This window comes from Gilvimarinus algae (assembly GCF_030518215.1).
Lineage (GTDB): Bacteria > Pseudomonadota > Gammaproteobacteria > Pseudomonadales > Cellvibrionaceae > Gilvimarinus > Gilvimarinus algae.
Genome location: NZ_JAULRT010000059.1, coordinates 173015 through 288357 on the forward strand (window position 1 = coordinate 173015; position 115343 = coordinate 288357).

Consider the following 115343-nt stretch of genomic DNA (forward strand, 5'->3'; position numbering starts at 1 on the left):
GAATGCTGACGCTCAACCGCCCCAAGACACAGGACTTTTCCGAGTATGTGCACTCGCTCAACATCGTCCCTGTGTCCATTTCCTACGAACAGGACCCCTGCGACCGGGCAAAAGCCCATGAGCTGCACGCTCAGCGCACCACCGGCCGCTACGAGAAGGGCGACCAGGAGGATGTACAGAGCATTGCCAAAGGCATTGCCGGGCAAAAAGGCCATGTCCACGTGGCCTTTGGTGAGCCTCTGCGCGGTGATTACTCCGATTCTGACGCCGTCGCCGACGAGATCGACCGCCAAGTGTGGGCAAATTATGTGTTGCACGCCAGCAACTGTTTTGCCTATGAGCAGACCGGAGGTGAGGCGCGCTCACTGCCCTACTCGGACAAAAAGCGGCCCTTCGAGCCGGGTAACCTGCGCGATGAAAGGGCCAGCTTCGATTTGCACATTGGTGCTACACCGTCTGAGTATCGCGACATTGTTCTTGGAATGTACGCCAATCCGGTGCGCAATAAACTCAAGGCCCAGGGTGTGGCCACCGCTAAGTAGATGCTGACGGACGAGATCAAGCGCCAGATTCAGGACACCTACTCGGCGTTTCTAAATTCCCGTGAGCTGGGCCCGCGCCACGGACAGAAACTGATGATCGCCGAGATTGCTCGCACTCTAGGGGCGATCACTTCAGACGCCGAGGGCGTGCGCAACAGCAACGGTCACGTCTGCGTTGTAGAAGCGGGCACCGGTACCGGCAAGACCATCGCCTACTTGTTGCCCGCCATTGTCATCGCCAAAGCCCTGGGCAAAAAGCTGGTGGTGTCCACCGCGACCGTCGCTCTGCAGGAGCAGATCATTCACAAGGATTTGCCCGAGTTAAAAAACCACACTGACCTGTCTTTTAGCTTCGCCCTGGCCAAGGGGCGCGGGCGCTACTTGTGCCTGTCCAAACTTGATAACCTGCTCAGCGAATTTTCCTCAACGGGCGACCCTACCAAAGCGCTCTACGAAGACGAGTTGCCAAGCGTGGACGAGCAGGGTATCAAACTCTACGAGTCGATGATGGATGCGCTGGCGGCGAATAAGTGGAATGGCGAGCGCGACTCCTGGCCCGCCGCACTGGAGGCGGCCGACTGGCAGCGTGTGACCACTGACCACCGCCAGTGTACTGGCAGGCGCTGCTCCAACGTGTCGGCCTGCAGCTTTTTTAAAGCGCGCGACGCTTTGCATACCGCCGACTGCATCGTGACCAATCACGATTTGGTGCTGGCCGACCTCGCCCTGGGCGGCGGCGCCATATTACCTGAGCCGGAAGAGACGATTTACGTTTTCGACGAGGGGCACCACCTGCCAGATAAGGCTCTCAACCACTTTGCCCACCACGCCCGGATGCTCTCCACCAGCCGCTGGCTTGAGCAGTGCAATAAGGCCCTGTCCGGCGTGCTGGGGCAGATCAGCGGCGCCGGGCGGGTTGACCATTTTGGCGAGCAGCTGCCTGGGCAGTTTATCGAAAGCAAGCGCGAGCTGGACTTACTCTATCCCGCGCTGGATGAATTGATTCAGACATTGGCTGATGACCAGCGGGACAGGCGAAGTAACCACTACCGCTTTGTCGGCGGTATAGTACCCGAGAGAATTCGCGCTCAGGCCGAGCAGTTGCACGCCGGCTTTGATCGGCTCAGCGATCTATTGAGTAAGATGGTCGGTGAGATCAGCGAGGCCATGGAAGACGCTCATTGTCGTGTGCCCAAAGTGGACCTGGAAAACAACTACCCCATCATCGGCGCCTGGCAGGCCCGCGCCGAGGCCAGTGCTGAGTTGTGGCTGAGCTATGCGCGCAGCGATGCCGACACCAGCATCCCCAAGGCCCGCTGGCTGACGCTGGTGGACTTTAACGGCAACTACGACATCGAAGTTTGCTCCAGCCCCATTTTGGCAGCGCGCACCCTTGAGTTCAGTCTTTGGAATCAGGCTTATGGCGCGGTGGTCACTTCGGCAACGCTCACCGCCCTGGGAAAATTTGATCGCTTTCAAATGCGTGCGGGGACACCTGAGAGCAGCCGCTACGCTGTAGTGCCCAGCCCTTTTGATTTTAGCCGCGGCATCTTGCGGGTGCCGGCCGACGCCGTGGACGCCGGCGATAGCGCAGCGCATACCCGTGCGGTGATTGAACAACTACCGAAGCTCTTGCAGCCAAGTGAGGGCTCACTGGTGTTGTTTTCATCGCGCCGGCAAATGCTGGATGTTTACGACGAGCTGCCGAGCCAGTGGCAAGACAAGATTCAAGTGCAGGGCGAATCGTCCAAGCAGGAGATGCTGGTGGCTCACAAAAAGCGCATCGACAAAGGCGAGGGCAGCGTGCTCTTTGGGCTCGCCAGCTTTGCCGAAGGGGTGGACTTGCCCGGCGATTACTGCGCCCATGTGATCATTGCCAAGTTGCCCTTTGCGGTTCCCGATGACCCTATTGAAGCATCTGTGTCCGAGTGGATTGAAGCGCGCGGCGGCAACGCTTTTATGCAAATCACCATCCCCGATGCCTCGTTAAAACTGATTCAGGCTTGCGGGCGATTATTGCGGACCGAGGGCGATACCGGCCGAATCACCCTGCTCGACAGACGCGTGGTGACCAAGCGCTACGGCAAGGCCATACTGGACTCCTTACCGCCTTTTACCCGGCAGATAGAGACATGAGTGAAAAGCATATCGCGGTGGCGAATATTTTGATGGACCTCGAGGCGGCCATGCGCGATCTCAATTTGTGGCATCAGGAAGTGCCACCGCCGCAAGCGCTCGCCAGTGACCAGCCTTTCGCCATCGACACACTGACCTTTACCCAATGGTTGCAATTTTTGTTCATTCCGAAAATGTACCAGCTGGTGGAGCAGCGTGCGGCGCTTCCCGAGGCGTGTGCGATTGCGCCTATGGCGCATGAGTACTTCCGACCCCAAGTGATTGTCGCCGATACGGTGGTTGCCGAGCTGGCGCGCCTGGACCGGTTGCTCAGCACCCCTTGAACCCCTACGTTCTTTTACACCTATTTGCTTGAAGCGCGCCGACTCAAGCCCTATGGTAAGCGCAGGAAAAACTTGTGCTGGTCGCAATACTGGCTTAATTTTAGTGAGCGCTACCATACTGTCTATGGTCGTTGAGCACAGGAGGTCTCAGATGAAATCATCGCTGTCTATCGGCGCGTCGCTGCTGGCGTTGTTAGCCGTCGGCTGCGCCACACCACCGCCGCCAGTGAGTCATGACGGTTTACACCTGGTTGAAAATCGGGATCTGGATGAGGTCTACCTCAAACCCGGCATCGAGCTGGCGGATTATACCGCCGTCAGTCTCAAACCCTGTACGGTTGCCTTTCGCGCCAACTATATGCGCGATCAGAATTCCAACCGGGGTCTTATGCGCGACAGGGTGACCGAAGAGGATATGCAGGTGATCCAGGCGCGTTTTGCCAAGTCCTGCGATGAGCACTTTCGCGAGGCGCTGCAGGATTCGCCCGCCTACAAAATTGTCGAGCAGGGCAGCGGCGAGGAACGGGTACTGGATATCCGCCCCGCGGTAATTGATCTCGACCTAACCGCGCCGGACATCAACTCGCCGGGCATCTCCCGCACCTATACCACCTCATCCGGTGAAATGACCCTGTTTCTCGAGGCTTATGATGGCACAACCGGAGAAATCATCGCCCGCGTCGTCGATGAAAAAGAAGACCGGGATGATATGTACCTGGAGTGGACCAACCGGGCTTCCAATATGCACGACGCCAACCGCGCTTTCGCCAGCTGGACCCGCTCTCTGCGCCGCGCTCTGGACCAGGCACGCCAGCTCTAAAGTTTGACCAACAACCCCTCGAAGCCGCGCCAACGCGCGGCTTTTTATGTCGCGGCGCTGTCTGGTTGGGCGTCTTTGAGCGCGCGTAGAGGCACCAGCAAGGCCGTACTGATCGCGACCGATACCAGCATGACGTTCACCACCGGACGCAGGCTCCCATCGTGCAGCGCGCTGCCCAGAGCGCCCATGGCGGAGCCGAACACAAACATGGACACCAGTTGAATGGCCGCCGCACTGCCACCTTGGCCCGCCGGAAACATCGCCATAAATCGGGCACCTCCGGCAGGGTTGGAGACGCCGACGCAGCTGACGACAAATACAATCAACGCCACCGCCAAGGGTAGCGTCAAGGCGTCGCTATAGACCAGTGCGGCGAGCAGCGCCACCGCCAGCGCCTGACATATCACCACGCAGCGAAATACCGCCATGGGGTCAAAGACTCTAAGCACGCGCGTGCTCAAGGCGTTGGCCGCAATCAGGCCAATGGCATTGAGGGCGAACAACACCGAGAAAAGCGTTTCGCTGGCGGAAAAAATAGTCATGTAAGTAAAAGACGCGTGGGTGACAAAAATCAACAACACGCCGGCGGCGGCGCCCATGCACAGTGCAAAAGTCGCCGCGAGCAGGCGACCTTGGTGGCGGTGGCCGATGATGGCAGCGTACTGGCGAAAAATCCGGGTCAGAGACAGCCGTGGCTTTTCCTGCGGCAGAGTATCCGGGATAACAGTGAGCATCGGCACGAGCAGCGCTGCCGCGTAAACCACCTGAAAAATGAAAATAGCCTGCCAGCCAAAGTGTAAAAGACCCGTGCCAATCAAAGGCGCAACCACTGGCGCAATCATCATGACCATCATTACCGTCGCAAACCGTGCGCCTATTTGCTCGGCCGGATAGGCATCGCGCACCTGGGCCATGGCCGTTATGGAGGCAAAGCCCCCGCCAAAGGCCTGCAGCAGGCGCAGCAAATTGATGGTGGCGGCCGATTCAGACAGCGAAATGGCCAGACTTGCCAAAACAAAAAGGGCGGTGCCAAAGACGCAGACTCGCCGGCGCCCGATCTGGTCCGATATGGGCCCACCGAGCAGCTGGCCCGCCGCAAAACCCACCAAAAAAGTACTGACCGACGCGCTCAAGGTGGCAATTGAAACACCGAGCTTGTTGGCCATGGTGGGCAGAGCGGGCAAGTAGGCGTCCATTGCCACCGGGCCCAGGGCCACCAGGGCGCCGAGATACAGAAGAAAAAAGCGGGGTAGTTGTGAGTGGATCATCTGCCCTGGGTATCTTCCATCGCAAAATAAGTGCTCGCCCATCGATAGGCGCTAACGAGCGCCGTATTTTGCCATATTCGGCGCTTTCTCCGGGTACTGAGCGCGCGCAAGCAGCGGTAATTTACAAAAGTATGCACAGAGTAAACCTGAGGATACTGGTCTGGGGCAAAGGGCGGCCATGCTGCCTGATGCTCTTAAAAGACCAGCTGTTAATTTCCTTGAGGAATTAACAGAGGAACTGTGTCACAGTTTTCGCTTACCTCTTTATCCACCCCTTTGTTCGGTTCGCTCTGTCGTGGTATTCATGGTGCTGCTGACAACGTTGTCTTTGGGCTTGCTTCAGGCAGTTTGTCGGTGATCACTGCTGTACCCGCGTGGGATGCGTAACTGACAGGTAGGAACCTAGGTGATGTCGTTTTTACAACAATAACAGCCCGACATCGGCAAGCGTATTAGGGTGTCGGGAGACATGAGGACACCGCTATGCAACACAAGTTTTTGATCAGTGCGGCGCTGATCGGCTCATCACTGAGCGCTGTTTCGGCGCACGCTTACGATTGTTCTTCACTCAACGCCTGGAACGCCGGGGTGGCTTATTCTGGTGGCGCCCAAGTGCAGGAGGCCGGGGTGGCTTACCAGGCCAATTGGTGGACCCAGGGAGATAACCCGGCTCAGTTTTCGGGGCAGTGGCAGCAATGGAGTGCCTTGGGCGCTTGCGGCGGCTCATCCTCCAGTAGCTCAAGTTCATCGTCGTCTTCCAGCTCCTCAAGCTCATCATCGTCCAGTAGCAGCTCTTCAAGCAGCTCGTCTACTCCGGTGGGTGATTGCACCTCGCCGGTTTATGGCGCCGGAACGGCCTACAATGCCGGCCAACTGGTACAGAACGCCGGCGATGAATACCGCTGCGATATTGCCGGTTGGTGCTCCTCCAATGCCGGCTGGGCCTATGCGCCCGGTACCGGTGCGCACTGGGCAGATGCCTGGACAGAGGTGCGTTCTTGTTCCGCGAGCTCTTCAAGCTCCAGCACGTCTAGCTCCTCAAGCAGCTCCAGCTCGAACCCCGGCGGCGGCTATACCGGTAACTTCCCGGAGCACGCACTGGTGGGCTATTGGCACAACTTCGTCAATGGTGCCGGGTGCCCGATTCCGCTGTCTGAGATCCCCCCGGTTTGGGATGTGATTGACATCGCTTTTGCCGACAATGATCCGGCCAGCGATGGAACGGTGCTTTTCAACCTGTTTGACGGTTCGGGCACCAGCTGCCCGGGGCTGGATCCTGCGCAGTTCAAGCAGGAGATGGCCGATCTGCAAGCGCAGGGAAAAATCTTCGTGCTGTCGTTAGGTGGCGCTGAAGGCACCATCACGCTCAATGACGATTCCGACGAGGCTAACTTCGTTGCCAGCCTGACCGGTCTCATTAACGAGTGGGGCTTTGATGGTCTGGATATCGATTTGGAAAGCGGTTCGCAGCTGGTGCACGGCTCGCAAATCCAGGCGCGCCTGCCGGGTGCCCTGCGTCAAATCGACACCAATGTTGGCGGTATGGCGCTGACCATGGCACCGGAGCATCCCTACGTGCAAGGCGGGCATACAGCCTACAGTGGCATTTGGGGCGCTTACTTGCCAATTATCGACCAGACCCGCGATCTGCTGGATCTGCTGCACGTGCAGTTGTACAACAACGGCGGTCTGCAAACGCCCTATGCGGCCCAGTCTTATCCAGCCGGTTCAGTGGATATGATGGTCGCCTCGGCGCGCATGTTGATTGAGGGTTTCGAGACAGCCGGTAATGTCTACTTTGAAGGGCTCGATCCACAACAGGTGTCTCTCGGCCTGCCGTCAGGACCTTCATCTGCCGGCTCAGGTTTAGCGAGCAATCAGGCGATTATGGATGCTCTGGACTGCATTACGCGCGGCACCCAGTGTGGTTCGGTGGATGCCGGGGGTATCTACCCGGATTTCAGCGGCGTGATGACCTGGTCGATCAATTGGGATATTCACGACGGATACATTTTCTCCGGCCCCATCGGCGAGAAGGTGCATAACCTGCCCTGATTGCCATAGAGTGCAAGACTAAAAAAGGCGCCCCGCGAGCGGGGCGCCTTTTTTATGGCCTTTCCGGTAGGGCTTACATTTGCTCGGACACTTCGATACCGAGCATATCCAGGCCGGTGGCCAGGGTACGCGCTACCAGGTGACACAAGCGCAGCCGGCTGTCGCGCAGCTCAGGCGATACATCCGATTTCAGGATCGGGCAGGCCTCGTAGAAGCGCATATACAAGCTGGCCACGTCGTAGAGGTAGGTGCACAGCACGTGGGGCAGGGCGTCTTCTGCCACTTGGCTCAGAACCTCGCCAAACTGCAGCAACTTGATGGCCAGCGCTTTTTCCTGCTCTTCGCCGATGACGACCGGCGCCGAGATGCTCTCTGGATCAACCCCAGCTTTGCGGAACAGGCTCTGCACTCGGGTATAGGCGTATTGCAGGTAGGGTGCGGTATTGCCTTCAAAGCTGAGCATGGTGTCCCAGTTAAAGACATAGTCGTTGGTCCGGGTCTTACTCAAATCGGCGTATTTCACCGAGCCAATCCCGACTTTGCGAGCAACCTCTTCGGCGCCTTCGAGCTCAGGGTTCTTTTCGGTAATCACCGCGCGCGCGCGCTCCACCGCCTCATCCAGCAGGGCGGACAACTTTACCGTGCCGCCGCTTCTGGTTTTAAATGGTTTGCCATCGGCGCCCATCATGGTACCAAAGGCGTGATGCTCGAGGCTGACCGAATCGCCGACAAAGCCGGCCAGGCGCGCCAGGGTAAAGACCTGCTGCATATGCAGCGACTGGCGGGCATCGATAAAATACAAAATGCGATCGGCGTTTAAGGTGTTGGCGCGGTAGCGCAGAGCGGCCAAATCGGTTGTGGCATAGAGAAAACCGCCGCCTTTTTTCTGCACAATCACCGGAGAGGGTTTGCCCTCTTTGTCAGCCAGCTCCTGCAAAAATGCCACTTGAGCGCCTTGATCTTCACTACAGCGCCCCTGTTCCTTCAGCTCTTTTACTATAGGTGCGAGATCATCGTTGTAAAAACTCTCGCCCCGTACGTCGGCCTCTGAGAGGGTGACGTTGAGCTTCTGGTAAATTTCTGCACTGTGCTCGAGGGAGACTTGCTTGAACTGTTCCCAGAGTTTGAGCACCTCGGTATCTCCCGACTGCAGCTTGACCACGTACTCGCGCGCCTTGTCGGCAAAGGCCTCGTCAGCATCAAAGTGCGCCTTCGCCTGTTGATAGAAAACCTCCAGGTCAGCCAACGCCATTCCAGCGCTCTCATGCTCGGCCAGCTTTTCTTCCAGTTCGGCGATGAGCATACCGAACTGAGTCCCCCAGTCTCCCACATGATTTTGGCGGATGACCGTGTGACCGAGCCGCTCGAGAATCCGCACCAGCGCATCGCCGATGATGGTAGAGCGCAGATGCCCCACGTGCATCTCTTTGGCAAGATTGGGAGAGGAGTAGTCCACCACAATGGTTTGGGCCTTGGCGGCGGGGCGAATGGCCAGTGCCGGGTCGCGCTCGGCGTTGCCTGTCTGCTCCCCGAGCCAGGTCGGAGCGAGGTGTATGTTAATAAAGCCGGGCCCGGCGATGTCGATCTTTTCGGCGATACCGTCGAGTTGCAGTTGCTCGACGATTTTGCTCGCCAGCTCGCGCGGATTCATGCCCATTTTCTTGGCCGCACCCATGGCGCCATTGGCCTGATAGTCGCCAAAGCCGGCTTTTTTGGCTGGCGCCACCATGGCGCCACAGTCGGGCGGCACGCCAGCGGCGCTCATGGCGGCCTGTACTTTTTCGCTGAGAAATTCGCGGATGTTCATAGTGACGGGGTCATCGTTGCAAAAAGCGCAGATTGTAGCACGCCTTAGAACTCGTAACTGACCCCCACGGTGTAGCGAAAGTCGTCCCGCTCCGGGGTGACGCCCTCGGCGTCGGGTTGCGGATACTTGATGCGATCCCAGTAGGCGCTGGTGGTTAAGTCGAGTTTATCCGTCAGGTCGATGGACAGGCTGATGACGCCGTGGTGTTTGTATTGACCTGACTCGCGGTTGGTAGCCGTCAGCTGATAGCTGGCACTGAGATCCATATAGCGAGTGAGGGTTTGGTCGTACTGACTCGAGAGAAAAAAGGCCCCCGAGTCGACAGTGCGCTCCTCGCCGCTCGGGGTCTCTTCGTAGCGCGTGTACATGTAGCCCGGGCCGGCAGAGAGAGTCCAGCTCAAATCGCTGGTGTCAAACAGATAAATGCCGCCACCCAGGCCCGCGGTCCATTGGGAAGAGATATTTTGCAGCGGCGCGCTGTAATACTCGAACTGTACCGGTTGCCAGAACCACCTCTCGGAGCGGCGCACATAGTAACTGCCAGTAGCACGGTGCTCGTTGCTGGTTTCTTCGCCCCCGTCGTAAAACACGTCGGCGAGATAGGTAAGCCTCACGCTGGAACGGGCAGTGCGGCGCAGCAAGTTGAGGTTTGCGTTGAAATCTTTCTGATCCACATTGCCGGTGCGATAGTTGATGCCAGCGCCGATCTTACCACTCCAGCGTTCGCGCTCGCGCCTGCTGGTGCGGGCGATGTGTAGCACATCGCTCAGCGCCATGGGGCCGGCCTCGCCGATAAAAAGTTTGCCGTCAACCGTTTCCAGCTTGCCCAGGTAGAGTTGTTGATTGTTCGTCAGCACATTGACTGGGGCCGTGGTGTGAATGGCCGCCACCGAACTCCAGTCGATGGCTTGCTCGCCCAGCTCATCGCTGTCGAAGCTCAGCGAGTCCTTCTCCAGTGCGGTCAGCTCGCCCTTAAGCCACTCCCCGGAGGTCAGTTTCACCCAGTCCCAGGGGGCGTCTATGGCAATGGTGGCCGTTGTTGCGCTATCGGATGCCAGTAAGCCGGCAGAGGGCAGGGCGGCAGTAACGGCCAGAAGCACCGCGCCCCAGCCGCGGGTCAGTGGGTTCATGGCTAAATCCTTTTCAGACGAAACAACCGTCGGTGGAACCTGAGGTTAAGATGCCAAGGCAGAGCCGCGAATGCAAGACGCGGCCCGGATATTGTCACTAAATCAAGCTACACTGAGCAGGCCACTGTTTTTTCGATATAGGAGGCTCTTGTGGATTTGCCTTTCTCACCCTGCGCGCAATTATCCGTTACCTTGACGCGCGGTATCCTCTCGCTTGTGCTCAACAGGCCGGCACAAAAAAATGCACTATCTCTCGCGATGTACACTAGCCTGACCGAGGCCTTGCGGTGGGCCGCTCAAGCGCCTGAGGTGCGAGTTGTGCGCCTCAGCGGCAGTGAGGACAGTTTTACCGCGGGGAATGACCTGGCCGATTTTCTCGCGGCGGGAGAGCTCAACTCGGAGCATCCGGCCGTGCAGTTTATGGGCGCTCTGATGGCATTGCCCCAACCTATGGTGGCCGAAGTCAACGGTCTGGCGGTGGGTATCGGCACTACTTTGCTCCTGCACTGCGATTTTGTCTACGCCAGTGAAGACGCCTATTTCCAGCTGCCTTTCGTGCGTTTGGGGCTGAGCCCGGAATTCGGCGCCAGCAGTCTTTTGGCGCGCCGCGTCGGTGAAGCCCGCGCGCGTGAGCTGTTGTTACTGGGTGACCGGTTGGAGGCGCTGGAGGCCGAGCGCATTGGCCTGATCAATGGTGTCTATCCGCTCGAGCGTCTGGCAGAGGAAGTGGAGTGGGTGTGTAAAGAACTGGCCAAGCTGCCACCCCAGGCACTGGCGCGCAGCAAGGCACTGTTAAATGCTGTGGCCGGCTGGCCGCTGGATAAGGTGATTGCGCAGGAGCTCGACGTCTTTGCCCAGTGCCTCGACGGCGAAGAGGCGAAACAGGCGATTGCCGCGATGATGAACAAGGAGCAAGTATGAATATTCATGGGGATTTTGCCGGAAAAACCGTGCTGGTGGTCGGCGGAACCAGCGGTATTTGCCGCGGTGTGGCCGAGCGTTTTGCCGGGCTTGGCTGCAGTGTCTGTGTTATCAGTCGCTCGCAGGATAAAGTGGATGACACGGTAGCGGCGCTGAACTCACTGGGCGCACAGGATGCCTGTGGCTACAGTGTGGATGTGCGCAAGGGCGATGCCATGCGCGAGGCGGTGAGTCAGCTGTACGCGCGCTGGGGCGCGTTAGATATTGTTGTCTCTGGGGCGGCGGGAAACTTCCCCGCACTGGCCAGTCAGTTATCCGACAACGGCTTTGGCGCTGTGGTGGATATTGATCTGAAAGGCACCTTTCATGTGATGAGCGCCATTTATCCCTATTTGCGCAAGCCCGGCGCCTCGGTTATTAATATCTCTGCTCCCCAGGCGCAGTTGGCCATGGCCGGGCAGGTACATGTTTGTGCGGCGAAAGCCGGGGTCGACATGATCACCCGCACCTTGAGCATCGAGTGGGGTAGTGAAGGTGTGCGTATCAACTCGATTATCCCCGGACCCATTGAAGGCACCGAGGGTATGGAGCGGCTGGCACCCGGTGAGGATATCCGCCGGAAAATCGTTCAGACTGTGCCGCTTAAGCGTATGGGGCGGGCACGGGATATTGCTGACGGCTGTGTGCTCTTGAGCTCTGAGCTGGCCAGCTTTATCACCGGTGCGGTGGTGCCCATTGATGGAGGCTGGAGCCTCGGAGGTGCCGCAAGCATCGGTACGGGGATAGCGCAAATGTTGCAACAGCAGCAGTAGTTTGCTTTTCGCGATTTAGCTGTTGAGGCGCCGCTGAATAAGCACCGCCAGCTGCCACAGAACAAGACCTACTAAAATGCCTGAGCTGTTCGCGAGAATGTCCTTCAGCTCAAAACTGCGCCAGGGCAGGGTGTACTGCACTATTTCAATGGCGGTTGAAAATCCAAAGAGCTGGGCGAAGCGCTGCCAAAGGGGCTGGTTTGGCCAGGCCAGGCTGACCGATACACCGGCTGCGACGTATCCGGCAAAATGCATCAGCAGGTCGTTGTAATCGCCAACGACCTGCTGCGGTTGTCTGGCGACACCCAGCGCCACATAAACGAGCAGTAAGCCGAGGTATTGCCCGACCAGAAGAAACCTTACCGAGAAGGACGTAATCGGTCTCAACGCAGCACCAGCATACTGGTCTTGCAGCGGCAGATCATGGCGGTGGTGGTGCTGCCAACGATAAAGTGACGAATGCGCGAGTGACCGTAGGCGCCCATGACCAGCAGGCCGATTTCGTGTGATTGTTGATACTCAACCAGAGCCACTTCGGGTTCGCCGGCAATAATCGCATCGCTGACCGAGAGTCCGGCTTTTTGCAAAGCACTCGCCGCCCATTGCAGGGATTCGCGATTGGTCTCCAAATCCGCGCCCACCATGACCAAGTGGCAGTGACAGCCTTTAAGCAGCGCGCTGGCGGCGATCATTTCAATACCCTTGCGCATGGTGGCGCTGCCGTCATACGCGACCATAATATCGGTGGGTGCGTCGAACGCCTGCTGCACAATGAGAATCGGCTTGTGCATCGCGCGAATAATTTTTTCGATGTGGCTGCCAATATGACCGTGGGCACTGGCGCTCTCCGCGCCGCGCTTGCCAACCACCAGCAGGCGGGTTTCGCTTTCCAGCTCGACGAGCGTGTCCGTCAGCTCGCCGTGGCGCTGGCGGGTTTGCACGTCACCGATGTTACCCTGACTGACCCGCTCGCGGGCTGCTGCGAGCAGCAGTTTACCCTGTTCCATGGCTACTTTTGCCCGCTGTTCATCCAGTGCTGCCAGTTCCTGCAGCAGTGTCTCCTGGGCGCCAAAACCTAGGGTGCCAGAGAGATTGCGCTCGCCCGATCCATGCACATAGTCGAGCACGTGCAGCAGGTGCAAGGGCGCCGTCAGTTGGTGCGCGGCCCAAGCGGCCCCGTCGCACACGGCCTGGGCGTATTGGGAGTCGTCGATGCAGGCGATGATATTCTCGGCCATGGTGCTGCCTCTTTATTATGTGTCAGTGACCCATCAGCTTTTCAACGGCTTCGGGCTTGTCGTGCACAGCGAAACGGTCCACCAAAGTGGCACTCGCCTCGTTGAGACCAATCAACTCTACGTTGGTGCCCTCGCGGCGCAACTTGATCACCACCTTATCCAGTGAGCTAATGGCGGTGATATCCCAGAAGTGAGCGCGCGACAAGTCGATAGTGACACGATCCACCGCCTCTTTGAAGTCAAAGCGGCTGACAAACTGCTCGGCCGAGGTGAAAAAAACCTGCCCCACCACCTGATAGGTTCGATGGCTATTGTCCTCATCCAGCTCGGAGCCAATATAAAGCAAGTCGCCTACCTTGCGGGCAAAAAACAGCGCGCTGAGCAGAACACCCAAGAGCACACCCAGGGCCAAGTTGTGTGTGGCCACCACTACGGCGACAGTGGAGACCATGACAATGGACGAACTTTTTGGGTTAGTGCGCAGAGCCTTGACCGATGACCAGCTAAAAGTACCAATGGAGACCATGATCATGACGGCCACCAATGCCGCCATGGGGATCTGAGCGACCCAGCGGTCGAGAAATACCACCAGGATCAACAAAAACACGCCGGCCACCAGAGTGGACAGCCGGGTGCGCCCACCGGATTTCACGTTGATCACCGATTGGCCAATCATGGCGCATCCGGCCATGCCTCCCAGAAATCCCGCACCAATGTTCGCGGCGCCCTGGCCCATGCACTCGCGGTTTTTATCGCTGTTGGTGTCGGTCAGGTCGTCGACAATGGTAGCGGTCATCATCGACTCGAGCAGCCCGACAGCGGCCATGGTCAGTGCGTAGGGAAGAATAATGGTCAGCGTCTCAAGGTTAAGCGGAATATCCGGCAGCAGGAAAATCGGCAGGCTGTCGGGCAGCTCGCCCATGTCACCCACGGTGCGGACGTCGATACCAAAGTAAATGGCGACAATGGTCAGGCTGACGATGCAGACCAGCGGCGAGGGGACCGCGCGCGTGATATAGGGGAAAAGGTAGATAATACCCAGCCCCGCTGCCAGAAGGGCAAAAACGGGTAGAGTGGCATTGGCGCCGGTAAATTCAGGTACCTGGGCCAGAAAGATCAGAATCGCCAGAGCGTTGACAAAGCCCGTTACCACCGAGCGTGAGACAAAGCGCATCAAACCGCCGAGTTTGAGCACCCCGGCAATGATCTGAAAACCCCCACAGAGCACCGTGGCTGCCAGCAAATACTGCAAACCATGGTCTTTGACCAGTGTCACCATCAGCAGCGCCATGGCTCCTGTGGCCGCTGAAATCATACCTGGCCGCCCGCCGGCAAAGGCAGTCACCACGGCGATACAGAAAGAGGCGTAGAGCCCCACCTTAGGGTCGACCCCGGCGATAATCGAAAAGGCAATGGCCTCGGGAATCAGGGCAAGGGCGACAACGGTTCCGGAGAGCAAATCGCCGCGAACATTGCTCAGCCAGTGCTGGCGTAAAGTGTCAAGCATAGTGGTGTCCAGTACAGGGTTTTACTGCGTGCAGCAGGAGGTGCACCGAGCGCGCGGCCCAGTTCGTGGGGGTGGGGCCGGGCCCCTCAGCGGAGACGTCCTAAGGCGGACTGGTGTTGCCTGTGTCAGTCATGGCGCAGTTGGGTCATTCGGAAAAGGCGGCAAGTCTACCAGATTGGCCGGTAATTGCCAGGCGATGCCCCCGAGTACTGGTTCGTTAGAGGTCGCCGTAACGGGCGATCAGGTCCTGGGCGGCGTAGAGATCCTGGGGTGCATTAATGTTGGTAAAGGGATCAAAAGGCTCGCTCGCGAAATCCACAACGACGTGGGGGTGTTCGACGATCCAGTGCTGAAGCCAGGGAATCTCGCCTTTTTCCAGGGTTTGGGCAAACTCCTCGATCAGGTTTTTGTGCCACAGAGCAAATACGGGCTGGATTTTGTCACCCGAGCGGGCTACGGCAATTTTGCAGTCCGGCTCAGTGATAGCCGCCGCCAGTTGGTCGACCATGTCGCGCGGAAAAAAGGGCGTGTCGCAGGCGAAGCTCGCCAGCCACTGGCAGTCGGGTCGTTCGCGCTGCATCCAGCTCATGGCGGCGTGGATGCCCGCCATGGGGCCGGGGAAGTCCGAGAAGACGTCCGGCACCACCTTGAGTTTGGTGCGGGCAAAGCGCAGAGCATTGCCGTTGGCGCTGAGCAGGAGTTGATCCACCTGCGTCTGCGCGCGGCCAAGGCTGCGGCTGAGCAGGGTCTTGTCTCCCAAGGGCAGAAGGCATTTATCGCCACCGCCCATGCGGCGGGCGAGTCCTCCAGCCAGTAACACGCCCGTCGGCTTTGTCGAGTTATCGAACATGGCAACTCACTGCTGTAGATATATGCGCCAATTCTACGCGTAATTGTGTATGGATTGTAGTCACAGGCGCCACTATTTGCCGAACCTTTTCTTATTGACCTCAATGGGCTTGGGATGATTCCACCGCTTCGTCATATTACTTGAAATCGTTCGGTGGTGTCGCTCCGTTGGCAGGCTAAGCGGGGAAGTGGAGAGAAATCCACGGTTGAGCCTGATCACTGGCGATCGACATACGCTCTGCGGACGTATAATGTCGCATCAGAAATACCTTGAACGAAGGGGTGAGCGATGAGCCACATGTTTGAAGCCAAACGGCGTGAGTACACTCAGGGAGGCCTGCGCCGGCGGGATTTGGCGGACAGCCCTCACGCGCAGTTTGAGCGTTGGTTTGCCGAGGCGGAGGCGGCCGGCCTCAGTGACCCCACGGCGATGGTGCTGGCGACGGCCGATGCGCAGGGGCAGCCCTCCCAGCGCATTGTATTGCTCAAGCACTTGGACGTGCAGGGGTTTGTTTTTTACACCAACCAGTCGAGCCGTAAGGGCCGCGAGTTGGCGGCCAACCCTAGGGCGAGCCTCCTGTTTCCCTGGCACCAGTTGGACAGGCAGGTAAAAGTCAGCGGCGCCATAGAGCGTGTCGAAAAGGCCATGGCGGCAAGCTACTTCGCCTCTCGGCCGCGCGAAAGCCAGTTGGCGGCCTGGGCCTCGGAGCAAAGCCAGGTTATCGGCTCGCGCGAGGCACTGATGGAGGCTTTTCGCGAGGCTGAAACCCGATTTGCCAATACAGAAATCCCACTGCCGGACAACTGGGGAGGCTTCCGTTTGCTTCCGCGTGACGTAGAGTTCTGGCAAGGTGGGGCCCACCGTCTGCACGACTGCTTTCGCTATCGCAAGGACGAGGATCACTGGGTCATTGAACGTCTGGCACCGTAAGTCGCTATGTTGGCTGAGAGTATGAAATAAACGCTATGCGCGCGATTATCAGCACATCGCCAGACGCGGCCGGACTGGTGTTGGACGATATAGCGGCCCCGTCGCCTGGGCCTGGCGAGATTCTAATTAAGGTCGCGGCCGCGGGCGTTAACCGGCCGGACGTTCTTCAGCGCCGGGGGCTCTATCCCCCACCAGCAGGAGCGAGCGACCGGTTGGGCCTTGAGGTGGCGGGCCGGGTAGACGCACTTGGTCCTGGAGTATCCAGCTGGCGCCCTGGGCAAGCGGTGTGCGCATTGGTGAACGGTGGTGGCTATGCCGAGTGTGTCGTCGCTAGGGCAGATCAGGTGTTGCCCGTTCCCGCTAACTTCTCTTACCTGCAGGCAGCCGCTCTTCCCGAGAGCTTTTTTACGGTTTGGCACAATGTCTTTCAGCGTGGCGGGCTCGGACGCGGGGAGCTGCTGCTGGTGCACGGTGGCGCCAGCGGTATAGGGACCACCGCCGTGCAGTTGGCGAGTGCTTGCGGCGTCCGGGTGTTTGCGACCACTCGTAGCGCCGCCAAATGCCCCGCGATTGAGGCCCTGGGCGCAGAGCGCGCCATTGATGTGATGAGCGAGGACTATGTTGAGATCCTGCGCGGCGCCGGCGGGGCCGATGTGATTCTGGACATGGTTGGCGGTGATTATATTGCACGCAACTTTAGAGCGGCGGCGGCCGATGCACGCATTGTCAATATCGCCTATTTGGCGGGCAGCAAGATGACCCTTGATCTGCTGCCTGTGATGCTAAAGCGCCTGACCCTTACCGGTTCCACGCTGCGCTCGCAAACCGATGAGGTGAAAGCGGCTATCGCGCAGCAGTTGCATGCGCAGGTGTGGCCCATGTTAAGTCGTGGAGAGTTAGCGCCGGTGATTGCTGCGCATTTTCCCCTGGCTGAAGCGGCCAGGGCGCACCAGTTTATGGAGTCCGATGAGCATATCGGCAAGATTGTTTTGGCGGTAGAGGATATGGCATGACAGAAACGCTGAAGCCACTGACGGGGATTCGGGTTATCGAGTTCGGCCAGTTGATCGCCGGCCCCTTTGCTGGCTGCCTGCTCGCTTACTTTGGTGCCGAAGTCATAAAGATAGAGCCGCCCGGCCAGGGCGATCCGATTCGGGGCTGGCGGGCCGTGGAAAACGGCACCTCCTTCTGGTGGCGCAGCATTGGTCGCAACAAGAAAAGCGTGACTATCGATTTAAAACACCCGGAAGGCGCCGCCTTGGCCCACAAACTCACTGACACTGCGGACGTTGTGATCGAAAATTTTCGCCCCGGGGTCATGGAGTCCTGGGGGCTTGGGCCTCAGACGTTAAAGCAGAGCAATCCTGAGCTTGTGTACGCGCGCATTTCCGGCTTTGGGCAGGACGGCCCCTACTCCGCCAAGCCCGGGTTCGCCTCCGTATGCGAGGGCATGAGCGGCTTTCGTTACGTCAACGGTTATCCCGGTCACGCGCCGGTGCGCCCCAATTTGAGTATTGGGGATTCCATTGCCGGGCTGCATGCGGCTTTCGGGATTGTCCTGGCGTTACTGGGGCGTGATCGACACCAAAGCGGTGGCCAGGTCGTGGACGTCGCGCTGTACGAGTCTATGTTCAACTTGATGGAGGCGGTAGTGCCCGAATATTCGGGCGCCGGTATTGTGCGTGAGCCATCGGGCACCACGGTTACAGGTATTGTACCCACGAATACTTATTGTTGTAGCGATGGCAAGTACGTTGTGATCGGCGGCAATGGCGACTCCATATTCCGCCGCCTTATGGTGGCTGTGGGCAGGCCCGAGATGGCGGAGGATGCGCGCATGGCAAACAACGCCGGCAGGGTCGCCTGTGAGCAGGAAATTGATACGGTTTTATCCGAGTGGTGCGCTACCAAAAACAGCGCGACTGTGCTCAGCACTATGGAGCAGGCCCGGGTCCCCGCCGGCCCGATATACAGTGTGGCCGATATGTTTTCCGACGAGCACTTTCGGGCGCGAGGTTTGTTTGAGCGTGTTGAGATTGATGGCCGGGCCCTGGAAATCCCGGCAATGGCGCCCAAGCTTGCCGAGACGCCCGGCGGCACCCAATGGCCGGGGGGCGAAGTCGGTGAGCACAGCTGGCAAGTACTGCAAGAGAGCTTAGGCCTGTCGGAAGACGACTACGCCGGGCTGCGCGAACGGGGCGTGATTTAATTGGCAAGGATGCTGCTGTTTTTTGGTGCGCGCCGGGCGATCTGTGCATCGTTATTGATCTTATCGGGCGAGGTGGCTTAAGGCGGCAAAGCAGGCTATGCTGATTTCGCAGGGGGCTTTTGACGACGCGGTGAGCGGGAGGGGCCCCTTAAAATAAAAATAATGTGATTTTTTGCTCAAATATTGACAACGTTGTCCAAAGCGGAGTAAAAATAGTATCTGAGTTTACGGAAAATTAATGTTAATAAGTAACATAACTCAGGAGTGAGCTCTTAATGTTTCATTAAGTTACGTTAAACACCCCCTTGCGTTTCGTGCAGTAACAAGGTTGGTGTGGTTGTTGCTCTAATGAGACAAGAAAATCGGGGGTTCGGGGCATCCGATCCGAATGCTAAAAAGATCATTCTCAAAGAAGGATAATATGGCTATGCAATTCAGTAAAAAACTGCTGAGTCTCGCGGTGTGTGCCGCGACGACAGGTTTGACACTTCCAGCGGCTTACGCTCAGGAAGACAACGGTGAGGAGTTGGTCGAAGAGGTTGTGGTTCGTGGCATGCGTGTCAGCGTGCAAAACGCGCAGGACATCAAGCGCAATGCCGATACCATCAAAGATGTGGTAACCGCATCTGACATTGGCGCTCTACCTGACAAGTCAGTGACGGAAGCGCTCCAGCGGGTACCGGGTGTTACCATTGAGCGCTTTGCCTCTTCCGATGACCCGAACCACTTTGCCGATGAAGGTACCGGCGTATTGGTTCGCGGCTTGGACCGCGTACGCAGCGAGATCAACGGACGCGGCGCTTTCAGCGCAAACCCCTGGGGTGGGCTGAATTACGAAGATTTCTCTCCCGAGCTTCTCGGTGCTGTAGAAGTCACCAAAAACCAAACGGCCGATATGTCAGCTGGTGGTATCGCAGGTACCGTGAACCTAATCACCCGCAAGCCCTTTGACTCGCCAGACATGATGTTTGGTGCCACCGTTAAGGGTAACTATGGCGACTTCCGTGAAGAGTGGAGCCCAACGGCCTCTGCGCTGTTCAGCGATCGCTGGGAAACCTCTGCTGGTGAGTTTGGCTTTTTGATCAGCGGTTCATACTCTGAGTTGTTGACTCGCGGCGATGGTGTTGGCGTTGCTAACTTTTATTCCCGTGGTGACTCATTTATCGGGGATTACCTCGGTTGGGGGCCCGTCGCTTCGATTGATCCCGAAAGCCCGGTTGACGGCCCCGCTATCGGTGGTCAGGAACCAGGTACAGTCGTTTGGGTTCCAGGTCAGTACTCTATGCGGACGGCTGAAAACGACCGCGAGCGCGAAGGTCTAGCTACTTCATTGCAGTGGCAAAACACCGATGAGACGGTTATCGCAACGCTTGAGTACATTCGTTCAGATGCTTCTTTGACTTGGCGCGAAAGGGTTGTTGGTGCGCAGGCTCAAGGCTTCGACAGGGCTCCTCGTTCTCACCCGGCCTATTATGGTACTGAAGAGTACCCGATGAGCTTTGACGAGAATAATTTCTTTGAGCAGGGTGTGTACCGGTATGTTGAGGACTCTATTTTACAGATGTCCTCGCGTTACAACTACAACAAGAATACCGTTGAGGATGCGTCGTTTAATTTAGAGCTTCGCCCCAATGATGACCTGACCATTGAGTTGGACTACCAGCGTGTAGACTCAACCAACAAGGTTGAAAACTACGGTATTAACGCCAGGACTTTGTATGCCTATACCGATACTTATGTGGATCTGACAGGTGATACTCCGACCTTTGAGTTTTTGAATGATGCTTTCTTCGATCAGGCCGTGTCACAAAACTGGGAAGGAAAGGACCAACATTCACATTTGCTTGGATCGGCGCTGGACCAAAATGTCGACTCAGATGCGACTTCTGACCGCTTCGCCTTGGATTTGGATTATCAAATCAGCGATGGCTGGGCGCGCAGTGTAAAAGTGGGGGTCGAGTACTCTGATAAAGACCTTACCATTCGCGATACAGAGTACAGCAACTGGGGTGCGCTGAATTACAGCTATGTGCCGGAGGCGACCGTTGCCGGTTCAGCCTTGACGAATCCCGACGAGTTTGAGACTGTCAATTTTGACGATTTCTACGATGGAAGCGCTTTGCTGGGGCGTACAGAGATTCTGTTCCCGCGTATGAGTAATGCCGAGAACTTTACCGACTTCGTGCGCCGTGGCTGTGAGCAGGGTTTTAATACGGCCAACTACGGTGGCGCCGGTGGCGAGAACCCGGGTCAAAACAACCCGAACTGTTACCTCGCGCAAGCTGATCTGGGTGACCGTATTCCGGGCACTGTCTACGCGCCTCACCAAATCACAGGCTCCAATGAAGAGCGTGCAGAGGCTTATGCCCGGTTTGACTTTGCTTTTGATGACTGGGCAGTGCCGGTACGAGGTAATGTCGGTCTTCGCTATGTAAGCTACAAACTCGAGTCTTCAGGCTTTACCAATCTGCCAGATCGCCCGACAACAGATGGTCAGGGGGCAGATGTAGGTGCCATTTTTGCCGACACCTACCCGGATGCTTACGAGTGGGCTGACGGCGAGGGTCAGGCGACAACAGTCAAAGGCACGGATTATTCTACCGTTTTGCCGAGCTTAAACCTGGCAGCCAACTTGACTGAAGACTTGATCTTGCGGTTTGGTCTGTCTAAAGGTTTGTACTTCCCAGGTTTGCAAGATACCCGTAACTCGAAAGTGATTTCCATGAGTTTCGATAGTATTCGCGAAACTCAAGACGGACCGGTTACGGCTGTTACTAACCTGCAAATTTCGGGTATCGCGCGCAATCCAAATCTCCAGCCTGAAGAGGCGATCAACACGGACCTTAGCCTCGAATGGTACTTCGCGGACGCGGGTTCATTGAGCATGGCGGTGTTTAATAAAGATATTGATCATCTCTTCCGTGAGCGTAGCTTTATTGAAGAAGTGCCTAATGTCAGAAACGGAACAGCGCAAACAGTGACCTTCACCGGCCCCGCCAACGAAGGCTCTGGTAGTATCCGTGGCTTTGAATTGTCCTATAGTCAATTCTATGACTTCCTGCCGGGCATTCTGAGCGGTTTGGGCTTACAGATGAACTATACCTACATCGATCAGGATGACCTGAACGATAAGGTTGACGGCTCCCAGGTAGGTCAAATCCGATACGATACCGGCGGTAATCCGATTTATGATGACCGTGCTAACTTCCGCGCATTCAGTAACTTGCCTCTGCCGGGTTATTCCGATGAGAACTACAACATCATCGGTATGTATGAGTATGCGGATATTTCGGCTCGTGTGGCTTATACTTGGCGCTCTGAGTTCATGGTGACTCGACGTGATTCGAATGAGTTTGCCCCGGTTTATCAAACTGACTACGGCCAGTTGGATGCTTCTATTTTCTACAACATTACCGACAATATTAAAGTTGGCTTGGAAGGTACTAACTTGACCAACGAGGTAACGACAACAGAAGTGCAGTACAATCAGGAAGGAGATAGAACACAATCTCTTAACTTCTTGACTGATCGCCGCTACGCCGTTAGTTTGCAAGTGACCTTCTAAGAGAAGCAGTCTCTTTGAAGAAATGCGCGCCATGAAAGTGGCGCGCATTTTTTTTTGGGGTTAAGATTCTATCGACTACGCAGCGTTGGATAAGAAGATGGTTAAGCAATCGATCGTGATAGTGGGGGGAGGTACGGCAGGTTGGATGGCTGCCGCCGCGCTATCGAACAAGCTCAATCCATATTTGTATGATGTTACATTAATCGAGTCCGAGAAAATTGGTACTGTTGGGGTGGGTGAGGCAACTGTTCCGCATCTGCGCTACTTTAATGATAGCCTAGGTATTGATGAGCGAGATTTTATTGCCAGAACAAATGCTACCTACAAGCTGGGAATTGAGTTTGTCGACTGGGGCAGTATAGGATCCTCTTATGTTCATCCCTTTGGCCTTTTTGGTCGACCTCAAGGCGACATCAGCTTCCATCATTACTGGGTGAAAGCCCATAAGCTTGGTGCTGCCTTGCCCATCACCGATTATAGTGTGGGTGCTGTTTCTGCTGAGCAAGAAAAATTCTCATACCCTACCGATGACCCCGATTCTTTGGCCTCAAAATTCAGTTACGCTTTCCATATAGATGCGTCGTTGTATGCTGGTTACTTAAAAGAGTACGCGAAATCGAAAAGCGTAAAAAGACGAGAGGGAAAAATCGAAGCGGTAAAGACCAATGAAGAGGGCGATATAGAGAGCTTGACTCTAGATGACGGCACAAAAATCAACGGTGATTTTTTTGTCGATTGCTCTGGCTTTCGGTCTTTACTGTTGGGTCAAACACTCAATGTTGATTTTGAGTCTTGGGCACACTGGCTTCCATGCGACAGGGCTGTCGCTGTCCCCTCAGAACGAAGCGGTGCCCCGATACCATATACCAAAGCAACGGCGAAGTCGGCAGGTTGGCAATGGCGTATACCTTTGCAGTCGCGTATCGGTAACGGATTGGTGTATTGCAGCAAGTACTTGTCGGATGAGGATGCTGAAAAAACTCTATTGTCAGGCTTAGATGGTGCGCCTTTGGCAGATTTGAACTTCTTGCGCTTCCGTGCTGGCCGTAGACGGTGCTCCTGGGCAAAGAATTGTGTGGCAGTAGGCCTATCCGGTGGTTTTCTCGAGCCTTTGGAATCTACAAGTATTTATTTGATTCAAGTTGCCATAACGAAGCTGCTGGATTATTTTCCTGGAATGCAGGACAGCTCTTATCTTCGCCAGCAATTTAACGCGGAGATGGAGGATGAGTATAAAAAAATTAGAGATTTTCTTATTCTCCACTATGTGGCAACCAATCGGGATGATTCGGATTTTTGGCGTTATATTCGGTCCATGGAGTTGCCTGAGTCTTTGGAAAGAAAAATGAGACTTTTCTGTGAGCGAGGTGTGGTTGAGCAGTATGTAAAAGGCATGTTTCTTGAGCCTAGCTGGGTGGCTGTCTATTTGGGGCAGGGGATCGTGCCAGAAAACTACCACCCAGCCGTTGACTCTATGAGCGAAGATGAGTTAGTTCAAAGTCTTGATCGCTTAAAAACTGAGGTGCAACACCATGTAGAACTCATGAGTAGTCATGCAGACAGTCTCAATTTTTACGCAAGCGAAGAGAGTTTCAAGTCGTGGCCGCCGGGCGCAATGAGTTTATATGGGGTGTTTTCATGAGCGCTGGCATACGAAAGTTGGTTATATGTGGAGGCGGCATTGAATCCTATACTTTGGCGCATCGGTTAAAAAAGCACTTTTCAGATTCTCTGTCTATAACTCTAATTGAGTCTGGAAATGTTTCCGAGCCTGCTTGCGTTTCTGTTCCACCTGCTGCGGTAAATTTTTTTACATCGCAAGGTGTTTCGGAGGACGTTCTGGTGGGTGAGGCGGGAGGCCTGTATCGCACCGCAGTTCTTCTTAAGTCCGTGAACCAAGGAAAGGACTTCTATTTACCATTTTCTCCCCCAGGCTTTATGCTTCATGCTCGTGACTTTCAGCATTTTTATGTGTGGGCACATAAGAAGGGGCTGGCGCACAGCTACGATGAGTTTTCTCTAAGTTCGATGTCCGCAAAGAGGCTTAAGTTTCTTCCCGCCTCTAAGGATGCTGGGTCATTGCTGTCGACGCTGAATCATGGTTACACATTAGATGTGACACGCCTAAAAGACTATCTTCGTTCTAAATTTCAATCTATGGGTGGTTCGATTGTTGATGGCGAAGTGAGCTCTGTGAGTCTGGATGCTGACGGTTGTATAGCTTGTTTAGATGTTCATGGGATCGATGATTCTTCAGTGGTTGGTGATTTTTATATTGACTGTTCCGGCGAAGATAACAGTAATTTGTCGAGTGCGTTGAACGCTTCTTTTCTAAGTGAGAGGAAGTCCTTGCCTGTTGATTCGATCATAAGATCGGTTTCCAGTTGCTCAGGCTCTTATCGTCCGTTTAGTTCTATTTCTCTGCAGGGGGCAGGATACATTATAGAGCAAAGTGCGCAGTATAAAAAACAATCTGATTTTGTTTATAATAGTGGCGAACTATCCGATGAGGAAGCAGTGAATCTATTTTCTGAGTACATGCGTACCCCGCCTTCTGATCTAAAAAAGCTAAGCGGTCAATCAAAAAGACGGAATCAGTTTTGGGTAAAAAATTGCATTTTTATGGGGGCGTCATCAGGCTTTTTGCAAGATCCCTTTATGGGTACCTATTCGCTTTCTCAATCATCAATCTTGCGATTTATTAGCCTTTTCCCTAGCGCTAAAGAGTCCGCCCCTTTGGCAGAGGAATATAATCGATTAACTCATCTCGAGTATGACTGTGTTGTTGATTTCCATTCATTGCTGTTTCGTGTTTTTGGTTTGAAAAGTGCTAATGCTCGGTCCGATAGTTTCTTGGGTGAAGCTGTCTCAGATAGACTGAAATCCAGAGTGGATATGTTTAATCATACGGGTAGAGTGCCGTTTAGAGAGGGAGACCCTATATCGCAGGACTTATGGGTGTCTACCTTGCTTGGCAGCGGATTGGTGCCCAGAGCCTATGATATCTTGGTGGAGGGAATAGAACCAAAATGGATTGCTGATCAACTTAAGAAAATGTTTCAAATGATTGATGGCGCCTCTGCAAAGATGCCCTATCTCAAGGATTATATCGCTCAGGGGTCGGCTGTATGATAATGCCCTGGAAACGCATTGTGATCGCCGGTGGAGGTACAGCCGGCTGGATGGTCGCTGCAGCTCTGGCTCGAGTCTTTGGTAAGTCAGGCTATGAGATTACTCTGGTCGAGTCTCCCGATATTGGACCTGTTGGAGTGGGTGAGGCAACCATACCGCCTTTGATTGCCTTTAATCGGATGCTGGGGTTAAACGAGCAGGAGTTTATCCGTCAAACCAAAGCTACCTTTAAGCTGGGGATAGAGTTCGTGGACTGGAGGTCCGCTGGCGAGCGCTATTTTCATGGTTTTGGTGGATTTGGCACCGCAGCGCAGGGTGTGCCTTTCTATCACTACTGGTTAAAGTGGAAAAAGGAGAATCCAAACTCAGATTTATCGGATTTCTCTGTCACAGCAAGCAGCGCACGATCGCAGAAGTTTATTCATCCCGACTCTCGCGGTGCAGCGGCCATCGCCAATATGCGCTACGCTTACCATATCGATGCAGGACTCTATGCGTCTTATCTTAAACACTTTGCTATTGCTCTAGGTGTAAAACACGTACAAGATGAAATCCTTGATGTTTGTCTAAGACCTGACAATGGCTTTATTGAAGCTCTGCAGTTAAAGAGCAGCAATGCTCTGCAAGGTGATTTTTTTGTCGATTGCACAGGCTTCAAGTCCCTTCTGTTGGGCAAGGCTCTGGGGATTCCGTACACGACTTGGGGCGAGTGGTTACTGTGTGACAGTGCGCTCGCCGTAGCGTCAAATCATGCCAGCGAAGCGATATCCCCCTATACGACTGCAATTGCGCACAGCGCCGGTTGGCAGTGGCGCATCCCTCTTCAGCACCGCCTTGGTAACGGTCTAGTTTATTCCAGTAGCCATCTCGATCATGATGCCGCGCAAACTCTTCTTCTAAGCCGTATTGAAGGTGAGCCTCTTTCCGGTATGAAAAATATTAGATTCACTCCTGGTGTCCGGAAGAAGGCATGGGAAAAGAACTGTCTGGCCGTTGGATTGTCCTCGGGGTTTGTTGAGCCGCTGGAATCAACTAGTATCCATTTGATCCAGTCGGCAATCAGTAGGCTTGTTCAATTGTTTCCTGATGCCGATACTAATGAGGTGTTGGCTAGGCAGTTCAACAGAGATTTCTCGAGCGATATGGAGGAAGTTCGAGACTTTATTATTCTCCATTATTGCCTGACAGAGCGAGTCGGTGACCCGTTTTGGGAGCGCTGTCGAACTATGTCGTTGCCTGACAGTTTGCAGGAGAAATTAGAACTTTTCAGATGCTCAGGCCGACTTATCTATGAACAGAAGAATGTTTTCACAGACATCAATTGGGTAAGTGTGCTCATCGGCCAGGGGGTGCTTCCAGCCTCTCATAGTCCGCTGGTGGATGGCATTCCGCTGAGAAATTTGCAAACCTTTATGGAGAAAACCCGCTCTGAGATCGCCGCAGCAGTTGATACTATGCCGTCGCACCAATCGTTTTTGGCGCGCTTGTAACTCTAGCGTACGGGGGCAATGGCAAGAAATGTCTTTATGGGCGCTCTATTAGAAAAAGAGTACTTCACAGCGCTTGTGTCAGCCGCTAGGATAGCGCGAAGTCAGATCTTTGAGGTCCCATGCAAATCTCCCCAGGCTTATACCGCCACTACAAAGGCAGTGATTATTTCGTCTACCGCATCGCCACTCACAGTGAGACCCGCGAACCGCTGGTGGTGTATCGCTGTCTGTACGGTGATTTTTCCTGGTGGGTCAGGCCGTTGGCCATGTTTACCGAGCAGGTGAGCACTGCGGGCGAAGCCAAAGCGCGCTTTGCCTTCGTGGCGCCAATGAGCCTCGCCGAGGCCGAGGCGCTGGCGGCGGGCGAGTCGAGCCAGCCAATGGCCAGCGATGAAGACCGCCACTGGATACGTGAGGCTATGGTGCTGGCGAATATGGCCGCTGAAAACGATGAAGTGCCGGTAGGCGCTCTGGTGGTGAAAGAGGGTGTGGTCGTTGGTCGCGGGTACAACCGACCCATTGGCGGTTGCGACCCGACGGCTCATGCCGAGGTGATGGCGCTGCGCGACGCGGCCCGCGCTCTGGGCAATTACCGGCTCAGCGATTGTACGCTCTACGTGACTCTAGAGCCCTGCACCATGTGTGTGGGCGCTATGGTTCATGCGCGGGTTGCCAGGCTCGTGTACGGCGCTTCAGAGCCCAAGGCCGGGGTGGTGCGCAGTCAGGCACAACTGCTGGATGCTCCCTATTTCAACCACACCGTAACAGTGACGCCCGGTGTGGAGCGCGAGGGTTGTCAGGCGCAATTGCAGGCGTTCTTTCGTCGACGCCGCGCCGAGAAAAAACTGCGTTAGCGCCCGTCCGCTGCCGATAGGTCGGCGATACCGGTTGGCGTTTGGGGGCTTACAGCCTTGGCTGTGTTTACCCGGCCCGCTTTCACCGGATTACAGTTTTCGATGGTGACTCGCCCCTGCAGCAGGTTGCCTTTGGAGTACTCATTAAAGTGGCAGGTGTTGGTGGCCGGATCGTAGTTTTCCACCCAGAGGTTATCGTCCTTCCAGGTCGCGGCAATGTGCTGCTGGCCGTCCGGGACTTTGATTTTCATAACCCCGCCGTAGCGTTTAACAAAGACCTGCTCGAAGTGGAAGTAGTAGGCGCCCCAGCCCCCCGCAAACACCAGCAAAGAAGCGATAATCGCGCTGCGCCAAAAGTTGTGCTTGCCCAGCAAAATCAACACAATCATGGCAAGACAGATGACGGCACCCCAGTAGAGGTAGGTAATCATAGAGAGCTCCGCGGCAGTAAGTAGGGTGACCTCTGATTCACGCCCAGAGGCCTTCTGGCTTAGGCGCTAGTGTTGCCCGCGGCGGCTTGGCTGTCAAACCGCAGTGCGGTTACATCACCGAGGTAGTGGGCAGCTTGGGCTCAGCATCTGGAGGGGTGTCGCTGTTATCCGGCAGGCTGTGATTATCGGCCATGGCGAGGCGGCGGCGCTCTTGTTGATCGTGCCAGGCAATGATATCGCGAAATTGCAAAATGTTATTGACGTATTGCACTGGCTCCCAGCCCCTGGCGTAGCCGTGTGCCAGGGTGCGGTAGTGTTTGCGTTTGGCCAGTAGCGGCAGGTTTTTCTCTACGTCCTGCCACTTATCCGGATCGCCACCGTGGCGCTGGGTGAGTATACGCGCGTCCTCCAGGTGGCTCATGCCGACGTTGTAGGCGGCGAGGGCTAGCAGAGTCCGGTCTGGTTCGGCGATGCGCTCGGGCAGACGGTCGTGGAGCCCTTTGAAATAAATGGCGCCGCCGCGCATGCTCTGCTCCGGGTCCAGGCGATCATCAATACCGACTTCGCGGGCGGTAGTGCGTGTGAGCATCATCAGCCCGCGCACTCCTGTGTGGGAGCGAGCCTTGGGATTCCAATGAGATTCCTGGTAGCTCATAGCGGCCAATAATTGCCAGCTGAGCCCTGTTTCTTCGGCCACCTGTTGGATCATGGCTTGCCATTGCGGCAAGCGGTTTTCCAGTCGCTGCGTAAACAGCAGGGCCCCGCCTGTGCTCACAGGATCTGTGTGCTCAAAAAACTCGCTGGCAAGGGCTGCCAGTGAACCATTTTGTTCAATTTCTGCCAGGTATTGCTGTGCTTTGTCGTAGAGGGAGGTGTCGGCCCGACGGGCGAACGCCCAGCCGAGTGATTCCGGCTCGCCTAAATCAAAGGCCACCTGGGCTTTGGGGAAAATCTTGGCGTTGATCTGATAGGCGTTAGAGTCGACCACGGCATAGTCAATTTCACCGCGATGGACCATTTCCATCAGGTCTATCATCTCCAAACTGCTCTGCTCGCGCCATACCAGCTCGGGATGCTCGGCCTTGAGTTGCTCCAGCCGCTCGACGTGGGAAGATCCGGCGATGACCAATAAGTCGCCCTCGGCCAGGTCGGCCAGCGATTCGGGCTTGGGGTTGCCACGGCGGTAGAGCAGTTGCTGAGTGACTTGCAAATAGGGGCTGGAGAAGTTGACGCGGGCCGCGCGCTGGGGCGTGATGGCAAGACCGGCTGCGGCAAGGTGTCCCTGTTCCCGCTCAATCATTGTCAGCATTTTTGCCAGGCTCTCCTGCTCGACGATATCGAGCTCGACACCCAGGTAATCGGCGAAGCCCTGCAGGAGCACATACTCAAACCCAGTGGCGCCGTGGGGGCCTTCATAGTAGGTGGTGGGTCCGTTGCGGGAGATGGCTGTCAGTGTGCCTGATGCGAGAACCTGTTCCAAAACGGTGGGTGGCCGGCTGGCCACCAGTGCGCCGCACAGCGCAATCAGCGCCAGGGCAAACACCGCCCGCTTTGGCTTGAACCGCCGCGGTAGTGTCTGCACATACTGCCAGATTGTCACTTTCAGCATTCACTCCAGCCTTCCGGTCGATACCGGCTCCGGTTGACAATGACCCCAGAGGCGAGATGCGTGTGTGCCCGCCGAGACCCTGTGCGCAAAATTTGCGCGATTTTAAACGCTACAGGTGTGATGTGCCAGCTTGTAATTGTGCAAAAAGTTTAGTAGGGCTGGTTGAATTTTAGTCGATTCATCTGCCGCCGTCCAAAGCCGTTTTGGCGTAAGGCCAAGGTTTTGCTGGCGTTTTTGGTTATGATTGCAGGGCCGCTTTGGTAAAGTCACCAAAAAGTCGGCCCGGACGAGCACGGGCGGCTGCCAATCAGGAGCAATTGCAGTACAATAGCCGCCCTCTCGCGGCTGCCTCAGCTTGACCCACAGGATGGAGTCAGTCGGCGGCCGGATGTCTACACAACTCCAACCCCGCAAGCTTGAGGTGGCAACCCGCTATGCAGATTTTGCCCGGTGCTCCCGCACTTTCCCCTTTTCGTACCCAGAAGCTGCTGGCCAGCCTGCAGGATGTCGCCCCCGGGGTGACGGGCGTGGCCGCCGAATACACACATTTTGCCGATTTATCCGCCCCTTTGTCGGATGCTGAGCAGGGTGTGCTGGGGCAGCTTTTGACCTATGGCCCGCGCATGGCTGAGGTCTCGCACGAGGGGGAGTTGTTTTTGGTGATCCCGCGCTTTGGCACCATATCGCCCTGGTCATCCAAGGCGACGGACATCGCACACAACAGCGGTTTGTTCTCAATCAAGCGACTGGAGCGGGGCATCAGCTATCACCTGCAAGGTGATATTCAGGGAGTCGAGCGCGAGTCGATCAAGGCGTTGCTGCACGACAGAATGGTAGAGTCCGTGCTCACCGACGTTGATGCCGCTGCAGGCCTTTTTGACCACGCAGAGCCAGCCCCGCAAACCACGGTGGATGTCATGGGCGGTGGGCGCGATGCCCTGGTGACTGCCAACCGCGAGCTGGGCCTGGCGCTGGCCGATGATGAAATAGATTACTTGGTGGAGAATTTTCAAAAGCTCGGCCGCAATCCAGTGGATGTCGAGCTGATGATGTTCGCCCAGGCCAACTCCGAGCACTGCCGTCACAAAATCTTTAACGCCACCTGGACGCTGGATGGCGAAGAGCAGCCGCGCAGCCTGTTCAAAATGATCAAAAACACCTTCGAGTGTGGTGGCGAGCAGGTGATGTCAGCCTATGCCGACAATGCCGCCGTGGTCGAGGGACCTGAGGCCGGGCGCTTTTACCCCGACCCGCACACCGGCGAGTACCGCTACAGCAGCGAGGCCATCAACTTGCTGATGAAAGTGGAGACCCACAACCACCCCACGGCCATTTCCCCGTTTGCCGGCGCCGGCACCGGCGCCGGTGGCGAGATACGCGACGAGGGCGCCGTGGGGCGCGGCTCCAAACCCAAAGTGGGGCTGACCGGCTTTTGCGTCTCCAATCTGCAGATTCCGTCGTTTATCCAGCCCTGGGAGCAGGATTACGGCAAGCCGGATCGCATCGTCAGCGCCCTGGACATCATGCTCGATGGCCCCATTGGTGGCGCAGCCTTTAACAACGAATTTGGCCGGCCCAATATCTGCGGCTACTTCCGCACCTTTGAAGAGAACTACGACGGCGAGCGCCGCGGCTACCACAAACCCATTATGCTGGCCGGGGGCTACGGTAATATTCGCACCGAGCACGTGGACAAACCGCCTTTCAGCGCGGGGTGCAAGCTGGTCGTTTTGGGTGGCCCAGCCATGCTCATTGGACTGGGCGGCGGTGCAGCCTCCTCCATGGATTCGGGAAGCTCTTCAGAGGATCTGGACTTTGCCTCGGTGCAGCGTCAGAACCCGGAAATCGAGCGCCGCTGTCAGGAGGTGATCGACCGCTGCTGGCAGTTGGGCGATCAAAACCCCATCGCCTTTATTCACGACGTGGGCGCCGGCGGCCTTTCGAACGCCTTCCCGGAGCTGGTAAAAGATGGCGGCTGTGGCGGCCGCTTTGAGCTTCGCAATGTGCCCAATGACGAGCCGTCCATGAGCCCGCTGGCGATCTGGTGCAACGAGTCGCAAGAGCGCTATGTGCTGGCGATTGCGCCGGAAAACCTTGAGCGCTTTGAGCAAATTTGCGCGCGTGAGCGTGCCCCCTACGCTGTGGTGGGTGAGTCCACCAGCGAGCAGCACCTGCTGGTGAACGACACGCACTTTGATGCCAAGCCCGTCGATTTGCCGATGTCCCTGCTGTTCGGCAAGCCGCCGAAAATGCACCGCGAGGCGTCGAGCTATACACCGGCGACGGATGAGTTCACCACCTCTGAGATTCACATTAATGAGGCCGCTGAGCGCGTACTCAAGCACCCAAGCGTGGCCTCAAAAAACTTTCTGATTACCATCGGCGACCGTTCGGTGACCGGTATGGTCGCGCGCGATCAAATGGTCGGCCCCTGGCAGGTGCCGGTGGCCGACTGCGCGATGACCACTGTCAGCTACGACTCGGTCAAAGGCGAGGCCATGAGCATTGGCGAGCGTACCCCCGCGGCGCTATTGAACGCCCCGGCCTCAGGTCGTATGGCCATTGGTGAGGCGCTCACCAATATCGCCTGCGCCCCGATTGCCGATATGAAAGACATCAAGCTGTCCGCCAACTGGATGTGTGCCGCCGGCCACAAGGGCGAGGATGAAAAGCTCTATCGCACGGTTGAAGCTGTGGGGATGGAGCTCTGCCCGGCGCTGGGCATTACCATTCCTGTGGGTAAAGACTCGATGTCCATGCGCACAGCCTGGCAGGACGACGGCAAAGACAAGGCCGTTACCGCGCCTTTGTCTCTGGTGATTTCCGCCTTCGCACCGGTCACCGATGTGCGCCTGGCGGTCACTCCGCAACTGCGCACTGACCAGGGCGATACCGAACTGCTGTTGATTGATCTGGGCGCTGGTAAGAACCGCCTCGGCGGCTCCATACTGGCGCAGACCTACAACCAGCTGGGTGATACCCCGGCGGATCTCGACAGTGCCGAGCAACTGAAGGGCTTTTTTGAGGCGACGCAGAAAGCCTTGGCGCAGGGCTGGTTGCTCGCCTATCACGATCGCTCCGACGGTGGTCTGTTTGCCACCTTGGCGGAGATGAGCTTTGCCGGTCATTGCGGTGTGGATGTGGACATCAATGACCTCGGTGAATGCCCGCTGGCGGCACTGTTTAGCGAAGAACTGGGAATCGTGTTGCAGGTTAAACGGGAACACAGCGCTGCTGTGAAAGCGCTCTATGCCGATGCGGGTCTGGCCGGTATGACTCATGTTATCGGCGCGCCCAATGAAGACGACTGGCTGCGCATTGCGCAAAATGGCGAGCTGGTGTTTGACCAAAGTCGCGTGATTTTGCAGAGCCTGTGGAGCGAAACCAGCTACCAGATGCAGGCCCTGCGGGACAACCCGGAGTGCGCAAGCCAGGAATTCGATGCGATTATGGCGCCCAATCCGGGGCTCTCTGTCAGTCTCAGCTACGACCTCAACGACGACATAGCCGCGCCGTATATCGCCACGGGCGAGCGCCCGCGCATCGCGGTATTACGCGAGCAGGGCGTGAACGGCCACGTTGAAATGGCAGCGGCTTTTGACCGCGCCGGTTTTGCCGCTGTGGATGTGCACATGAGCGATCTGTTGGCCGGACGTATGGGGCTCGAAACGTTCAAGGGCCTGGTGGCCTGCGGCGGTTTTTCCTATGGCGACGTGCTCGGTGCCGGTGAAGGCTGGGCCAAGACAGTGCTGTTTAACCAACAGGTGCGCGATCAGTTCGAGAGCTTTTTTAACCGCGCCGATACCTTTAGCCTCGGGGTGTGCAACGGCTGTCAGATGATGTCCAACTTGAAAGATCTGATTCCCGGTGCCGCTCACTGGCCGCGTTTTGTGCGCAACTTGTCTGAGCAGTTCGAAGCGCGCTTTTCGCTGGTCCAAGTGCAGGAGTCTCCCTCGGTGCTGTTTCAGGGGATGGCTGGCTCTCACTTGCCGGTGGCTGTGGCCCACGGTGAGGGGCGTGCGGAGTTCGCCGATGACAGCGCCTTGACGAGCTGCGATACCAGCGGCCTGGTATCCATGCGCTATCTGGACAACAACCTGCAGGTGACCGAGCATTATCCCGCCAACCCTAATGGTTCGCCCCTGGGCATTACCAGTGTCACCAGCGAGGATGGCAGGGCGACGATTATGATGCCGCACCCGGAGCGGGTTTTCCGTGCGGTGGCCAACTCCTGGCACCCGGATGACTGGCGCGAAGATGGTGCTTGGTTGCGGTTATTCCGCAATGCCAGGGTCTTTGTGGGGTGATTCAGTCGCCGCTGCATTGAAAACCTAGCACTCAAAGGCGGGCCAGTGGCCCGCCTTTTTTATGTCCGCGATTTGACGTAGGGCAGGACGGCACTCGAGGGTTGGTCGCGGCGGCACCTTAAATTTCTGCCGTTGCCTGGGGGGGGTTATAGCGGTGCCTTGGGTTTATGGCGGCACCCTGTGCTGTGGGCCATACTTTGGGGGCTCTGGCCCGCCTTTGTATTGTTTATTGCTATTAGCTAGTTAAATAAAAGAAATTTTATTAATAATTAGGGCGCGGCTATAGTTTGACCATGGAACGATCACTCATCCCAAGCCACTGTGTACAGGAGATATAGAACATGGGCGCCACTAACACCCCCGGTCAGGGCAAATGCCCGGTCATGCACGGCTCGCGAACCAAGCTCTCTGAGGAGCGCACCGGCAACGCACACTGGTGGCCGAACCAGTTGAACCTCGGCATCCTTCACCAGAATCACCCCAAATCCAACCCTCTGGGCGACGCCTTCGACTACGCCAGTGAATTCAACAAGCTCGACCTGCCTGAGGTTAAAAAGGATATTGAAGCGGTATTAAAAGACTCACAGGATTGGTGGCCGGCGGATTACGGACACTATGGTCCCTTTATGATTCGCATGGCCTGGCACAGTGCCGGGACTTATCGTTTGGGCGATGGCCGTGGTGGTGCGCGCACCGGCACTCAGCGGTTTGCGCCTCTGAACAGCTGGCCCGACAACGGCAACCTGGACAAGGCTCGCCGTCTTTTGTGGCCCATCAAGAAAAAATATGGCAACAAGTTGTCCTGGGCTGACTTGTTTATCCTCACAGGTAACGTCTCGCTCGAATCCATGGGGTTTAAAACTTTCGGCTTCGCTGGTGGCCGGGAGGATGTTTACCAGCCCGAGGAGGACATTTATTGGGGCGCTGAAAAAGAATGGCTGGCCACCAGCGACAAGGAAAACAGCCGCTACAGTGGCGATCGCGAACTCGAAAACCCGCTGGCCGCTGTGCAAATGGGCCTGATTTATGTCAACCCCGAAGGCCCCGATGGCAATCCTGATCCACTTGCTTCGGCGCGTGACATTCGCGAAACCTTTGCACGCATGGCCATGAATGACTACGAAACCGTTGCCCTCACCGCCGGCGGTCACACCTTTGGCAAAACCCATGGCGCTGGCGATGCCGCTCACGTAGGTCCTGACCCAGAGGCGGCGCCGATTGAGCAGATGGGCTTTGGCTGGATTAGCACACACGGTTCGGGCAAAGGCCGCGACACCATCACCAGTGGACTTGAGGGTGCCTGGACGCCGACTCCGACCCAGTGGGACATGAGCTACTTTGATGTGCTGTTCGGCTATGAATGGGAACTCGGCAAGAGCCCGGCGGGCGCCAATATTTGGGTGCCGAAAAACCTGGCCGAAAAAGACCACGCCCCCGACGCCGAAGATGCGAGCAAACGTGTCGGTATTATGATGTCGACCGCTGACATGGCCATGCGGGAAGATCCCGAGTACCGCAAAATTTCCGAGCACTTCCACAAGAACCCGGAAGAGTTTGCCGACGCTTTCGCCCGCGCCTGGTTCAAGCTTACCCACCGGGATATGGGCCCCAAAGTGCGTTACCTCGGCCCCGAGGTGCCCGCCGAAGATTTGATCTGGCAGGACCCGGTGCCGGCGGTGGATCATCCACTGGTCAATGGGGACGACATCGCCCAGCTCAAGCAGAGCATTCTCGCCTCGGGCCTGCGGGTCACCGACCTGGTGTATACCGCCTGGTCTTCGGCGTCGGTGTTCCGCAGTTCGGATCTTCGCGGTGGGGCCAACGGCGCGCGCATTCGGCTGGCGCCGCAAAAAGACTGGGAGGTGAATCACCCGGCACAGTTGCAAGACGTGCTGGCGACCCTAGAGAAGGTTCAGAGCGATTTCAACTCGTCGCAGTCCGGGGGTAAGAAAATTTCGCTGGCCGACTTAATCGTGCTTGGTGGGTGCGCGGCGATTGAAAAAGCCGCAAAAGACGCAGGCTTTGAGGTGGATGTTCCCTTCCATCCAGGGCGTACGGATACCACTGATGATTGGACGGATATTGAATCTTTCGAGCCGCTGGAGCCAGAGGCCGATGGTTTTCGCAACTACAGTCGCAAGCTCTACACTTCCGCACCTGAGGAAATGTTGGTGGATAAAGCACAGCTGCTCGGCTTGAGCGCACCCGAGATGACGGTGTTGGTCGGTGGCATGCGTGTGCTAAATGCCAACTATCAGGGCGCGCAGCACGGCGTGTTGACCAATAAGCCCGGGCAGTTGAGTAATGACTTTTTCGTCAACCTCACAGACTTGAACACCGAGTGGAAACCGACCAGCGATGACAATGTCTATGAGGGGCGAGACCGCAAAACTGGCGAGCTTAAATGGACGGGCACTCGCGTGGATCTGGTGTTTGGTTCCAACTCGCAGCTACGTGCGCTGACGGAAGTTTACGCTCAGGATGATGCCAAAGAGCGTTTTGTCAGCGACTTTGTCAAAGCCTGGTGCAAGGTGATGGATGCCGATCGCTTTGATCTGGCATAAACAATCGGGCCGACTATTCGCCTGAATACGGTGCTTACCGACGCAAGGCGCTCCCCAGGGAGCGCTTTTTTGTGGTTAGTGGTTTGCGGTTATCGAGTGGCGGATCGCTTCTTTCTTTTGCTTGCCAGCTTGAGCAGCCTTTGGAAGGTGGCGCAGTCAAAGTGATTTTTCTGGGGGCATTTGGCTGCGTGGCGCAGCCCGTCCCGCAGTGCGCTCAAACGCTTTATGCTGCGCTCTAAATCGTTAGCCTTGTGCAGCAGCTTATCTCTGTCAATGGCCGGGCGTTTGTATTCGCCGAACATGTCAGTGAGTTCTTCAAGGCTAAAACCAGCCTCCTTGCCAATATTGATGAGCGCCAGCTTATCCAATACGTCGGCGTTGAATTGTCGGCGCAATCCATTGCGGCCTATGGATCGAATCAACCCTTTTTCTTCATAGTATCGCAAGGTGGAGGCGGCCACGCCCGACTCTCGCACCACTTCGCCAATATCCAATGACATCTGGTCGCCTCCGGCAGTTGACTTAAAGTCAACTTTAAGTTGTACGCTGCTTTAATTGCAAGGGTTTTAGGAGGCGGTATGAGCTTTGTGATTCAGCCACAGTGGTGGTTGCAGGTATGTATTTTGGGTGTAGGTGCAACTTTGATACTGGATGCCTGGTGGTGGTTGCTCAAGCGCATGTTTTCAGTGGCTTCCTTGGATTTTCGGCTGGTGGGGCGCTGGCTGGGGCATATGCCCGCCGGGCGCTTTAGGCACGCCGCTATCGGCAGCACTCCTGCCGTAAGGGGAGAGTTGTGGCTGGGCTGGGGGTTTCACTACGTAACGGGTATTGCCTTTGCGGCGGGTTTTGTGAGCATTGCGGGCGAACAGTGGTTGCACTCGCCCCGTTTTTTGCCGGCCTTGGTTTTTGGTGTGACGACGGTTGTCTTGCCATTTTTTATTATGCAGCCTTGCCTGGGTGCGGGTGTGGCAGCAAGCAAGCTGCCCTCGCCCTGGCGAGCTCGGCTAAAAAGCCTGGTGACTCACTCGGTGTTTGGTCTTGGACTGTATCTGTCAGCGCTGTTGCACTTGGGGTAGAGCGGTGCCGCAGTGTTTGCAGTGGGCGGCGTCGGCTTCGTGGCCGCTGCGTTTGCAGCCAGGGCAACTTCGCCGGTAACGATCGCGCTGCATTTCCTGCGCGAGTTCGGCGGTGAGTATGCCAGTGGGTACGGCAATAATGGAGTAACCGGTGAGCATGGCGGCGGCCGAGATGATCTGTCCCAATACCGTTTGCGGCACGATATCCCCATAACCAACGGTGGTGATGGTGACGATCGTCCAATAGATGCTTTTGGGAATGCTGGTGAAACCGTGAGCCGGCCCCTCGACCATGTACATGAGCGAGCCAAAGATCACCGAGAGCACCAATACTGAGGAAAAAAACACCAGAATTTTGCGCCGGGCAAGTAGCATGGTGCGCATCAATAGGTTGGCTTCGCTCAAATAGCGGGCGAGCTTCAAAATTCGAAAAATACGCAGTACCCGCAGCAGACGGATAATCAACAAATTGTTGGCACCGGGAATAAAAAACGCGAGGTACGAGGGCAAAATCGAGAGCAAATCGACGATACCGTAAAAGCTCTTGACGTATTCCCAGCGGCGCTTGGCGCAGTAAACCCGGGCGATGTACTCGGCGGTAAACAGTAGGGTGAAGGTCCACTCAGCCGTCCGGAGCCAGAGGTCGTAGTCTCTGACAATCCACTCCACAGACTCGAGCATCAGTATCAGCACGCTGATGCAAATGGCCCAGATCAGGCAGACGTCAAATAGCTTTCCCGCCGGGCTCTCCCAGCCGAAAATGATGCGGTTGAGCTTTTGCCGCAGGCTCTCGTTAGCGGCGGGTTCGGTTGCCTGCTCGGGCGGTGTCGTGTGCATGGTCTGCGCTCTTGTCGGAGGTTGCCGTCCAAACGCGGCAGAGCCTATGCTGCAACATTCACTCCCTGCGCCGCAAGTCCGGCGTGTGATTCTCTAAGGCGCTAGATTAGGCGTCGTCCAGGGTATCCAGCGCTTGAGGTCTAAGGTGTAATCGGCGTCTGTGCTCCACACCCGAGTGTTCACACTCTGACCGAGGAGAAAGCGCTCGACAAAAGCATGGATGGCAGCTTTTTGCGAGTCGGGGACCACACAGTGCTGGTGTCCGCCAACCTGGGTGATGCCTATATGCTGCTCGGCACCGAGCGCAGCATAGATTTCTCGGGCGGCCAGTGCTGAAAGGTAAGCGCTTTTGTTCCCCAGCCACTCCATGTCGGTATTTTCTAAAAGCAGAAGACCCCGGGGCGCCACCAACCCGAGCAGTTGATGGTTGTCCACGGGCAGCTTATCCACCTGCTGAGCGAAGCGTGCGAACGCTTGTGTCAGCCAGGTGTTTTCAGTGACGATTTGGCTGGCCGTCTGTACATTGGCGCCGGCCTCTTTCATGGCTTCGGACACGCGCCAGGAGGCTGAACCCCCCGAGCCACTCTCCTGGATAATCGACAGAGCAATACGTTCATCCAGCGCGCCTGTCACAAGGGCGCCTTTGCCGTTGCGTGAGCAGCCGGTAACGCCCAACCGGTTCGCGTCAATGGGGCTGTCTGTGATGGCGCCAAGTGCATCGATCAACCGGCTCACACCCCAGGCCCAGGCGACGGTCGAGGCGGCGCTGTGGTCTTTTCCGTAGAGCTTGTAAAACTTCCCCTGGCCTCGCGCGGCGGCGCCTGATTGATCGCCGATGTCGTTGTTGGGGAATTCAATGATGGCAACGCCTTGATCCAGCAGCGCCTGATTGTCGAGAAAGGAGCGCCCTATACCAATCATGGCGGGATAGGGCGGTTTACCCGTCGTGGGCCAGAGTATTTTTGCGGTGAAAGAGACGCTCTGGCCGTTGTCGGCAACCTTGACCGTCAGGGCGTCCTTTTCCAGGTGGCTATTGACCTCGGCGCCGGGCGGCGGCTTGTCGCCATATATCCAGTGTTGCAACTGGGCGCTGATCTCGCGCCTGCGGCAGCTCCAGTCGGCGCGACTGGTTACGGCCCGCCCGTCCCGATAGACGAAGGGGGTGGGTAGGGCGTCGATGTGGGGGAGCTCGCTAAAACTTGCCGGCGGAGTAAGTGGACAAGCGGCGCCGCTGTCTTCCGGAGTTTGGGCCAGTGAGCCCGCACAGAACACGAATATCGCCAACAGCGGCCAGCGGAAATACCGCGCTTTTCCGGTCATGAGCACTCCGGTGCGTATGCGTTTTTATGATTGCGGTTTTGCACCAACCCCAGGGGCCGGTGCGCGGAGAGTTCGCAAGCGCAAATCATATGGTCTCTGTGACCTTTACGCAATGGCGAGCGCTCAGGGTTTTGGAATCAGGACCAGAGCGGTCATCTCCTTGAGGTAAGCGCTATCCGTTCCATCGAGCTTGTTGTAACGGATAATGCTCTGCAGAGTTTTTACGTAGGCTTCGCCGCGCTCGGAATAGCGCGTCAGGGTGGTGGCCGCCTCGAGGCCCCCGAGCGCTTGACCCTCCTGGTGCTTTTGTTGGCGCAGTTGCCGCAGAGACTCGTAGGCCGGGTGAGTGTTCAGGTTGAGCCCGTGCGCCTGCACCGACTGCAGGGGTGTGTCAAACCGGGCTATTTTGTAGTCACCTTTACCGCTGCGCTGCTGCGCCGGGGTGATGCCATCGTCCCCCCAGGTCCACTGGCCAAAAAGGGCGTTGCCGGCAAAGGCAAAGCGCGAACTTCCCCAGCCACTTTCCTCGGCCGCCTGGGCCAGAATCAGCGAAACCGGCAGTGTGTCCACTTTGAGCAGCAGCTCATCCACGGCGGCTTTGGGCGACTCGGGTTCCCACTGCACGCGATAGCGCCTCGCTAACTCGGCAAGCTCGGTCTGCTGCGCGGGCGTGAGCGCCGATGAGCTGTCGGCCAGCGCCAGCAGCCGATCCCGCTCAGCTAGAATCATCTCGTTGCTGCGCAGAATCAAAGGCCCCAGAGTCCGAAAGAAAATCTTCTTTTTCAGTTTGACCTGCATTTGCTCTTGGCTGGTGTGGCTCCAGCGCTCAGGAATGCTGGCCAGGTAGACCCTTGGTACCTCACGCATACCCTCAAGCCACTGTTGCTCGGTGTAATCGAGCCCGTTAAACAGATCCAACAGCTGTTTATAGTCCTCTAAAGAGCGAGTCTCAATGGTGGTTTCTCCACCACTGGCAGTGTGCGGCACGGTCTCAGCCAGGCATGGGGTTAATACACTCGCTATCAATGCAAAAAGCAAAACGGTAAGGCGTTCCATGTTGTTACCTTTTCAGTGTGAGCGATGGATAGAGGTCTCGGTCGGTTGGGGCGATCCCCATTGAGCATAGCCAAAAAAATCGCCTTTGCTGAATAACCTTATCTGTCAATCTTGGTTTATTTTTTGGGTAAGCGGGTTGGTCTTAAGCATTTGATCGAATAGAACATCTGAAAAAACTGCGATCTCGTTGTAAAAGCTGCGTGAAGTGGGCCGCCTGCGTTGGTGGTTTGCGTGAACTTGTTGTCAGTGGTCACAAAAAAGGAGAGGTTTTGTGACCGACGTCTTACAAGAGCGGGTGTGTGAACATTTGGCACGTTGGTTGCGATAGGCCAGTCAGTATGTTTCATCACCATTGTTCTAGGAGTCGTAGTTATGGTTAAAAAAATTTCATCGGTCGTGGCGCTTTCGGCGCTGTCTTCAATGGCTTTTGCGCAACAAGCGGAAAGCGGTTGGAGGTTTCAACCGGAGTTCTCTATCGGCGGTGGTTACGGTTTAACCAAGCTGAAGGATGAAGATTTCTCTGAAGACGAAGCGGCAAAAAAAGCCTTTGCGGTTTTAAAATTCAATGAGTACATCGGCATTGAAGGCGCTTACATCGATTTTGACGAGGCCAGTAACGGCGCGTTCAGTTTTGACCCTACCGGTGCCTCCCTTGGCCTGATTATCGAGGCGCCGATTACTCAGGTCTTTTCCGTTTACGCCAAAGGCGGACAGCTATGGTGGGATGCCGATGCGCGAGTATCAACTGACATCGGCAGCCTGGATGAAGACTTTGACGGCGACGAGACGTTCTGGGGGGCAGGCACCAAGTTTCAATTGGCGGAGCACTTAGATCTTCGCATCGAATACGAGCGCTTTAACTTTGATATTTCACGCGACGAAGTCAACGTTCTGCAAACCCAGGACATTGATATGGACGTCGATTTCGCCAGCGTGAACCTGCAGTACACATTCTGAACTTTCGGAATGGTGGGGGCGTTTTTAAACTAACCATTGAGGTAATTGTTATGACTATCAAAACTCACTCTGTTGCAAAAACCCTTTCACTGACTTTGGCCGGTGCTCTGATGTGCTCTTCTATGGCCATGGCAGCCGGTATGGAAAAGTCACAAGCGGAAAAAAGTGTTTACGACTCCTCGGTAAACCTACAAGCCTTCTCGCAAATTGATAAGGACGGCAGCGGCGACATTCAGTTCTCAGAGCTCAAAGACGTCTATCAAAAAGATCTGACTCAGCGTGGCTGGAGCGAAGACATGTTGATGAGCCGCTTTGACAGTGATGATAACCAGCGTCTGAACAGCGAGGAGTACTCGGTATTTGCCCGCGAGTTGCTGCGCAGTGATCGTCTGTCCGAGGAGACTGGCGGTCTCGCCATGAATGGCGCCGAGGGTCAGCCCGGGCCAGAGCAGATCCAGCAGCGCCACTCCGGTGCAAACGATTCGCTGGCCGGCGCTGAAGGCGTGACCGAAGAGATGCTGGAAGACCGCGAGGTGGTCAACCGCTCCGGTGACACCGTAGGCGAAGTAGAAGACGTCATGATCGAACGCGGAAAAGTCACTAACGTGGTGGTCAGCGTGGGTGGTTTCGCCAATATCGGCGATAAAGACGTTCTGGTCGACGCCCGCCAGCTGCGCCTGCAGGGGAACCAGCTGCTGTGGGATACGCCGCTTGATGAAAACATGCTGGATAACATGCCCGAGTACGATGAAGACAAGTACTCGGCAGTGATTCGTTAGTCTCAGACCTGCTACCGGGAGTGCCTGTGGTGCTCCCGGAGTACTGGCCAGCGCTTTTATCCAACACCAGTCAGACAGGGCCGGCACATTGCGCTAAAATCCGGTCATGCTCAATTACATTGAAAAACTCCTGCGACCTACCTCTGTTGCCGTGATCGGCGCGTCCAACCGTGCCAACCGCCCCGGCAACGCCGTTATGCGCAACTTATTGCAAGCCTCTTTTGCCGGCCCGATTATGCCGGTGAACCCCAAATACAAAGCCATTAACGGCGTTCTCGCCTACGCCTCCATTGCCGATCTGCCCGAGGTGCCGGATCTGGCGATTATCTGCACCCGCGGTGATCGCGTCCCTGACATAGTCGATCAGCTGGGAGAGCGCGGTTGTCGCAATGCGATCGTGATCGCTGCGGGGCTTCGCGTACTACCGGGCGAGCAGGGCAGTGTGCAGGAGGCTATGCTCGCCGCCGCAAGGAAGTGGCAAATGCACATTCTTGGTCCCAACAGTCTGGGTTTGATGGTGCCGGGCATTGGTCTGAACGCCAGTTACGCCCACACGGGGGCACAGCAGGGAAAAATCGCCTTCATCAGCCAGTCTTCGGCGGTGTGTACCACCATTCTGGATTGGGCTGAGCGGCGTAAAATTGGTTTTTCTCATTTTATTGCCTTGGGCGATGCCGCCGACATCAGCTACGCAGAGCTGCTGGATTATCTGGGTCAGGACAGCAAGACCTCCGCTATTTTGCTCTACGTGGAAAATATTCGCCGCGGCCGCCTGTTTATGTCCGCCGCTCGCGCCGCCTCAGTGAACAAGCCCATACTGGTGATCAAAACCGGACACACCCTGGAGAGCCTGGAGGCTGCCGCACAGGTCACCCGCGACGAAATCGGTGCCGATGGTGTTTACGACGCCGCTTTTCGTCGAGCCGGTATGCTGCGTGTGGGCGAGCTTCGAGAGTTGTTTGCGGCTGTGGAAACGCTCGCCCACGGTAAGCCCATCAAGGGCGAGCGCCTCACGGTGCTCACCAACGGTGTTGGCCCATCGCTGATGGCGGTTGACACACTGCTTAGTAACGGAGGCCGGCTGGAGGCGCTCAGTGACGCCACCTTGGAAAAATTGCGGGCGATAGTGCCGGTGGGTGGCCACTTGGGTAATCCCATTAATTTGCTGGGAGACGCCTCGCCCGAGCTGTATCAAAGCGCGCTCGATGTATTGCTCGAGGCGCCTGAGGTGGACAACCTGTTGGTGTTGCATTGCCCCTCGGCGCTGGTGGCTGGTGATGTCTATGCGGCGAAAGTCATTCAGGCGATCAAGCGCAAGCCCGGGCGGATTCCTAATGTGCTCGTGGCCTGGATGGGCGAGAATGCCTCGGTGGCGGCACGCGAGCGTTTCTCAAAAGCGGGTATTGCCTCTTTTCGCACGCCCGAAGGCGCGGTCGGCGCCTTTATGCATATGGTGCAGTACCGCCGCAACCAAAAGCTGCTGCTGGAAACCCCCGAGTCTATTCCGGCTGAGATCGCGCACAACTATCCCGCTGCCCAACAGGTACTTGTCGAGGCGCGCGCGGCTGGAGCGAGCCAGTTGGACACCCTCGCCGCCGTCGATCTCTTGACCGCCTATGGCATCAATACTGTGCCCACGCTGACCGTGCGCAATGGCGAGGAGGCGGCCGAGCAAGCCGAGCAACTGGGCTTTCCCGTTGCATTGAAAATTAATTCGCCGGATATTCTGCACAAGTCCGAAGTCGGTGGCGTGGTGTTGAACCTGCACTCAGCCGACGAGGTACGTCTCACCGCCAACAACATGCTTGAGCGCGTGGCTGGCACTTTTCCCAAAGCTCGGGTCCAGGGCTTTACCCTGCAGCACATGGCCAGGCGCGCTGGCGCCCATGAGTTGCGTATCGCGGTGAAAAACGATCCGGTGTTTGGCCCGGTGATCTTGCTGGGTGAGGGCGGCAGCGAGCTGGATACCGAGCGCCACGCGGTGGTCGCTCTGCCGCCACTGAATATGGCACTGGCGCGTTATCTGATTATTCAAGCGCTGGCCGAGGGCAAGATTCGCGATCGCCACTTGCAGCAGCCTCTGGATCGCCATGCGCTGAGCGTGCTGCTCACCCAGGTTAATCAGATTATTATCGATAACCCCGAGATTCACGAGCTGGACATTAATCCGGTACTCGCCTCGGGGCGTGAGCTGACGGTGCTGGATATCAGCGTCAAACTCGGCGACCCCGCGCAGCGGCATTTGGTGATCCGGCCCTACCCCAAGGAGCTGGAAGAAACCTGTGAACTCACCTCGGGAAGGTCCGTGTTGCTGCGCCCGATTCGCCCGGAAGACGAGGCTACCCACCGTGAGTTTGACCGCAAGCTGTCGGACGACGACCGCTACAACCGCTATTTTGCTGAGTTGCCCAAGCTCGGTCATGAACAGCTGGCGCGGCAGACGCAAATCGACTACGACCGGGAAATGGCTTTTATCGCCAGTGCCGTGAAAAGCGATGGCGGCCAGGAAACCCTGGGCGTTGTGCGCGTATTGCTCAACCCGGAAAACACCGAAGGCGAATTCGCCGTTATTGTCCGCTCGGACATGAAAGGCCAGGGGCTGGGAAAACGTCTGCTGCAAAAAATGCTCGACTACTGTGCCGCCTGCGGAGTGCAGTGCATTACTGGTGAAACCATGCTGCAAAACCACGGTATGGCAGGCTTGGCGCGATCCCTCGGGTTTGTGGTCAAGCGGAATATAGATGAGGGGATTATTAGCATGCGCTATGAATTTTAAGACCTAGGGAACCTCTGATTAAGTCCTTGCGGCCTCTGGCTTTCAGGTTTTTTTGCTGGCAAGGCGCGCAATCGAGTCGGGCTGGTTGCCCGGCGAATGAGCGCAACGCTGTCAGCGAGAAATCCTGAAAGCCCCGAAGGGCACGGCCTGGCGCGGGCATTCTCAGCGTTGGCAATCTTGTTAAGGACGACGGCCATTAACTTCAATTGCCGCCTTGAGACTGCTCCGCGCCAGATTGCGCAGAGACCACAAGAACTTAATCAGAGGTTCCCTAGGGCGTATGCGTGTCCTCTAAGGCGGATTCTCCAAAAGTCCCCAGCCTATACCTCGCTCCACCGATTTATCGGCTATAGTGTGAACAGGCCAATGAGAAAGGTTGATGATAATAACCACGCTTTCTGCTTGGCTTACGGATTGCTACTGATCTGCGCACCCAGTGCAGTGTAAAAAAGGATGTTATCGGCGAAAAGCCGCCCTTTTTCATCGCTGTTACTGGTTTGCCGGATCTGTGAGTTGCATTGCGTTTGTAACATTGTCTGTACCTGCTATTTGAGGTGCATCGGGATTATTGCCAAGGAGGTTTTATGACATTCCATGTGTTTTCGTTTGCTCGCCCCTCTCTACATCAATCTTTTTTGGGTCTTATTGTGCTGACCGTGAGTGTGCTCTCGTCAAGCTTATGGGCAAGTACTACGCCGCCAGACTCTCCACAGTGTAAGACAGACAAAAATATTCCCAATAAGGCCATGCATTGTCCGGATCAGTTTGCCTGGGAGGTGTTTATCAAGCTCAACCAGCCTCGGGATGGCCTGCCGAGTTGGCACAGCTTTGCCACAGACCAAGATACCTTCCCGCAAAAGCCCGTGCCCTCCGTGTGCAGCACCAGCAAGGCGAGCCCGGACTACTGCCCCGCGTGGCCAAAAGCCGGGCGCTTGCTGCCGATTGAACAGCAGGGGCCGAGCAAGAGCCATCATGCCCCCATCGACTCCGTGCTAGATCCATTCCTCACCAATGTGGAGTTGGTGCAGCGCAATAAAGCGTCGTTTGATTACATCGTGAATAACAACCTCTGGTATCAGCAGGGGCTGGCCAAAGCCTTTTCCACGGATTTTGATGTGGACTTCCCGGTAGAAGCCATTGAGATCAAAACCAACTGGGTGGATCTTGCGCAAATCGACAAGGTCCAGCGCGACACCTTTCATACGGTTAAGTACGACGGCAAGCAGTGGGGGCTGGTGGCAATGCACATTACCACCAAGGATTTACCCCAGTGGTTCTGGGCGACCTTTGAGCATGTGTCCAACCCCGGGCGCTGCGATTGGTTGGGCTGTCGCGATTCGTTTGGGGTAACACCTGCCGTGACCCAGGCGAAAAAGCCACTCTACGGTTATTACCAAGCAGAGAGTATTAACCCGGCGCTGGCCAATATGATGGAGTCCGTTGACCCGGTATTTCGCAACTACCGCCTGAAGGGGAGCCAGGTGGATTTTGTCGATGACACCGGCACGCCGACCTTGCTTGGTAATTCGGTGACCGAATTTGGCTTTATTCAAAATTCCTCGTGCATGACGTGCCATGCACGCGCCACTGTGAACTGGCAGGGGCAAAACGGGCTCGGCGGCTTTGGTAACACCCCCGGTGGCCAGGCGACGGATGGTCTGCCCACGGCGGGTATCAGCGCGCCGCAGCAGAGCTTCTCGGGCGCGCCGGATCCGCGCTGGTACACCGGTGCCTCGGGCAATCAGCAACTGCACACTATGGATTTTCTCTGGGCTATGCCGTTTCAGGCGCAGTCGGCCTATGACAGCATTAAAGAAGCCAAGGCGAAGTCGCCTTAAGCACCCATAGGCGCAGCCGGGAGATAGTTGCGCCTGTTGGTCTATGGCTTGTTAAGCCACTTTAATGCTTGTTCATCGCTGAGCTCGGGGCCGGTGTAAACTTTTGCCTTAAACGCGCCTGCGCCCAGAGCCAGCTCTTTGAATACTCTTTGTTCAATTTCAGACAGACCACCCTCTAGGGTTTCCAGCGGCTGAATCAATACCTGCACGCTTTTTTTAATCCAGCCCGTCGTTCGAGCGGCCTGCACAAGGGCTCTGAGCTCGGGCTCTGCATTGGAAAATGTACCCACCAACAGGCGCTGAGTGGAAAATGCGTTTGTAGCATTTTGGGTTTTCCAGGGCGTATTGGCTGAGAGGTTTTTAACGGAAAACTGATTTTTCCGGACTTTTACGTAGAGGCTTTCGGTAAACAGTTTTTTGAGCATTCAATCAGTGCCTGTGGGGCTCCGCCATAAGCGCAGTTTGACAGAAGTTTCCTAGAGCTTGCCCAGTGCCTTGATGTGCGCCACAGCACTGCGCCCAAGCGAGGGAAGATCATAGCCGCCCTCAAGCATAGAGACAATGCCGAGGCACTGCTCGTGGTCATCCATGTAACCGCGCAGTTGTTCTGTGACCCACTGATAATCTTGCTCGACCAGGCCAATAGACGACATGTCGTCCAGCAGGTGCGCGTCAAAGCCGGCGGAGATAAATAGCATCTCGGGGGCAAAGGCTTCCAGCGCAGGTAGCCAGTGCTCGGTGACCGCGTCGCGAAACTCCTCGCCTTTGGCCGTGGCGGCAAGCGGGGCGTTGATGATATGCTCACGGCCGGTTTGGTAGGGGGTGCCCGGATAAAAAGGGTGCTGGAAAGTTGAGCAAAACAGCACGCGCGGTTCGTCAAAAAAAATATCTTGAGTGCCGTTACCGTGATGCACATCAAAATCCAGTATGGCAACGCGCTTAAGATGTTGCGTATCCAGCGCATGACGTGCGGCAACAGCAATATTGTTGTAAAAACAAAAACCCATGGCTCGGGCGCGCTCGGCGTGATGGCCAGGCGGGCGAACGTTACAAAATGCGGTTTTGATTTTGCCTGCCATGATCAGGTCTACGGCCTGGGCGCCAGCGCCGGCGGCGTGGCGGGCCGCTTGCAAAGTGCCGGGGCTCATCCAGACATCGTCGCGCAAAAGGCGCACGCCCTTTGCCGGAGCAAGGCCCTCCAAGCTCTCCAGATAATTGGCCTCGTGCACGGCGCGTAGCTGTTTATCGTTTGCGGGGATGGCGTCGTATTCGCTGATCACAAACTCCAGGCCGCTGGCGATAAGCTGGTTGTGAATAGCATCGAGCCGCTCGGGGCACTCGGGGTGTCCCTCGGGCGAGAGGTGTTGCGCGCAGCTCGGGTGGCTGATGATCACGACAGACATAAGGGCAGTTATCGCGTAAAAGGCGGATTAGAGTTTGAGCTTGACGCCCATTTTACTCACAAGTGCGCCTATCCACATAATCACCACGGAAAATGCCAGCGACCAGGCGATACCGGCTGCGCCGGCGTCAAACAGCTGCGGGCGATAGCTGAGGCCCGCAAGGCCAAAGGCGGCAATAAGAATGTAGGGGATGATATACACCAGCAGTGGGTTGGCCGCAGCTGGGGCGAAAAACTGACACCAGCGGGTATGGCCACGTACGTCCACCCAGTAATAGGTGACGGCAAAAATCAGAGAGCAGAAAAACACGCTAAATAGCCCCCAGCTGGGAGTTGCCCAGATTTTGGATATGGGCGATACCTGCCAGCACAGCAGCGCAAGCACGCCACTCAAGGCCACAAACAATGTCGCATTGCGGGCTTTATTGCCTGCGAGAGTGTCGTTGTAGAACACCGTGGACAGCGCGCAGCCTGCCAGCACTATGGCGGCATGAGTGTTATTGCGGTTGTTCTCAATCAGAACTGCCAACGCTGAGCCGCTGTCGGCCTGCAGGGAGTCGAACGCGAAAAACAGCCCCAATAGAGCGGCGGCGGCCAGTAGCAGAAATGCGAGATGGCCGTAGGCGTGGCTCACCTTGAGGGCCAGCAAGTAGACAATACAGGCCATCAGGTAGGCCCAGCCAATCAGCCCGAGAATGCCCCACCACTGGGTTGTCATACCCTGGCCGCTGTTGCCCCGGTAAAGGTACCAGAGCACCAGCAGCAAGGTAGCCCCCACGAGCTTGGGCGCCAGTGTCGCGGCCCTGGGCCAGTGTTTTGGGTAGTGACACCAAATCAGCAACACGGCGGCGTACATCAGCAGCACCCACAAGTGAATGGGTAGCACCATAGCCGATTCATCGTACCCGCCGATGGTGTTGACCATAAACACCCCGATGATGATCAGGCTCAGGCTGCGAATCAGCACGTGTCCGAAAATCTGGCGCAGGTCCTCGCCTTTTTTTAAGCGTGCGGCAGTGGCAAAGGGAACTGACATGCCGACAATGAACAAAAAAGCGGGAAACACGAGATCGACAAAGGTCATGCCATCGACATCGGCAGCCAAATGCTTCATCCAGCCAGGAACGTTTTGCACGCCTGCCAGTTCATTGACGAAAACCATGGTGAAAATGGTAATGCCGCGAAAGACATCAATGGACAGAACGCGCCTGGCGGCGATGGCAAGCTGATTCATAAGTGGCCTGTTGTTTGTTGTTATTGTTTGCGGCGGGGGAGCAGTCCAGCCCGCCGTCTAGTGTGCTGGCTTAGCGGGCGAGCTTATCTTCGAGTTTTTGGTTTTCCTGCTCGATGTGCTTAAAGAACTCGGGATCGCTAAGCTCGCTGGCAGCGGCTTCATCGATGATAAGCACCGCGTCTTTGTGCATTTGTAGCGCCGATGCAGGACACGCCGCGGTGAGCGGGCCTTCAACTGTGGCTTTGATAGCCTCGGCTTTGGATTCGCCGGTGGCCAGCAGCACGACTTTTTTTGACTCTAAAATCGTCCCTATGCCCATGGTAATAGACAAGTGTGGCTGGTACTCACCCTCGGCAAAAAAGCGGGCGTTGTCGTCAATAGTGGCTTTGGTCAAGGTTTTAACACGAGTGCGAGAGGCCAGCGAGCTGGAAGGCTCATTAAAACCAATGTGGCCATTGCGGCCGATGCCCAGCAGCTGGATGTCGATACCACCGGCGTCGCTGATGGCCTGTTCATAGACCTGGCAGGCGGCTACCGGGTCCTCGGCGTTTCCCGGTGGCACCTGAGTCTGGGCTTTATCAATGTCGACGTGATTGAACAGCTTGTCGTTCATAAAGTAGCGGTAGCTTTGGGGGTGGTCGCCCTCAAGACCCAGGTATTCATCCAGGTTGAAACTCTTTACCTGTTTGAAACTGATGTCGCCACGTTGATTGAGCTTGATCAGCTCATTGTACAGAGCCACGGGCGTGGAGCCAGTGGCGAGACCCAGGACGGAGTCGGGCTTTTTCAGCAGTTGCTTTTTAAAAATCTCGGCGCCATAGGCGGCGACTTCGGCGGCGTCTTTCAGGATAACGACTTTCATTAGTGCTCCGGTTTATCGGTGTTGTTTGAAATCGCCAGCCACCCAGGTGGCCGTTACGGCAAAGTCTTCGGTAAAGTGAACCAGGTCGGCGCGACACTGCTCGTCAATCCGGCCCAGGGTATCGGCGAGTCCCAGATACTCAGCCGGGTAAAGCGAGGCCATGCGCAAGCATTCATCCAGCGCCAGGCCTACATCGCGGTGGGCGATGCGCACGGCGTCGATCATGCCGATGGCGCTGCCCGCCAGACGACCCTCGGCGTTGACCAGGGCACCGTCCTTTTCAAAGATTTCTTCACCGTAAATAGTGAAAGACTTTTGCTCGCTCCCTACGGTGGACATGGCGTCGGTGACCAGATACACCTTGCCCCGGGGCTTAGCGCTAATGGCCACTCGCACCGAAGCCGGGTGCACATGGTGGTTATCGCAGATGATGCCGCACCAAGTGTCGGCCGAATCCAGGGCCGCACCTACCACACCCGGCTCGCGGCCGGTCTGCGGGCGCATGGCGTTGTACAGGTGAGTAAACCCGGATAGGCCCTCGTCAATGGCCGCCATGACCTGTTCGTAATGAGCATTGGTGTGGCCGCCACAGACGATAATGCCGGCTTCGACCAGCTGGCGGACCTGACCCGGCTGCGTGTGTTCTGGCGCAAGGGTGAGCATGACCCGCGTGGCGTCGAGGTGCGTCAGCCAGTCGAGGTCATCGCCCTCGATGTCTCGGATGTATTTGGCGTTGTGGGCGCCGCGCTTTTCCATATCGAAAAACGGCCCCTCGATGTGAATACCCAGTACCCCGCTCATACCCTGAGCCACGGCATCGGCTACCGCTTTGACGCCCGCCTGGTGGGTTTGGCGCGTGTCGCTGATCAGCGTGGGCAGCATGCCGGTCGTGCCTGTGGGACGATGGCCGTCCAGCATGGTTTGCAAGGCGCTGACGCTGGTGTCGTTGGTGAAGAAGGCGCCGCCGCCGCCGTTAACCTGCAGGTCAATAAAGCCGGGGGCGAGTATGCCGCCATCCAGCTCCACGAGCTGCGCGTCTGGAAAGTCTCGGACAACGTTGTCATTTTCGGATACAGCAATAATCGCTGAGCCGCCGATAATCAGTGCCTTATTGTCGAGAAACTGGTCGCCAGTAAAAATCCGGGCGCCGGTCAGGGCTTGCTTCATCAGTGATTACCTGTTGTTGCGTTAGGCCGGGATGGCTGACAATCCCGAACGTTTCGACCTTATTATCGGCCGGAACGGGGGCTTTTGCAATCAGATGCGCAGTACGCACCAAAAACAAGCACTACTCGCAATGCCAAATGAGTGAGTATCGGTCTATTGGTAAGGCCAAACTGGTTGACCAAGGGTGGCCCTGGCTTTAGAGTATTGGCCTGTCGAATACACAAGCGGTGAGAGTGTTCTATGAAAATTGCGTTGATGAACGAATTCAGTCAGGCGGGGAAAAACCCGGTCATTTTGCAAGAGCTTCAGGCGGTGGGTGCCGAGCAAAACCACCAAATTTTTAACGTTGGAATGGACGGTGACAATGATCATCGCCTGACATACATCCACCTGGGCATTATTGCCAGCTTGCTGCTTAACGCCAGGGCAGTAGACTTTGTCGTTAGTGGCTGCGGTACGGGTCAGGGCGCACTGATGTCGCTCAACGCTTACCTAGGGGTTTGCTGCGGTTACTGTATTGATCCGGCCGATGCCTACCTGTTCGCTCAGATCAACAATGGCAACGCGCTGGCCCTGCCGTTTGCCAAGGGTTTTGGTTGGGGCGCTGAGCTCAATATTCGCTACATTTTCGAAAAGGCTTTTACCGGCGTCACGGGTCAGGGCTACCCGCCTGAGCGCCGTGAATCCCAGGTGGCCAATGCCGGTATTCTCAACAGTGTTAAAGCTGCTACCGGTAAGCCCTATCTTGAGGGCATGGAAGCTTTGGACCCGGAGCTTGTGAAGCAAGCGGTGGGTGGTGAACGCTTTCAGCAGTGCTTCTTTGAACACTGTCAGGACAAGGACATAGAGGCGTTTGTGCGCCGTTTTGTCTGATCAATGTCAAAGCCACAAAAAAGCCCGGCCATTTGGCCGGGCTTTTTTGTGAGTGCGAGGTGCTCAACCGTGGTTAATCACCATCACATCGGTATCGAGCGCATCGATAAGGCGCTCGGCGGTGTTGCCGCGGCGCGTCTTGGTCATGCCGTTTTGTCCCAGTGTCCCCATGACCACCAGGTCGGCATTGATTTCTTCGGCGATTTTGGACACCACGTCAGAGGTATAGCCGTGATCCACATGAATGTGGTCAGCCGCGAGCCCCGTCTCTTTGACCAGGCGGCCGCGGTCGGGGTAATGCATGGAGTCGAGATAGCCATTGACCACGTGCAGGTCGGCGTTGTAAACGCCGCTGATATTGCGTGCGGCCGTCAGGATTTTCTGATTGAGCTCAATTTGCACATCGCGGGTTGCCTGGAAGTTCACCGCTGCCAGAACGGTCTTGCGCTGGTCGTGGGCACCGGGGCGAATCAGAACCACCGGGCAGTAGGCCCCTTTGAGCAGGTCCCACTTGGATTCGGTAAAGAGGAAGCGGCGAGCTCCGCTCTTGGCGTGTACCGGCAGATAAATCAAGTCAGCATTGGCGCGTTTGGCCGATTGCATAATCGACTCTTGCCACTCAGACGACCAGGACACCTCAATCAGGTGCTCAACGCCGGCTTCGTTCAGGACGCTGCGAATTTTCTCTTCAAACCAGCTCTGGTCGCGAACCAGGTTTGCGTTGTAGGCGCGCGTGTCCACCGCGTCGCCGTCGACGGCGACAAAAACGTGCACAAAGGGTTTAACTTCTTGCAGTTGTGAGGTCATTTTCACGCGTTCCAGAGCGACGTGTTGCTCGTCGTTCGGGTCCACAACTACAAACATCTTCTGCTGTTTGGACATGGGTTCTCCTGGTTATCCCTCTTACTCTTGCGTCAGCTCGGGCGCGGCTTTGCCGGTCGCGCCATTTCTTTATTGGAGGGCCAAGCATAGCAACTTGCCGGCGCTGTGGGTAGCGCGGTGTTGGCGCGTGCAGGGTACAATAGCGATTTTTTACCACTGGGGTATCGACCTTATGGCACAACTTACCGCCACGGCCTTTGCCGAGTTGACTGAAGGGCAGAGCGCGGACTACCAGAAAACCTTGACGGCGGCGGATATCGCGCTGTTTGCTGCCACCAGCGGCGACGTCAACCCTGTCCATCTGGACCGCGATTATGCCGCCACGACCGTTTTTGGCGAGCCCATTGGCCATGGCATGTGGCTCGGTGCACTGGTTTCCGCGGCTATCGCCACCCGCCTGCCGGGGCCGGGTAGTGTCTATCGCGCCCAGTCGCTGCAATTCAAGCAGCCCATTAAAGTGGGTGATACCGCGCAGGTGACTCTGACCATCAAAGAACTCAAGACGCGCACCCGGCTGGCGGTTATAGACTGTCAGGTACGCAATCAGGATGGGGTATTGTTGGCCCGCGGCGAGGCTGAAGTCATTGCGCCTGCCGAGGGCGGCACCATTGAGGCGCCGGCACTGCCCAAGGTCACTGTGAGCACATCCGGCTAACTTAACGCACCTGCGCGGAGGTGCTGGTATTTCAAGGGCTCGCGTTCGGCCAAACGCCGGTGACGGTGCACCGCCCAGGCCACGTTCTCGGAGCTTTCAGGCAGGCCGGTATTCGTCGTTGACGCTTGTCGATGGGTTGGGATACACCACTCAAAATGATGGCGCCTGGATTGCGAATCTGCCCGAAAGCTTGGGCACGGGTGGGTTTTCCGTCAGCTTGCAGCCCCCTGTGCCGCACCATTCACCCGGCAATGTTATTTCCGGCCTGATGGCGCCTAACTGAGCGGTGGAGGCCAGCCGCCGAGTTCCTGCCAGCGATTGATGATCAGGCAGAAGAGCTCGGCGGTTTTTTCAGCATCATAGGCGGCCGAGTGGGCGGCGCTGTTGGAAAACTCTATGCCCGCGAGCTGGCAGGTTTTGGCCAGTACCGTATGGCCAAATGCCAAGCCGGACAAGGTGGCGGTGTCGAAGCAGGAAAAGGGGTGAAAAGGGTTACGCTTAATCTCGCAACGCTCGATGGCGGCGTTGACAAACCCCAGGTCAAAGTGGGCGTTGTGGCCCACCATCACGGCGCGGTTGCAGCCGTGATGGCGTACGGCGCGGCGAATACCCTGCAGCAGCTCGGTCATCGCGATCAGCTCCGGGTCTGCCAGGCGGTCACTGCTCTCAAGATCAATGCCGGTGAAGTCCAGCGCCGACTGTTCAATATTGGCGCCTTCAAACGGCTCTATGTGGTAGGCGAGGGTTTCGTCGGGGCGCAGCAGACCGTCATCATCCATGGTCAGGGTGACGGCCGCCACCTCCAGCAGCGCATCCCGTGCACTGTTAAAGCCACCGGTTTCTACATCCACGACCACTGGCAAAAAGCCGCGGAAGCGCTGGGCCATGGGCGAGGCATTGTCTTTTTCGAACTCGGGCGGCTGGGGTTTCACAAACAGTCCTTAGGGATTAAGCCTTTATTTGCCAATTGAGTGTCTCGCCGGCGCACAGCGGCACGATGTGTTCGTCCAGATAGGTTAGCTGAGCGGGCAGCTGCCAGGGAGTATTCACCAGCGTTATGGTGTCCCGGTTGCGCGGTAGGCCGTAAAAGTCCGGCCCGAAATGGCTGGCAAAGCCTTCCAGTTTGTCCAACTCGCCGGCCGAGTCAAAGGCCTCGGCATAGAGCTCAATGGCACTGTAAGCGGTGTAGCTGCCCGCGCAGCCGCAGGCTGCCTCCTTTTTACTTTTGGCGTGGGGCGCTGAGTCGGTGCCGAGAAAGAATTTGGGGTTGCCACTGGTGGCCGCTTGCAGCAGAGCCTGTTGGTGGCTCTGGCGTTTGAGAATCGGCAGGCAATAATAGTGGGGGCGAATGCCACCGGCGAGCATGTGATTGCGGTTGTAAAGCAGGTGGTGGGCGGTAATCGTGGCGCCCACATTGGCCGGCGCCGCTTTGACAAACTCAGCGGCATCGGCGGTGGTAATGTGCTCAAGCACAATCCTGAGGCTCGGAAAATCTTTAACCACCCGGCTCAAGGTGCGATCAAGGAAGGTCTTTTCCCGGTCGAAGATATCGATGGCCGAGTCGGTGACTTCGCCGTGAATCAGCAGGTAAACGCCCTCGCGCTGCATGGCTTCGAGTGTTGGGTAGACGTTGTTAATGTCGGTGACGCCCGAGTCCGAGTTGGTAGTGGCGCCGGCGGGATAGAGTTTGCAGGCCACTACCCCAGCGGCTTTTGCCCGCGCGATGTCTTCGGCGCTGGTGTTGTCCGTGAGATAGAGCACCATCAGCGGATCGAAGTCACCTTTGGCCTGAGAGAGAATGCGCTCGCGATAGGCCAGTGCCTGTTCGGCGTTTTGTACCGGTGGCACCAGATTGGGCATGACAATGGTACGGCGGAACTGGCGTGCTGCGTCCGGCACAGTGCGTCTCAGGGCATCGCCGTCGCGCAGGTGAATGTGCCAGTCATCTGGCCGGGTGAGGACAATTTCTCGGGTCATGGTGTGTCTGTCGCTGGGTAAAGGCTCGCATCCTAGCAAAATTGCCGCTAAAGCGCAGCCGCAAGGGGCCGATAGCCTGTGTGATACTCGCCGGCGTTGGCCGCAGCGGGGGCAATTTATGCATCAGTGGATGTTAGGTGTCTTGACGCGTTACACGCGTAAGTGGGAGAGCACACAGGTGAAGTCTAGGTTTTTGGTGCCCTTGATGCACGCGCTTGCGGGTGCGGCGATCAGTGTGCAAGCCGCGGCAGCGAGCTTTTCCGGCCCTATGGAAACCACCCAGTGGCGGGTGGATGCCAGCGTCTTCGCCTGTAAGCTCTATCAGCAAGTGCCATTGCTTGGGCAGGCGGTGTTTCTGCACCGCGCCGGCGAGCAGCAGCGCTTTTATCTCAGTGAGATCAATCGCCAGCTCGCACCGGGCGAGGCGCGCCTCTACGCCCTGACGCCGAGCTGGCGCGCGTTCGGTCAGCATCAGGAGCTGGGGAGTGTCACCATTGAAGAGGGCGATGAGCCTATTCGCCTCGGCTGGCGTGACTCCCAGCCACTGATGGCCCAACTTCACGAGGGGCATCAGCTGCTGCTGCGCGGTGATGCCTGGTACGAGGGCGAAAGTGGCGTGGATGTGGTCATTGAGCCAATTCGCTTTCGCCAAGCACTGGGCGAGTTTCAGGATTGCCTGGGTAGGCTGCTGCCGGTGAATTACGATCAGATTCGCCGCTCCTCGGTGCACTTTCCCGGTGGTACGGAAGAGTTTGATGACGCCGAGCGTGAGCGTCTGGATAACCTCGCCCGTTATGTACTGGCCGATCCTTACGTGACCGCTTTGGTGGTGGATGGCCACACCGATGGCACCGGCCTGCGCGCCGAAAATCTGGAGTTGTCCAAGCGGCGAGCGGAGTTTGTGGTGGCCTATTTGGTCGAGCGCGGTGTGCCCGAGGATCTGGTGCAGGTGCGCTGGCACGGCGAACGTTACCCCGTGGCCTCGAACCGCACAGTGGCTGGCCGGGCGGAAAACCGCCGAGTGACCGTCAGAGTCGATCGGTTTGAACCGGACCCGGACGCCATCGCCCGCGCTGACTGAGTTGTTTCAGGCTGATACCTCTGAAAACAGGCGTGTAAATTTTTATCAACTCCCGGAATTTTCATCTGCCAACTGTGTCAAAACGCACGTTCAATGGCCGCCAGCAGCGGCTTTGGTAGCAACGACACAGAGGTAGTGATTACATGCAACACTGGGTGTCCAGCAACAAGCTGTTTTTAAGTTTACTTCTGATGGTGTCCGCGCTGACCGCGCGCGCCGCCGCTCTTCCCGAGTTCACCGAGCTTATCGAAAACAGTGCCCCGGCGGTGGTGAAAATCACCACCAGCAAGACCATCAGCTCGGGCCAGTCGCCGTTTGGCCAGATGCCATTTGATCAACAGCGCGAGCTGCCCCCATGGTTTCCCCAGCCATCGCCGCAAGAGCGCCATGCGCAATCCATGGGTTCGGGCTTTATCATCAGTGACGATGGCTACATCCTCACCAACAACCACGTAGTCGATGGCGCCGATGAGGTCACGGTGCGCCTTCATGACAAGCGCGAATTTGTCGCCAAGTCTATCGGCGTGGACCCCTTATCCGACCTGGCGCTTTTGAAAATTGAGGCCGAGGGCTTGCCTAAACTGAGCTTCGCCAAACCCGGCAGTCTCAAAGTCGGGCAGTGGGTGGTGGCCATTGGCTCGCCCTTTGGGTTGGACTATTCGGCCAGCGCCGGTATTGTCAGTGCCCTGGGCCGCTCCATCAGCTCTAACCAAAGTCAGTATATTCCCTTTATCCAGACGGATGTAGCAATCAACCCGGGCAACTCGGGCGGGCCGCTGTTTAATCTCAAGGGTGAAGTGGTGGGCATCAACTCACAGATTTACACCCGCTCGGGCGGCTCCAATGGCCTGTCGTTCTCCATTCCCTCGGATGTGGCGGAAGAGGTCATCGCCCAGCTGATGGAAAACGGCAGTGTCGAGCGCGGCTGGCTCGGGGTTTACATTACCGACGTGGATCGCGACCTGGCCATCTCCTTTGGCCTGGATAAGCCGATTGGCGCTTTGGTGAATGACCTGGAACCGGACAGCCCTGCCGAAAAAAGCGGCCTCAAGCCCAGCGATGTGATTATTGCCTTTGATGGCGATGAGGTGAGCGATGCCGGCATGCTGACGCAGATGGTCGGCCGGGTATCCCCGGGTACCGAAGTGGAGCTGACCGTTATGCGCAGCGGCAAGCGCAAAACGCTCGAGGTCACTCTGGGTGAGCGAGAGGCCCAAGAGCAACTGGCGAGCAGCAACAGTCGCAAGAACGGCTCAGCCCTGGATCGCCTGGGGCTGAAGCTTGATGACATTGATGAGCGCTACCGCGAGCGCTGGAAAATCGATGGCGGTGTGCTGGTGCGTCAGGTTGAACCCAACTCCCCGGCTGCCGAGACGGGCCTGCGCCCGGGCGATGTGATTGTCCAGCTCGGTTACGATGAGGTGACTGATATCGACAGCTATCACAGCTTGCTGGAAGCGCTGCCCGAGGACAAGCTTTTGCCGGTGCGCTTCTATCGGCGCGGTCAACCCCTGATCCGCACCATCAAGATCACCAGTGAGTGAGCAGGCAGGGCGGCGCAAACGCGCCGCCCTGCTGCGTTTCACAACCTGGGTAAGGTATAATGCCGCTTTAACGACTCGTTCGAGGTATTGAGTGGAACGAAATCGACTTTTCTGGGGAAGCCGTCGGGGGATGCTGGAGCTGGATCTGGTGCTCTTGCCGTTTCTTGAGAACGTCTACCCGGGGCTAGAGCAGGCAGACAAGGAACGCTACTGGAAACTGCTCGAATGCGAGGATCAGGACATGTTTGTCTGGTTCATGCGCCGCCAAGACCCTTCTGACCCTGAACTGCAAAGGATTGTGCAAATTGTTCGCGACAACACAGGCATCCCCCAAACCCCTTGAATCCGCTGTGCCGGAGCACGCCCTGTGCCCCGGCGGCGTCTACCTGGACACCACCATCGCGCCTTCCAATTTATTGGCGCGTTTGCACTGGCTGGCAGCGGCTGTCTGCATTGGTGCTCTAAGTGCCGTCTATGCTCCGGTGATTGTGGGCCAACCCCTCTGGCTGTTGTTCTGGGCGCTGAGCGTGGCCTTACTGCTCGGCTCAACGCTCTACGCGCGGCGCAAAGCGGCACACATCTGGCATTTGCGCCTCGACACCCGCGGCTGGCAATTGGCGCCCGAGGGCGGTGATTTTCAACCTGTGGCCCTCGTAGGGCAGGTGCGCCTGTGGCGCTGGCTGACGACCTTGCGCCTGCGCAGCCGCGCCGGAGAGACGGTCACGCTCGCCATCGCGCCCGATGCCATGGCGGAAGAGGACTACCGGCGCCTGCGGGTGTGGCTGGTTACTCAGGCAGGGCGCTGACAATCACGTCCTGGGCGGCGAAGTTGGTCGGGACCAATATGGTATCGCGCGCGATAGGGCTGATGTCGGGGTGGTCCAGCGAGTAGTGCAGGCCGCGGCTCTCTTTGCGCTCCATAGCGGAGCGGATGATCAGCTCCGCGACGGTCGCCAGGTTGCGCAGTTCGATCAAATCCCCGCTCACCTTGTAGTTGCTGTAGTACTCGGCAATTTCTTTTTGCAGCAACTTGATGCGGTGGGTGGCGCGCTCGAGCCGCTTATGAGTCCGCACTATACCGACATAGTCCCACATAAAGCGGCGCAGCTCGTCCCAGTTGTGAGAGATCACCACGTCTTCATCGGAGTTGGTTACCCGCGATTCGTCCCACTTGGGCGAAGCCTTGGGCCCGCCAATGCCGGGTAGCTTGGCCTCAATGTGCTCCGCGGCCGACTGGGCGTAGACAATGCACTCAAGCAGGGAGTTGGAGGCCATGCGGTTGGCGCCGTGCAGCCCGGTAAAGGAGGTTTCGCCAATGGCATAGAGGTTTTGTAAGTCCGTCTGGCCGTTGTGATCCACCACCACGCCGCCGCAGGTGTAATGGGCGGCGGGTACGACGGGGATGGGGTCGCGGGTAATATCGATACCGTACTCCAGGCAGCGCGCCTGCACGGTGGGAAAGTGCTCGCTGATGAAGGCTTCGGACTTATGGGAAATATCCAGGTAGACGCATTCGCAGCCGAGGCGCTTGATTTCGTGATCAATGGCCCGGGCGACAACGTCCCGCGGCGCGAGCTCGGCCCGCTCGTCAAAGCGCGGCATAAAGCGTTCGCCATTGGGCAGTTTAAGCAGCGCACCTTCGCCGCGCAGCGCCTCGGTAATCAGAAAACTCTTGGCCTTCGGGTGATAGAGGCAGGTCGGGTGAAACTGGTTGAATTCCATATTCGCCACCCGGCAGCCGGCGCGCCAGGCCATGGCGATGCCGTCGCCGGAGGCGCTATCGGGGTTGCTGGTGTAGAGATACACCTTGCTGGCCCCGCCAGTGGCCAGTACCACCACCTTCGCCTGGAAAACGTGCACATGATCGTCGCGCAAACTCAGGGCATAGGCGCCTGTCGCACGGAGTTTGCGTGAATCGGCGTCTGCCTGGGTGATCAGGTTGAGGGCGACGTGATGCTCAAAAAGTTCAATCGACGGGTGGTGCTGCACCTGTTCAATCAGCGTGCTGTGTACGGCACGGCCGGTGGCATCTGCGCTGTGGATAATGCGCCTGTGACTGTGCCCGCCCTCTTGGGTCAGGTGGTAGTCTTCGGAGTTTTGTTCGCGGGTAAAGTCCACGCCCTGTTCAATCAGCCACTTTATGGCGCTTTTGGACCGCTCTACGGTAAAGCGCACCGCGTCTTCATGGCACAGGCCCGAGCCTGCGACCAGAGTGTCGGCCACATGGGCCTCTACCGAGTCGTGGTCGTCCAGTACCGCGGCAATGCCGCCTTGGGCAAACCAAGTGGAACCCGTGTTGACGGCGTTTTTGCTGAGCACCGCGACCTTGGCGGTGCGTGCCAGGTTCAGGGCGAGGGTCAGACCGGCGGCGCCCGAGCCGATGATCAGTACATCGTAGTGATAGTGTCGGTTCATAGAGTGAGTTCATCGAAAGCCAGATGGGGGAGTATAGCAAGGCGGAGTGCAAGTTAAGAGCCGCCGAAAGTCGCCCTCAGTACTCCAGGCCAAACAGGTTTGTTATAAACACGTATAATCACGCCGGAACTTCTTATAAAGACTTTTTGTCTATGGGAGCGATCTGGTGGGCAGGGGATGTCCGCGATAGCAATGCTATTCTTACAGGTAGCGCCGATCGGTGGCCACAGGGGTGGGCCGATAGCAGAATTCGGAGGTCACTCGCCGTACGGCGGGTGTTTTGGGGGTTAGATGATGACAGCGCAATCTGCGCCGGATGCCGATCAACAGCTGGTAGAAAGAGTACAAAAAGGCGATAAGCGAGCCTTTGATATGCTGGTGATCAAGTACCAACACAAGATTTTTTCCATCATTGGTCGCTATGTGCGCGATCAGGCCGAGGTGCAGGACGTCGCTCAGGATGCTTTTATCAAGGCCTATCGCGCCCTGGGCAAGTTTCGCGGTGAGAGCGCCTTTTATACTTGGCTCTACCGCATTGCGATTAATACGGCTAAGAATCATCTGGTGTCCCGCTCGCGCCGCCCGCCGGCTACCGATGTCGAGGTCGATGAGGCCGAATTCTATTCGGGCTCGGATCTGCTGAAAGACGCCGATACCCCCGAAAGCAGTCTGATGTGCGATGAAATCCAGAAAGCTGTGGACACGGCCATTCGCGATCTGCCAGAGGATTTGCGCTCAGCCGTCACCCTGCGCGAAATGGAGGGGCTGAGTTACGAGGACATTGCGGCGATTATGGATTGCCCGGTGGGAACGGTGCGCTCGCGCATTTTCCGGGCCCGCGAGGCGATTGATAAGAGTATCAAGCCGCTGCTGTCGACCACAGAATAGAAATTTCTGAACCCTGGCTGAACCTTTGGCAGGGGCCAATGTCAGACGAAGGACAGAGGATGTAAATCTTTGTAATGTGAGTCGGTCTGCGCTATGTTTAGCGACCTCTAATCGCATCTGGCGGTACCGATTCGGCGCGAAAGGCGCCAGTACGTTATCCAACAGCAATCCACCCCGTCGGGGTCCGAGTGATAAAGGTAAATGCGAGCATGACAGACAAGTCCCATGAGACTCAGCTGGCCGAATCCATTTCGGCTATGGTCGACAGCGAAGCATCAGAGCTGGAGATGGCTCGGGTCCTCAAGGCCAGCCAGAGCGATGACGAGGTCAGAGCGACCTGGTCCCGCTATCATATCGCCCGCGCCGCCATGCGCTCGGAACTCCCCGCTGGCTTGGCACCTGAGGGTTTCGCCAGCCGCATCAGCGAAGTGCTGGCCGATGAGAGTATCCCGGCGACTCGCCAGCTGTCCCGCCTCTGGCTCGGTCTGGGTCGGGTGGCGGTTGCCGCTTCTGTGGCCGGCGCCGTGATTCTTGGTGCCCAGTTTTACCAGCAGGACCCTACCGTCGCCGCCGAGCAAAATATGGTGGCAGACACCAGTGGCAATGCTGGCCGCGCTTTGGCCCCGGCCGATGCCTCTTTACCGGTGGGCTTTAATGCGCCGGCGCTGTCTGCCCGCCCGGTGAGTGCCCAGTCGGTTTATCAGCCCGCGTCCCGCCGTCCGGTGGTGGTGGAGCCGCGCCGCCCAGACGTAAAACTGTCCAACGAACAGGTGCGCACCTATCTCCATCAACTGCTGGAGCAACATACGGATCACGCGGCGGTGAACAGCGCCTCGGGTGTCGTTCCCCACGCCCGCGTTCCCCTGATTGAAGAAGAGTAAGCCATGAGTCGGTTCGCCGGCGCCCTGCTGCTGATGCTGTTACCGCTCAGCGCTGTGCAGGCGCAATCCACCCCAGTTTCCGAGGCTCCGGCGGAGCAGTCAAACGCTGATGCCTCCCCCCCCTCCGCCCAAGCCAGTGACAGCACCACCATTCGTTCAGTGAGTGAACTGCTGGCGCGCATGGCGGCGCACCGGCGGGAGCTGAATTACCAGGGTACCTTCACTCACCAGGACACTAACGGGACAGACACCTTTCGCCTGCAGCATTGGGTCGATGACGGCACGGAGTACCAGCGCCTTTACTATCTGCAGGGGCCCGAGCGCGAGGCCGTGTTGAGCAAGCCGCTCGGGTGCAAGGCGACCGGCGAATTACTGATTGCCGATCGCGTGGAAAAACTGGCCGGCCGCTACCCCGAGCTGGAAAAGCTCTACAGCTTCCGTGTGATGGGGCTTGAGCGTATTGCCGGTCGGCCCGCCACCATGCTGCACATCGTGCCACGCGACCCTTTCCGTTTTGGTTACTTGTTCAGCATCGATCGTGAGACGGGTTTGGTGCTCAAGTCCATTTTGCTGGACGAGAACCAGCGCCCTGTCGAGCAGTTTCAGTTTGTCGAGCTCAATACCGGGCTCGAGGCCAGCCACTTCTCCAACGCTCGTGAAGCGCAGATTTCCCACCGGGTATCCGCCGCTGATGTTAGTGGTTGTCACCAGGGCACGGGAGAGGAACCCAGCGTTTGGCAGCTAGCCTGGGTGCCTGAAGGCTTTGCTTTTTCGGGTCAGCGCCAGGTGCGCGACGACATGCAGATGCTGATGTATACTGACGGTCTGTCCACCTTTTCGGTATTTCTCGATCCCGTCGCCAGTGAATTGGCCATTGAGGCACGCGCCCAGCGCGGCGCCACCAACTTTTATCTCGGTGGGGTCAAACTCGGCAGTCAGCTTTATCAATTAACCGTTGTCGGCGAAATTCCGGCGGCGGTTGCCGAGCGGGTGGGGCAGTCTCTAAAACCCAGGCAGTTGAGTGACGCTGCAGGCGGATAAAGGCATGCTGATTGAATCCGGAAAAATTGTCGCCATCGAGCCCGATGGCCTGTGGGTAGAAACCATCTCCCGCTCTACCTGTGGCAGCTGCGCCGCGCAAAAAGGCTGTGGGCAGAGCCTGCTCGCCAAATTCGCCGGACATACGACCTTTATCTGGGTGTCCCTCGGCGGTCGGGACTCACAGGACTACAGTATCGGTGAAACCATTGAGCTAGGTGTCCCCGAAGCTGTGGTCGCCAACGGTTCTCTGCTCGTCTACTTTGTGCCTCTGCTGAGCTTGCTGGCTGCTACTTTGGCTGCCAGTTACGCTGGCGCCGGTGAGGGGCTGACAACACTTGCCGGGCTGCTTGGGCTTGTCGCCGGTGGTGTCTTGGTCCGATGGCGAGCTCATGTCACCCGTCACGACAGCCGTTTGCAGCCGGTATTGGTCGAGGGACGTCAGCCCGTCAAATTTGCCTGAGTCTTTTACAGCTGCAGAGCCAAGCTGCGCCTAAGGGTTTACACCCAAGCCTGCTGGGCGTTCGCGGCCTCTGTGTTTGAATCCACCCCCGGTACCTGCCGCCAGAGTGATTCGCTGAGCGCTTGCAGATTCTCCGCTTTATCCCGCACGATCCATCCGGCAATAGCCGCTGCCACATCCGGGTAGCTAACAGCCTGCGCGCGTGGTTTTGGCAACCAATCGGCAATCACCTCGCGGCTGATGCGGGTTGTGGTTGTGGCATAGCCGAGCGCTTGCAAGGCGAGGGCATTGGATTGCTGTTCCATTTGCCGGATCACTGGCTCTGCCAGTAATTTTTTACCGAGCTGGATGGCTTCGCTTGGTAACTCAAAGCCTGCACTGCATATCACGCCTTCACTGGAGTGCAGATGATGCTGAAAGCCGTGTCGGGAGAAAGGGCGCAAGTGGATATGGCCGCGATCTTCCGGAGCCTTGAGCTTGTGGTAGACGTAAAACTCGTGGTCGGTAAAAGGCTCGAGCAGCGGGACAATATCTTCCAGATCGGCGAAGGGCAGATAGACGAGAATTTGCTTGTCGACAAAGGTGTTCGGATGGTCAGAGGGCTCGACAATGGGTGGTAACAGCGGCTGGTCAAAATGGTGCCAGTGCACGCCGACCGGCGTGTCTATCGGGGCAAAGAGCCGCATAAACGCATCGGTAAAAATGTTGTTGTCGCGTTTGGGGATGGGATAGAGAAAAGCGCACTGGTGAGAGATGCCAATGCTGCGCACGCCAGCGTGACGAGCGGCCCAGGCGGTGACGGGTTCAAAATCACTGATCACCAAATCATAGTCGCTGGTGTTGAGCGCACGAATATCGCGGCTCAGCTGCAGCAAGTCACTTTTTAAAATGGTTTTCGGCATATTGACCTTGCCCTTGCGGGTTTGCAGGGTCAGGCCTTTGTAGCAGCGGTACTCACCAAAGACATCCATATCAAAGAAATCTTCGCGTTCCCTGCCGGAAAACACCCAGTCAACCGCAAGGTCGTACTGCGAAAAGGCTCGCGCCATAGAGCGCGCCCGCGTCAGGTGACCATTGCCTGTGCCCTGAACGCCGTAGAGTACTCTCATCCCATCATTCCTGTATAAACTACGCTGCCGACAAGGGCGCAGAGTGTGCCCAAGAGGGCACCGGCTAGTATATCGGTAGGATAGTGCACGCCGAGCAAAACGCGAGAGGTGCCGATCATGCACGCGAGAAAATAGGCGGCCAGAGCAAAGGCCGGGAAAAATAGCAGCACCAGATAGGCAAAGACAAAGGCCGCGGCGGTGTGGCCGGAGGGGAAACTGAATTTATCCGAGGGCGTAATCCAGCTTTCAAACACTTCGATGTTTACCGAAGGACGGTCGCGCTTGATGACATTTTTTAAAATCAGGTAGAGCCCCACGTCCAGGGCGTAGCAGCAAAGCCCCATAAACAAAAACGTCTGACTGTCGGGAACTTCAAACGCAATCAGCGACAGGGCGATGGCGATATAGAGCGGACCGTCGCCGCAGCGGGATATCCACCGCACGGTGCGTCGGTAGCGAAACTGTTTGGTCACGTGAAGCCACATGAATGCCAGGGTATCGATCTGGTGGACTCTTTGCAGAAAAGCATTCATAGTTTCACCCGTTTATGTGGTTCCAGTGGGGACGGGGTAAGTGATACCACCGCACTGTGACGCTTGTGTGACAGATTTTTGATGGAGTAATGACAGTATGAAGCCTGGTAAGACCGGCCTGACCCGAGTGATGCATGCCCTGGGGTATTCCCTGCAGGGACTGGGGGCTGCCTGGAAATTCGAGGCCGCTTTTCGCCAGGAAGTCATCATGGCTCTGCTTCTCATTCCAGCGGCTTTTTGGCTTGCCAGCTCCCACATTGAGTTGGTGTTGTTGATCGCCAGTGTTTTCTGGGTACTGATAGCCGAGCTGATCAATTCATCCGTCGAAGCCGTGGTCGATCGCACCGGCTCGGAAGTGCACGAACTCTCCGGCCGAGCCAAGGACATTGGGTCGGCGGTGGTGCTACTGAGCCTAGTGCTATTGTCGATTGTCTGGGGCATCATTGCCTGGCACCGTTTTTGGGGTTAACGGCCTGTTAACCGCCGGATAACCGACTAGTATTACTATCCAAAGGCCGATACCGGCCCTGACACGTTACTCAACAGGATAGTGAGCTATGAAACTGATGTCCGGTGTGGCCCCTCGCGGTCTCTCTTTATTATCAAAGCCCGCTTATACCGCGTTGATACTGGTCTTGCTTGGGGCTTGCTCGGAGCGCGGTGCTGAAGCGCCCGCAGCACCACCGCCGGCGGTGAGTGTCTACTCAGTTGTCGATCGCCCGGTTGGCAGCTACCGCGAATTTGTCGGACGTACCGAGGCGCACCGCACTGTTGATCTCAAAGCGCGGGTGGAGGGCGAGTTGGTTCAGCGCGGCTTTGTTGAAGGCACATTGGTCAGTGAGGGGCAGTTGCTCTTCGCGATTGAAGATGCTCCCTATCGAGCAGCAGTGCAGGCCGCCGAGGCCGATCTGGAACGGGCCCGCAGCGAAGTGGAGCGCACGGCAAAAGAGTACGAGCGTGGACAGCAGCTCGCCCCCGATGGCTATCTCAGCGAGCAGGATCTGGACAAACTGAAAGCCGCCGCCAGCCAAGCGAAATCGGCGTTAAAAGCGGCCGAATCGCAGTTAGAAACCGCCCGCATTAATCTCGGTTACACCAGGATTCTGGCGCCTTTCACCGGGGTGATTGGCAAAACCCGCTACAACGTCGGAACCATAGTCGGTCCTGCCAGTGAGCCCCTGGCTGAGCTGTCCGCCTCGGACCCGATTTATGTGAATTTTCAGCTCGAAGAGAGCACCTACATTTCGTACTTGCAACGGCGCCAGCGCGAAGGTGTCGCCGATCAGGCGCCGCCGGTGGACATCGCCATGCGCCTGCCCAACAACGATACCTATCCGCAACAAGGCGTGCTCAATTTCGCCGATACCCGAGTGGACGCTACCATGGGATCGGTGAGTTTACGCGCCGAGTTTCCCAACCCCGACGGAGTCGTCGTACCCGGTCTTTACGTTACCCTACTGGTTGAGGGGCGGGAGAAAGACACCAAGGCGGTGATTCCCCAGGCCGCTGTGCAGTCTGGGCAGGATGGCTACTCGGTGTTGGTGGTCGATAGCAACAACACGGTGCAGCAGCGGCTCGTAAGTATGGGGCGCCGCATGGGACCCATGTGGATTGTAGAGGCAGGCCTTGAGGCGGGCGAGCGCATAATCATCGATGGGCTGCAGAAGGTCAGAGCGGGCATTGAGGTGGCGGCCAAAGAGCGCGAGGTGGATCCGGTGACGGGCGCCATTGCTCCCTTGGATAGCCAGTAAATTCGGGGAGTCGGTCATGATCAGCAGGACGTTTATCTACCGCCCGAAGTTTGCCTTTGTGATTTCCATTGTGATCACTCTGGTGGGGCTGCTTGCGCTCGGCACCTTGCCCGTGAATATGTATCCACAGCTGACGCCGCCCAAGGTCCAGGTATCTGCGGTCTACCCGGGTGCCAGTGCACAGGTGGTGGAAGAGTCGGTGCTGCGCCCTCTCGAGGAGCAGATCAACGGCGTGGAAGACATGATTTCCATCGAGTCTTCCGCCTCTAACAACGGCTCAGCCAATATCACTGTGACCTTTGCCACCGGCACGGATGTCGATATGGCGCAGGTGAACGTGCAAAACCGCGTGGCGCTGGCTGAGCCCTTCCTGCCCGAAGAGGCAAAGCGCCAGGGGATCACAGTACGCAAGCAATCCACCGATATGTTACTGGGCATTAATCTGGTGGCAAAGACAGGTCACGAGCATATCGATGCGCTTTACCTAAGCAACTATGCCACCAACAATATGGTCGAGCCCCTCGCGCGGGTGCCCGGCGTAGCGCAAGTGCAGGTGATGGGGGAAATGTCCTATGCCATGCGCATTTGGCTCAACCCCGATCGCATGAGCGCACTCAAGATTACCGTGGCCGATGTCACCAACGCACTGCGTGAACAAAATGTGATTGTCGCGGCCGGTAAGTTTGGCCAGGCACCCGTGCCGCCGTCGCAACAGTTTGAATATAGCATTCAGGCTCAGGGCCGGCTGGTGCAGACCGGCGAGTTTGCCAATATTATTCTGCGCGCTGGTGAAGACGGCGCCGTGGTGCGCATGGGCGATGTCGCCCGTATCGAGCTGGGCTCGCAAAATTACGGTATTCAATCCAAATTGAACAATCAGCAAACGGCTTTTATTGTCATTTATCAGCTGCCCGATGCGAATGCCACCGAAGTGGCTGCACAGGCGCGGCAAACCGTGGCGGCGCTTGCCGCGAGTATGCCAGACGGGCTCGAGTACAAAATACTCTACGATTCGACGCGCTTTATCGAGCGCTCTATTAAAGAGGTGGTAAACACACTCCTGCAGGCGATTGCGTTGGTGATTCTCGTGGTGTTTGTGTTCCTGCAGAACTGGCGCGCCACCATCATTCCCTCAATTGCCATTCCGGTGTCGCTGATCGGTACCTTCGCCTGCATGCTGGCTCTGGGTTATTCCATCAACACCATTACGCTCTTTGGCCTGGTGTTGGCAATTGGTGTGGTGGTGGACGATGCCATCATCGTCATCGAAAACACCGAGCGTATTCTCGCCGAACAACAGTGTTCGGTGCGCGAGGCCACGCTGAAAACCATGCAACAGGTGACAGGCCCGATTATCGCCACAACGCTGGTCTTATTGGCGGTGTTTGTGCCCGTGGGCTTTATGCCGGGTATTACCGGCGAACTCTACAAGCAGTTTTCCGTTACTATTTCCTGCGCCGTGCTGATCTCCTCGATCAACGCACTGACCTTGAGCCCGGCACTGTGTTCGGTGTTGTTGAAAAAGGATAATCAATCGATTGGTTGGATGAGCCCGGTGGAACGGCTGCTCTCGCGGTTGACCGGCGTATATCAGAGCGGCATTGGCGCTGTGCTGCGTCATGCGGGGCGGGCGGGCATCGCTGTGTCTATGCTGTTTGTCCTATTGGCGTTTTTGGCGGTGAAGCTGCCCTCGGGGTTTGTACCGCCAGAGGATCAGGGGTATTTGTTTGTCGATGTGCAATTGCCCGACGCAGCCGCCAGTGTGCGCGCCGCCAATGTGATGGAAAAAGTGAGCGAGGTGGTGCAACAACAGCCGGGTGTCAGCGACATGATTACCGTGGCCGGCTTTAGTTTGCAAAGTGGTGCCGGCTCCAACAACGGCTTTGGCATAGTGGTACTGGACGATTGGGATACGCGCACCGACGGCAGTGTGAGCCTCAGAACCATTATGCGTCAGCTGCAAGCTGCGCTCTGGGCCATACCCGAGGCCCGGGTCATGGTGTTTAACTTACCGCCTATCCCGGGGCTGGGCTCCTCCAGTGGGTTTGAGTTTCAGTTGCAGGATGCGCGCGGGCGCAGCCCAGCAGAGCTCGCCCAGGCACTCGACGGCCTAGTCTATCAGGCCAACAGTCATCCTGTGCTCAATCAGGTGTACAGCACCTACCGGGCAAATGTACCACAGTATTTTCTCGAGGTGGATCGCGCTAAAGCCAAGGCACAGGGTGTAGCGATCAGTGATGTGTTTGCTACCTTGCAGGCGCATCTGGGTTCTCTGTACGTGAACGACTTCAATCAGTTCTCCCGCACCTACCGGGTGATGATTCAGGCAGACAGTCAGTATCGGCTGGGCCCGGATGATTTGCGCCACTATTTTGTGCGCAACACCAAGGGGGAGATGGTGCCGCTTTTGACGCTGGCGAGCGTTAGGCCGATTTTGGGGCCCACCAGCATCAACCACTTCAATCTCTACCGCTCGGCCAAGGTCAACGGCCAGGCCGCCGATGGTCTGAGCTCGGGCCAGGCGATTGCCGCCATGACGGAGATCGCCCGCTCTCTTCCGGACGGGTATGTCTACGAATGGGCCGGCCAGTCCAAGCAGGAAATCGACGCCGGCAACCTGGCGCCGGTACTGTTCGCGTTGGCGCTGCTATTTGTCTATTTGTTTCTGGTGGCGCAGTACGAGAGCTGGGCCATTCCTCTGGCGGTGCTCTTGGCGGTACCTGTGTCTCTGTTGGGCGCCTTTGCGACGTTGAGCCTGGTAGGCTTAGAAAATAATGTCTATGCCCAGATCGGTATGGTACTGCTGATTGGGCTCTCGGCGAAAACCGCTATTTTGATCGTTGAGTTTGCCATGGAGCAAAGGCGCGAGGGCAAGTCCATCTTTGAGGCGGCCTATATCGCTGCGCACCTGCGCTTTCGCGCGGTATTGATGACTGCACTGTCGTTTGTCTTAGGTGTCTTGCCACTGGTGTTTTCTACCGGGGCGGGTGCTGCTTCGCGTGTGTCCCTTGGCTTTACGGTGTTTGGTGGTATGCTCGCCGCTTCCATCCTAGGTACGCTGTTGATTCCGCTGTTTTACTGGGCAGTGCAACATATGCGTGAGCGCCTAGGCGGTTCAGACACACCCGACGAGCCTCTAAGCGACTGATCTGGCCGCACTTTTACCTTACTATACGCGTTTAACAGTTCCTTACGCGGGCTGTCTGCACTCTTGTCTGTCTGCAACGTAGAATTCCTCTGAAAGAAAAAGAGTTTCATTTACCCACATTGAGGGCCGTCTGACCGCTATGCCTACCACTTCCTCTCGCCTGCCAGCAGGTAGTTTGCTGCTGTGCTCGCTCGTTTTTGCTGCCGTGCTTGTCGGCTGTTCCAAACCTGAGCCCGCCAGTGAGCGGAGAGGCGGCATCCAGTCGCGCCCCGTGATTGCCGCCGAAATCAGCTACAGTCCGGAGCAGGTGAATGTGGAGGCCGTGGGTACCTCACGGGCGCTGCGCTCTGTAAGTATTCGCCCGCGAGTGGCCGGTCAGGTAGAGAGCGTCAAGGTCGAGCCGGGCCAGAAGGTGAGCGAGGGCGAGGTGTTGTTCAGCCTCGACAGTCGCGACGAGGCGCTGGCCTTGCGCAACGCCGAGGTGGAGCTTGAGGACGCCGAACGACTGCTGCGCCGTTACCGGCAGACGGGGGATAGCGGTGCTGTAACCCAGTCGGCCCTGGATGACGCTGAAAGTGCGGTGGCCCGCGCCAGAATTGCCGTGGACCGGGCGCGGGTGAACCTCGACTATCAGCAAGTAAAGGCCCCCTTTACCGGCTATGTGGGTTTGACGGATATCGACCCAGGCGCATGGGTCGATACCAGCACCACACTGACGACTCTGGACGATCGCAGCACCTTGCTGGTGACTTTCCCCCTGCCGGAATTGCTGCTCGGGCAAATCGCTATTGGTGAAACCATCGAGCTGTCCGCCTGGCGCAAGCAGGCGCTGGTGGCGGAGGGGCGCGTGGTGGAAATCGACAGCCGGGTAGATGCGAGCGAGCGGACGTTTTTGGTGCGCGCCCATGTCGACAACAGCGAAGACAAACTGCGCCCCGGAATGAGCTTTCGTATAGCGCTGACACTGACCGGTAACGATTTCGCACTGATCCCCGAGCTTTCGCTGCAGTGGGGGCCGCGCGGTTCGTTTGTCTGGGCGGTGATTGACGGTGTGGCAGAGCGTCGCGTGGCGACCATTGTCCAGCGTCGCGCCGGTCAGGTGCTGGTGGATCTCGATTTGCCGGAGGGCGCGCTGGTCGTGCTCGAGGGCATTCAAATGGTGCGTGAGGGCATGCCGGTGAGCGTGGCTCAAGTGGTCAATGTTGCGGGCATGCCCGCGCGGACAGAGCCCGAGGTGAGCGGTGACTGAACAACACGAGGATTTTCATAAAGACGATATTGCCAGTCTGAGTATTCGCCGGCCGATTCTGGTTTTGGTGCTCAACCTGTTGATCGCCATTGCCGGGATCGCCTCAGTGGTGGCGGTAGAGGTGCGAGAGCTGCCCGACGTGGACCGGCCTGTGGTATCGGTGCGCGGTGTCTACCCGGGCGCTTCCCCCGAAACCATGGATGCGGAGGTCACCAGCATTGTCGAGGGCGCGGTAGCGAGGGTATCGGGCATTCGCAACATCCGTTCATCGAGCGAAGAAAACAACATGCGCTTACACGTGGAGTTTTCCCCCACGGTGGATCTCAACGCGGCCGCTTCCGATGTGCGCGAAGCTGTCAGCCAAATTGAGCGCGACCTGCCACCGGACATTGAATCTTTGACGGTGGTTAAGGCCGACCCCAATGCCAACCCAATCATCAATCTCGCTATTGTCAGTGAAACCCTCGATGAGCTGGAAATGACCCGGCGGGCGGAGAAGGATTTGATCCCCGAGCTGGTGTCCATTGACGGTGTGGCGGATGTGGTGCTTTTTGGTCAGCGACAAAAAGTGTTGCGGGTGGTGATGGACCCGATCCGCTTGGCGAGTTTTGGTCTGTCGGTGAGCGATGTGGCCAACGCTCTGCGCCAGGCGCCGTTTGATGTGCCCTCGGGCAGTTTTCGCTCAGGTGATCTGGAGTTGTTGGTGCGCGCCGATGCCTCAGCGGTAGAGGAAGAGCAATTGCGCGGCCTGGTGGTTCGCGGTGATACCCGTTTGGCGGATGTGGCTCAGGTGTTCTTTGCTCCGGAAGATGCCAGCTCCTACGTCCGGCTCGATGGGCTGCCGGTGGTGGGCATGGGGGTGGTGCGTCAGTCCCAGTCCAATACCCTGGACATTGCGGCGCGTGTGCATCAGGCGGTAGATCGGTTGAACGAGCGCTTTACCGATTTTGAGTTGATTATCACCGAGGACAGCTCCAAGTTTATCAAGGGCTCCATGCGCGAGGTGCTGATCAGCATGTCGCTGACGGTCACCATCGTGATTCTCACCATCTGGATGTTTATTGGCTCTCTGCGGGTAACGTTGATTCCCTCAGTGGCCATTCCGGTGGCTTTGATCGGAACCGTGGCGGCGATCTGGGCCATGGGTTTTTCTCTCAATATTCTCACACTGCTTGCTCTGGTGTTGGCGACCGGGCTAGTGGTCGACGATGCGATTGTGGTGCTGGAAAACATCCAGCGCCGCCGGCATCAGGGCTTGGGCGCGCGAGCCGCTGCGGTGCTGGGCACTCGGCAAGTATTTTTTGCGGTGATTGCCACCACCGCGGTCTTGATCTCCGTGTTTGTGCCTATCGCCATGTTACCGAGCACGGCCGGCAGACTGTTCCGCGAGTTTGGCTTTGTGCTCGCCTTTGCGGTAGCGGTGTCTTCTTTTGTGGCGCTGTCGCTGGTGCCGGCCATGGCGGCGCGAATCGTGCCCGAGCGCAAGGGCGAGTCCCATCCCATTCGCGACCGCCTGCAGGGCGTGGGAGAGCGGCTGCAGGGAGTCTATACCCGCTCGCTCGAACGGGTGTTGCAGTGGCGTTGGCTCGCACTTTTGTTTGCTCTCGGTGCGATCATTGCGGCGGCGCTGGTGTATCACAATGTGCCTCAGGAGCTGTTGCCCGAGGAAGACCGCGGTGTTATCTACGTGGACGCCACCGGCCCTGACGGCACCGGCCTCGAATACACCGAGCGCCAAGTCAATGCCATGGAGGCGCGCGTGCAACCGCTGCTCGACTCCGGTGAAGCGACGCAACTGTTCTCCATCGTCGGGCGCTACGATCCCAACCGCGGTCGCGTGATTTTGCCGCTAAAGGACTGGGATGAACGTGAGCGCAGCCAGCAGGAGATGATGGCCGAGCTGCGTGAACCCATGAGCGAAATTCCCGGCGCTTTTGTACGCGTTTCCAGCACCAACAGCCTGGGGTTGTGGAACAGCGGCGGCGGTATTGAAGTGGCGCTGGTGGGCAGTGACTATATGGAAATTTTTGCCGCGGCCGAAAAATTCGCCGCAGCCATTGAAGACCAGTTACCCAATTTGTCTCAGCCGGACATTCAGTTTCAGCCCACGCAACCGCAGTTGGCGGTGACCATTGATCGCAGGCGCGCCTCGGACCTTGGGATTCCGCTGGACAATATCGCCATGACCCTGCGAGCCATGGTGGATGGTTATGATTTGGTGGATTTGTCGGTGGGCGATGAGGCGATACCGATTATGCTCGAATCTTCGGGCAATCAAATCAATGACCCCGGCGACCTGGTCAATCTGTTTGTAAGTACCGACGATGGCCGTTTACTGCCCCTGTCCAGTGTGGTGACCCTGACCGAGGAGGCGGTGGCCGCCGAGCTGGATCGGCACAAGCAGCGCCGGGCCATCGAAATTGATGTGGACCTCGCCGATGGTTACCCGCTGGCCTCGGCCGTGGAGGATTTGCGTGCGTTGGCCGAGGCCGAGCTGCCGCCCGGCATCGGTCTGATTTTTCTCGGTGAGGCCGAAACCCTGGATGAAACCTCGCAGGAGGTGGCGCTTACCTACATCATCGCACTGGTGGTGGTGTTTCTCGTGCTCTGCGCGCAGTTTGAAAGCTTTACCAGTGCGGCGATTGTGATGCTCACCGTGCCCTTTGGCGTTGCCGCTGCCATTTTTGCGCTTCTGCTGACGGGCACCAGTATCAATGTCTACTCGCAGATTGGCTTGGTGATGTTGATTGGCCTTATGGCAAAAAACGGCATATTGCTGGTGGAGTTTGCCGATCAGCTGCGCGATCGCGGCCACTCGGTCATTGAGGCGGTGACCACCGCTGCCAGTGTGCGTCTGCGGCCCATTGTCATGACAATGATGTCTACGGTTTTTGGCGCTTTGCCGCTGATTCTCAGCAGTGGTCCGGGCGCCGAGGCGCGCACCGCCATTGGCTGGGTGATCTTTGGCGGTCTGGGTATGGCGGCGGTGTTTACGCTCTATCTGACCCCGGTGGTTTATATGCTGGTGGCGCGCCTTGCCAAGCCGCGCGCGGAGGAGGGGCTGCGCTTGTCCAGTGAGCTTGAGCAGGCACGCAACATTCCCGACAACCATGACTGAGGTGCCTTGGTGAATGGGGTACAATAGCGTCTATCTCAGCAAAGCAACTTGAGAGCACTATGAAACCTGTTCAAAAGAGCATAGAGGCGGCCCTGACCGCGCAATTCTCCCCAGTGCATATGGTGGTGGACAACGAAAGCCATATGCACAGCGTGCCGCCGGAGTCGGAAACCCATTTCAAAATTACTCTGGTGAGCCCGGCGTTTGTCGGAAAGCGGCAGGTGCAGCGTCATCAGGCGGTGTACGCCGTGCTCGCCGAGCAGATGGCAGGCCCGGTTCACGCTCTGGCGCTGCATACGTTTGCGCCCGATGAATGGCGCTCGGAGGCTGTGCCCGAGTCTCCCAACTGTCTCGGTGGCGGCCGCCACTAGCCGATGCTCTGCAGCCGGCCTGGTTTGATTTGGATCAGATGTCGGGCAAAAATACTGGCTGTATAAAAAACAACCCGCTATAATCGCCGCCCCTGAGCGGTTGTACCGCAAATCTTTGATGCTATTGACTATTTTGATTGGATTATGAGCCAGATTGTTGTCGCTGCTTTGTATAAATTTGTTCTCCTGCCGGAGTATGTCAGCCTGCGTGCGCCGCTATTGGCTGAGTGCGAGCGCTTGGAACTAAAAGGCACCTTGCTGCTGGCCGGCGAGGGCATTAACGGTACCGTGGCTGGCAGCCGCGAGAGCATCGATGGTCTGCTCGCCTACCTGAAAAGCGACGAGCGGTTTGCGGATATAGAGCACAAGGAGTCCGTGCACGAGGAGCAGCCCTTTTACCGGATGAAGGTCAAGCTTAAAAAAGAGATTGTGACCATGGGGGTGGAAGACATCGACCCGCAAAAAATCGTGGGCACCTACGTCAAACCCCGTGAGTGGAATTCACTGATCAGTGATCCAGAGGTGTTGGTGGTGGACACTCGTAACCGTTACGAGTACGCCATTGGTACCTTTGAGCGCGCGCTCGACCCCAACACCGAAACCTTCCGTGAGTTCCCGGACTATGTGAAGCAGAACCTCGACCCGACCACACACAAAAAAGTGGCCATGTTCTGCACCGGCGGTATCCGCTGTGAAAAAGCCACCGCCTATATGAAAGAGCAGGGTTTTGATGAGGTCTACCACCTCGAGGGCGGTATTCTCAAATACCTGGAAGAAGTACCGGAGCAAGAGAGCCTCTGGCGCGGTGAGTGTTTTGTGTTTGATAACCGAGTCGCGGTCAATCACGATCTCGAGAAGGGCTCTTATGATCAGTGCTACGGCTGTCGCCACCCGATTACCGAGCAGCAAAAGCAATCGCCCCTCTACCTCAAGGGTGTCTGCTGTCCGCTGTGCTACGACAAGCTCACCGATGAGCAGAAAACGCGTTTCGCCGAACGGCAAAAGCAAATTGAACTGGCCCGCGAGCGCAACGAAAGCCATATTGGCGCGCCACCTCCGGCGCGCCAAACGCGGCGGCAGGCCTAACAGCCTGCCAATACCGGTTTTGTCGTAAAACTGTCACAATAGCCCGATACCCTCACCCGTCCCGAAGCCTATAAAGGTGCCCGGGTGAGAGGACTCTTTCAAGTCAACACAGTAGGTCAAGGCAATGGACTTTGAAACCTGGGATGTCGATCTGGCATCCGGTGAGGCCCGACACGCATGTGGTTGTATTATCCGCATTGAAGGGGATCCGCAAAATCCCTCGTCAGTGGACCCCAGCCATTTTCCCAAGTCGCTGAATTTTATCGATCAGGCGCGGTTGTTGCGCTGCGGCGTGCAGGCGCTGGCGAATGCGGCTGAGCAGGGCGGCTCCGGCGCTCGCCTCGGGCAGGCTCAGTCGCCCGCCAAGAGCCGCACGGTACGCGAGCTGGAAGAAAAAGCGCGGATGTTCGCCGAGAACCCCGGCCGGCCCAAGCGTGCGGTGCTGTCGCTTAAGCGCAACCGGGAAGAAAAAGTTACCGAATAACCAGCTGGCCGCGCAGCTGCAGCTGCGTTTTGTGGTGGTCGAGCATGCCGAGCATCTTGTCGAAGTCCTGTTCGGCAATGTCCAGGCCATTGCTGACGATCACATCCTGGCTGCCGTTGTAGACCAAGCCGTTCAGCTCTTTGGTCACCTTGTCGATCGCAGCAAAAATCTGATCGGTGGTCGCTTTGTCGCGGAAGATACGGCCCTGGCCTGTCAGGCGCAGATAGTCGTCGCACTCGATCAGCCACTCTTTGCGCTGTTCAAGCAATTTGCGGATGTTATTCATGCCGCCTTTGTGGCCGCCGGGGAGCTGTTCAGCCCGGTACTTCTCCAGGCTTCGATAATCCTGAATCAAAAAGTCCGCGCGCGTGGTGTGGCAGAAATCGGCACTGAGATAGCTGGCGAACTTCACGCCATGCTCCTGCTCAGCCTTGTCTTTCTTGCACGCCTCGTCACAGGCAAATGCCTGACTACCCGCCAGCGCGAGCAGCAAGGCCACGACGTTTACTGGTAGATTTTTCATAAGAGCAATACCCTTTTTATCGTTTTTGTTATGTAACTCACAATTTGGGTATAAAGGACTTTGCTCTTCAGGTCAAGTCTTAACGATTTTTTGCGTATTTTTATTCCGTTTGGGCGTATTTATGCGATTAATCAGCACATATCGGAGTAAAAAACGCCCTTAATCAGCCAGGGCTTTACCGATCAGCGCCTGTAAATGCTCGGGCAAATCGCCCGCACCCGCCAGCGCCGCCTCATGCCCCTTGGGCGACATCTTCTTCCAGGTTTTGCGGATGATATCGATCAGCTTGGGCTCTTCGTGCTTAGCGGCAAACTCTTCCAGATAGTGACGGATAAAGACCAGGCAGATAACGTCTTCCAGAGCTTGTACCTGAGGGTCCAGTTTGAGGCGTTTTTTTTGCAGCATATCGGCCACCTGTTGGCCGCTGTCCTCATCGCAGCCGTGCGCCAGCATAATCTGGCGCGCGCGCTCGGCGTGGTGCCGGCCCAGCTCGGTGCGCCAGCGCTTGTAGCCGCTGCGGTCCATGGGGTAGTCCGAGCGGGGGATCACCCAGCGCTCAATGTGCTGCGCGCGCGCGGCAATTTGCAGAGCCGGCTCGGCGTCCGGCACAAAGGACGCTAGTTGCTCGGTCATACGCTGGGCGTAGAGGTACTCGCTTGGGGTGCCGTCACCGGTGAGGTTTGGGTCCTGGTGGTTGGCCCGATCGATGTCCTCCAGGACGGCGTTGACTTGCTTATCGGTTATCGGCATAGGTTCTGGCTCTCACTGTGGGCCAGCTCGCGCAGGGCACCCGGTTGGACAATGTGCAGCTCTTTGCGGCTGGCCTGGATAATATCGAGTTGCTGCAGGCGGCCAAACACCCGGCTTACCGTTTCGAGCGTCAGGCCGAGAAAGTTAGCCATGTCGCTACGGGACATGGGCAGTGCGAAAGTGGTGGGCGAGAGCTTGTGGCGCTCGTGACGCAGCGACAAACTCACCAGCAAGGAGGCTACGCGGGTATCGGCCGAAGTGCGGCCCAGCAGTCCGAACTGCTTTTGATCGGTACTGATTTCCCGACTCAGCAGCTGGAATAGGTTGCGTTGCAGCCCCGGCACCTGTCGGCTAAGCGCTTCCAGCCGGGAGAAGGGGATGGCGCAAACGGAGGTGGTTTCCAGCGCCTGAGCGCTGTTGGCGTAGCTGTCTTCGGCAGGTCCGTCCAGGCCCACGACTTCGCCCGGCAAATAGAAACCGGTGATCTGCTCTTCGCCATCGCGACTGGTTCTCCAGGTCTTGATTGAGCCGGAGCGAATGGCGTAGATCGCGCCAAATGGTTCGCCGCTGCGGTAGAGGATATCGCCACGCTGCAGGGGTTTACCGCGCTGGACAATCGCGTCGAGCTTGTCGATATCGGAAAACTCGAGGCTGAGCGGCAGACAGATATTGCTGAGCCGGCAGTCGTTGCAGTGCGCGTAACCGCGCCCGGGGCGCGGCGGGAAATGTGGCGGTTGTTGATTCATTGCCGGTGTCGCCCGTTTGATCGCTGATAACAGTAAATTCTACGCGAAAGCCCGGCCAGGTTTAAGGGGCGGCGACTTTACACTCAAATCTTGCCCGGTTTATAGTGACCAAGACCTCTGCGGGGCCGTGCTGTTGCGGCTTTGACCGTTAAACCGTGCACCGGATGAGGGCTATTGAATTTTCTCAATGTTAGGACCGGCAGGTGCCGGAGCAGGTTAGCAGCTATGTCTAAAACATCAGGTGTGGTGAAATGGTTTAATGAGTCCAAAGGCTTTGGCTTTATTGCCAGTGAGGGTGGGCCGGATGTGTTCGTGCATTTTTCGGCAATCGTCGGCTCTGGTTTTAAAACCCTGACCGAGGGGCAAAAAGTCAGCTTTGAAATCAAAGATGGCCAGAAGGGCCCTCAGGCCGAAAACGTTGTTCCCGAGTAGCGAGTAGCGAGTAGCGAGCAGCTTGCTAGCGGTCCTCCGCTTACGCCGTCACTCTTCCCCAGGTAAGCGGACTTTCAACTGATAGAGGCTGTTCCAGCGTTTGCCTGTGACCCAGTAGAGGTCTCTCGCCGGGTCATAGGCGATACCGTTGAGTACATTGTCCCGTGGGCGGGTATTTTCCTTGCGCGCCAGAGCCGCTAAGTCCAGATAGCCTTTTACCGTGCCGCTGCTTGGGTCGATGGCCAGAATGCGGTTATCCTGCCAGACGTTGGCCCAGAGATAACCCTCGGCATACTCGAGCTCGTTCAATCTGGTGATGGGTTTGCCATCCCAGGTGACCGACAGTTCCCTGAGCTTTTCGAAATTCTCAGGGGCGTGAAAGCTGAGGCGGTCGCTGCCGTCCGAGCGCACCAGCTGATCGCCCATATGGGTCAGTCCCCAGCCTTCTCCCCGATAGCGAAACTGCCCTGTCGGCTCTCCCGAGTCGGCGTCAAACATCCAGCCGGTGCCGTGCTGCCAGCTCAGCAGGTAAACGATGTCGCCCAGGCGGGTCAGGCCCTCGGCAAAGTAGGGTGCCGGCAATTGGCGCAGCCAGAGAATCTGCGCCTGGCCCTCGGCTTCGGTGGCTGGCAGAGCCCTGCGCAGAATAAACGATTGCCCCACCAGGCCGCTGCTTTCGAGCAGCGTATCGCCGTCGATCTCCAGCCCCTGAGTAAAGGCGCTAAAGTCCCGGGCGACGGTTTTGGTGAGCGTGTAATCCAGTTTGATCGGCGCCTCTGCCCGGCACAGCAAGGCGCCGCTCAGCAGTATTAGGGCGCAGACCCAATAGTAGGGGCGCGGTATGGGCATAGAGAGTTCGCTTCATTGTCTGGGGTTGGCGCTTTCGCCATAATACTACCCATGCGGCGATCGCACAGCGAGTCATCGTTCCGAATCATTTATACAAGGTTTAGCTATGGGTCGTTTGCGCTCCTTTCTTACGCTCACCCTGCTCGGTGGTTTGGCAGTGGTTTTGCCCATTACCATCTTTTTGTTTTTGCTCCAGTGGCTGGTGGGGTTGATTGACCGGGCTATCGAGCCTTTGAGCACTTGGCTGTCGGGCTATATTCGCACCAGTGAGCACGCTGCCGATATTCTGGGGGTGGTGCTGATTCTCGGGGCCTGCTTTTGCATTGGTCTGTTGGTCAAAACTGGCATCGGCCGCTGGCTGCACCGCAAGGTGGATGGGTTGTTGTCGCGTCTGGCGCCGGGCTACAGCACCATACGCGAAATGGTAGTGCAGGTGATGGGGGGCGAGGGCAATGCCTCGTTGCTCAAGGGCAAGGTCTGTCGCGCTTATATTATGGGAGCGTCCAGCCCCGTGTGCGTGACCGGGATTGTCACCGCTGAGCACGACACCGGCGAATTTACCGTGTACGTGCCCACTGCGCCGGTGCCTACCTCTGGGTTTGTCTATCATCTGCCCGCCGATTGCGTCACTTTGCTGCCCGAGGTGAGCGTCGAGGCGGCCATGCGCACAGTCATTGCCTGCGGCAGTGGCTCGCAAATCATGCTGCAAAAAACCGTACAGGCCCCGGTGGAAGAGGCGGCAGTTAAAGACCACTAAGTCTCTTTGCGCGATTTGCTTTTTCCTTTGCCCGAACTCTTGGCCTTAGTGGCCGGTTTGGCTTTGGTTGTCGCTTTCCCAGCGGCGGTTGGCTTTTGTTCCGGGACGGGCGGCTCTAGCGGGTCTTCGCGGTCGGTCACGTAGGTGATGGCGTCGTTCACGGCGCGCGCGACCTTATCGTTCATCTCTTCCAGTTCTTGTGGCGACATAAAAAAGGTCATGTCCACGTCGTGCCGAATGTAGCGCGGGGGCAGGCGGTTCAGCGCCACGCAGGCGACGTCGGCGACAAAGTTACGGTCGCCCTCGCGCGCCCGTTCGCTGGCTTCAAAGATGGCCTCGACGACGCGCTTCTCGTAGTAGTTGTGGATGGTATCCAGCTCATCCTGGCTGATGAAATGGGAGTGTCCGGTGTAGGCCAGCATAACAGTCTCCTCGCTCGTGGTAAGGGACAGTATAGACGCTCAATAACACCTCATCAGCGCTTTGCGTTGCTGCGGATAATGTCGCGTAGTAAGAAACGCGCCGGGTGCAGCGCTTTGGCCAGTTCGCGAGTGAGCGGCAGCGGTTCGGCGTTGATGGTGCTCGCCAGTAGCTCGGCGGCCAGAGGCGTGTAGGCAAGACCGCGCGAGCCGTGGCCCGTGTTCACATAGAGCCCCGGTACATAGGGGGTGGAAGCAGTTATCTGCGCCCGGGCGTTGCGCGCCAGTGGGGCATAGACCTCTTTAAAGGCGTCGACATCGGCCACGGGTCCGACAATCGGCAGATAATCGGGTGTTGTGCAACGAAAAGCGGCGCGGCCCTCGAGCGCCTGGGGTGGGTAGCTGCCGAGGCTGTCTGCCAGTGCCGGGCCGAAATCGCCCAGGTGAGCCAGGTTGTCGCTGTGATCCCGCGCGGTAGGGGTCAGCTCGGTTTCGCCCAGGTTAAAGGTCGCGCCCAGGCAGTGCCGCCTCTCGCGTGCAGGCGCCAGATAGCCGCGCTCACACAGGGCAATGCGCAGCTGGAGGCTCTCGCGGGTGGCTGGCAGGTAACTGACCTGGCCACGAATGGGTTTGAGCGGCAGGTGCGCCAGAGGCGCGAATTGGCCGCTGAAATGGGCGCAGGCGATCACTGCCACATCGCCCTGCCATTCGCGGCCTTCGCTGTCGCTGGCGCGCCAGTTATGACCGTCGAACGCCAGCTGATCAATCGCGCAGTGTGTCTGCACCTGAATATTGGGGTGCTCCAGCAGAATGCGGCACAGCGCCCTGGGATCGATCCAGCCGCAGCCGGGGAAAAACAGCCCGCCGGCGGCAAGGGGCAGCCCCGCGAGGTCGCTGGCCTGCTCGGCACTGAGCCGGCGCACCAGTTGTTGCGACTCGCCCAGTGCGGCCATCACGTCCTGCTGGGCCCGGGCTTTGTCCTCGCTGGTGGCCATTTGCAATACGCCGCAGGCCTCGCCCAGTTCACGGTACTCTTGCCACAGCGGGGCATAGTAACCCTGGGCGTAGACCAGCGCCTGCAGATTAAACGCCGGCAGCGTTTCGGCGCGGTGGCTGAGCTTGCTGTAGAGCAGCCCCTGAGGATTGCCCGACCCTTGAGAGGCAACCGTATCGCGCTCTAGCACCTGCACCTGCCAGCCGCGCAGGGCCAGGGACCTGGCGGTATGACACCCCGCGAGCCCGGCGCCTATCACCAGGGCGTGTTTGCCGCCGCTGTGAGTGGCCCTTGGATGAATATCCAGCGCCCGCTGCGCGGCGCTGGCTGTCGGCGCGCCGCTTACCTGCCACTGGGCGCGGAGCATCTCCCGCTTGCGGCCGTAACCCGGCACCTTGACGATGGCAAAGCCCGCCGCCTTGAGACCGCGCTTGACGATACCTGCACTGCTGAATGTGGCGGCCGTGGTGGCGGGGCCGGACAGCTCGGCCATCACCGCAAAAAGCTCTTCCCGCCACATCTCGGGGTTTTTGCTCGGCGCGAAGCCGTCGAGGAACCAGGCATCGGCGCGAAAACGCGGGCTGCGCCAGCGCGCATCTGTACTTGTCAGGCACTGCTCAAAACCGGCGACGGCGTCGTCGATGATCAGCGTCAGGCTCACCGGCCCAAAGTGCATCCGGTAGATGCCCGGGCCCAGGTAATCCGGGTATTGCGCCAGCAAGGCCTGGGTGAGATCGCCCAGTTCGGGCCAGAGCGACAGAGCGCGTTTTATGTCCTCGCGCCCGAGGGGGTATTTTTCTACAGAGATAAACTGCAGGCGCACGCCGACCGGTGCCACCTGCCGCCACAGCTGCCAGGCGGCAAGAAAATTGAGGCCGGTGCCAAAGCCGGTTTCGGCAATGGTAAAGATCGGCTCCGGCTGCCCGTGAACGGGCGCAAGAGCGGCGAAACGCTCGGGAAGCTGGTTGGCCTCAAGAAACACATGGCGCGTTTCAGCCAGGCCATCGTGGCGAGAAAAATACACATCGCCAAAACTGGCCGACAGGGGCTGGCCCTGCTCATCCCAGTGCAGAGATGAATGGCTGGGTGGCTCGCTCACAGGCCAAATTCGCGAGTGATCTGGGCGCACCACTGGCGGATGCGCTCATCGGTTAATTCAAATTCATTTTCTTCGTCGAGGGCGAGGCCGACAAACTGGGTGTTGTCGTTGATCAGGGCCTTGGACGCCTCAAACTCATAGCCCTCTACCGGCCAGTAGCCGCAGGGCAGGGCGCCCAGGGCAAGCACTTTGGCATGCAAATAGCCCATGGCGTCGAGAAACCACTCGGGGTAGCCCACCTGATCGCCAAGCCCATAGTGCGCGACTTTTTTGTCTTGCCAACCCACCTGGTCGATCTCCTCCCAGATTTCCTCCCAATCCTCCTGCAGCTCGCCGTAGTCCCAGGTGGGCATGCCGAGAATCACGCAGTCATAAAATCCCGCCTCAACAATCGGCGTTTCGGCAATGTTGAATATGTCTACTCTGTCTTCACCAATTTGCTGGCGAATTTTTTCGCCGGCGATTTCGGTGTAGCAGGTGGAGCTGCCGTAAAACAGGCCGATGGGTGCGCGGCTCATAGTTGCGTTATCCACTCTTTGAGCCACTGCTCGGCTAGGGGCTCCGGGTCCTCCCCGGTGGAAGCGTCCAACACCAGCGGCTCGCCAACGCGCACCGCGCCGATATCGCTCATGGCGTCATCAATAGCGCGGCCGGCCTCGGCAAAAGTGACGTAGCTGCTGTCGCCGAGATTAATGATGCCATAGCGGCGCCCGGCGATGGGCGGATAACTGCGCGTCAGCTCGAGGTAGAGCGGTTGAATATTGCCCGGCAGATCACCCGCGCCCGTATTGGATGTGCAGATCAGCAGAATGTCATCGGGGTTGTCGGTGATGTCGGAGGCTTCGGGCAGAGGGTTGACCACCGCCTCAAAGCCCGCGTTCTCCAGAACGTCTTTGGCGCTGGCGGCCACCATTTCCGCCGTGCCCATTTCCGAGCCCACCAGAATTTGAATACGTGTCATCGTCTGTGCTCCGGCAAAAGCCGCCCATGATAATGGTTTTGCTGGGGTTCTGCATTTACAGTGCCCCGGCAAAATCCAGTTGCCGCCAGGCCTCGTAGACGATCACTGAGACGGCGTTGGACAGGTTCATACTCCGGCTGTTGGGGCACATGGGAATACGCAGCACCTGCTCGGGCGGCAGCGACTCGCGAATACTGGCCGGCAGGCCGCGGGTTTCCGGGCCAAAAAGCAAAAAATCGCCCTGGGCAAAGCGAGTGTCGCTGGGCCGGGCACGGCCTTTGGTGCTGAGGGCAAAAAGCCGCGCCGGTTCGGCCCTGGCCAAAAAATCAGGCCAATCGGTGTAGATTTGCATATCCTGCCACTCGCCGTAATCCAAACCAGCGCGGCGCAGCCGCTTGTCATCCAGCTCAAAGCCCAGCGGCTCTATCAGGTGTACCTGGCAGCCGGTGTTGGCCGCCAGACGAATAATGTTGCCGGTGTTGGGGGGGATCTCCGGCTCAAACAGGACAATATGGAACATTTGCTAATAACGGGTTCTTTGGGCTATTTTCGGCTAAGGTTATAAGGCACTCGCTGACACTGACGCAATCGTCTAAACGCGATGCTTGACTCATCGACCCAAACTTGGGTGTAGCTTTGTGGCAGGGGCGATGTCAGTGTCTGGCGGCCACTTAGGATAATTATAATGGCAGGTTATTGCATCTGGTGAAAAGCGCGTCTAAATGGCATAGTGATGGCGTATTTTTCGTTTCATTGGTTCCGTCGAGCCTTGGCGCTGATCTTTTTGCGCCCGGCGGCGGACACCGACCTCGGGAGTGGACCGTTTGAATTTGTTTCGTGCCAAAAAACGCAAGTACGAAATGATTGGAGTGGAGTTTGCCACGGAAGGCGTGGCCTTTGCTCATATTGAGCGGGTGGTGGGGCAGTTGCCCCGATTGCTCTCGGCCGAATTTCTCCCCTGTGAACCCGAAGAGGCGCCCGCCAGATTGCGTGAGCGCCTGGGTAAGCTCAATTTGCGCGGCTTGCCGGCAACCGCCGTGTTGGCGAGTACCGGGTATCAGCTATTGCTGGGCGATGCGCCCAAAGTCCCCGCCGAGGAGCTCAACGAAGCGCTGCGCTGGCGTGTAAAGGATCTGGTGAGCTTTCCCGTGGCCGATGCGGTGATCGATGCGTTTCTTCTACCCGATTCCTGCAGCCGCGGCGATGCCCGCCTCGCCTATGTAACCGTCGCGCGGCGCGAAGCTGTGGCTTCTCTGGTCGCGGCCATGGAGGAAACCTCCCTCTCGCTGGCGGCCATTGAAATTCCCGAGTTGGCACTCGCGCGCTTGGTGGAGGTCGGCTATGACACCGCCCGGCCCGTGGCGCTCGTTAACCTCTATCAGGGCGGTGGCAGCTTGCTGATGGTGAAGGCCGGTGAGCTGTACCTCGCGCGCAACTTTAAGCTCGATTACAACGCCGGATTGCTGGACGATATTCCGGTGGATGCCCTGACGCTGGAGCTGCAGCGCTCGCTCGATTATTTCGAGCGCCAGTTGCGCCAGCCACCCGCCGCCAGAATTTTGCTGTGCGGCGAGAACGTCTCTGCCGACAAGCTCACCGAGTCCCTAACCAGCGCTTTGCCTGGGCGCATGGATTTGCTCGATTGGTCTGCCGCGCTGACTAGTGAAGAGCCAGTGGCTGAGCATCATCAGGCGCTGTGTCTGCGTGCCCTGGGAGCAGCCTTGCGTGAAGAGGCGGTCCGCTGATGCAGTCGATTAACCTCTACACCGCCGAATTCCAGCCCGATCGTTCGCCGCTGCGCGCCGGGCAGATGTTGCTCGCCTGTGCGGCCTTTTGCTTGTTGCTGGTGCTGGTGAGCCTATGGTATCGCTCAGGCACCAGTGAGCTGGCCGGTGAACTTGAGGCGCTTTCAGGCGACAACTTGCGCCTTGCCGTTGAGCGCGACGCCCTCGCCAGAGCCAGCAATGGTGCCGATGCCGAGTCGCTGGCCAGTGAGCTTGCGCAGGTTCGCGCCCTGATCAAAGACAGGTTGGCGCTGGCGGACATGCTCGCCCGTGAAGACATGGGCAATGCCGGCGGCTTCTCCGCACAGCTTGTTGCCCTGGCCCGCCTGTCAGAGCCCAGCTTGTCTCTGAGCGAGTTTTCGTTGTCCGATGCTGGCCGCTATGTCACCCTCGAAGGGCTCACCGCCGAGCCGGCAGCCGTACCGCGCTATCTCGAGCGGCTTCAAGGCGAGGACGCTTTTGCCGGCAGTGCGTTTGGGGTTCTATCCCTGGCGCCCGATGATGGCAAGGGTTACCCCTTTGCCGTAAAGGCACCGGCGGCGGGAGGCAGCAGTGAATCTCGATAAATTGAATGATCAGATCGACAAGCTCAGCCTGCGCGAGCGGGTGATCGTGCTCGCCGCCGTGCTTCTGGTGCTCTATGGCCTCTGGTATTTGTTCTGGTTTGGCTCGGCGCTTGCCGAGCGCGATGCGAGCGAGGCGCGCCTGCAAACCGAGCGCACCGAGCAACAACAGTTGCAGCAGCAAATTGACACTTTTCGTCAACTTGCAAGCGGTCAGGCGTTGCAGAGCAAGCGCGCTGAGCTGCAAGCCGCCGAACAGCGTCTGGCGAGTATAGACGCGCAACTGGCCGAGCTGACCAACGGCTTGATTCGGGCCGATCAGCTGGCCCGGGTGCTGCAGGATGTCCTAGCGCAAACGGCCTCGCTGACGCTGCTTGAGGTGGTCACCGAGCCGGTCACCCGAGTGAGCGTCACAGACGCCTCGGCCGCCGCTGAAGCATCTGCGCAGGACCAAACGCAACCTCAACCTCAAAAAAGCGCCGGGGTTTACCGGCACAGCGTTAAGGTAACTGTCAGCGGGCGCTATTTTGATGTGCTCGATCTTATCCGGCGGCTCGAATCGCTCGAGTGGCGTTTCTACTGGGAGTCGCTGCACTACGAGGTGATCGGCTATCCCAACGCTTTGGTGATTATCCGGGTGTATACCTTGAGCGCTGAGGAGGGACGTCTGGGTGTATAAGACATTGGCACTACTGACCTTGCTCGCCCCCACGGTGTTTGCCCAAAGTTTGCGCGATCCGACGCAGCCACTGGGCCATCGCTCGAGCGCCGATGATATTGGGCTCAAGCTACACTCGGTACTCATAAGTGAAACGCGCACGCTCGCTGTGATCAACGGTGAATTGGTGCGCGAGGGTGAGGCCCTCGTGCGGTTGCCGGAGGTGACCGTGGAGAAAATCAATCGCAGTGACGTTGTGCTTAAGCGCAATGGCAAGACAATGGTACTCAAGCTACTGGACCAGCCAGAGACAGAGTCGATAAAGACAGACCGACCTTGAGGTTAAGCGTAAGGGTGAACAGGCAATGAAGTGGAACCACTCAGGTAAAACGGGCGCAGCCGTGATGGCCGCGCTGCTCATCGGTTGTGCTCAGCCACAGGAAAAAACGCTGAGCATTGAAACCGAGATGGCGCGTGTGGCCGAAGAGGCCGCACCGGCACCTGTCAGCGTACCCGAGGCGGTTCACGACACCCTGGCAGAGCCGGCCCCGCAGGTGGCCGCCGAGCGTTTTGATGTGTCGGTCAACGAAGTGCCGGCGCGGGCGTTTTTTCTGTCGCTGGTGGAGGGCACAGGCACCAACATTGTTGTGCACCCCGAAGTCTCCGGTGCCATCTCCCTGAACCTGCGCGATGTCGCAGTTGCCGACGTGCTGGATGTGACCCGCGACATCTACGGGTACGAATACAAACAGCGCAACGGCATCTACACCGTTTATCCGAATCATTTACGCACAGAGGTGTTTCATCTCAATTACTTGGATGTTCAGCGCGTGGGCGTGTCCGACACCAGCGTGCTGATTGGGCGCGGCGAGTCGCAAAGTGGCAATGTCGGCGGCAGCGCCGGCAATCAATCCGTCAGCAGCGGCGACACCCAAAATTTACTCGGCATGCTCGAGGGCGACACTGGCAACAAAGCCACGGCACTGACGCCCGGCTCGCGCATTCAGACGCTCAATCGCACCGATTTCTGGCAGTCGGTCAGGGTGGCGGTGTCGGCCATTATCGGTGGCGAGAGCGAAGACCGGATGGTCATGGTGTCGCCTCAGGCCGGTATGCTGGTGGTCAAGGCGCTGCCCCACGAGCTAAGTGCGGTGCGCGAATTTCTCGAGCGCTCCGAGTTGAGTGTTGGTCGTCAGGTCATACTCGAGGCCAAGATTTTGGAAGTGCGCTTGAGAGAAGGCTACGACACGGGCATCGACTGGAGCGAAATTTCCGGCCAGATTGGCTATGGCTACAATCGCGAGCTGGGCCGCACTCTGAACGATCAGCTCAGCTGGCGCGACGCGATTCCCGGCTCTTTCACCGCTGAGCAAAATGTCACCGACGGCTTTCTCAAGCAAACCGACCAGCTGTTTACCTCGATTTTGCAAGTAACGGATATTTCCGAGCTGGTGTCGCTGCTTGAAACCCAAGGCAACGTGCAGGTGTTGTCAAGCCCGCGCATCTCTACCGTCAACAACCAAAAAGCCGTTATCCGTGTCGGCTCGGATGAATACTTTATTACCGGCATTTCCAGCAACACCACGGCCAATGCCTCGGCGGTGACCAGCACGCCCAATATTGAGTTGTCGCCGTTTTTCAGTGGTATATCACTGGATGTGACACCGCAGATCTCCGATGACGACAATGTCATCTTGCACATTCATCCGGTGGTCAGTGACGTCACTGACCAGCAAAAAGACTTCACCATCGGCAGTGAGGACTTTTCACTGCCGCTGGCGCTGCGCGGTGTGCGCGAGTCGGACAGTATCGTTCGCGCCCGCTCCGGCCAGGTGATTGTGTTGGGCGGCCTGATGCAGGAAACGCGCAACAATCGCGACGGTAAAAACCCGGGCCTTGGCGATATCCCCCTGCTGGGTTCGCTGTTCCGCACTACCAGTCGCTCGCTGGTCAAAACCGAGCTGGTGATCCTGCTGCGCCCGATTGTCGCCAACACCGATGCCTGGAACGAACAAATCAACGGTGCGCTCAACCGGGTCAATGCCATCGGCAATGAACACCGGCGTATGCTGGAGGAGTAACAGTGTACGCCCAGCACTTTGGTTTGAGTGAACAGCCGTTTTCGCTGACGCCGGACACGCAGTTTTTTTACAACAACCAAAGTCACCGGGAGGTGTTGGGCACATTGTTGTTGGCACTGCGCCACAGTGAGGGCTTTGTCAAAGTGGTCGGTGAGGTGGGTACGGGGAAAACCCTGCTCGGGCGCAAGCTGCTCGATCGTCTGGATCGAGATTGCATCACCGCCTATATTCCCAACCCCTATCTGACCCCCGATGAACTCAAGTGGTTTCTCGCCGAAGAGATCGGCGTTGAGACTCAGGACAAGCCCGCCCACAAATTGCTTAACGACATCAACCAGCGGCTGATTGAGCTGGCCGCGAGCAAACGCCAGGTGGTGTTGATTGTCGACGAGGCGCAGGCCATGCCCCGCGAAACCTTGGAAGCGCTGCGCCTTTTGACTAACCTCGAAACCGCCAAGCGCAAGCTCTTGCAAGTGGTGCTCTTTGGCCAGCCCGAGCTGGACGAGATGCTGCAGCGCCCGGACTTGCGCCAGCTCAAACAGCGCATTGTGTTTTCCGAGTACCTCACCGGCATCGATCGCAAGAACATCGGTGCTTATGTGGAGGCGCGCCTCAAGGCGGCCGGCTACCGTGGCGCCCCACTGTTTGCCCGCGGGGCCATTCGTTTGCTCGGGCAGGCATCGGCCGGCATACCCAGACTTATCAATGTGCTCAGCCACAAGGCGCTGATGGCCGCCTACGGCGAGGGCGCCCGGCAGGTCGAGCGGCGCCACATGGCGCGCGCGGTGCTCGATACGGCAGAGTCTCGCTCTGCCGGCCGACGCGCAGCGCGCAATGTCTGGCCCTGGACCCTGCTGGGTTGTACCTGTGCCGCGGCGGTGCTCGGTTGGCTCGCCTGGCAGGGAGCCTTGCTGTGAGTCTGGTCAACGACATGCTGCGGGATTTGGAATCGCGCGGCGATAGCCTGGCGCGTGAGGAAAAGACGCCCTATCTGCACCCGCATAAGCGCAGCGCACGCGCGCCATTACTTTATGCCTTGATGGGGTTTGCGGGCGTTTTACTCATGGGCCTGTGTGCTTTGCTGCTCTGGCCCGAGCGCGATAGCCAAACGAGCCGGTTGCAGGCCGAGGCGACTTCGCCTTCGCCGGCAGCGGCCGATTCTTCCAAGCGGTTGGCGACGAAGCCGCCTGCGACTGACACCCCGGCGGCTGTACTTCAGCCATCGCCTGCAGAGCCGGTGTTGCAGACTGCTCAACCGCTGGCGAGCTCAGTGGCTGCGACCAACCCCGCCGCCGACACAGAACACTCTGTTCAGGTGATCATCGACCAGGCGGCCATCGAAGATTACCTGCTGCGCGCGCGCGCGGCCTTTACCGCGGACCAGTTAACCTTGCCGGTGAACGACAGCGCTTTTCTGTACTACCACAAAGTCCTGAGCCTTCACGCCAATCACCCCGATGCCTTGCAGGGGCTTGAAGCCATTGCCGAACGTTACCGGGTCTTGGCCGAACGCGAGCTGGAGCGCGGCGAACTGACCGGCGCCCAGCGTCTGCTCGATCGCGCTTTCGCCGTGGCGCCCGGGCACTCGGCACTCGATAGTTTGCAGGTGCGGTTGACCGCCGCCTTGAAGCAGCCGCCGCCTGAGGGTACTAGCACAGTGCCCGAGCCATCCAATGCACCGGCAAGCAATGTGGCGAGTGAGCGCACCGGTAGTGAAGCCGGGTCGGTGGCGCCGGTGCAGCTGAGTCTCGCTTCGCAAGACGCCGCCGAAGTAGAAGCGGCCCGCGTCCTTGTAGCCGGCGGACAGGCCCGCGAGGCCGAGCGCGCGCTTGGACATTTCTTGCGAACCGCGGCCTCCGGCGGGCGCTGGCCGCTCGAGGCGCGCCGCTATTTGCAGTCGCTGTACTTACAGCAGCGGGATTGGAACGCTGCGCAGGCGCTGCTTGTGTCGGGCTTGCCCGATGCGCAGGCCGCTTTTTTAAGGGCGCGTGAGCACCATGCCAAAGGCGAGTACGCCGAGGCGCTAACGGCGCTTGAACGTGAAGCGGGCGCCACCGCGTCGGACGATGAGCCCTACCGCGCGCTGCTGGCGAGTCTTTACCAAAGGCTCGAGCGCTCGCAAGAGGCAGCCAGCCACTACAGCCGCCTGCTGGATGTGTTTGGCCCCAAGGCCAGATACTGGTTGGGGTTGGCGGTTGCCTTTGACCAACAGGGCGAATACCGCTCGGCCGCTGCCGCCTACCGGCAAGCGTTAATGGCGAGCGATGCGACCCCAACCATCAGAGAATTTTCCGGGCAGCGCCTGGCGCAACTGGAGTGAGGAGCTATGGCACAGGCACCAAAAAAAATTCGTTTAGGGGATTTGCTGGTCAGCAAGCAAATGATCAGCGAAGCCCAGTTGCAGCACGCCCTGCAGGAGCAAAAACTCAGCGGACGTAAACTCGGCCACACCCTGGTGGAGCTGGGGTTTGTGGACGAGACAGAACTGCTGACGCTCTTGTCCGACCAGCTGGATATTCCCTTTGTCAATCTCAAGCAGTTTCGCTTTGATCCGGACCTGGTGCAAAAGCTGCCCGAGACCACGGCGCGGCGCTACCGGGTGATGATTTTGCGCGAGGACCCGGACGGCTTTTTACTCGGCATGGCCGACCCGACGGATATTTTTTGCCTCGATGACATCGAGCGCCAGTTGGACAAACCGGTAAAGGCGGCGGTGGTGCGCGAGTCCGATTTGCTGGATATTCTGGACATCGCCTACACCCGCGCCAGTGAAATTGCCTCTCTGGCCGGTGAGCTGGAAGATGAGCTGCAGGAGTCGGCGCTGGATTTGGCCGAGGTGGCCGGCGATGTGGGCGACTCGGACGCGCCCGTGGTCAAGCTGCTGCAAAAAATCTTTGAAGAGGCCGTCAATGCCCGGGCCTCGGACGTGCACATTGAGCCCGACGAAACCGTGCTCAGAATTCGCAACCGTATCGACGGTGTCCTGCTCGAGCAGGTGATGAATGAAAAGCGCATCGCCTCGGCGCTGGTGGTGCGTTTGAAACTTATGTCCGGTTTGGATATCTCCGAAAAGCGTATCCCGCAGGATGGTCGCTTTAATTTAAAAGTCTCGGGCCGCAACATCGATATTCGTTTGTCGACTATGCCGGTCCAGTTCGGCGAGTCGGTGGTGATGCGGATACTCGATCACACCGACGGCGTTTTGCCGCTGGATAAAGTCGGCATGCCGCAGGCAATGCGCGAGCGCTTTCGCCGGATGATTAATCGGCCCCACGGTTTGGTGTTGGTCACAGGGCCCACCGGCTCGGGTAAAACCACCACGCTCTACGGCGCGCTGTCTGAGCTGAACCGGCCCGAAAGCAAAATCATCACCGTGGAAGATCCGGTGGAGTATCGCCTGCCGCGTATCAGCCAGGTGCAGGTGCACGAGCGCATCGGCCTTAATTTTGCCAGCGTGCTGCGCGCTTCGCTGCGTCAGGACCCGGACATTTTGCTGGTCGGGGAGATCCGCGATGCCGAGTCGGCCGAAATTGCCCTGCGCGCCTCCATGACCGGTCACATGGTGCTCTCAACCCTGCACACCAACGACGCCATTACCTCGGCCATGCGTCTGATTGATATCGGCGCCGACGGCTATCTGGTGGCCACCGCGCTCAAGGCCATTGTCGCTCAGCGCCTAGTGCGGCGCCTGTGCAGCAGCTGCGTGCAACCCCACACACCCGACGCCAACGAACAGCAGATGATCAAGGTGTTGAGTGCCGGGCGCGCGCTCGGCGAAGTGGCGTTCAAGACCGGTAGCGGCTGCCCCCATTGTCACAATACGGGTTACCGCGGGCGCATTGGTGTGTTTGAAATGCTGGAGATCAACAACGACATGGCCGAGGCGCTGCGCACCAACGACATTAGCGCCTTTAGCTACGCGGCAAGCCATACCCGTCATTTCCGCCCGCTGAGTTTTGCCGCTTTTGATTACGCGCTGGAAGGGCTGACTTCCCTGGAAGAGGTGATGCGCATCAGCGCCCAGGTGGAAGACGAAGTCATTGATCAAGGTGCCTAAGCATGGCGGTGTTTGAATACAAGGGCAGGGACAACCGCGGCAATGCGGTAGCCGGACAACTCGAAGCGGGCAGCGCCGAGGCGGCGGCCGGCACTCTCGCTGGGCGCGGTATTACCCCGACCTCTATTCAGGCTTACCAAGCGCGCGCGCCCATGTTGGGTTCGCTGGCGGCGCTCTCGCGCGAGGAGCGGGTAAAACCGACTGACCTGATTATGTTTTGCCGGCAGATGTACACCATCACCAAGGCCGGTATACCCATGATCAAGGGCATTCGCTCGCTGGCCGCCTCCCTCAAACACTACACCTTGCAGCAGACCCTTAACGATGTGGCCGAGCGTCTGGAGGCGGGGCAGGAATTGTCGGTCGCCATGTGCGCCCACCCGAAAATCTTTAACCATTTGTTTGTCTCGCTGGTGGCGGTGGGCGAGAACAGCGGTCGACTGGATTTGACGTTTTTGCAGCTGGCCGACTATTTGGAGCGCGATCTGGAAACCGCGCGCAGCATTCGCCAGGCGCTGCGCTACCCGACTTTTGTGCTCATCGCCCTGGCGCTGGCCATGGTGGTGATCAACCTGAAAGTGATACCGGCCTTTGCCAACATGTTCCGCCGTTTTGGCGCCGAGCTGCCGCTGCCCACGCGCATTTTAATCGGGGTGTCGGATTTTTTTGTCAACTACTGGCCCTATATGCTCGCGGCACTCGTTCTCGGTGGCATCGCCCTCTGGCGCTTTTTGCAAACCGAAAAAGGTGCGCTCTGGTGGGGCCGCAAAAAACTGCGCCTGCCGGTGCTCGGCGATGTCATTGAGCGGGCGTCCATGGCGCGCTACGCGCGTACCTTTGGCTTGATGCTGCAGGCCGGGATGCCGCTGACCACATCGCTGGATCTGTGCGCCCGCGCCATCGATAACGCCTACCTCGCGCAGAAAATCCGCGGTATCAAAGCCGGGGTTGAGCGCGGAGAGGGGCTCTATCAAACCCACCTGATGAGCGGCATGTTCACCCCGCTGGTGCTGCAGATGATCAGCGTCGGCGAAGAGAGCGGTCAGGTGGATACTCTGCTGACTGAAGTTGCCGAGTTCTACGAGCGCGAAGTGGATTACGATGTGAAAAAACTCTCGGACAAAATCGAGCCCATACTCATCGTCACCATGGCCGGTTTTGTCCTGGTGCTGGCGCTCGGGATCTTTCTGCCCATGTGGGAGATGTACAACATCCAAAAGTAGGAGCCGAGGTGGCAAAGCCGAATCGCAGATGGTTTGAGCTGGCCGTAGTGGCGCTGCTGCTAACGACAGTGCTGTGGGTGGCAGCCCGTTATTACGACCGTTTGGTGGTGGATACCCAGGCGGCCGCCACCCGCCTGCAGGCGCGCAATTTGAATCGCACTTTGGAGTTTGTTCACACCCTTTGGCGCTCGCATAACGCGCGCCCCGGCTGGCTCGATTACGGCGATCAGGCGCTGTTGATCAACCCGGCAGGTTGGCCAGTGGACGCCCGCCTGCCGGGCTCTCCGGCGGCGGTATTGGCTACCGATCAAACCCCGGCTGCGCTGGCGTGTGAAAGAGTGTTACGGGCGTTGATAAATGTGCCATACTCTGACACAGTAAAGCCGAAGTGGCCGCAGTGGCAGGTTGCGGCGCCCAAAGCTGGGCAATGCCGCTACTGGCTGGGGGCAGCGCCAGAGCCGCGTTTTTATCTGGGTTATCAATCCGACAGCGGCCAGGTCATCCCCTCGGCGGCTGCGAGGCGGCGGTAGAAGACCAAAGGCGGCAAAAACGCCCCTGACGGCGTTATTTGGCACGCAATTTGTCTGCTACTATTGGGAGTAAAGAACAATGTCTGGTTTTTGGCGCTCTCTTTACGCCTAGGGAGCGGGTTTCAGCCAATGAGGGAGTGAGCCAAACGGCGCTGGAGCGAAGCAGACGACGATTTTGATTCAACGCACTGGAGTGACAATATGAAACACCAACAAAGTGGTTTTACCCTGATTGAGCTGATCGCTGTGATTGTAATCCTCGGTATTTTGGCAGCGACGGCCGTGCCGCGGTTTGTGGATTTGTCCAATGCCGCGGAGCGTGCAGCAGTACAAGGTGTGGCTGGCGCTTTAGGTAGTGCGGCTGCTCTTAATCATGCCAATAATATTGCTGACGATGCCGGCCTGGTGTTGGCTGGAGAGGCTCAACCTGTTGCGGTGGCTAACTGCACAGATGTTGGACCCTTACTCGATGGTGGTATGACACCCGGTTATACCATTACCGCGTTAGCGGTAGGCGCTGCCGAAGGCGAATCAGCTGTTTGTACCGTCACGTCCGATGACGAAGCGACTGCGACGGCTACCTTTACGGCCTATAACGTTGCCAATTAATTAGCGCCTTCGCCCTGTGAAGCGGGATGTATACGCGCAGCAAAGGCTTTACGCTGATTGAGCTAATCGCCGTTATGGTGATTCTGGGCATTATCGGAATCACCGTTTCCTCCCGCTTTACCGATGGCGAAATCGCCAGCGTTCAGGCAAGCCGCGACGATCTGCTCGCGGCTTTGTTTTTTGCGCAGCAAAGCGCCATGGCGCGGGACAATATCGCGGTGCAGGTGAGCAGTACTTCCGTCAGTGTGACCGAAAATGGCACGCCTATTCGTGTGCATCAAGACGCCTATCCCCTGAACTTTGCCAGCGGCGTCCAGGCGGGTTCCGACCTACTACTGACCTACGACAAACTCGGCCGCACGACAGCGGCGACAATTACCCTGACAAGTGGTGGCACCTCGGCCCTTGTGACGGTGAGCGACAGTGGCTATGCCTACTGAGCGCTGTTGCCAAGCGCGCGGGCAGCGCGGTATCAGCCTGATTGAGGTGATCGTATTTATCGTCGTCATCGCCATCAGCCTGACGGCGCTTTTGGCGGTGTATCAGCAATCGGTGGTCAACAGCGTCGACCCTATTAAGCGCATTCGCATGCTGGAGCTCGCCCAGGCGCAGCTCGATAGAGTGCTCGCGCTGCGTTACGACGAGGCTACCCCCAGCGGTGGCGTGCCGGCCTGTAACAGCCTCGGCGGGCCCACATGCAACAACACCACTGAGCCGGATCTGGATGATGTGGACGACTATCACGACGTCCGTGACACACCCGCGCCCGGGTACAGTCGTAGCGTGCAGGTGACCAATACCCCGCTAACCGGAGCGCAGGCTAAGCTTGTGAGTGTGACTGTCACCAGCGCCGATGGTGAAACCCTGACCCTGGCCGCTTACCGGGTGAATTTCTAATGCGCCGCGCCGTGGGCTTTACGCTGATTGAGTTGATCACGGTGATTGTGATTGTCGCCGTGGTCGCCGTGATCGGTACCCAGTTTATTGTCAGCGCCATGGAGTCCTATCAGCTGACGCAAAACCGGGCGCGGCTCGCCGCCACCGGCCGCCAGGCGATTGAGCGCATCAGCCGCCAGATTCGTGCGGCCATGCCCTACAGCCTGCGCGCCACTAACACCGACAACTGCGTGCAGTTTATGCCGCTGGCGGCGGGGGGTTTTTACCGCCAGCCGGTCCCCACAGACACGCCGGTAAGCAGCCTGTCCACCAGCCCCTATACCATCGATTTTGACACCGCCGACTACATTGCCATTGGCGCTTTGAGTGCCGGCGAACTCTACGGCACCTCGCCACGGTCGCTGGCGGCGGTAACCGCCACGGCGCCGACCAGCGTGTCCTTTGCCAGCCACACCTGGCAACGCAACTCCGAGTCCCAGCGTTTTTATCTGGTCGGCCGGCCCCAGGCGTTTTGTCTGGTGGCGGGCGAGCTGCGCTTTTATCAAGATCTCGATCCAGCCGGTGACAACGTCTCGACCGGCGCGCCCTACAGTTTGCTGGCGCGCAACGCCGTGGCCAGTGCGACTCCGGCGTTTGTGGTGAGCGGCAATACCGCGGAGAATAATTTTCGCGTGACGCTCAATCTCGGTTTTGCCGAGGGTGGTGAGCAGGTCGATTTTTTTCAGGAGGTGGCACTGCGAAATGTCCCCTAGCGCCTGGAAAACACCTCCCCGTCAACGGGGTTTTTTACTGCCGGTGGCGGTTTTTTTACTGGTGGCCATGGGCCTGCTGGCACTGGCGTTGTGGCGCACTACCGCGGGCAGTAATCTCTCGGCGGTGCAGGAGGTTATCAGCGTCCAGAGCTTTTACGCCGCAGAAAGCGGTGCACAGCGCGCCATGGCTCAATTGTTTTTCCCCAACGGCGACATTCGCCAGCAAATCGATCAGCGCTGCGCGGCTATGCCTTTGGCGATCAGCTTCACCGTGACCGGGCTCAACCAGTGCAGTGCCCAGGTCAGCTGCCTGTGCCGCTATGACGATGCGAGCGCCTGTGACCCCACGGTAGACGCCAATTACGGCCCCACGGGCGACACGGCCGCGAGTTTTTATCAGTTGACCAGCGTGGGGCGCTGCGGCAGTGGCGATGTGTCGGCGGTGCGCAGGGTAGAGGTAGAAGCCTATGCCGGACAGTAGCGCAAAGCGGTTATCTGCCTGGCTCTTGTTGAGCTTGATGCTACTGTGCTCCGCGCAGGCGGGGGCGGTGGCCTGCCAGGCGATTTTCACCAACGGCTGGCAAACCCACACACCCGGTGGTCAGGTAAACGCCGGGTATCAGGCCGTGGTCAGCGGCGGCGGCCAGAGTATTGATACCGCCAACCTAGCTACCCAAGCACCACCGGGGCAACCGAGCTGTGGTGGCGGCACCTGCGTGGCCAGTGGCTCACCGGCCGCGGCTTCGACCCCGGCGTTTGTCACAGGCAGCGGCAGCGGTGGGGCGATCAATTTAGGCTATCAGGGCAGCGCATCGCGCCCGGCAGGTGATTACGCCACCGTCTCTCTCGATAACGAAGCCGTCCTCACATTTACCACCGCCAACGGCACTTACCTGACCCGCGGTATCAACGCCAACTTTCGCTCCCAGTTGCGCTTTGCCAGCGGCACCTATTGGATCAACGGCTCATTGCAACTGGCCAATGATGTGATACTGCGCCGCAATAGTGGCTCCGGGCCGGTGCGCCTGTTTGTCAATGGCAATGTTTCTATTGGTTTTGGCGCGCAATTTCAAAATTTTGCCCCCGGGGAGCTGCTGATTTACAGCACCGGCAATGTCAACATTCTCACCCGCAACAATGTGCCGGCCTTTGTCTATGCCCAGGGCACAGTGCAAACGGATTTTCGCGCTGTCATTACCGGCGGGCTCTCGGGCTCGCAACTGTCCATTGGCCAGGAAACCCTGGTTAACTATCAAGGCGGCGTGTTACCCAGCGTGGACTTCTCGCCTTTTTGCGGCGGCGGTCCGCCACCGGCGGTATTGGTCGGTTACTGGCGCATGGACGAGGCGCAGTGGACAGGCGCCGCCGCCGAAGTGCTGGATAGCTCAGGCAACAATCTGCACGGCACGGCCTCGGGCTCACTCACCGAAGACGACGCACCGGCGCTGACCGGTAACCCGGGCACCTGCGGCTACGGGGTCTTCGATGGAGCCACCGGGTATGTCACCGTGGGCCATAACGCCCTGCTCAATGGTCAGAACGGTTTGAGTTACAGCGCCTGGGTAAAAGCCGATAGCTGGAGCGGTATCCGCCAGGTGATGGGTAAATCGGTTCATGGTGGCGGCAGCGGCCGGGCGCAAATGGGGATTTTCTCCGAGGGCGGCTCGTTAAAAGCGCGGGTGGAAACCGCCGCCGGGCGCTATGAGGTATCTGCCACCTTGCCCGCGACCGGTAGCTGGGTGCACGTGGCGGCGGTGTTTGAGGGTAACCGGCTGGTGCTCTATATCAACGGCGGCGTGGCCGCGTCCGCCAGCTTTGGCGCCACTCAGTTGGTGCAAACCGCCGACCCTTTGGTGATTGGCAAGCGTGTGGGCACCAGCGAATACTTTTTTGCCGGCGACATCGATGAAGTGCGTGTGCATCAGGGCTCTCTGACCCAGACCCAAGTCAGCAGCCTTGCCAGCGAGCGCCACGAGTGCCTGCGCCCTCTGTGTGGCGGAGAGCAGGAAACCACTGTGGGCGGCTTGCTCGGCGATTACTACAACAGCACCAATTTCACGGGCGGCATTGTCGGCACGCGCTTGGATGGCCCCGTCGATTTTAACTGGGCCAGCGCCAATCCGGGCGTGACCGGCGTGAACGACAATCAGTTTTCCGTTGAGTGGAACGGTTTTATCCGCGCCACCGAAACGGGCAGCTATCGCTTTCAAACCGCCTCGGACGACGGCGTGCGCCTGTACGTGGACAACCAACTGGTGATCCAGCGCTGGAATGATCACGGAGTCACTACCGATACCAGCGCCGCCATCAACCTGACCGCCGGGCAGGTCTACCCGGTGCGATTGCAGTTTTATGAAAACGGCGGCCTCGCCGAGATTCGCCTGCGCTGGCAAACGCCGGGCAGCGGCAGTTTCGTGCCCATCCCCCGCGGGACCACGCCCACTCTCGGGCAGGGGCTCTACTACTGTCAGTCCGAGGCCGTGGCCTACTACACCATTGAGCATGGCGGCACCGGTGTCACCTGCGAGGCCGAGCCCGTCAGAATTACCGCCTACGACAGCTCGGATACGCCCATCGCCCCGCCGGCCGGCACCACCTTGGATCTGGCAACGGCGCCGGCCTCCGGGGTTTGGGTAGACGGTTCGCCCTACGAGTACTCTGGCGCCGAATCGCAGATCGTCTTGTATCTGCAACAGACAACGCCGGCGACGCTCAACATCAATGTCTTCGACGGCACCGCCAGCGAGGCGGCCTGGGCAGACCCGGATCTCACCTTTAACGATAGCGGCATCCGCTTTTACGCCAATCGCGCTACCACGGAAGGCATTCCTAATCAGGTGGCGGGGCAGGAGGATGGCAACCCGGTGCTGCGCGTGGTCGAGCGCGATACCGACACCGGCGCCTGCGTGGCCCAGGTGCGCAACCGCAACTTGCCGGTGGATATCGCCTACGAGTGTCGCAACCCCGGCGCCTGTGTGGCGGGCCAGATCCTGACACTCAATACCAGCGCCGCGGCGCCCAACAATGCCGGCAGCGCGATCGTCTACAACAGCGCGGGCTTGTCGTTTGATAACGACGGTTATGCCGCCATCCCCCTGGAGTATTCCGATGTGGGGCGGGTGCGTTTGCACGCCTCGATGACGGTGCCGGCCTCGGGCAATAATCCGTCGGTGACAGCCAGCGGCACCAGCACCGAGTTTGTGGTGAAACCTTACACTTTAGTCGCCGCGCGCATCGAACGCCCGAATGGCAGCGCCAATCCGGCCACTACCAGCTCAGGTGCGGGTTTTGTCGCCGCCGGCGAGCCCTTTACCGTGGTGGTTGAGGCGCGCAACGCCAGAGGCAACCCGACACCCAACTTTGGCAATGAATCGCCCACACGCGAGTCGCCTACGCTCGTGCTGAATTCGCTGGTCTATCCGGTCGGCGGGGATGCTGGCGCGCTGACCAATGGTGCCGCATTCAGCTTTTTGGGCGGTAACAGTGGCCGGTTTGAAAACACCGGCCTCACCTGGAACCAGGTGGGCAGCATGACCCTCTTGCCCCAACTGGCAAGTGCCAATTATCTGGGAGCGGGCGACATCGTCAGTGAAACGCCCAGCGCTGACATCGGGCGCTTTTACCCACATCACTTCCGGGTAACGAGCTCGTCTGCCACCAATAGCTGCGGCGCCTACACGTATCTGCAAGAGCCCGCCATCGGCCTGGATTTTACCCTGGAGGCGCACGCGTTCGGGGGCGGGGTGGTGAGCAATTACGACAACGGACTCGGCTACTCGCAAACGGCCAGTGTCAGTTACACCGCCGAGAACAACGACGACGGCACGGATCTGAGCGCTCGGGTCTCGGCAGAATTGGAGCCGGCTCAGGCTCAGTGGGGTAGCGGTGTGATGAACGCCTCACTGGATGATGCTCTCTTTGCCCGCGACACCGTTATCGAGGCGCCTCTGACGGCGCTGCAGCTTGGTTTGCGGATGAATGATCCGCTGGATGGCCGGGCGCTCGCCGATGACCAACTCAACACCCACCCAGGCGCCAGTGGCGATTGCCTGGCCGCTGGCAACTGTTCGGCGGCGGCGTTGGGGAACACCCTGACGCTGCGCTACGGGCGTTTGAACCTTGCCAGTGCCTATGGCCCCGAAAGCCTGGATCTGCCCGTGTCGTTTACCACCGAGTACTATAACGGCGTGCGCTGGCAGACCAACGGCCAGGATAACTGCAGCGAAATCGCGCTGGCCGATATTGGTTATCCGGCCGGCAGTATTGATGTGGATGCCAACCGCAATGTCACCGTCGGTGGGGGTGTGAGCCGCGGCGAGTACCCCGGCGCTATCGGTACCGATACGATTAACTTTTCTGCCGGTGTGGCCGCGCATTACTTTAGTGCCCCTGGCAATGGCAACACCGGTCCCTTTACCGTCACTGTTGATCTGACCGATTATCCCTGGCTGCAGTTTAACTGGGACACAGGCCCGGACACCGAGATTACCGGCCAGTATGAGTTCGGTTCCTACCGCGGCCACGACCGCATCATCTACTGGCGTGAAGTGCTGCAATAACCTTTTGGCCTGCCTTTTGCTCAACCCTCCTTAAACCTCCGATCAGGCCCGAAAACGCGCCCGTGTTGCGCCAATGCCGTGCATTTGGCTTTGGTGTCGCACAAAAACAGGGTTTTTGCGATTGAGTGCTGAGTGTCTGGTTGGTGCAAATTCTCAAAGTGGTAGTGCATGAGCACCAAAAGGTGGCGGTAGTGGCGCACACGCGAAAGCGTTTATTGATTGTGGGGAACGGTATGGCGGCCGGGCGGCTGCTGGACGAGCTGCTCAAGCGAGGCTGCCCCCAGCTTGAAATTACCGTGATTGGCGACGAGCGCCAGGGCAGTTACAACCGGATTATGTTGTCCCCTGTGTTGGCCGGTGAAACACGGGCGCCGGATATCATCGGCAAACCCTCGAGCTGGTACCGCGATCGCGGCATTCGTTTTGTCAGCGGCGTGCAGGTCAAAGCCATTGAGCGCGAGCAGCAGTGCGTGCTTACCACCGAGGGCAGCCGCCTGCGCTACGACCATCTGGTGCTGGCCGTGGGCTCGCGCCCGGCCACCATACCCGCTGAGAACCAAGACCTCGGCAATCTCTTCAGCTTTCGCACCCTGCGCGATGTGGACAAGCTGCTGAACCTCGCCCGCTTTCATCACCTGCACGGCCGCCAAACCGACACCGATGCCCTAGTGATTGGCGGTGGCTTGCTCGGCCTTGAGGCCGCCTATGGCTTGGCACTCAAGGGGCTGCGCGTCACCCTCGTGCACCGCTCCGGCTGGCTGCTCAATCGCCAGCTCGACGACACTGCGGGCGGCTTTCTAAAACAGGTGCTCGAACAAAAAGGCATAGACTTTGTGCTCAGCGACGAGGTGGCCAGATTTACCGGCTCGCACCAGCTCACCGGCGCCATGTTCAAATCAGGCCGGCAGCTCAGCTGCAAGCTCGGGGTGATCGCCACAGGTATTACCCCCAACAAAGAGTTGGGGCTGGCCGCCGGTCTTGCGGGTGAGCGCGCTGTGGCGGTGGATGACACCATGGCCACCTCCGATCAACACATCAGCGCCATTGGCGAGTGCGTGGAGTTTAACGGCGAGACCTTTGGCCTGGTGGAACCCATCTGGCAGCAGTGCATCAGCCTGGCCGACCGGCTCTGCGACAACACACGCACGCCCTTTGTGAACGCGCCTGTGCCCACCAAATTAAAAGTCTCTGGCGTGAATTTGTTTTCCGCCGGTGAGCACTTAACCAAAGCGGAGCACCGCGAGCTGATTTACCGCGACGACAATGCCGGCATCTATCGCAAGCTGTTGTTGAAAGACAATCGCATTGTCGGTGTGGTGTTGTTTGGCGATACCCGCGACGGCCAGGACTACTTTGCCATGATGACCGAGAAACAAGATGTCTCCGCCATTGCGCCGCTGCTTCTGATGGGCCGGGCGTTTTATCGCGCTGAAGATTCCGAGGCAGCCTAATGTCCATGCCCGAACAACTGATCGCCTCAGATACCGTCAACACCACCTGCTGCTACTGCGGCGTTGGCTGCGGTGTCACCGCTACGGTAGCCAACCAACAAGTGGTGAGCGTGTCTGGTCACCAGCAGCACCCGGCCAACAAGGGCCGCCTCTGTGTCAAAGGCTCGTCTTTGCACGAGACTCAGCAATCCCCCGATCGTTTGCTGTCCCCCATGCTGCACGGCGAGCCTGTGGATTGGGATACGGCGCTTGGCTACGGCGCGGATAAATTTCGCGCGATCATCGAAGAGCACGGCCCGGACGCGGTGGCCTTTTATCTCTCGGGGCAATTGCTCACCGAGGATTACTACGTTGCCAATAAATTGATGAAAGGTTTTATCGGCACCGCCAATATCGATACCAACTCGCGGCTTTGCATGGCCTCGGCGGTGGTGGCTCACAAGCGTGCCTTTGGCTCGGACGCCGTGCCCGGCTGCTACGAAGATCTGGAGCAAACCGATTTACTGATTCTGGTGGGCTCCAACATGGCCTACGCTCACCCGGTGATTTACCAGCGCGTGGCCAAAGCCAAAGAAGAGCGGCCCGAGCTGAAAGTGGTGGTACTCGATCCGCGCCGCACGGCCACCTGCGAGTTGGCCGATGTCCATTTACCCCTGCGTCCGGGAACGGACGCATTCTTTTTTAACGGATTACTGAATTTTCTCGCCGAGCAAAACTCGCTGGATGCAGCGTTTATTCGCGATCACTGCACGGGCTTTGATGAGGCGCTCGCCGCCGCACGAGCACAAGTGCCAAGCCTTAACGCCGCCGCCGGCCACTGCGGGCTGGACGCGCAAGAGCTGGCGCAGGTGTACCACTGGTTTGCGGGCACCGACAAAGTGGTCACAGTGTTTTCCCAGGGCGTTAACCAATCCTCCTCCGGCGTGGACAAAGGCAATGCACTGATCAACTGCCATCTGGCCACCGGAAAAATCGGCCGGCCCGGTGCCGCGCCCTTTTCCATTACCGGCCAGCCCAACGCCATGGGCGGGCGTGAGGTGGGCGGGCTGGCCAATCAGCTGGCCGCGCACATGGGTTACGACAACCCCGACGACATTGCCCGCGTCGAGGCTTTTTGGCAGGCGCCCAACATGGCCCGCAAAGAGGGTCTGAAAGCCGTGGACATGTTCCGCGCGATAGAAGAGGGCAAGATCAAAGCCGTCTGGATCATGGCCACCAACCCGGCGGTCACGCTGCCGGAAGCGGGCCGAGTAAGGCGCGCGCTGGAGCAGTGCGAGTTGGTGATCGTCAGCGATTGCATTGGCAATACCGATACCGCCAAGCTCGCGCACTTGGTCTTACCCGCCACCACCTGGAGCGAAAAGCACGGCACGGTTACCAATTCCGAGCGCTGCATTTCCGTGCAAAAGGGCTTTCTGTCCGCACCCGGCGAGGCGCGCCACGACTGGCAAATCATCTGCGAGTTTGCGGGCAAGCTCGGTTACGGCGAGCACTTTACTTACCCCCACCAAGTGGATATTTTCCGCGAGCACGCCGCGCTCTCGGCGCTGGACAATAACGGCCAGCGCGGCTTTAACATCGGCGCGCTCGCTGCCATCGACCGGGCCGAGTACGACAACTTACGCCCCATCCGCTGGCCGGTCACCACCGAGGCGCCCGCCGGTACCGACCGCTTGTTTACCGATGGCCGCTTTTTTACCCCCGACGGCCGCGCCCGCTTTGTGCCCATCCAGGCAAAAGCGCCGGGCCTGGCTCCCGCGCCCGACCAGGTGGTGATGAACACCGGACGCATCCGCGATCAGTGGCACACCATGTCGCGCACCGGCACCGCCGCCAAACTGCTCGGCCATGTGGATGAACCTTATATCGATGTGCACCCAGCCGACATTCAGCGCTTTGGCTTGACCCCTGGCGATCTGGCCATACTCGGTAACGGCCAGGCGCGCTATTACGGCCGGGTCAAAGAGGCGGCCAGCCAGCGCCAGGGCGAGGTGTTTGTGCCCATGCACTGGAATCAAAAATACGCGCTCGCCAGTTGTGCGGACGATCTGGTGAATGCGCTGGTGGACCCTCTGAGCGGCCAGCCTGAGTTCAAGCACACGCCGGTGACTGTCAAGCCGTTTACCCAGGCCTGGAATGGCTTTTTGCTCAGCACCGGGGACATTGCTCCGGCCTGTGAGTACTGGGCAAAGATCACTCTGGCCGGCGGCTATAAATTCCGCCTGGCCGATGGCCGCTTACCCGAGGACTGGCTCGCCTGGCTGAAAGCCCTTTACCCGGCCATCACCGACTGGGTACGGGTCAGCGATTCCGGCGGGCAGTTTTTTCGCGCGGCGGGTTTTATCGATGGTGTTTTGTCTGTGGTGCTGAGCACGGCTACGGATAAAAAATCCGCACCGGAAATGCGTTGGCTGGAGGACCAGCTCAATACCCGCATTGATGCCAACGCCCGCTTTGCGATTTTGGCCGGTACCCCTGGCGCGGGTGTGGAAGATGTGGGGGCTATTATTTGCTCTTGCTTTCAGGTGGGTGAGAAGACCATTGAAAAAGCCATTGCTGACGGTTGTGGGAGTGTGGAGACCTTGGGGGAGCGGATTAAGTGTGGGACCAATTGTGGGTCTTGTATTCCGGAGTTGAAGGGGTTTTTTAAGTAGTTTTGGATTTCGCTCTGGCTTAGCTTTTTATTGGTTTTCTTTTCGGCTTAGTTTGGTGCTATTTGAATAGCGTTGTTCGTTTTAAATCGCTTTTGCCCTCTGTTGCCGGGCGGGTGAAGTACTTTTCTGCTTGTCCAGAAAAGTACTCAAAAGGCAGCTCCTGCGCATCCATGCGCCCGCTGCATTAGTGAACCCCTTCACGTCAAAGACACCCCGGTTCGCGGCCTTTCGGGTTCCCTCACTCCAGTCTATTGTAGCGGGCCGTATCGACGCGCCGCAGCCCAGGCTGCCCTCTCTGCTGCGATGCAGCATTCACCTTGTCCCTGGCGCGGCGCTACTTGCGCACGCTTCCCCGCGTGCTTACCCCCTAAAATAGCCCTCCGTTCGGCTCGCTCTCAGGGATTCAAGGTGTACCATCCTGTGAGAATTGTCCTCCGCTCGGCTCATCGCAAGGACCTCTCCGGTGCCAGATTTCGGCTGTTGGGCGGCGTCAATTGAGTATTGCCAACTGGCTAAAATAGTGGCACTCTTTTCCTCAAGTGTTTTAGCGGGTTTGCCGGGGCCTTTAGGGTTGGGGCGGATCAGCAGTAGCCAGTGGGATGGTGGTATCAATAGGCATTCGGAGTAGGGTGCGGGCACTTCCCTTCTGGTTAATTGTTTTCCCGATAAAACCTGTAAACGACAGGCGGTAACATTCTCTGTGCTACTGAAAAGGCAAAATAAATGGGCTGCTGGAAGCTCGTATTAACACCGTTAAACTCTTTTTCATAGGAAAAGAAGCCGATTTTTGTGCCACCTAGAAAAGGTATTCGGTAAAACTTAGAAGAATCAGTTAGTTGCTCCAGACCTGTTTTGTGTGAGCGAATCGATTTGCTCCAGAGTTATACAGCCTGAGTCTTTCTTTCCTGCGGTAGGTAGCTGTTGATGAATACTGATTTTCTTTTTAAATCAGGACGCTACGGCGACTTCTTTATCTCGATTCCAGGGGAGTTATATTGCCGCGGGGAATTTTACCTTGGCTTTTGAATTAGCTGTTAGAGTTCTAGGAGATACATAGTGATATTTGAACTTTTAGATGCAATCTCAGCAATGGCACTCTTGCTCATTTCTGCATCAATGCTCCAGCTTGTGCTGCTGAAGCACAAACAAATGAAAGCTGAAACGTTATCCCGAACTCAGGATGAAATATACCGTAGTGAAAAAATGCGTCCTCTTCTCAATCGCGTAGTACGTCAGAGCCAAGGCGTCGATTGGAATATGGAGATGTTGTTCGAAAATGCTGAAATTAGGGAGGAAGCTTTTGAGGCATTGAACTACTGCGAATATCTTTGTATGGGAATTGCCAACGGAATATTTAACGAGCAGATCATAAAAAGTTTTTATGGGACACAGATCTTAATAATTGCAACTCACTTCAGAAGAGTCATAAAGGAATTAAGGTACCAAAGTAATGCGCCTGATAATTTTCGCTATCTCTATAAGGTTGCCGAAAATTGGGGGGGCTGGAAATGAGTTCGTCTGCTTTTGATGCAATATCTAAATTCTGCCTAGATAATGATAAAGACTTTCCTGTTCGCAACCAGGCTTTTGCTATTTACGCACAGAAGCTAAAAGAAGCGATTGAGAATCATAAACAAAAAAATGGAAGAATAACGCCTGCCCAAGAGTCTACCATTCACAACATGATGGAATCTGAAAGTGAAATTCGTGGGTATGTGGTAGCTGCTGAGAGAATAATTTCAGATATAAAAGAAACAGCGATAGAGCCATATAAAAGTAGCTTCAATTGGAAAGACTACTGGATTTCTGTGAGTTCATCGGTTCTTGGAGCGTTTTTCTATTCTGTGTTGCTAGTTATCATGTTTGTAGTTGCCGAAGAGCAAATAAAGTCCTGGGTAGCACCAATGGTCTATGAAAGGCAATCCATCCAAACACCGGCGGATCAGAACTCTAACAATTCAATGCAGCCGACCGCTAACGCGTCGGCTGATTGAGGCGCTATAACTTTACGGAGAGATGAGTGACTCGTAGCCCAGAAGATCAAAAAGTCGCGGATGAGATGTTCGACAAGTTCAGAGATGATCTCCTTAAGCGCGAGCTTTCAAACAGTGAAGGCTATGACAAAGCGATTTTGGCTTTGTCTTCAGCTAGTTTGGGATTCTCACTCACAGTTATCAAATTTATAGTCCCAATTGATACTGCTATTCATTTGTGGCTCTTAGTCCTCTGCTGGTCGCTTTTAGTTCTATGCGTTATCTTCTCGCTGTCGGCCTATCTTGTTAGCAATAAGGCGATTCTCATGCAACTCAATAATGCACGAGATTATTACAAAAAGGGTATTGATGACGCATTCACTAGAAAAAATATCTATGACTCTATCAACATAATTTTGAACCAAGTTACAGGGTTGCTGTTGGCAATAGCAATTTCTATTATTGTGGTATTTATCAGTATTAACATTACTAACGGAGAAAACGAAATGACAAATGAAAAGTCATCTGGAGCATATATCGAAAAGAGTGCAAACATTCCAACTATGGAGAAAGTATCGAATCCGGCAGACAGCGCAATCAATAGTGCCAACGTGCCAACAATGGAGCAGGCGCCGAATACGGGAACCACCTCCCAAGGCGAGTCGTCATCCGAAGGTGAAAAATAGTTATAATAAGGGAATGTTGTTCAGCGCAGTCGTGATCGGACTCGTTGGCGCTTGCCGCAAATTTCGGCGTTAACAGTCAGGGAAAGATATGAGTATACCCAAGCTTACAGAAGAACAGAAAAGCAAGCTAAGACTCTTAGAACCAAGTCTCAAGATTGCCGCGGCACGTAGAGATTTGGAAGAATGCAAAAAGCTGACAGACTATATACAAAATATTCTCAGGCCTACGGGTCACGAAACGAGACTGATGCAGTCAAAAAACTGGATGTTTGAAACGGCAATGGAGGTTGGGGAAATTGACTACGCTATAAACGGATTTAGCGATGTTCGCCAGAAAGTGGCCAAGTCGACACGTCTATACCTTGAGGCTACGGCTCTTCTTGCTATTTGCCACCTTAGAAAGCGAGACCTTTATAGAGCAAAACCTTATATGGTTGAGGCTCTTAGGTGTGAAAAGAATATTAGGTCCGAGAATGGTCGGTCTGAATTTAAAGTAAGTCTAGCGAAGAGATTTGACGAGGAAGCCTTGCTTGCATCAATAGCAACAAATGAATCCGAGTTTATGGACTTAGACAAAATTCAAAGTGATGCCGCGAAGCTAATTCAGACAAAACATGAAGATGAAATATTAGAAATGCTTGGGGCAAATGTTCCTGAGTTCGCTTTGGATTTTGTTGAGCGGGTTCATGCAGAGTCAAAAAATTTGCTAACGTATGAGGAAACGCTGAGGTTGCCTTCGCCGGCTACTTTCCATCAAAAGAAAAAGCTCGGAAAAGGCGTGTTGTCAGCGTTTCAAACTGTAATATGGCAATCACTTTGTGACAAAGAAAGTGAAGTCTACAAAATGTGGTTCACTAATGGATTGCAAGCTGTATTGGACAAAAAATATTTAACAGGTGCAATTGTAAGCTCGCTAGCTGGCCTAAAAATAGGGATTTACGCAATCGCCGTTTATTTAACTTCATTGCTGATAAAAATAGGTATTGAAACATTCTGTAGTGTCTATCAGCCGCATAATCTAATGGCATTGAGGCGATGACTTTTAACAATGCGCTGCTACGGAAAATTTACTCGCTGTCGCCCCTAAACTCCGATTTCGGTAATATTAATCTTAGTATTGAGCGCATGCGAAGATGAGGCGATTACTCGCGCTTCAGGTGAGAGTCCTGAGGTGGTGATGATCGCTGTCAATGAGAGCGTTGACATCTTCCTGTCTTCACAGAGCTCACCATTGGATATGAAAGGGCTGTCCCAGGAGATTGATAGGATCTTGGGCGATGGGAGCAGCTATAGTTTCGTAATCCAGTCCGAAATTGACGGCGCAGTTTACGCGGAATGAATTGAAGGTATGCTCCTCGGCAAGGGCGTCAAAAGTCGTCATATTGCAGTTTCTCGTGGCGTGCCATAACAAATTACTTCAGTCAAGCGCTATCCGCATATTCTGATCTTGGCTTTATACCTAGGTGGGGAATGAAGATATTCAAAGCCGTTTGAAAGGCTGCTGGAGGTTTTTTATCTTAAGTGTCAGGACATTTTTCCGTTGACACTTCGGATATCAAGCGCGCTTAGTGCTATGCATCATACGAGAGTAAACATGAACCCATGGACTGACACCCCCTCTGTAATAAACAAGAACAATCGTCCTGAAGTAAAAATGACAAGGTTGAGGTTGTTGCTAATAGCTCTCGTGCTTGGGCTATATGCCCTTGAGGGGATTCTGGTTAATCCATTAATTTTTTGGGTATCGATTCCAATTTATTTCGGTTATTCGGTAGTCGCTTCAGCCCTAAAAGACAGTTCAAAAGTAAAGTTGCGTCAAGGTTACGGTTATCTGGTGTTGACTGTTTGTTTTACCTATCTATACCACTTTGCCTGGTTTTTTGACTGGAATGACACAAAAACTGGATCATCAACCTCCGCGCTGATATTCCTATGGTTCCCTGTTTACGCTTTCTTTTTTGGGTTTGCCGGATACTTGTTCGGTCTTATTGGGGTGAAAGAGAATAAAGAACGTTAGTTGTACAAAAGTACACTCAGGTGAGCCAGTCTTGTTGTCCCAGAGTGGCGAGCGCCTAGGCAAAATGAATAATATTGTAAACGCAAAGTCCAATGAAAGAGTATTTTAAAATAGTCGCATCAATAGTCATCTCGCTTTTGGCTTTGAGCACCTGCTTTTCTATATTGATAGGTGCCTCAGAGTGGTACGGTGGCCGGGATTATGAGGCCATGATTTTTCCGTATATTGTGGCGATCGTGGGTCTTATTTTCTTTGGTGTTTTAGGGTCAGCTTTTTGGTTTTCTTTTTTGGTGCTTATCAGTGGTATTAAAAGTTACTCTTTTCGGGGGCACGTCGTTAGTGCGTGTTTATCAACAATAGTAACGGTTTTTCTCGTATCTTTTCTGGCCTCAGGTGCGGATTTCTCCCAGTTTCTGGTTGGTCTATACTTCTATATTGTTGTGATTCCGGTTGTTGCTTCCAGCCTTTTGGTCTTATGGTTTTTATATTTTAGAGGGCGCAGGTAGTAACGAGATTTTACCTATTGCCTCCGGTGTGCAAGTGATAAGCTCTTTTAAAAAGTCAGTCTTAACAGGAGATGGGTCGGGATCTTGGCTTGGCGCGAGGAAAGATGTTCCGAAAGGTTTTTCTGGAGTGAGTGATTAGACCTGGAGTTTGCAAAGTGCTGCGCTTTGCCTGGTCGAGGAACAGTAGGAGGTGCTTGCCACCCGAGGGTCAGGCTACAGTAAATGCAGGATTCTATACCGTTGTGTTGGCGGCAGAGTAGGCCCTTTCGAGCTCTGATTTGTCGCTACAGGTTCTATAGTCTATTTCGCGTTCATATGACGTGGATGATATTAAAATAAGGTGTTTTATGAGTGAAAATGAAGTATCCCTGATACCCGGCGGCGAGTTGCGCATTCTTTTTGATAAAGAAAGTGACGATATTACGATTGTCTCTCCCGGCGGTCATAAAATTGTACTCAACGATCGGACCAGAGAGTTGGTTATTAACGATGTCAACGCTAACTCCATTCGCATGGCACCGGAGGGCGTGACGATAACCAGTGCCGGTAATGTCTCCTTGCAGGCCGATCAAAAATTATCCATAAAGGGTGGCCTTGGGGTCGACATCCAGTCCAACGAAGGTGACGTGAGCGTTGATGCCTTAAACATCAAAGAACAGGCTCAAATGAGCTATTCGGCGCAGGGTTCCATGACTGCAGAGGTAAGAGCTGGCGCTGAACTGATCCTAAATGGCGCTATGGTTATGATCAATTGATTCGATGCAGAATAACAGTTAGCTGTGACATATTGACAGGAGATACCTTATGCCACCGGCTGCGAGGTTAACCGATTTTCACGAATGCCCTAAGGAAACGCCGGGTGTGCCACCTGTGCCCCACGTGGGCGGACCGATTACAGGACCGGGCGAGCCAACCGTTCTTATTGGAAAGCTGCCCGCAGCGCGGGTAGGGGATATGTTGGTGTGCGTGGGTCCGCCAGATGAAATCGTCAAGGGCTCGGCTACAGTTCTGATTGGCGGCAAGCCAGCCGCACGGCTGGGAGATGCCACTGCGCACGGTGGCTCTATCCTGATTGGCGACTTTAGCGTAATGATTGGAGGCTAGAGGCTCAGATATACAACGCTTTCAGATGGGTCGCTCAAAAGTCACTTATCGGCCAGTTCAGTTTGCTTTTGCGTATATACAGCGCGGCCTTTTATGAAGAAGATATTTCCAGGGTCCACCAGGGGAAGTCGATATTCAGGAGGTGGCTAGCCTGATCAGTCGGCAGGCTAAAAGACCCAGGGGGATTAAGTGGTATTCGCTGCTCTGGTAAGACCGCCTGCAGCAGCGCCAAGTTTGAGTGTCCCGTATGTTTTGTTGTCTTATCAATTTACATTTTAAAGGAACTAACAATGAATGCTCCAGCGTATAAGCTTACGGTGAATAATCAATCAACCTCGGAAGGTTACGTCCTGATTTTCTTGGAAAAGCCTGATGCTAGCCAGCCAGATATGCAGACTTTCGCGTGGCAATCAAAATTTCTGTATTCAGATGTTGAGGCAGACTTTAGCTGGGAGTTGGATTGGGGGTTTATCTGGCAGCAAACGAATGCGGTTAACGCGTCTCAGCAAATAGTCCCCGCTGATCTGCAAACCAAAAATCAGATTACGCTGAGCTATGATGCCAGCCATCAGGCATTTCACTTCTCAAAGCCAACACAGGGCGCAAGTGCGGGCCAGCTGCGAATTGTTGAAGACTCCTCGGTACCGATAGGTATGGTTGATGTCGGCGTCGCTTTGTCCGGGCATCCGGCGTTTATGGTGAAGTCTCAGCCAAATATGACGGTCGCTATTACCCCGAAGCCAAGTTACTGGCTGGCGTTTGGCAATTCAGAAAGCAAGGGCCCCATCAATGTCGGTGAATATACGAATGCGGTGAAATTGCAGTTCCCGCCGAACATATACGCGCTTACGGCAACCATTCACCCGGATAAGAGCATTACTATTGAAAACACACCGCTGTTAGTTGCGAAACAACCCGATCTCTAAAGAGCTCGGTGGCGCAAATCCTGCGGACAGATTACTCAAAATAGTTAATGCCCTGGCCGCATGGGTGCGCAAAAGCGGCGGAGTTAGTTTTTTTGCCTCAGCAAAAAAACTAACTCTACCGTCCGGCAATTCGAGGGAAACCCCAGTAGGTCTAGCCTAAAGTGGCTAACATCTAAACCACCCTCACGACGCTTCACAAAAATGCGCTTTCGCCACACCCTCTGTGAGCAACTCCTCCAGCCAAATGCTTCCCGCGCTGTATTCCGGCGGTAACTGCAGTTTCTTCAGCGAATTTTTGATCTGCTGTTGGTCTTTGATGGAAATATTAATGTGCCCCATCTTGCGGCCGGGCTTGAGGGCTTTTTGGTACCAGTAGAGCGAGGCGCCGGGGGTTTCCAGCCACTGGGTCTGGTATTCCAGGCCGAGCAGGTTGACCATCAGCAGGTCGCCGCGTTCTTCAATGGCCGGCAGGGGCAGTTTCAGCAGGGCGCGCAGGTGCGCTTCAAACTGGCTGGGGGCGGCGCCATCGAGTGTCCAGTGCCCGGAGTTGTGCACCCGGGGCGAGAGCTCGTTAATCAGTACCTGGTCGTCAACCACAAAGCATTCCATGGCCATCACGCCAACATAGTTCAGCTCGTGCATGACGCGGCTGAGCATGTGTTCGCAGCGCTCTTGCAGCCACAGGGGGCGGTTGTTCCGCGACACGGAAAACTGCAGCACGCCCTTGTGGTGGTAGTTTTCGCTCAAGCGGTAAAACTGAATGTCGCCCGAGTGGGTGCGCGCGCCAATAATTGACACCTCTTGCTCAAAGGGCACCATGGCTTCGGCGATGGCTTTGCCGCGCCACGGCTCCAGTGACCTTACCTCATCGCTCGGCGCTTGGCCTTTGCCGTCATAGCCGCCCTGGCGGTATTTTAAAATGTACTTTTCGCCCAACTGATCTTTGAGCGCTTCAAGGCTGCTGGCCTCGGAGACCTCGCACCAGTTAGGTACGGGCAGCTCCAGCGAGCTCAGCAGCTCTTTTTGCGAGAGCCGGTCTTTGATCAGGGCGTGAGCGCGATGGTTGATCACATCACTTTGGCTCGCTGCGTAGGCGGGCGATTCAATGGCGCTTTCGCTTTCAATGGTGGTGAGCACACTGCCGATGTTATCGGTGGCCTCGGCCGGGTTTTGCAGTAATACCTCCACGCCAATTTTTCTGCCTGCCGTGTGCATCAGCTGCCCGAGCTGACCCTGACCGATCACCTTCACCTTTAGGTTTTGCATAAGTCGATCTCCAGCGGTTCTTGTTGCACTTTCAGGGTTTGCTGGGCGCGCCAGGCCTGAACGCGCTCGCTCAGTTCGGGATCGTGGAGTGCCAGTATTTGGCTCGCCAGCAGGCCGGCGTTGGCGGCGCCGGCATCGCCGATGGCCAGGGTGCCCACGCTGATGCC

At 57.2% G+C, this 115343-nt stretch carries 104 protein-coding genes (2 of these 104 running past the window's edge); 69 read left to right on the forward strand and 35 right to left on the reverse strand.

Going from position 1 to position 115343, the window contains the following annotated elements:
- The 4 genes from QWI16_RS12120 to QWI16_RS12135 all read left to right on the forward strand — a co-directional run.
- On the forward strand, positions 1 to 542 hold the end of the coding sequence (locus tag QWI16_RS12120) for a 1-acyl-sn-glycerol-3-phosphate acyltransferase (RefSeq protein ID WP_302713667.1). Its footprint begins 628 nt before the window's first position; only the last 542 of its 1170 coding nucleotides appear in the window; the start codon falls outside the window, past its left edge; the stop codon is at positions 540 to 542.
- Entirely contained in the window at positions 543 to 2678 is a 2136-nt protein-coding gene (gene dinG, locus QWI16_RS12125) for an ATP-dependent DNA helicase DinG (RefSeq protein ID WP_302713465.1), read from the forward strand. It begins immediately after the preceding gene.
- Positions 2675 to 3001, forward strand: coding sequence for a YqcC family protein (locus QWI16_RS12130; protein WP_302713467.1), 327 nt, complete (start codon positions 2675 to 2677; stop codon positions 2999 to 3001). Before dinG ends, QWI16_RS12130 begins: the two co-directional genes overlap by 4 nt.
- 151 nt (positions 3002 to 3152) lie before the next feature.
- Positions 3153 to 3821: a DUF3313 family protein gene (locus QWI16_RS12135; RefSeq protein ID WP_302713469.1), complete on the forward strand. Its 669-nt coding sequence runs from the start codon at positions 3153 to 3155 to the stop codon at positions 3819 to 3821.
- A gap of 44 nt (positions 3822 to 3865) precedes the next feature.
- Here QWI16_RS12135 and QWI16_RS12140 read toward each other — a convergent pair whose 3' ends face one another.
- A complete protein-coding gene (locus QWI16_RS12140) occupies positions 3866 to 5089 on the reverse strand; it encodes a multidrug effflux MFS transporter (protein WP_302713471.1) in 1224 nt (407 codons plus the stop codon).
- Positions 5090 to 5572: 483 nt separating this feature from the next.
- Between QWI16_RS12140 and QWI16_RS12145 the strand changes: the two genes are divergently transcribed.
- A complete protein-coding gene (locus tag QWI16_RS12145) occupies positions 5573 to 7144 on the forward strand; it encodes a chitinase (RefSeq protein WP_302713473.1) in 1572 nt (523 codons plus the stop codon).
- A gap of 73 nt (positions 7145 to 7217) precedes the next feature.
- On the opposite strand, the gene argS is transcribed toward QWI16_RS12145, so the two are convergent.
- Together argS and QWI16_RS12155 are read right to left on the reverse strand one after the other, a co-directional pair.
- Positions 7218 to 8951 carry an arginine--tRNA ligase gene (argS, locus tag QWI16_RS12150; RefSeq protein ID WP_302713475.1) on the reverse strand — a complete coding sequence of 578 codons (1734 nt, stop codon included), beginning with the start codon at positions 8949 to 8951 and terminating at the stop codon, positions 7218 to 7220.
- Positions 8952 to 8995: 44 nt separating this feature from the next.
- Positions 8996 to 10081: a DUF481 domain-containing protein gene (locus QWI16_RS12155; RefSeq protein WP_302713477.1), complete on the reverse strand. Its 1086-nt coding sequence runs from the start codon at positions 10079 to 10081 to the stop codon at positions 8996 to 8998.
- A gap of 150 nt (positions 10082 to 10231) precedes the next feature.
- Between QWI16_RS12155 and QWI16_RS12160 the strand changes: the two genes are divergently transcribed.
- Together QWI16_RS12160 and QWI16_RS12165 are read left to right on the forward strand one after the other, a co-directional pair.
- Positions 10232 to 11002 carry an enoyl-CoA hydratase gene (locus QWI16_RS12160; protein WP_302713478.1) on the forward strand — a complete coding sequence of 257 codons (771 nt, stop codon included), beginning with the start codon at positions 10232 to 10234 and terminating at the stop codon, positions 11000 to 11002.
- The gene (locus QWI16_RS12165) at positions 10999 to 11814 is read left to right on the forward strand and encodes an SDR family oxidoreductase (protein WP_302713479.1); all 816 of its coding nucleotides are present in this window, start codon (positions 10999 to 11001) and stop codon (positions 11812 to 11814) included. The genes QWI16_RS12160 and QWI16_RS12165 overlap by 4 nt, the downstream gene beginning before the upstream one ends.
- A 15-nt stretch (positions 11815 to 11829) precedes the next feature.
- On the opposite strand, the gene QWI16_RS12170 is transcribed toward QWI16_RS12165, so the two are convergent.
- The 4 genes from QWI16_RS12170 to mobA all read right to left on the reverse strand — a co-directional run bounded on the left by QWI16_RS12170 (position 11830) and on the right by mobA (position 15409).
- Complete coding sequence (locus QWI16_RS12170; protein WP_302713481.1) at positions 11830 to 12201, reverse strand: VanZ family protein; 372 nt, start codon at positions 12199 to 12201, stop codon at positions 11830 to 11832.
- Complete coding sequence (locus tag QWI16_RS12175; protein WP_302713483.1) at positions 12198 to 13052, reverse strand: universal stress protein; 855 nt, start codon at positions 13050 to 13052, stop codon at positions 12198 to 12200. Before QWI16_RS12175 ends, QWI16_RS12170 begins: the two co-directional genes overlap by 4 nt.
- 22 nt (positions 13053 to 13074) lie before the next feature.
- Positions 13075 to 14559 carry a SulP family inorganic anion transporter gene (locus tag QWI16_RS12180; protein ID WP_302713485.1) on the reverse strand — a complete coding sequence of 495 codons (1485 nt, stop codon included), beginning with the start codon at positions 14557 to 14559 and terminating at the stop codon, positions 13075 to 13077.
- Between the two features lie 217 nt (positions 14560 to 14776).
- Positions 14777 to 15409, reverse strand: a complete 633-nt coding sequence (gene mobA, locus QWI16_RS12185) for a molybdenum cofactor guanylyltransferase MobA (RefSeq protein ID WP_302713487.1) — start codon at positions 15407 to 15409, stop codon at positions 14777 to 14779.
- Between the two features lie 288 nt (positions 15410 to 15697).
- On the opposite strand from mobA, the gene pdxH reads away from it, so the two are divergent.
- From pdxH to tadA, 8 genes are all read left to right on the forward strand, one after another.
- On the forward strand, positions 15698 to 16339 hold the full coding sequence (gene pdxH / locus QWI16_RS12190) for a pyridoxamine 5'-phosphate oxidase (RefSeq protein ID WP_302713489.1): 642 nt from the start codon (positions 15698 to 15700) through the stop codon (positions 16337 to 16339).
- Positions 16340 to 16374: 35 nt separating this feature from the next.
- Entirely contained in the window at positions 16375 to 17352 is a 978-nt protein-coding gene (locus QWI16_RS12195) for an NAD(P)H-quinone oxidoreductase (protein WP_302713491.1), read from the forward strand.
- A complete protein-coding gene (locus QWI16_RS12200; RefSeq protein ID WP_302713493.1) occupies positions 17349 to 18548 on the forward strand; it encodes a CaiB/BaiF CoA transferase family protein in 1200 nt (399 codons plus the stop codon). Before QWI16_RS12195 ends, QWI16_RS12200 begins: the two co-directional genes overlap by 4 nt.
- Before the next feature lie 427 nt (positions 18549 to 18975).
- Complete coding sequence (locus QWI16_RS12205; RefSeq protein WP_302713495.1) at positions 18976 to 22113, forward strand: TonB-dependent receptor; 3138 nt, start codon at positions 18976 to 18978, stop codon at positions 22111 to 22113.
- A 97-nt stretch (positions 22114 to 22210) separates the two neighbouring features.
- Positions 22211 to 23755 (forward strand): tryptophan halogenase family protein, encoded by a 1545-nt coding sequence (locus QWI16_RS12210; RefSeq protein ID WP_302713496.1) that lies wholly within the window; start codon positions 22211 to 22213, stop codon positions 23753 to 23755.
- A complete protein-coding gene (locus tag QWI16_RS12215) occupies positions 23752 to 25245 on the forward strand; it encodes a tryptophan 7-halogenase (RefSeq protein WP_302713498.1) in 1494 nt (497 codons plus the stop codon). The genes QWI16_RS12210 and QWI16_RS12215 overlap by 4 nt, the downstream gene beginning before the upstream one ends.
- Complete coding sequence (locus tag QWI16_RS12220; RefSeq protein WP_302713500.1) at positions 25242 to 26735, forward strand: tryptophan halogenase family protein; 1494 nt, start codon at positions 25242 to 25244, stop codon at positions 26733 to 26735. The genes QWI16_RS12215 and QWI16_RS12220 overlap by 4 nt, the downstream gene beginning before the upstream one ends.
- A gap of 119 nt (positions 26736 to 26854) precedes the next feature.
- The gene (gene tadA / locus QWI16_RS12230) at positions 26855 to 27589 is read left to right on the forward strand and encodes a tRNA adenosine(34) deaminase TadA (RefSeq protein WP_370659929.1); all 735 of its coding nucleotides are present in this window, start codon (positions 26855 to 26857) and stop codon (positions 27587 to 27589) included.
- Here the strand turns inward: tadA and QWI16_RS12235 are convergent.
- Together QWI16_RS12235 and mltF are read right to left on the reverse strand one after the other, a co-directional pair.
- Positions 27586 to 28020, reverse strand: coding sequence for a hypothetical protein (locus QWI16_RS12235; protein WP_302713502.1), 435 nt, complete (start codon positions 28018 to 28020; stop codon positions 27586 to 27588). The genes tadA and QWI16_RS12235 overlap by 4 nt on opposite strands.
- A 109-nt stretch (positions 28021 to 28129) precedes the next feature.
- Positions 28130 to 29629, reverse strand: coding sequence for a membrane-bound lytic murein transglycosylase MltF (gene mltF / locus QWI16_RS12240; protein ID WP_302713504.1), 1500 nt, complete (start codon positions 29627 to 29629; stop codon positions 28130 to 28132).
- Between the two features lie 434 nt (positions 29630 to 30063).
- Between mltF and purL the strand changes: the two genes are divergently transcribed.
- Positions 30064 to 33936, forward strand: a complete 3873-nt coding sequence (purL, locus tag QWI16_RS12245) for a phosphoribosylformylglycinamidine synthase (RefSeq protein WP_302713506.1) — start codon at positions 30064 to 30066, stop codon at positions 33934 to 33936.
- 341 nt (positions 33937 to 34277) lie between these two features.
- Positions 34278 to 36500 (forward strand): catalase/peroxidase HPI, encoded by a 2223-nt coding sequence (gene katG, locus QWI16_RS12250; RefSeq protein WP_302713508.1) that lies wholly within the window; start codon positions 34278 to 34280, stop codon positions 36498 to 36500.
- Between the two features lie 89 nt (positions 36501 to 36589).
- Here the strand turns inward: katG and QWI16_RS12255 are convergent, their stop codons facing one another.
- Positions 36590 to 37000, reverse strand: a complete 411-nt coding sequence (locus QWI16_RS12255; RefSeq protein WP_368045295.1) for a helix-turn-helix domain-containing protein — start codon at positions 36998 to 37000, stop codon at positions 36590 to 36592.
- 78 nt (positions 37001 to 37078) lie between these two features.
- On the opposite strand from QWI16_RS12255, the gene QWI16_RS12260 reads away from it, so the two are divergent.
- Complete coding sequence (locus QWI16_RS12260; protein WP_302713510.1) at positions 37079 to 37576, forward strand: DUF2938 domain-containing protein; 498 nt, start codon at positions 37079 to 37081, stop codon at positions 37574 to 37576.
- Here QWI16_RS12260 and QWI16_RS12265 read toward each other — a convergent pair.
- The 3 genes from QWI16_RS12265 to QWI16_RS12275 all read right to left on the reverse strand — a co-directional run bounded on the left by QWI16_RS12265 (position 37553) and on the right by QWI16_RS12275 (position 40789).
- Complete coding sequence (locus QWI16_RS12265; RefSeq protein WP_302713512.1) at positions 37553 to 38413, reverse strand: ion transporter; 861 nt, start codon at positions 38411 to 38413, stop codon at positions 37553 to 37555. The two genes, QWI16_RS12260 and QWI16_RS12265, sit on opposite strands and share 24 nt — an antisense overlap.
- A gap of 93 nt (positions 38414 to 38506) precedes the next feature.
- A complete protein-coding gene (locus QWI16_RS12270; RefSeq protein WP_302713514.1) occupies positions 38507 to 39733 on the reverse strand; it encodes a glucuronyl esterase domain-containing protein in 1227 nt (408 codons plus the stop codon).
- A gap of 123 nt (positions 39734 to 39856) precedes the next feature.
- Positions 39857 to 40789 carry a glucosaminidase domain-containing protein gene (locus tag QWI16_RS12275; protein WP_302713516.1) on the reverse strand — a complete coding sequence of 311 codons (933 nt, stop codon included), beginning with the start codon at positions 40787 to 40789 and terminating at the stop codon, positions 39857 to 39859.
- A 372-nt stretch (positions 40790 to 41161) separates the two neighbouring features.
- On the opposite strand from QWI16_RS12275, the gene QWI16_RS12280 reads away from it, so the two are divergent.
- The 4 genes from QWI16_RS12280 (at position 41162) to QWI16_RS12295 (ending at position 47139) form a co-directional block, all read left to right on the forward strand.
- Complete coding sequence (locus QWI16_RS12280; RefSeq protein WP_302713518.1) at positions 41162 to 41746, forward strand: porin family protein; 585 nt, start codon at positions 41162 to 41164, stop codon at positions 41744 to 41746.
- A gap of 50 nt (positions 41747 to 41796) precedes the next feature.
- The gene (locus QWI16_RS12285; protein ID WP_302713521.1) at positions 41797 to 42525 is read left to right on the forward strand and encodes a PRC-barrel domain-containing protein; all 729 of its coding nucleotides are present in this window, start codon (positions 41797 to 41799) and stop codon (positions 42523 to 42525) included.
- Positions 42526 to 42631: 106 nt separating this feature from the next.
- Complete coding sequence (locus QWI16_RS12290) at positions 42632 to 45301, forward strand: bifunctional acetate--CoA ligase family protein/GNAT family N-acetyltransferase (protein ID WP_302713522.1); 2670 nt, start codon at positions 42632 to 42634, stop codon at positions 45299 to 45301.
- 584 nt (positions 45302 to 45885) lie between these two features.
- On the forward strand, positions 45886 to 47139 hold the full coding sequence (locus tag QWI16_RS12295) for a hypothetical protein (RefSeq protein ID WP_302713523.1): 1254 nt from the start codon (positions 45886 to 45888) through the stop codon (positions 47137 to 47139).
- Positions 47140 to 47180: 41 nt separating this feature from the next.
- Here QWI16_RS12295 and QWI16_RS12300 read toward each other — a convergent pair whose 3' ends face one another.
- The 5 genes from QWI16_RS12300 to nagA all read right to left on the reverse strand — a co-directional run bounded on the left by QWI16_RS12300 (position 47181) and on the right by nagA (position 51804).
- A complete protein-coding gene (locus QWI16_RS12300; RefSeq protein ID WP_302713525.1) occupies positions 47181 to 47564 on the reverse strand; it encodes a hypothetical protein in 384 nt (127 codons plus the stop codon).
- A 51-nt stretch (positions 47565 to 47615) separates the two neighbouring features.
- Positions 47616 to 48542 carry a histone deacetylase family protein gene (locus QWI16_RS12305; protein ID WP_302713527.1) on the reverse strand — a complete coding sequence of 309 codons (927 nt, stop codon included), beginning with the start codon at positions 48540 to 48542 and terminating at the stop codon, positions 47616 to 47618.
- A gap of 27 nt (positions 48543 to 48569) precedes the next feature.
- Positions 48570 to 49775, reverse strand: coding sequence for a DUF5009 domain-containing protein (locus QWI16_RS12310; RefSeq protein ID WP_302713529.1), 1206 nt, complete (start codon positions 49773 to 49775; stop codon positions 48570 to 48572).
- 70 nt (positions 49776 to 49845) lie between these two features.
- Positions 49846 to 50637 (reverse strand): glucosamine-6-phosphate deaminase, encoded by a 792-nt coding sequence (gene nagB / locus QWI16_RS12315; protein WP_302713531.1) that lies wholly within the window; start codon positions 50635 to 50637, stop codon positions 49846 to 49848.
- Between the two features lie 12 nt (positions 50638 to 50649).
- The gene (gene nagA, locus QWI16_RS12320; protein ID WP_302713532.1) at positions 50650 to 51804 is read right to left on the reverse strand and encodes an N-acetylglucosamine-6-phosphate deacetylase; all 1155 of its coding nucleotides are present in this window, start codon (positions 51802 to 51804) and stop codon (positions 50650 to 50652) included.
- 240 nt (positions 51805 to 52044) lie between these two features.
- On the opposite strand from nagA, the gene QWI16_RS12325 reads away from it, so the two are divergent.
- Complete coding sequence (locus tag QWI16_RS12325; protein WP_302713533.1) at positions 52045 to 52677, forward strand: RpiB/LacA/LacB family sugar-phosphate isomerase; 633 nt, start codon at positions 52045 to 52047, stop codon at positions 52675 to 52677.
- A gap of 63 nt (positions 52678 to 52740) precedes the next feature.
- Here QWI16_RS12325 and QWI16_RS12330 read toward each other — a convergent pair whose 3' ends face one another.
- On the reverse strand, positions 52741 to 53559 hold the full coding sequence (locus QWI16_RS12330) for a universal stress protein (RefSeq protein WP_302713535.1): 819 nt from the start codon (positions 53557 to 53559) through the stop codon (positions 52741 to 52743).
- Positions 53560 to 53731: 172 nt separating this feature from the next.
- On the opposite strand from QWI16_RS12330, the gene QWI16_RS12335 reads away from it, so the two are divergent.
- Positions 53732 to 54214 (forward strand): MaoC family dehydratase, encoded by a 483-nt coding sequence (locus QWI16_RS12335; RefSeq protein ID WP_302713537.1) that lies wholly within the window; start codon positions 53732 to 53734, stop codon positions 54212 to 54214.
- Between the two features lie 275 nt (positions 54215 to 54489).
- On the opposite strand, the gene rnt is transcribed toward QWI16_RS12335, so the two are convergent.
- Together rnt and pyrC are read right to left on the reverse strand one after the other, a co-directional pair.
- The gene (rnt, locus tag QWI16_RS12340; RefSeq protein WP_302713673.1) at positions 54490 to 55101 is read right to left on the reverse strand and encodes a ribonuclease T; all 612 of its coding nucleotides are present in this window, start codon (positions 55099 to 55101) and stop codon (positions 54490 to 54492) included.
- Between the two features lie 61 nt (positions 55102 to 55162).
- Entirely contained in the window at positions 55163 to 56191 is a 1029-nt protein-coding gene (gene pyrC, locus QWI16_RS12345) for a dihydroorotase (RefSeq protein ID WP_302713539.1), read from the reverse strand.
- A gap of 178 nt (positions 56192 to 56369) precedes the next feature.
- On the opposite strand from pyrC, the gene QWI16_RS12350 reads away from it, so the two are divergent.
- The 4 genes from QWI16_RS12350 to QWI16_RS12365 all read left to right on the forward strand — a co-directional run bounded on the left by QWI16_RS12350 (position 56370) and on the right by QWI16_RS12365 (position 59622).
- Entirely contained in the window at positions 56370 to 57272 is a 903-nt protein-coding gene (locus QWI16_RS12350) for a flagellar protein MotY (protein ID WP_302713541.1), read from the forward strand.
- A 143-nt stretch (positions 57273 to 57415) separates the two neighbouring features.
- Positions 57416 to 58816 carry a Do family serine endopeptidase gene (locus QWI16_RS12355; protein WP_302713543.1) on the forward strand — a complete coding sequence of 467 codons (1401 nt, stop codon included), beginning with the start codon at positions 57416 to 57418 and terminating at the stop codon, positions 58814 to 58816.
- A gap of 91 nt (positions 58817 to 58907) precedes the next feature.
- Positions 58908 to 59159, forward strand: a complete 252-nt coding sequence (locus tag QWI16_RS12360; RefSeq protein ID WP_441294563.1) for an FAD assembly factor SdhE — start codon at positions 58908 to 58910, stop codon at positions 59157 to 59159.
- Positions 59122 to 59622, forward strand: coding sequence for a protein YgfX (locus QWI16_RS12365; protein ID WP_302713545.1), 501 nt, complete (start codon positions 59122 to 59124; stop codon positions 59620 to 59622). The genes QWI16_RS12360 and QWI16_RS12365 overlap by 38 nt, the downstream gene beginning before the upstream one ends.
- Here QWI16_RS12365 and nadB read toward each other — a convergent pair.
- On the reverse strand, positions 59603 to 61231 hold the full coding sequence (nadB, locus tag QWI16_RS12370) for an L-aspartate oxidase (RefSeq protein ID WP_302713547.1): 1629 nt from the start codon (positions 61229 to 61231) through the stop codon (positions 59603 to 59605). The genes QWI16_RS12365 and nadB overlap by 20 nt on opposite strands.
- A gap of 294 nt (positions 61232 to 61525) precedes the next feature.
- On the opposite strand from nadB, the gene rpoE reads away from it, so the two are divergent.
- The 4 genes from rpoE to QWI16_RS12390 all read left to right on the forward strand — a co-directional run bounded on the left by rpoE (position 61526) and on the right by QWI16_RS12390 (position 64501).
- Positions 61526 to 62119, forward strand: coding sequence for an RNA polymerase sigma factor RpoE (rpoE, locus tag QWI16_RS12375; protein ID WP_370659932.1), 594 nt, complete (start codon positions 61526 to 61528; stop codon positions 62117 to 62119).
- A gap of 209 nt (positions 62120 to 62328) precedes the next feature.
- The gene (locus tag QWI16_RS12380; RefSeq protein WP_302713551.1) at positions 62329 to 63000 is read left to right on the forward strand and encodes a sigma-E factor negative regulatory protein; all 672 of its coding nucleotides are present in this window, start codon (positions 62329 to 62331) and stop codon (positions 62998 to 63000) included.
- Between the two features lie 3 nt (positions 63001 to 63003).
- Positions 63004 to 64041 carry a MucB/RseB C-terminal domain-containing protein gene (locus QWI16_RS12385; RefSeq protein ID WP_302713553.1) on the forward strand — a complete coding sequence of 346 codons (1038 nt, stop codon included), beginning with the start codon at positions 63004 to 63006 and terminating at the stop codon, positions 64039 to 64041.
- Between the two features lie 4 nt (positions 64042 to 64045).
- Positions 64046 to 64501, forward strand: a complete 456-nt coding sequence (locus QWI16_RS12390; protein WP_302713555.1) for a SoxR reducing system RseC family protein — start codon at positions 64046 to 64048, stop codon at positions 64499 to 64501.
- Positions 64502 to 64539: 38 nt separating this feature from the next.
- On the opposite strand, the gene QWI16_RS12395 is transcribed toward QWI16_RS12390, so the two are convergent.
- Both QWI16_RS12395 and QWI16_RS12400 read right to left on the reverse strand, forming a co-directional pair.
- Positions 64540 to 65610: an MJ1255/VC2487 family glycosyltransferase gene (locus QWI16_RS12395; protein WP_302713557.1), complete on the reverse strand. Its 1071-nt coding sequence runs from the start codon at positions 65608 to 65610 to the stop codon at positions 64540 to 64542.
- Entirely contained in the window at positions 65607 to 66143 is a 537-nt protein-coding gene (locus tag QWI16_RS12400) for a phosphatase PAP2 family protein (RefSeq protein WP_302713559.1), read from the reverse strand. Before QWI16_RS12400 ends, QWI16_RS12395 begins: the two co-directional genes overlap by 4 nt.
- A gap of 97 nt (positions 66144 to 66240) precedes the next feature.
- On the opposite strand from QWI16_RS12400, the gene QWI16_RS12405 reads away from it, so the two are divergent.
- From QWI16_RS12405 to QWI16_RS12440, 8 genes are all read left to right on the forward strand, one after another.
- Positions 66241 to 66612 carry a diacylglycerol kinase gene (locus QWI16_RS12405; RefSeq protein ID WP_302713561.1) on the forward strand — a complete coding sequence of 124 codons (372 nt, stop codon included), beginning with the start codon at positions 66241 to 66243 and terminating at the stop codon, positions 66610 to 66612.
- Positions 66613 to 66700: 88 nt separating this feature from the next.
- The gene (locus tag QWI16_RS12410) at positions 66701 to 67894 is read left to right on the forward strand and encodes an efflux RND transporter periplasmic adaptor subunit (protein WP_302713563.1); all 1194 of its coding nucleotides are present in this window, start codon (positions 66701 to 66703) and stop codon (positions 67892 to 67894) included.
- Positions 67895 to 67910: 16 nt separating this feature from the next.
- Positions 67911 to 71042 carry an efflux RND transporter permease subunit gene (locus QWI16_RS12415; protein ID WP_302713565.1) on the forward strand — a complete coding sequence of 1044 codons (3132 nt, stop codon included), beginning with the start codon at positions 67911 to 67913 and terminating at the stop codon, positions 71040 to 71042.
- Between the two features lie 139 nt (positions 71043 to 71181).
- On the forward strand, positions 71182 to 72291 hold the full coding sequence (locus QWI16_RS12420) for an efflux RND transporter periplasmic adaptor subunit (RefSeq protein ID WP_302713567.1): 1110 nt from the start codon (positions 71182 to 71184) through the stop codon (positions 72289 to 72291).
- The gene (locus tag QWI16_RS12425; RefSeq protein WP_302713569.1) at positions 72284 to 75409 is read left to right on the forward strand and encodes an efflux RND transporter permease subunit; all 3126 of its coding nucleotides are present in this window, start codon (positions 72284 to 72286) and stop codon (positions 75407 to 75409) included. Before QWI16_RS12420 ends, QWI16_RS12425 begins: the two co-directional genes overlap by 8 nt.
- Before the next feature lie 59 nt (positions 75410 to 75468).
- Complete coding sequence (locus tag QWI16_RS12430; protein WP_302713571.1) at positions 75469 to 75780, forward strand: BolA family protein; 312 nt, start codon at positions 75469 to 75471, stop codon at positions 75778 to 75780.
- Positions 75781 to 75924: 144 nt separating this feature from the next.
- Positions 75925 to 76866: an oxygen-dependent tRNA uridine(34) hydroxylase TrhO gene (gene trhO / locus QWI16_RS12435; protein WP_302713573.1), complete on the forward strand. Its 942-nt coding sequence runs from the start codon at positions 75925 to 75927 to the stop codon at positions 76864 to 76866.
- 124 nt (positions 76867 to 76990) lie between these two features.
- On the forward strand, positions 76991 to 77350 hold the full coding sequence (locus QWI16_RS12440; protein ID WP_302713574.1) for a hypothetical protein: 360 nt from the start codon (positions 76991 to 76993) through the stop codon (positions 77348 to 77350).
- Here QWI16_RS12440 and QWI16_RS12445 read toward each other — a convergent pair.
- From QWI16_RS12445 to fnr, 3 genes are all read right to left on the reverse strand, one after another.
- Positions 77340 to 77873 (reverse strand): hypothetical protein, encoded by a 534-nt coding sequence (locus QWI16_RS12445; RefSeq protein WP_302713575.1) that lies wholly within the window; start codon positions 77871 to 77873, stop codon positions 77340 to 77342. The two genes, QWI16_RS12440 and QWI16_RS12445, sit on opposite strands and share 11 nt — an antisense overlap.
- Before the next feature lie 159 nt (positions 77874 to 78032).
- A complete protein-coding gene (locus QWI16_RS12450) occupies positions 78033 to 78623 on the reverse strand; it encodes a DUF4202 domain-containing protein (protein WP_302713577.1) in 591 nt (196 codons plus the stop codon).
- Complete coding sequence (gene fnr / locus QWI16_RS12455; RefSeq protein WP_302713578.1) at positions 78614 to 79369, reverse strand: fumarate/nitrate reduction transcriptional regulator Fnr; 756 nt, start codon at positions 79367 to 79369, stop codon at positions 78614 to 78616. Before fnr ends, QWI16_RS12450 begins: the two co-directional genes overlap by 10 nt.
- Before the next feature lie 225 nt (positions 79370 to 79594).
- Here fnr and QWI16_RS12460 point away from each other — a divergent pair, with 225 nt between their 5' ends.
- Positions 79595 to 79801, forward strand: coding sequence for a cold-shock protein (locus tag QWI16_RS12460; RefSeq protein ID WP_302713579.1), 207 nt, complete (start codon positions 79595 to 79597; stop codon positions 79799 to 79801).
- A 48-nt stretch (positions 79802 to 79849) separates the two neighbouring features.
- Here the strand turns inward: QWI16_RS12460 and QWI16_RS12465 are convergent, their stop codons facing one another.
- Positions 79850 to 80650 (reverse strand): glutaminyl-peptide cyclotransferase, encoded by an 801-nt coding sequence (locus QWI16_RS12465; protein ID WP_302713580.1) that lies wholly within the window; start codon positions 80648 to 80650, stop codon positions 79850 to 79852.
- A 106-nt stretch (positions 80651 to 80756) separates the two neighbouring features.
- Here QWI16_RS12465 and QWI16_RS12470 point away from each other — a divergent pair, with 106 nt between their 5' ends.
- On the forward strand, positions 80757 to 81407 hold the full coding sequence (locus QWI16_RS12470) for a DUF502 domain-containing protein (RefSeq protein WP_302713582.1): 651 nt from the start codon (positions 80757 to 80759) through the stop codon (positions 81405 to 81407).
- Here QWI16_RS12470 and QWI16_RS12475 read toward each other — a convergent pair.
- The 5 genes from QWI16_RS12475 to trmL are packed head-to-tail and all read right to left on the reverse strand — an operon-like array spanning position 81404 to position 85400.
- Positions 81404 to 81829 (reverse strand): late competence development ComFB family protein, encoded by a 426-nt coding sequence (locus QWI16_RS12475; protein ID WP_302713583.1) that lies wholly within the window; start codon positions 81827 to 81829, stop codon positions 81404 to 81406. The two genes, QWI16_RS12470 and QWI16_RS12475, sit on opposite strands and share 4 nt — an antisense overlap.
- Positions 81830 to 81882: 53 nt before the next feature.
- Positions 81883 to 83919, reverse strand: a complete 2037-nt coding sequence (mnmC, locus tag QWI16_RS12480; protein WP_302713584.1) for a bifunctional tRNA (5-methylaminomethyl-2-thiouridine)(34)-methyltransferase MnmC2/FAD-dependent 5-carboxymethylaminomethyl-2-thiouridine(34) oxidoreductase MnmC1 — start codon at positions 83917 to 83919, stop codon at positions 81883 to 81885.
- Entirely contained in the window at positions 83916 to 84437 is a 522-nt protein-coding gene (gene fldB, locus QWI16_RS12485) for a flavodoxin FldB (protein ID WP_302713585.1), read from the reverse strand. The genes mnmC and fldB overlap by 4 nt, the downstream gene beginning before the upstream one ends.
- Positions 84434 to 84880: a flavodoxin domain-containing protein gene (locus tag QWI16_RS12490; RefSeq protein WP_302713586.1), complete on the reverse strand. Its 447-nt coding sequence runs from the start codon at positions 84878 to 84880 to the stop codon at positions 84434 to 84436. Before QWI16_RS12490 ends, fldB begins: the two co-directional genes overlap by 4 nt.
- 55 nt (positions 84881 to 84935) lie before the next feature.
- The gene (gene trmL / locus QWI16_RS12495) at positions 84936 to 85400 is read right to left on the reverse strand and encodes a tRNA (uridine(34)/cytosine(34)/5-carboxymethylaminomethyluridine(34)-2'-O)-methyltransferase TrmL (RefSeq protein WP_302713587.1); all 465 of its coding nucleotides are present in this window, start codon (positions 85398 to 85400) and stop codon (positions 84936 to 84938) included.
- 295 nt (positions 85401 to 85695) lie between these two features.
- Between trmL and QWI16_RS12500 the strand changes: the two genes are divergently transcribed.
- From QWI16_RS12500 to QWI16_RS12630, 27 genes are all read left to right on the forward strand, one after another.
- On the forward strand, positions 85696 to 86625 hold the full coding sequence (locus QWI16_RS12500) for an MSHA biogenesis protein MshI (protein WP_370659930.1): 930 nt from the start codon (positions 85696 to 85698) through the stop codon (positions 86623 to 86625).
- The gene (locus QWI16_RS12505; RefSeq protein ID WP_302713591.1) at positions 86625 to 87230 is read left to right on the forward strand and encodes a hypothetical protein; all 606 of its coding nucleotides are present in this window, start codon (positions 86625 to 86627) and stop codon (positions 87228 to 87230) included. Before QWI16_RS12500 ends, QWI16_RS12505 begins: the two co-directional genes overlap by 1 nt.
- Positions 87217 to 87906, forward strand: a complete 690-nt coding sequence (locus QWI16_RS12510) for a type II secretion system protein M (protein ID WP_302713592.1) — start codon at positions 87217 to 87219, stop codon at positions 87904 to 87906. The genes QWI16_RS12505 and QWI16_RS12510 overlap by 14 nt, the downstream gene beginning before the upstream one ends.
- On the forward strand, positions 87899 to 88225 hold the full coding sequence (locus QWI16_RS12515) for a hypothetical protein (RefSeq protein WP_302713593.1): 327 nt from the start codon (positions 87899 to 87901) through the stop codon (positions 88223 to 88225). The genes QWI16_RS12510 and QWI16_RS12515 overlap by 8 nt, the downstream gene beginning before the upstream one ends.
- Before the next feature lie 25 nt (positions 88226 to 88250).
- Positions 88251 to 89966 carry a pilus (MSHA type) biogenesis protein MshL gene (gene mshL / locus QWI16_RS12520; protein WP_302713594.1) on the forward strand — a complete coding sequence of 572 codons (1716 nt, stop codon included), beginning with the start codon at positions 88251 to 88253 and terminating at the stop codon, positions 89964 to 89966.
- 2 nt (positions 89967 to 89968) lie between these two features.
- A complete protein-coding gene (locus tag QWI16_RS12525; RefSeq protein WP_302713595.1) occupies positions 89969 to 90883 on the forward strand; it encodes an ExeA family protein in 915 nt (304 codons plus the stop codon).
- Positions 90880 to 92286 (forward strand): tetratricopeptide repeat protein, encoded by a 1407-nt coding sequence (locus tag QWI16_RS12530; protein ID WP_302713596.1) that lies wholly within the window; start codon positions 90880 to 90882, stop codon positions 92284 to 92286. Before QWI16_RS12525 ends, QWI16_RS12530 begins: the two co-directional genes overlap by 4 nt.
- 6 nt (positions 92287 to 92292) lie before the next feature.
- Entirely contained in the window at positions 92293 to 94023 is a 1731-nt protein-coding gene (locus QWI16_RS12535) for a GspE/PulE family protein (RefSeq protein WP_302713597.1), read from the forward strand.
- A 2-nt stretch (positions 94024 to 94025) separates the two neighbouring features.
- Complete coding sequence (locus QWI16_RS12540) at positions 94026 to 95246, forward strand: type II secretion system F family protein (RefSeq protein WP_302713599.1); 1221 nt, start codon at positions 94026 to 94028, stop codon at positions 95244 to 95246.
- Positions 95247 to 95254: 8 nt separating this feature from the next.
- Positions 95255 to 95776, forward strand: coding sequence for a hypothetical protein (locus QWI16_RS12545; protein WP_302713600.1), 522 nt, complete (start codon positions 95255 to 95257; stop codon positions 95774 to 95776).
- A 201-nt stretch (positions 95777 to 95977) separates the two neighbouring features.
- Positions 95978 to 96385 (forward strand): type II secretion system protein, encoded by a 408-nt coding sequence (locus tag QWI16_RS12550; protein ID WP_302713602.1) that lies wholly within the window; start codon positions 95978 to 95980, stop codon positions 96383 to 96385.
- A 26-nt stretch (positions 96386 to 96411) separates the two neighbouring features.
- Entirely contained in the window at positions 96412 to 96825 is a 414-nt protein-coding gene (locus tag QWI16_RS12555; RefSeq protein WP_302713604.1) for a pilus assembly FimT family protein, read from the forward strand.
- Positions 96815 to 97282, forward strand: coding sequence for a prepilin-type N-terminal cleavage/methylation domain-containing protein (locus QWI16_RS12560; RefSeq protein ID WP_302713677.1), 468 nt, complete (start codon positions 96815 to 96817; stop codon positions 97280 to 97282). The genes QWI16_RS12555 and QWI16_RS12560 overlap by 11 nt, the downstream gene beginning before the upstream one ends.
- On the forward strand, positions 97282 to 98034 hold the full coding sequence (locus tag QWI16_RS12565) for a PilW family protein (protein ID WP_302713606.1): 753 nt from the start codon (positions 97282 to 97284) through the stop codon (positions 98032 to 98034). The genes QWI16_RS12560 and QWI16_RS12565 overlap by 1 nt, the downstream gene beginning before the upstream one ends.
- Positions 98024 to 98515, forward strand: a complete 492-nt coding sequence (locus QWI16_RS12570; RefSeq protein WP_302713608.1) for a pilus assembly PilX N-terminal domain-containing protein — start codon at positions 98024 to 98026, stop codon at positions 98513 to 98515. The genes QWI16_RS12565 and QWI16_RS12570 overlap by 11 nt, the downstream gene beginning before the upstream one ends.
- On the forward strand, positions 98502 to 102593 hold the full coding sequence (locus tag QWI16_RS12575) for a PA14 domain-containing protein (protein ID WP_302713610.1): 4092 nt from the start codon (positions 98502 to 98504) through the stop codon (positions 102591 to 102593). The genes QWI16_RS12570 and QWI16_RS12575 overlap by 14 nt, the downstream gene beginning before the upstream one ends.
- A gap of 125 nt (positions 102594 to 102718) precedes the next feature.
- Entirely contained in the window at positions 102719 to 104044 is a 1326-nt protein-coding gene (locus QWI16_RS12580) for an NAD(P)/FAD-dependent oxidoreductase (protein ID WP_302713612.1), read from the forward strand.
- Complete coding sequence (locus QWI16_RS12585) at positions 104044 to 106698, forward strand: nitrate reductase (RefSeq protein ID WP_302713614.1); 2655 nt, start codon at positions 104044 to 104046, stop codon at positions 106696 to 106698. Before QWI16_RS12580 ends, QWI16_RS12585 begins: the two co-directional genes overlap by 1 nt.
- A gap of 1056 nt (positions 106699 to 107754) precedes the next feature.
- Positions 107755 to 108210, forward strand: a complete 456-nt coding sequence (locus tag QWI16_RS12590; protein WP_302713616.1) for a DUF4760 domain-containing protein — start codon at positions 107755 to 107757, stop codon at positions 108208 to 108210.
- The gene (locus QWI16_RS12595) at positions 108207 to 108692 is read left to right on the forward strand and encodes a hypothetical protein (protein ID WP_302713618.1); all 486 of its coding nucleotides are present in this window, start codon (positions 108207 to 108209) and stop codon (positions 108690 to 108692) included. Before QWI16_RS12590 ends, QWI16_RS12595 begins: the two co-directional genes overlap by 4 nt.
- A gap of 26 nt (positions 108693 to 108718) precedes the next feature.
- On the forward strand, positions 108719 to 109357 hold the full coding sequence (locus QWI16_RS12600) for a hypothetical protein (protein ID WP_302713620.1): 639 nt from the start codon (positions 108719 to 108721) through the stop codon (positions 109355 to 109357).
- An 88-nt stretch (positions 109358 to 109445) separates the two neighbouring features.
- A complete protein-coding gene (locus QWI16_RS12605; protein WP_302713622.1) occupies positions 109446 to 110396 on the forward strand; it encodes a hypothetical protein in 951 nt (316 codons plus the stop codon).
- A gap of 555 nt (positions 110397 to 110951) precedes the next feature.
- Positions 110952 to 111374, forward strand: a complete 423-nt coding sequence (locus QWI16_RS12610; protein WP_302713624.1) for a hypothetical protein — start codon at positions 110952 to 110954, stop codon at positions 111372 to 111374.
- Positions 111375 to 111466: 92 nt separating this feature from the next.
- Positions 111467 to 111880 (forward strand): hypothetical protein, encoded by a 414-nt coding sequence (locus tag QWI16_RS12615; protein ID WP_302713626.1) that lies wholly within the window; start codon positions 111467 to 111469, stop codon positions 111878 to 111880.
- 347 nt (positions 111881 to 112227) lie between these two features.
- Positions 112228 to 112635, forward strand: coding sequence for a hypothetical protein (locus QWI16_RS12620; protein ID WP_302713628.1), 408 nt, complete (start codon positions 112228 to 112230; stop codon positions 112633 to 112635).
- A 49-nt stretch (positions 112636 to 112684) separates the two neighbouring features.
- Positions 112685 to 112984, forward strand: coding sequence for a PAAR domain-containing protein (locus QWI16_RS12625; RefSeq protein WP_302713630.1), 300 nt, complete (start codon positions 112685 to 112687; stop codon positions 112982 to 112984).
- Between the two features lie 290 nt (positions 112985 to 113274).
- On the forward strand, positions 113275 to 113910 hold the full coding sequence (locus QWI16_RS12630; RefSeq protein ID WP_302713632.1) for a RhiA family protein: 636 nt from the start codon (positions 113275 to 113277) through the stop codon (positions 113908 to 113910).
- A gap of 183 nt (positions 113911 to 114093) precedes the next feature.
- On the opposite strand, the gene QWI16_RS12635 is transcribed toward QWI16_RS12630, so the two are convergent.
- Both QWI16_RS12635 and purE read right to left on the reverse strand, forming a co-directional pair.
- Positions 114094 to 115176 carry an ATP-grasp domain-containing protein gene (locus QWI16_RS12635; RefSeq protein ID WP_302713634.1) on the reverse strand — a complete coding sequence of 361 codons (1083 nt, stop codon included), beginning with the start codon at positions 115174 to 115176 and terminating at the stop codon, positions 114094 to 114096.
- A protein-coding gene (gene purE, locus QWI16_RS12640) for a 5-(carboxyamino)imidazole ribonucleotide mutase (RefSeq protein ID WP_302713636.1) crosses the window boundary here: on the reverse strand, positions 115164 to 115343 show its 3' end. The gene runs 324 nt beyond the window's last position; 180 of the gene's 504 nt are visible here — the last part of the coding sequence; its start codon lies off the right edge, out of view; it ends in the stop codon at positions 115164 to 115166. Before purE ends, QWI16_RS12635 begins: the two co-directional genes overlap by 13 nt.

Coding starts and splice junctions, on each gene's coding strand:
- QWI16_RS12630 (WP_302713632.1), top strand. CDS start 113,275: ATGAATGCTCCAGCGTATAAGCTTACGGTGAATAATCAATCAACCTCG.
- QWI16_RS12390 (WP_302713555.1), top strand. CDS start 64,046: ATGCTGATTGAATCCGGAAAAATTGTCGCCATCGAGCCCGATGGCCTG.
- QWI16_RS12565 (WP_302713606.1), top strand. CDS start 97,282: ATGCGCCGCGCCGTGGGCTTTACGCTGATTGAGTTGATCACGGTGATT.
- QWI16_RS12380 (WP_302713551.1), top strand. CDS start 62,329: ATGACAGACAAGTCCCATGAGACTCAGCTGGCCGAATCCATTTCGGCT.
- purL (WP_302713506.1), top strand. CDS start 30,064: ATGCAGATTTTGCCCGGTGCTCCCGCACTTTCCCCTTTTCGTACCCAG.
- QWI16_RS12470 (WP_302713582.1), top strand. CDS start 80,757: ATGGGTCGTTTGCGCTCCTTTCTTACGCTCACCCTGCTCGGTGGTTTG.
- mobA (WP_302713487.1), bottom strand. CDS start 15,409: ATGTTCGATAACTCGACAAAGCCGACGGGCGTGTTACTGGCTGGAGGA.
- QWI16_RS12400 (WP_302713559.1), bottom strand. CDS start 66,143: ATGAATGCTTTTCTGCAAAGAGTCCACCAGATCGATACCCTGGCATTC.
- QWI16_RS12200 (WP_302713493.1), top strand. CDS start 17,349: ATGACAGAAACGCTGAAGCCACTGACGGGGATTCGGGTTATCGAGTTC.
- QWI16_RS12155 (WP_302713477.1), bottom strand. CDS start 10,081: ATGAACCCACTGACCCGCGGCTGGGGCGCGGTGCTTCTGGCCGTTACT.
- QWI16_RS12555 (WP_302713604.1), top strand. CDS start 96,412: ATGTATACGCGCAGCAAAGGCTTTACGCTGATTGAGCTAATCGCCGTT.
- QWI16_RS12335 (WP_302713537.1), top strand. CDS start 53,732: ATGGCACAACTTACCGCCACGGCCTTTGCCGAGTTGACTGAAGGGCAG.
- QWI16_RS12220 (WP_302713500.1), top strand. CDS start 25,242: ATGATAATGCCCTGGAAACGCATTGTGATCGCCGGTGGAGGTACAGCC.
- fldB (WP_302713585.1), bottom strand. CDS start 84,437: ATGAGCCGCGCACCCATCGGCCTGTTTTACGGCAGCTCCACCTGCTAC.
- pyrC (WP_302713539.1), bottom strand. CDS start 56,191: ATGACCCGAGAAATTGTCCTCACCCGGCCAGATGACTGGCACATTCAC.
- QWI16_RS12195 (WP_302713491.1), top strand. CDS start 16,375: ATGCGCGCGATTATCAGCACATCGCCAGACGCGGCCGGACTGGTGTTG.
- QWI16_RS12420 (WP_302713567.1), top strand. CDS start 71,182: ATGCCTACCACTTCCTCTCGCCTGCCAGCAGGTAGTTTGCTGCTGTGC.
- QWI16_RS12385 (WP_302713553.1), top strand. CDS start 63,004: ATGAGTCGGTTCGCCGGCGCCCTGCTGCTGATGCTGTTACCGCTCAGC.
- dinG (WP_302713465.1), top strand. CDS start 543: ATGCTGACGGACGAGATCAAGCGCCAGATTCAGGACACCTACTCGGCG.
- QWI16_RS12415 (WP_302713565.1), top strand. CDS start 67,911: ATGATCAGCAGGACGTTTATCTACCGCCCGAAGTTTGCCTTTGTGATT.
- QWI16_RS12305 (WP_302713527.1), bottom strand. CDS start 48,542: ATGTCTGTCGTGATCATCAGCCACCCGAGCTGCGCGCAACACCTCTCG.
- QWI16_RS12585 (WP_302713614.1), top strand. CDS start 104,044: ATGTCCATGCCCGAACAACTGATCGCCTCAGATACCGTCAACACCACC.
- QWI16_RS12255 (WP_368045295.1), bottom strand. CDS start 37,000: ATGTCATTGGATATTGGCGAAGTGGTGCGAGAGTCGGGCGTGGCCGCC.
- fnr (WP_302713578.1), bottom strand. CDS start 79,369: ATGAATCAACAACCGCCACATTTCCCGCCGCGCCCCGGGCGCGGTTAC.
- QWI16_RS12270 (WP_302713514.1), bottom strand. CDS start 39,733: ATGACCGGAAAAGCGCGGTATTTCCGCTGGCCGCTGTTGGCGATATTC.
- QWI16_RS12285 (WP_302713521.1), top strand. CDS start 41,797: ATGACTATCAAAACTCACTCTGTTGCAAAAACCCTTTCACTGACTTTG.
- QWI16_RS12450 (WP_302713577.1), bottom strand. CDS start 78,623: ATGCCGATAACCGATAAGCAAGTCAACGCCGTCCTGGAGGACATCGAT.
- QWI16_RS12325 (WP_302713533.1), top strand. CDS start 52,045: ATGAAAATTGCGTTGATGAACGAATTCAGTCAGGCGGGGAAAAACCCG.
- QWI16_RS12210 (WP_302713496.1), top strand. CDS start 22,211: ATGGTTAAGCAATCGATCGTGATAGTGGGGGGAGGTACGGCAGGTTGG.
- pdxH (WP_302713489.1), top strand. CDS start 15,698: ATGAGCCACATGTTTGAAGCCAAACGGCGTGAGTACACTCAGGGAGGC.
- tadA (WP_370659929.1), top strand. CDS start 26,855: ATGCAAATCTCCCCAGGCTTATACCGCCACTACAAAGGCAGTGATTAT.
- QWI16_RS12620 (WP_302713628.1), top strand. CDS start 112,228: ATGAGTGAAAATGAAGTATCCCTGATACCCGGCGGCGAGTTGCGCATT.
- QWI16_RS12460 (WP_302713579.1), top strand. CDS start 79,595: ATGTCTAAAACATCAGGTGTGGTGAAATGGTTTAATGAGTCCAAAGGC.
- QWI16_RS12275 (WP_302713516.1), bottom strand. CDS start 40,789: ATGGAACGCCTTACCGTTTTGCTTTTTGCATTGATAGCGAGTGTATTA.
- QWI16_RS12610 (WP_302713624.1), top strand. CDS start 110,952: ATGAACCCATGGACTGACACCCCCTCTGTAATAAACAAGAACAATCGT.
- QWI16_RS12290 (WP_302713522.1), top strand. CDS start 42,632: ATGCTCAATTACATTGAAAAACTCCTGCGACCTACCTCTGTTGCCGTG.
- QWI16_RS12465 (WP_302713580.1), bottom strand. CDS start 80,650: ATGCCCATACCGCGCCCCTACTATTGGGTCTGCGCCCTAATACTGCTG.
- QWI16_RS12310 (WP_302713529.1), bottom strand. CDS start 49,775: ATGAATCAGCTTGCCATCGCCGCCAGGCGCGTTCTGTCCATTGATGTC.
- QWI16_RS12175 (WP_302713483.1), bottom strand. CDS start 13,052: ATGGCCGAGAATATCATCGCCTGCATCGACGACTCCCAATACGCCCAG.
- QWI16_RS12205 (WP_302713495.1), top strand. CDS start 18,976: ATGCAATTCAGTAAAAAACTGCTGAGTCTCGCGGTGTGTGCCGCGACG.
- QWI16_RS12165 (WP_302713479.1), top strand. CDS start 10,999: ATGAATATTCATGGGGATTTTGCCGGAAAAACCGTGCTGGTGGTCGGC.
- QWI16_RS12475 (WP_302713583.1), bottom strand. CDS start 81,829: ATGCTGGCCTACACCGGACACTCCCATTTCATCAGCCAGGATGAGCTG.
- QWI16_RS12280 (WP_302713518.1), top strand. CDS start 41,162: ATGGTTAAAAAAATTTCATCGGTCGTGGCGCTTTCGGCGCTGTCTTCA.
- QWI16_RS12540 (WP_302713599.1), top strand. CDS start 94,026: ATGGCGGTGTTTGAATACAAGGGCAGGGACAACCGCGGCAATGCGGTA.
- QWI16_RS12235 (WP_302713502.1), bottom strand. CDS start 28,020: ATGATTACCTACCTCTACTGGGGTGCCGTCATCTGTCTTGCCATGATT.
- QWI16_RS12295 (WP_302713523.1), top strand. CDS start 45,886: ATGACATTCCATGTGTTTTCGTTTGCTCGCCCCTCTCTACATCAATCT.
- QWI16_RS12395 (WP_302713557.1), bottom strand. CDS start 65,610: ATGAGAGTACTCTACGGCGTTCAGGGCACAGGCAATGGTCACCTGACG.
- QWI16_RS12440 (WP_302713574.1), top strand. CDS start 76,991: ATGGACTTTGAAACCTGGGATGTCGATCTGGCATCCGGTGAGGCCCGA.
- trhO (WP_302713573.1), top strand. CDS start 75,925: ATGAGCCAGATTGTTGTCGCTGCTTTGTATAAATTTGTTCTCCTGCCG.
- QWI16_RS12535 (WP_302713597.1), top strand. CDS start 92,293: ATGGCACAGGCACCAAAAAAAATTCGTTTAGGGGATTTGCTGGTCAGC.
- nadB (WP_302713547.1), bottom strand. CDS start 61,231: ATGAACCGACACTATCACTACGATGTACTGATCATCGGCTCGGGCGCC.
- QWI16_RS12625 (WP_302713630.1), top strand. CDS start 112,685: ATGCCACCGGCTGCGAGGTTAACCGATTTTCACGAATGCCCTAAGGAA.
- nagB (WP_302713531.1), bottom strand. CDS start 50,637: ATGAAAGTCGTTATCCTGAAAGACGCCGCCGAAGTCGCCGCCTATGGC.
- QWI16_RS12265 (WP_302713512.1), bottom strand. CDS start 38,413: ATGCACACGACACCGCCCGAGCAGGCAACCGAACCCGCCGCTAACGAG.
- QWI16_RS12410 (WP_302713563.1), top strand. CDS start 66,701: ATGAAACTGATGTCCGGTGTGGCCCCTCGCGGTCTCTCTTTATTATCA.
- QWI16_RS12135 (WP_302713469.1), top strand. CDS start 3,153: ATGAAATCATCGCTGTCTATCGGCGCGTCGCTGCTGGCGTTGTTAGCC.
- rpoE (WP_370659932.1), top strand. CDS start 61,526: ATGACAGCGCAATCTGCGCCGGATGCCGATCAACAGCTGGTAGAAAGA.
- rnt (WP_302713673.1), bottom strand. CDS start 55,101: ATGGCCCAGCGCTTCCGCGGCTTTTTGCCAGTGGTCGTGGATGTAGAA.
- QWI16_RS12575 (WP_302713610.1), top strand. CDS start 98,502: ATGCCGGACAGTAGCGCAAAGCGGTTATCTGCCTGGCTCTTGTTGAGC.
- QWI16_RS12550 (WP_302713602.1), top strand. CDS start 95,978: ATGAAACACCAACAAAGTGGTTTTACCCTGATTGAGCTGATCGCTGTG.
- mltF (WP_302713504.1), bottom strand. CDS start 29,629: ATGCTGAAAGTGACAATCTGGCAGTATGTGCAGACACTACCGCGGCGG.
- trmL (WP_302713587.1), bottom strand. CDS start 85,400: ATGTTCCATATTGTCCTGTTTGAGCCGGAGATCCCCCCCAACACCGGC.
- QWI16_RS12215 (WP_302713498.1), top strand. CDS start 23,752: ATGAGCGCTGGCATACGAAAGTTGGTTATATGTGGAGGCGGCATTGAA.
- QWI16_RS12430 (WP_302713571.1), top strand. CDS start 75,469: ATGAAACCTGTTCAAAAGAGCATAGAGGCGGCCCTGACCGCGCAATTC.
- QWI16_RS12595 (WP_302713618.1), top strand. CDS start 108,207: ATGAGTTCGTCTGCTTTTGATGCAATATCTAAATTCTGCCTAGATAAT.
- QWI16_RS12330 (WP_302713535.1), bottom strand. CDS start 53,559: ATGTCCAAACAGCAGAAGATGTTTGTAGTTGTGGACCCGAACGACGAG.
- mshL (WP_302713594.1), top strand. CDS start 88,251: ATGAAGTGGAACCACTCAGGTAAAACGGGCGCAGCCGTGATGGCCGCG.
- QWI16_RS12130 (WP_302713467.1), top strand. CDS start 2,675: ATGAGTGAAAAGCATATCGCGGTGGCGAATATTTTGATGGACCTCGAG.
- QWI16_RS12635 (WP_302713634.1), bottom strand. CDS start 115,176: ATGCAAAACCTAAAGGTGAAGGTGATCGGTCAGGGTCAGCTCGGGCAG.
- QWI16_RS12300 (WP_302713525.1), bottom strand. CDS start 47,564: ATGCTCAAAAAACTGTTTACCGAAAGCCTCTACGTAAAAGTCCGGAAA.
- argS (WP_302713475.1), bottom strand. CDS start 8,951: ATGAACATCCGCGAATTTCTCAGCGAAAAAGTACAGGCCGCCATGAGC.
- QWI16_RS12145 (WP_302713473.1), top strand. CDS start 5,573: ATGCAACACAAGTTTTTGATCAGTGCGGCGCTGATCGGCTCATCACTG.
- QWI16_RS12615 (WP_302713626.1), top strand. CDS start 111,467: ATGAAAGAGTATTTTAAAATAGTCGCATCAATAGTCATCTCGCTTTTG.
- katG (WP_302713508.1), top strand. CDS start 34,278: ATGGGCGCCACTAACACCCCCGGTCAGGGCAAATGCCCGGTCATGCAC.
- QWI16_RS12605 (WP_302713622.1), top strand. CDS start 109,446: ATGAGTATACCCAAGCTTACAGAAGAACAGAAAAGCAAGCTAAGACTC.
- QWI16_RS12260 (WP_302713510.1), top strand. CDS start 37,079: ATGAGCTTTGTGATTCAGCCACAGTGGTGGTTGCAGGTATGTATTTTG.
- QWI16_RS12180 (WP_302713485.1), bottom strand. CDS start 14,559: ATGCTTGACACTTTACGCCAGCACTGGCTGAGCAATGTTCGCGGCGAT.
- QWI16_RS12355 (WP_302713543.1), top strand. CDS start 57,416: ATGCAACACTGGGTGTCCAGCAACAAGCTGTTTTTAAGTTTACTTCTG.
- QWI16_RS12445 (WP_302713575.1), bottom strand. CDS start 77,873: ATGAAAAATCTACCAGTAAACGTCGTGGCCTTGCTGCTCGCGCTGGCG.
- QWI16_RS12570 (WP_302713608.1), top strand. CDS start 98,024: ATGTCCCCTAGCGCCTGGAAAACACCTCCCCGTCAACGGGGTTTTTTA.
- QWI16_RS12505 (WP_302713591.1), top strand. CDS start 86,625: ATGCAGTCGATTAACCTCTACACCGCCGAATTCCAGCCCGATCGTTCG.
- QWI16_RS12405 (WP_302713561.1), top strand. CDS start 66,241: ATGAAGCCTGGTAAGACCGGCCTGACCCGAGTGATGCATGCCCTGGGG.
- QWI16_RS12490 (WP_302713586.1), bottom strand. CDS start 84,880: ATGACACGTATTCAAATTCTGGTGGGCTCGGAAATGGGCACGGCGGAA.
- nagA (WP_302713532.1), bottom strand. CDS start 51,804: ATGAAGCAAGCCCTGACCGGCGCCCGGATTTTTACTGGCGACCAGTTT.
- QWI16_RS12560 (WP_302713677.1), top strand. CDS start 96,815: ATGCCTACTGAGCGCTGTTGCCAAGCGCGCGGGCAGCGCGGTATCAGC.
- QWI16_RS12140 (WP_302713471.1), bottom strand. CDS start 5,089: ATGATCCACTCACAACTACCCCGCTTTTTTCTTCTGTATCTCGGCGCC.